At 46.2% G+C, this 94,849-nt stretch carries 84 protein-coding genes, 4 tRNA genes and 1 rRNA gene (1 of these 89 running past the window's edge); 56 read left to right on the top strand and 33 right to left on the bottom strand.

Annotation, left to right across the window (positions count from 1 at the left end):
- Nucleotides 1-185: 185 nt before the first annotated feature.
- A 5S ribosomal RNA gene (gene rrf / locus NG346_RS05545) occupies nt 186-298 on the top strand.
- Nucleotides 299-502: 204 nt separating this feature from the next.
- Here the strand turns inward: rrf and kdsB are convergent.
- Entirely contained in the window at nt 503-1,249 is a 747-nt protein-coding gene (kdsB, locus tag NG346_RS05540; RefSeq protein ID WP_262279547.1) for a 3-deoxy-manno-octulosonate cytidylyltransferase, read from the bottom strand.
- 172 nt (nt 1,250-1,421) lie between these two features.
- Here kdsB and NG346_RS05535 point away from each other — a divergent pair, with 172 nt between their 5' ends.
- From NG346_RS05535 to NG346_RS05475, 13 genes are all read left to right on the top strand, one after another.
- Nucleotides 1,422-2,543, top strand: a complete 1,122-nt coding sequence (locus tag NG346_RS05535; protein ID WP_262288431.1) for an MORN repeat-containing protein — start codon at nt 1,422-1,424, stop codon at nt 2,541-2,543.
- Between the two features lie 31 nt (nt 2,544-2,574).
- Nucleotides 2,575-4,653 (top strand): alpha amylase C-terminal domain-containing protein, encoded by a 2,079-nt coding sequence (locus tag NG346_RS05530; protein WP_396266731.1) that lies wholly within the window; start codon nt 2,575-2,577, stop codon nt 4,651-4,653.
- A 23-nt stretch (nt 4,654-4,676) separates the two neighbouring features.
- Complete coding sequence (locus NG346_RS05525) at nt 4,677-5,852, top strand: DUF6057 family protein (RefSeq protein WP_262279550.1); 1,176 nt, start codon at nt 4,677-4,679, stop codon at nt 5,850-5,852.
- Between the two features lie 180 nt (nt 5,853-6,032).
- Nucleotides 6,033-7,010 carry a 6-phosphofructokinase gene (pfkA, locus tag NG346_RS05520; RefSeq protein WP_262279551.1) on the top strand — a complete coding sequence of 326 codons (978 nt, stop codon included), beginning with the start codon at nt 6,033-6,035 and terminating at the stop codon, nt 7,008-7,010.
- 189 nt (nt 7,011-7,199) lie between these two features.
- Nucleotides 7,200-8,729: a F0F1 ATP synthase subunit beta gene (gene atpD / locus NG346_RS05515; RefSeq protein WP_262279552.1), complete on the top strand. Its 1,530-nt coding sequence runs from the start codon at nt 7,200-7,202 to the stop codon at nt 8,727-8,729.
- A gap of 41 nt (nt 8,730-8,770) precedes the next feature.
- Nucleotides 8,771-9,010 carry an ATP synthase F1 subunit epsilon gene (gene atpC / locus NG346_RS05510; RefSeq protein WP_262279553.1) on the top strand — a complete coding sequence of 80 codons (240 nt, stop codon included), beginning with the start codon at nt 8,771-8,773 and terminating at the stop codon, nt 9,008-9,010.
- On the top strand, nt 9,007-9,270 hold the full coding sequence (locus tag NG346_RS05505) for a hypothetical protein (protein WP_262279554.1): 264 nt from the start codon (nt 9,007-9,009) through the stop codon (nt 9,268-9,270). The genes atpC and NG346_RS05505 overlap by 4 nt, the downstream gene beginning before the upstream one ends.
- A 12-nt stretch (nt 9,271-9,282) precedes the next feature.
- The gene (gene atpB, locus NG346_RS05500; RefSeq protein WP_262279555.1) at nt 9,283-10,350 is read left to right on the top strand and encodes a F0F1 ATP synthase subunit A; all 1,068 of its coding nucleotides are present in this window, start codon (nt 9,283-9,285) and stop codon (nt 10,348-10,350) included.
- A 61-nt stretch (nt 10,351-10,411) separates the two neighbouring features.
- Nucleotides 10,412-10,657, top strand: coding sequence for an ATP synthase F0 subunit C (gene atpE / locus NG346_RS05495; RefSeq protein WP_154534576.1), 246 nt, complete (start codon nt 10,412-10,414; stop codon nt 10,655-10,657).
- A 25-nt stretch (nt 10,658-10,682) separates the two neighbouring features.
- A complete protein-coding gene (atpF, locus tag NG346_RS05490; RefSeq protein ID WP_262279556.1) occupies nt 10,683-11,198 on the top strand; it encodes a F0F1 ATP synthase subunit B in 516 nt (171 codons plus the stop codon).
- A gap of 14 nt (nt 11,199-11,212) precedes the next feature.
- Nucleotides 11,213-11,749: a F0F1 ATP synthase subunit delta gene (locus tag NG346_RS05485; protein ID WP_262279557.1), complete on the top strand. Its 537-nt coding sequence runs from the start codon at nt 11,213-11,215 to the stop codon at nt 11,747-11,749.
- A gap of 12 nt (nt 11,750-11,761) precedes the next feature.
- Nucleotides 11,762-13,348 carry a F0F1 ATP synthase subunit alpha gene (atpA, locus tag NG346_RS05480; protein WP_262279558.1) on the top strand — a complete coding sequence of 529 codons (1,587 nt, stop codon included), beginning with the start codon at nt 11,762-11,764 and terminating at the stop codon, nt 13,346-13,348.
- Nucleotides 13,349-13,360: 12 nt separating this feature from the next.
- A complete protein-coding gene (locus NG346_RS05475; RefSeq protein WP_262279559.1) occupies nt 13,361-14,332 on the top strand; it encodes a F0F1 ATP synthase subunit gamma in 972 nt (323 codons plus the stop codon).
- Nucleotides 14,333-14,465: 133 nt separating this feature from the next.
- Here NG346_RS05475 and NG346_RS05470 read toward each other — a convergent pair whose 3' ends face one another.
- Complete coding sequence (locus NG346_RS05470; protein ID WP_262279560.1) at nt 14,466-14,900, bottom strand: hypothetical protein; 435 nt, start codon at nt 14,898-14,900, stop codon at nt 14,466-14,468.
- A 139-nt stretch (nt 14,901-15,039) separates the two neighbouring features.
- Here NG346_RS05470 and NG346_RS05465 point away from each other — a divergent pair, with 139 nt between their 5' ends.
- From NG346_RS05465 to NG346_RS05415, 11 genes are all read left to right on the top strand, one after another.
- Nucleotides 15,040-16,719, top strand: coding sequence for a glycogen/starch synthase (locus tag NG346_RS05465; RefSeq protein WP_262279561.1), 1,680 nt, complete (start codon nt 15,040-15,042; stop codon nt 16,717-16,719).
- A 56-nt stretch (nt 16,720-16,775) separates the two neighbouring features.
- Entirely contained in the window at nt 16,776-19,337 is a 2,562-nt protein-coding gene (gene glgP / locus NG346_RS05460) for an alpha-glucan family phosphorylase (RefSeq protein ID WP_262279562.1), read from the top strand.
- Nucleotides 19,338-20,207: 870 nt separating this feature from the next.
- Nucleotides 20,208-20,280, top strand: a tRNA-Gly gene (locus NG346_RS05455).
- Between the two features lie 27 nt (nt 20,281-20,307).
- A tRNA-Leu gene (locus NG346_RS05450) sits at nt 20,308-20,389 on the top strand.
- A gap of 29 nt (nt 20,390-20,418) precedes the next feature.
- Nucleotides 20,419-20,502, top strand: a tRNA-Leu gene (locus NG346_RS05445).
- A 22-nt stretch (nt 20,503-20,524) separates the two neighbouring features.
- Nucleotides 20,525-20,597: transfer RNA gene (locus NG346_RS05440), tRNA-Gly, on the top strand.
- A 27-nt stretch (nt 20,598-20,624) separates the two neighbouring features.
- Nucleotides 20,625-21,173: a hypothetical protein gene (locus NG346_RS05435; RefSeq protein ID WP_262279563.1), complete on the top strand. Its 549-nt coding sequence runs from the start codon at nt 20,625-20,627 to the stop codon at nt 21,171-21,173.
- Nucleotides 21,174-21,239: 66 nt separating this feature from the next.
- A complete protein-coding gene (locus NG346_RS05430; RefSeq protein ID WP_262279564.1) occupies nt 21,240-21,647 on the top strand; it encodes a single-stranded DNA-binding protein in 408 nt (135 codons plus the stop codon).
- Between the two features lie 14 nt (nt 21,648-21,661).
- On the top strand, nt 21,662-22,993 hold the full coding sequence (gene gldE / locus NG346_RS05425; protein WP_449727795.1) for a gliding motility-associated protein GldE: 1,332 nt from the start codon (nt 21,662-21,664) through the stop codon (nt 22,991-22,993).
- A 112-nt stretch (nt 22,994-23,105) separates the two neighbouring features.
- Entirely contained in the window at nt 23,106-23,615 is a 510-nt protein-coding gene (locus NG346_RS05420) for a 4'-phosphopantetheinyl transferase superfamily protein (RefSeq protein WP_262288429.1), read from the top strand.
- A 176-nt stretch (nt 23,616-23,791) separates the two neighbouring features.
- The gene (locus NG346_RS05415) at nt 23,792-24,595 is read left to right on the top strand and encodes a gliding motility protein GldB-related protein (RefSeq protein ID WP_449727797.1); all 804 of its coding nucleotides are present in this window, start codon (nt 23,792-23,794) and stop codon (nt 24,593-24,595) included.
- On the opposite strand, the gene NG346_RS05410 is transcribed toward NG346_RS05415, so the two are convergent.
- On the bottom strand, nt 24,585-25,208 hold the full coding sequence (locus NG346_RS05410; protein WP_262279567.1) for a tetratricopeptide repeat protein: 624 nt from the start codon (nt 25,206-25,208) through the stop codon (nt 24,585-24,587). The genes NG346_RS05415 and NG346_RS05410 overlap by 11 nt on opposite strands.
- 24 nt (nt 25,209-25,232) lie before the next feature.
- Nucleotides 25,233-26,960 carry a bifunctional metallophosphatase/5'-nucleotidase gene (locus NG346_RS05405; RefSeq protein ID WP_262279663.1) on the bottom strand — a complete coding sequence of 576 codons (1,728 nt, stop codon included), beginning with the start codon at nt 26,958-26,960 and terminating at the stop codon, nt 25,233-25,235.
- A 246-nt stretch (nt 26,961-27,206) separates the two neighbouring features.
- On the opposite strand from NG346_RS05405, the gene uvrA reads away from it, so the two are divergent.
- The 5 genes from uvrA (at nt 27,207) to NG346_RS05380 (ending at nt 34,766) form a co-directional block, all read left to right on the top strand.
- Nucleotides 27,207-30,050 carry an excinuclease ABC subunit UvrA gene (gene uvrA, locus NG346_RS05400; protein ID WP_262279568.1) on the top strand — a complete coding sequence of 948 codons (2,844 nt, stop codon included), beginning with the start codon at nt 27,207-27,209 and terminating at the stop codon, nt 30,048-30,050.
- 19 nt (nt 30,051-30,069) lie between these two features.
- Nucleotides 30,070-30,969, top strand: a complete 900-nt coding sequence (locus NG346_RS05395) for a glycosyltransferase family 2 protein (RefSeq protein ID WP_262279569.1) — start codon at nt 30,070-30,072, stop codon at nt 30,967-30,969.
- 97 nt (nt 30,970-31,066) lie between these two features.
- Nucleotides 31,067-32,221 carry a tetratricopeptide repeat protein gene (locus NG346_RS05390; protein WP_262279570.1) on the top strand — a complete coding sequence of 385 codons (1,155 nt, stop codon included), beginning with the start codon at nt 31,067-31,069 and terminating at the stop codon, nt 32,219-32,221.
- An 8-nt stretch (nt 32,222-32,229) separates the two neighbouring features.
- The gene (locus tag NG346_RS05385) at nt 32,230-33,423 is read left to right on the top strand and encodes a tetratricopeptide repeat protein (RefSeq protein ID WP_262279571.1); all 1,194 of its coding nucleotides are present in this window, start codon (nt 32,230-32,232) and stop codon (nt 33,421-33,423) included.
- Complete coding sequence (locus NG346_RS05380) at nt 33,423-34,766, top strand: DEAD/DEAH box helicase (RefSeq protein WP_262279664.1); 1,344 nt, start codon at nt 33,423-33,425, stop codon at nt 34,764-34,766. Before NG346_RS05385 ends, NG346_RS05380 begins: the two co-directional genes overlap by 1 nt.
- A gap of 9 nt (nt 34,767-34,775) precedes the next feature.
- Here NG346_RS05380 and NG346_RS05375 read toward each other — a convergent pair whose 3' ends face one another.
- The 14 genes from NG346_RS05375 to NG346_RS05310 form a co-directional block, all read right to left on the bottom strand.
- Nucleotides 34,776-35,063: a PqqD family protein gene (locus NG346_RS05375; protein WP_262279572.1), complete on the bottom strand. Its 288-nt coding sequence runs from the start codon at nt 35,061-35,063 to the stop codon at nt 34,776-34,778.
- Between the two features lie 60 nt (nt 35,064-35,123).
- A complete protein-coding gene (locus tag NG346_RS05370) occupies nt 35,124-35,588 on the bottom strand; it encodes a S24/S26 family peptidase (RefSeq protein WP_262279573.1) in 465 nt (154 codons plus the stop codon).
- Nucleotides 35,566-36,516 carry a hypothetical protein gene (locus NG346_RS05365; RefSeq protein ID WP_262279574.1) on the bottom strand — a complete coding sequence of 317 codons (951 nt, stop codon included), beginning with the start codon at nt 36,514-36,516 and terminating at the stop codon, nt 35,566-35,568. The genes NG346_RS05370 and NG346_RS05365 overlap by 23 nt, the downstream gene beginning before the upstream one ends.
- 8 nt (nt 36,517-36,524) lie before the next feature.
- Entirely contained in the window at nt 36,525-36,929 is a 405-nt protein-coding gene (locus NG346_RS05360; RefSeq protein WP_262279575.1) for a hypothetical protein, read from the bottom strand.
- A 29-nt stretch (nt 36,930-36,958) separates the two neighbouring features.
- Nucleotides 36,959-38,467: a DUF4270 domain-containing protein gene (locus NG346_RS05355; RefSeq protein WP_262279576.1), complete on the bottom strand. Its 1,509-nt coding sequence runs from the start codon at nt 38,465-38,467 to the stop codon at nt 36,959-36,961.
- 7 nt (nt 38,468-38,474) lie between these two features.
- Nucleotides 38,475-39,287: a glycogen/starch synthase gene (locus NG346_RS05350; protein ID WP_262279577.1), complete on the bottom strand. Its 813-nt coding sequence runs from the start codon at nt 39,285-39,287 to the stop codon at nt 38,475-38,477.
- Between the two features lie 273 nt (nt 39,288-39,560).
- Nucleotides 39,561-39,992, bottom strand: a complete 432-nt coding sequence (locus NG346_RS05345; RefSeq protein WP_262279578.1) for a biotin/lipoyl-containing protein — start codon at nt 39,990-39,992, stop codon at nt 39,561-39,563.
- Nucleotides 39,993-40,001: 9 nt separating this feature from the next.
- Complete coding sequence (locus NG346_RS05340; protein ID WP_206081775.1) at nt 40,002-40,151, bottom strand: hypothetical protein; 150 nt, start codon at nt 40,149-40,151, stop codon at nt 40,002-40,004.
- Nucleotides 40,152-40,174: 23 nt separating this feature from the next.
- Nucleotides 40,175-41,740 carry an acyl-CoA carboxylase subunit beta gene (locus NG346_RS05335; protein WP_154535081.1) on the bottom strand — a complete coding sequence of 522 codons (1,566 nt, stop codon included), beginning with the start codon at nt 41,738-41,740 and terminating at the stop codon, nt 40,175-40,177.
- Nucleotides 41,741-41,868: 128 nt separating this feature from the next.
- Complete coding sequence (locus NG346_RS05330; RefSeq protein ID WP_262279579.1) at nt 41,869-42,744, bottom strand: carbon-nitrogen hydrolase; 876 nt, start codon at nt 42,742-42,744, stop codon at nt 41,869-41,871.
- Between the two features lie 63 nt (nt 42,745-42,807).
- Nucleotides 42,808-43,854 (bottom strand): agmatine deiminase family protein, encoded by a 1,047-nt coding sequence (locus tag NG346_RS05325; RefSeq protein WP_262279580.1) that lies wholly within the window; start codon nt 43,852-43,854, stop codon nt 42,808-42,810.
- Between the two features lie 25 nt (nt 43,855-43,879).
- Nucleotides 43,880-45,382 carry a DUF5687 family protein gene (locus NG346_RS05320; RefSeq protein ID WP_262288428.1) on the bottom strand — a complete coding sequence of 501 codons (1,503 nt, stop codon included), beginning with the start codon at nt 45,380-45,382 and terminating at the stop codon, nt 43,880-43,882.
- Between the two features lie 62 nt (nt 45,383-45,444).
- Nucleotides 45,445-46,053 carry a LolA-like putative outer membrane lipoprotein chaperone gene (locus NG346_RS05315; RefSeq protein ID WP_262288427.1) on the bottom strand — a complete coding sequence of 203 codons (609 nt, stop codon included), beginning with the start codon at nt 46,051-46,053 and terminating at the stop codon, nt 45,445-45,447.
- A gap of 100 nt (nt 46,054-46,153) precedes the next feature.
- On the bottom strand, nt 46,154-48,646 hold the full coding sequence (locus NG346_RS05310) for an FtsK/SpoIIIE family DNA translocase (protein ID WP_262288426.1): 2,493 nt from the start codon (nt 48,644-48,646) through the stop codon (nt 46,154-46,156).
- A 174-nt stretch (nt 48,647-48,820) separates the two neighbouring features.
- Between NG346_RS05310 and NG346_RS05305 the strand changes: the two genes are divergently transcribed.
- From NG346_RS05305 to pyk, 5 genes are all read left to right on the top strand, one after another.
- Nucleotides 48,821-49,624: a 3'-5' exonuclease gene (locus tag NG346_RS05305; RefSeq protein ID WP_262288425.1), complete on the top strand. Its 804-nt coding sequence runs from the start codon at nt 48,821-48,823 to the stop codon at nt 49,622-49,624.
- 11 nt (nt 49,625-49,635) lie between these two features.
- Nucleotides 49,636-50,817, top strand: coding sequence for a class I SAM-dependent rRNA methyltransferase (locus NG346_RS05300; protein WP_262279585.1), 1,182 nt, complete (start codon nt 49,636-49,638; stop codon nt 50,815-50,817).
- A gap of 12 nt (nt 50,818-50,829) precedes the next feature.
- Nucleotides 50,830-52,173 carry a tRNA lysidine(34) synthetase TilS gene (tilS, locus tag NG346_RS05295; protein ID WP_262288424.1) on the top strand — a complete coding sequence of 448 codons (1,344 nt, stop codon included), beginning with the start codon at nt 50,830-50,832 and terminating at the stop codon, nt 52,171-52,173.
- A gap of 126 nt (nt 52,174-52,299) precedes the next feature.
- Entirely contained in the window at nt 52,300-53,823 is a 1,524-nt protein-coding gene (locus tag NG346_RS05290) for a DUF4301 family protein (RefSeq protein ID WP_262288423.1), read from the top strand.
- A 203-nt stretch (nt 53,824-54,026) separates the two neighbouring features.
- A complete protein-coding gene (pyk, locus tag NG346_RS05285) occupies nt 54,027-55,481 on the top strand; it encodes a pyruvate kinase (protein ID WP_262279588.1) in 1,455 nt (484 codons plus the stop codon).
- Here the strand turns inward: pyk and NG346_RS05280 are convergent, their stop codons facing one another.
- The 3 genes from NG346_RS05280 to feoB all read right to left on the bottom strand — a co-directional run bounded on the left by NG346_RS05280 (nt 55,482) and on the right by feoB (nt 60,997).
- Nucleotides 55,482-56,765, bottom strand: a complete 1,284-nt coding sequence (locus tag NG346_RS05280; protein WP_262288422.1) for a type IX secretion system plug protein — start codon at nt 56,763-56,765, stop codon at nt 55,482-55,484.
- Between the two features lie 63 nt (nt 56,766-56,828).
- Nucleotides 56,829-58,079: a phosphoglycerate kinase gene (locus tag NG346_RS05275; protein ID WP_262279590.1), complete on the bottom strand. Its 1,251-nt coding sequence runs from the start codon at nt 58,077-58,079 to the stop codon at nt 56,829-56,831.
- A gap of 386 nt (nt 58,080-58,465) precedes the next feature.
- Nucleotides 58,466-60,997, bottom strand: coding sequence for a ferrous iron transport protein B (gene feoB, locus NG346_RS05270; protein WP_262288421.1), 2,532 nt, complete (start codon nt 60,995-60,997; stop codon nt 58,466-58,468).
- A 232-nt stretch (nt 60,998-61,229) separates the two neighbouring features.
- Here feoB and rlmD point away from each other — a divergent pair, with 232 nt between their 5' ends.
- The 5 genes from rlmD to NG346_RS05245 are packed head-to-tail and all read left to right on the top strand — an operon-like array spanning nt 61,230 to nt 65,642.
- Nucleotides 61,230-62,681 (top strand): 23S rRNA (uracil(1939)-C(5))-methyltransferase RlmD, encoded by a 1,452-nt coding sequence (gene rlmD, locus NG346_RS05265; RefSeq protein ID WP_262288420.1) that lies wholly within the window; start codon nt 61,230-61,232, stop codon nt 62,679-62,681.
- 26 nt (nt 62,682-62,707) lie between these two features.
- Nucleotides 62,708-63,277, top strand: coding sequence for an AraC family transcriptional regulator (locus NG346_RS05260; protein WP_262279593.1), 570 nt, complete (start codon nt 62,708-62,710; stop codon nt 63,275-63,277).
- Nucleotides 63,278-63,296: 19 nt separating this feature from the next.
- Nucleotides 63,297-64,187, top strand: a complete 891-nt coding sequence (locus NG346_RS05255) for a DMT family transporter (RefSeq protein WP_262288419.1) — start codon at nt 63,297-63,299, stop codon at nt 64,185-64,187.
- Nucleotides 64,188-64,217: 30 nt separating this feature from the next.
- Nucleotides 64,218-64,862, top strand: coding sequence for a hypothetical protein (locus tag NG346_RS05250; RefSeq protein ID WP_262279595.1), 645 nt, complete (start codon nt 64,218-64,220; stop codon nt 64,860-64,862).
- A gap of 3 nt (nt 64,863-64,865) precedes the next feature.
- Nucleotides 64,866-65,642, top strand: a complete 777-nt coding sequence (locus NG346_RS05245) for an ABC transporter permease (protein ID WP_262288418.1) — start codon at nt 64,866-64,868, stop codon at nt 65,640-65,642.
- Here the strand turns inward: NG346_RS05245 and NG346_RS05240 are convergent.
- On the bottom strand, nt 65,571-66,527 hold the full coding sequence (locus tag NG346_RS05240; RefSeq protein ID WP_262288417.1) for an esterase-like activity of phytase family protein: 957 nt from the start codon (nt 66,525-66,527) through the stop codon (nt 65,571-65,573). The two genes, NG346_RS05245 and NG346_RS05240, sit on opposite strands and share 72 nt — an antisense overlap.
- A 392-nt stretch (nt 66,528-66,919) precedes the next feature.
- Between NG346_RS05240 and NG346_RS05235 the strand changes: the two genes are divergently transcribed.
- Entirely contained in the window at nt 66,920-67,522 is a 603-nt protein-coding gene (locus tag NG346_RS05235; RefSeq protein WP_262288416.1) for a riboflavin synthase, read from the top strand.
- 113 nt (nt 67,523-67,635) lie between these two features.
- On the opposite strand, the gene proS is transcribed toward NG346_RS05235, so the two are convergent.
- A complete protein-coding gene (proS, locus tag NG346_RS05230; protein WP_262288415.1) occupies nt 67,636-69,117 on the bottom strand; it encodes a proline--tRNA ligase in 1,482 nt (493 codons plus the stop codon).
- A 194-nt stretch (nt 69,118-69,311) separates the two neighbouring features.
- Between proS and NG346_RS05225 the strand changes: the two genes are divergently transcribed.
- From NG346_RS05225 to NG346_RS05215, 3 genes are all read left to right on the top strand, one after another.
- On the top strand, nt 69,312-69,980 hold the full coding sequence (locus tag NG346_RS05225; protein ID WP_262279600.1) for an OmpA family protein: 669 nt from the start codon (nt 69,312-69,314) through the stop codon (nt 69,978-69,980).
- Nucleotides 69,981-70,075: 95 nt separating this feature from the next.
- Nucleotides 70,076-70,795: a monofunctional biosynthetic peptidoglycan transglycosylase gene (gene mtgA, locus NG346_RS05220; RefSeq protein WP_262279601.1), complete on the top strand. Its 720-nt coding sequence runs from the start codon at nt 70,076-70,078 to the stop codon at nt 70,793-70,795.
- Nucleotides 70,796-70,827: 32 nt separating this feature from the next.
- Nucleotides 70,828-73,371, top strand: coding sequence for an ATP-dependent helicase (locus NG346_RS05215; protein ID WP_262288414.1), 2,544 nt, complete (start codon nt 70,828-70,830; stop codon nt 73,369-73,371).
- 83 nt (nt 73,372-73,454) lie between these two features.
- Here the strand turns inward: NG346_RS05215 and NG346_RS05210 are convergent, their stop codons facing one another.
- From NG346_RS05210 to NG346_RS05185, 6 genes are all read right to left on the bottom strand, one after another.
- A complete protein-coding gene (locus NG346_RS05210) occupies nt 73,455-74,273 on the bottom strand; it encodes a hypothetical protein (RefSeq protein WP_262279603.1) in 819 nt (272 codons plus the stop codon).
- Nucleotides 74,274-74,342: 69 nt separating this feature from the next.
- Nucleotides 74,343-74,636, bottom strand: a complete 294-nt coding sequence (locus NG346_RS05205; protein WP_262279604.1) for a hypothetical protein — start codon at nt 74,634-74,636, stop codon at nt 74,343-74,345.
- A gap of 3 nt (nt 74,637-74,639) precedes the next feature.
- Nucleotides 74,640-75,755, bottom strand: a complete 1,116-nt coding sequence (locus tag NG346_RS05200) for a glycosyltransferase family protein (RefSeq protein WP_262279605.1) — start codon at nt 75,753-75,755, stop codon at nt 74,640-74,642.
- A 1-nt stretch (nt 75,756) separates the two neighbouring features.
- A complete protein-coding gene (locus NG346_RS05195) occupies nt 75,757-76,704 on the bottom strand; it encodes a glycosyltransferase family 2 protein (RefSeq protein ID WP_262288413.1) in 948 nt (315 codons plus the stop codon).
- Nucleotides 76,674-77,615, bottom strand: coding sequence for a glycosyltransferase family 2 protein (locus tag NG346_RS05190; protein WP_262279607.1), 942 nt, complete (start codon nt 77,613-77,615; stop codon nt 76,674-76,676). The genes NG346_RS05195 and NG346_RS05190 overlap by 31 nt, the downstream gene beginning before the upstream one ends.
- On the bottom strand, nt 77,612-78,058 hold the full coding sequence (locus NG346_RS05185; protein ID WP_262279665.1) for a hypothetical protein: 447 nt from the start codon (nt 78,056-78,058) through the stop codon (nt 77,612-77,614). Before NG346_RS05185 ends, NG346_RS05190 begins: the two co-directional genes overlap by 4 nt.
- Nucleotides 78,059-78,660: 602 nt before the next feature.
- Between NG346_RS05185 and NG346_RS05180 the strand changes: the two genes are divergently transcribed.
- Nucleotides 78,661-79,305: a hypothetical protein gene (locus NG346_RS05180; RefSeq protein ID WP_262279608.1), complete on the top strand. Its 645-nt coding sequence runs from the start codon at nt 78,661-78,663 to the stop codon at nt 79,303-79,305.
- Nucleotides 79,302-81,140: an LTA synthase family protein gene (locus NG346_RS05175; protein WP_262279609.1), complete on the top strand. Its 1,839-nt coding sequence runs from the start codon at nt 79,302-79,304 to the stop codon at nt 81,138-81,140. Before NG346_RS05180 ends, NG346_RS05175 begins: the two co-directional genes overlap by 4 nt.
- Nucleotides 81,141-81,188: 48 nt before the next feature.
- On the opposite strand, the gene NG346_RS05170 is transcribed toward NG346_RS05175, so the two are convergent.
- The 4 genes from NG346_RS05170 to hisG form a co-directional block, all read right to left on the bottom strand.
- Nucleotides 81,189-81,818, bottom strand: coding sequence for a TetR/AcrR family transcriptional regulator (locus tag NG346_RS05170; RefSeq protein WP_262279610.1), 630 nt, complete (start codon nt 81,816-81,818; stop codon nt 81,189-81,191).
- A gap of 219 nt (nt 81,819-82,037) precedes the next feature.
- Complete coding sequence (gene hisC, locus NG346_RS05165; RefSeq protein WP_262279611.1) at nt 82,038-83,087, bottom strand: histidinol-phosphate transaminase; 1,050 nt, start codon at nt 83,085-83,087, stop codon at nt 82,038-82,040.
- Nucleotides 83,088-83,166: 79 nt separating this feature from the next.
- On the bottom strand, nt 83,167-84,456 hold the full coding sequence (hisD, locus tag NG346_RS05160; protein ID WP_262279612.1) for a histidinol dehydrogenase: 1,290 nt from the start codon (nt 84,454-84,456) through the stop codon (nt 83,167-83,169).
- Between the two features lie 44 nt (nt 84,457-84,500).
- Nucleotides 84,501-85,352 carry an ATP phosphoribosyltransferase gene (gene hisG / locus NG346_RS05155; protein ID WP_262279613.1) on the bottom strand — a complete coding sequence of 284 codons (852 nt, stop codon included), beginning with the start codon at nt 85,350-85,352 and terminating at the stop codon, nt 84,501-84,503.
- 116 nt (nt 85,353-85,468) lie between these two features.
- Between hisG and NG346_RS14510 the strand changes: the two genes are divergently transcribed.
- The 10 genes from NG346_RS14510 to hisS all read left to right on the top strand — a co-directional run.
- Nucleotides 85,469-86,647 carry an MltF family protein gene (locus NG346_RS14510; RefSeq protein ID WP_283255649.1) on the top strand — a complete coding sequence of 393 codons (1,179 nt, stop codon included), beginning with the start codon at nt 85,469-85,471 and terminating at the stop codon, nt 86,645-86,647.
- 269 nt (nt 86,648-86,916) lie between these two features.
- A complete protein-coding gene (gene serC, locus NG346_RS05145) occupies nt 86,917-87,984 on the top strand; it encodes a 3-phosphoserine/phosphohydroxythreonine transaminase (protein ID WP_262279614.1) in 1,068 nt (355 codons plus the stop codon).
- Between the two features lie 17 nt (nt 87,985-88,001).
- Complete coding sequence (locus NG346_RS05140) at nt 88,002-88,919, top strand: NAD(P)-dependent oxidoreductase (protein WP_262279615.1); 918 nt, start codon at nt 88,002-88,004, stop codon at nt 88,917-88,919.
- Nucleotides 88,920-89,022: 103 nt separating this feature from the next.
- Nucleotides 89,023-90,270 carry a DUF1015 domain-containing protein gene (locus NG346_RS05135; RefSeq protein WP_262279616.1) on the top strand — a complete coding sequence of 416 codons (1,248 nt, stop codon included), beginning with the start codon at nt 89,023-89,025 and terminating at the stop codon, nt 90,268-90,270.
- Nucleotides 90,271-90,293: 23 nt separating this feature from the next.
- The gene (locus NG346_RS05130) at nt 90,294-90,881 is read left to right on the top strand and encodes an IMPACT family protein (RefSeq protein ID WP_262279617.1); all 588 of its coding nucleotides are present in this window, start codon (nt 90,294-90,296) and stop codon (nt 90,879-90,881) included.
- 109 nt (nt 90,882-90,990) lie between these two features.
- Nucleotides 90,991-92,160 (top strand): RepB family plasmid replication initiator protein, encoded by a 1,170-nt coding sequence (locus tag NG346_RS05125; protein ID WP_262279618.1) that lies wholly within the window; start codon nt 90,991-90,993, stop codon nt 92,158-92,160.
- Nucleotides 92,161-92,172: 12 nt separating this feature from the next.
- Nucleotides 92,173-92,712, top strand: coding sequence for a DUF4494 domain-containing protein (locus tag NG346_RS05120; protein ID WP_262279619.1), 540 nt, complete (start codon nt 92,173-92,175; stop codon nt 92,710-92,712).
- Nucleotides 92,712-93,386 carry a YggS family pyridoxal phosphate-dependent enzyme gene (locus tag NG346_RS05115; protein WP_262279620.1) on the top strand — a complete coding sequence of 225 codons (675 nt, stop codon included), beginning with the start codon at nt 92,712-92,714 and terminating at the stop codon, nt 93,384-93,386. The genes NG346_RS05120 and NG346_RS05115 overlap by 1 nt, the downstream gene beginning before the upstream one ends.
- Nucleotides 93,387-93,457: 71 nt before the next feature.
- Nucleotides 93,458-94,735 carry an adenylosuccinate synthase gene (locus NG346_RS05110; RefSeq protein WP_262288412.1) on the top strand — a complete coding sequence of 426 codons (1,278 nt, stop codon included), beginning with the start codon at nt 93,458-93,460 and terminating at the stop codon, nt 94,733-94,735.
- Nucleotides 94,736-94,757: 22 nt separating this feature from the next.
- A protein-coding gene (gene hisS, locus NG346_RS05105; protein WP_262288411.1) for a histidine--tRNA ligase crosses the window boundary here: on the top strand, nt 94,758-94,849 show its 5' end (the start). The gene runs 1,276 nt beyond the window's last position; the window shows 92 of its 1,368 coding nt (coding positions 1-92); the start codon lies at nt 94,758-94,760; its stop codon lies off the right edge, out of view.

Here is a 94,849-nt window from a genome sequence, read left to right as displayed (position 1 = left end):
GTGCAGGTGTAAAGACGGTGACGTCAAAGCCGAGCACTACTAATTGCCCGAGAGCTTCTTTCGAGGCAATGCTTTCAGATGTATTGGCAGCATTCTTTCGGAAACGTAAGAGTTCTGTATAATATAATAAAGAGTCAAGACGCTTCTTTATAGCTTAGAGCTTGTGGCGATAAGTCAACCCCATTTTGGGTGGCTATTGCGGTGGGGTCCCACCTCTTCCCATTCCGAACAGAGAAGTTAAGCCCACTTGCGCCGATGGTACTGCAATGCAATGCGGGAGAGTAGGAGGCCGCCCTCTTTCAACGAGAGTCCTTGAAGACAGAAATGTTTTCAAGGACTCTTTTTGTTGTACGTTTACATAAAGACAGCAATGTTTTTAAGGGCTCTTTTGTTGTACGTTATATAAAGACAGCAATGTTTTAAAGGGCTCTTTTTTTTGTTATAGCTCTATCCCTTTCTTTAGGAAGGGATAGAGTGGTTTTTTGGATGTTTTACGAAGCTTTTATACTTCCTTTTTTGCTATAAAAGCTTCTGCTCTTTCTAAGTCTTTGGGTGTGTCGATGCCGATTGTCTCTACATTTGTGATGCCAACTCTGATGCGGTATCCATTCTGAAGCCAACGCAGTTGCTCAAGGCTTTCTGCTTTTTCCAGTGATGACATTGGAAGTTTGGTGATTTCTTTAAGTATTTCACGGCGATAAGCATAGATCCCCAAGTGTTTGAGATAGGGGAAGTGTTCGAGCCATTCATTCTCTTCGATACCACGTACGAAGGGAATGACTGATCGTGAGAAGTAAAGTGCAAATCCCTGATTGTCTGTGACGATCTTTGGTGAGTTAATGTTCTTTACAGCCTCGGTCGATTCAAAGGGTTTTCCAAGTGTAGCAATCTGTGTTTGAGGATGCTTGAAGAGATCACAGAGCGTCTCTATCTGAGAAGGCTGTATGAATGGTTCATCGCCTTGTACATTGATGATGACATCAGCATCAGTCTGGATTTTCTCGGCTGCCTCTTCGATTCTGTCGGTACCACTCTTATGATCGGCTCTTGTCATGACTGCTTTTCCACCGAATGTAGTAACCTTATCGTAGATACGTTGGTCATCTGTGGCTACCCACACGTCGTTTATCACTTTTTTCACCTGCTCATAGACATGCTGAATGATCGGTTTTCCACCAAGAAGAGCTAATGGCTTTCCTGGGAAGCGCGTGGATGCATAACGTGCCGGAATGATTGCTATAAATTTCATGTTGACTGTTATTAATGGTTCTATCTCGTGCAAAGTTACGAAATCTTCCTCTGATTCTGCTTATTTATTTTTGTTAAATAGTAGTGTTTATCGTTTAATTTTTTGTTTACATGTTTTTGTTTTCGATTTTTCTTATTATCTTTGAGCGTAGAATTCATTTATTTGTTACGAAGTGAGAAATCGAATCATTGCAATAATACTTTCCTTAGCTTCTTTAACGAGCTATGCACAAAAGATTTCCTTAGGTTCGTGCACTATTGTGGAACAAGGTGTCAAAGGAACCTATAAGGGAGAGATGGCTTCCGGTAAGCCACAGGGCAAGGGCAGTGTCCTCTATGATAATGGCAATACTTACGAGGGTGAGTTTGTCAAAGGCAAGCGTAATGGTTATGGAGTTTATACCTTTGCTGACGGAGAGAAATACGAAGGTCAATGGTTGCTTAATCAGCAGCATGGTCAAGGCACTTATTATTTCAGTAACAACAATAAGTATGTAGGCTTGTGGTTTCGGGATTATCAGGAAGGGCACGGAGTGATGTATTACTTTAATGGTGACAAGTATGACGGTAACTGGTATCACGATATGCGCCAGGGTAAAGGTCGTTATACCTACGCCAACGGAGCCTATTACCAGGGTCAGTGGAAGGCGGACAAGAAGGACGGTAAAGGTTTCTTCGACTGGGGCGATGGTACCACTTATGATGGAGAGTGGGCTGATAACCAGCGCTGTGGTTACGGAGTCAACAAATATGGTGACGGTGATGTTTATCGTGGTCAGTGGAAAGATGATATCCAACAAGGACGAGGCATCTATAAATTCCAGAATGGTGACGAATATGAGGGAGACTATGACCAGGGCGAGCGTACGGGTGAAGGCATCTTCAAGTATGCTAATGGTGACCGCTATACGGGACATTTCGTAGAGGGCGACCGCGATGGTGACGGTACCTTTGTTTGGGCCAACGGTGATAAGTATGAAGGCTTATGGAAGAAAGACTTGCAGAACGGACATGGTAAGCTGACGAAGAAGAACGGCGATGTCTTTGAGGGCGAGTTCGTTAATGGCAAGATAGAGGGTGAAGTGATTATACATTATGCTGACGGAACCCGCTTTAAAGGCTATTACCACAACGGCATGCGCAATGGTAAGGCTATCGAGGAAACCAAGGACGGCAAGCGCTTTGAAGGTTCTTATGTCAACGATGTGCGTGACGGTAAGTTTGTGGAGAAAGACCGCAATGGGCAGATCACGGCTCATGGCTACTATGAAAATGGCCGGCGGTTTAACGAATAATATGATTGAAACCTAAATACATAAACTAAATATTATGGTGAAGAAATCCAAATCTACAGGTGATAGCAAAGTGCTGAACGTTGCCCCTGCTGCGCAGCCCCAGCACATTGGCATCGTGGCTCATGATCCTTATCTTGAACCCTTTGAGGATGCCATTCGTGGTCGGCATGATCATGTGGGTTGGAAAATATCACAGTTGACGAATCAGGGCAAGGAGACATTGTCGGATTTTGCCAATGGTTATCAATACTATGGTCTTCACAGAATCCCTCGCGGGTGGGTCTTCCGTGAGTGGGCACCCAATGCTACGGATATCTATCTTGTCGGTGACTTCAATAATTGGACGGAGTCGGAGCAATATCGCTGCAAACGCATACCCAATACAGGTAACTGGGAACTGCGGCTTCCGGCGCGTGCCATGAAGCATGGTGATCTGTTCAAAATGCATGTGAAGTGGGACGGTGGCCAGGGTGAGCGCATTCCGGCTTGGGCAACACGAGTGGTTCAAGACGAAAAGACGAAGATCTTCTCCGCACAGGTGTGGGCTCCCAAAAAGGCTTATCAGTGGAAGGTAAAGTCTTTCCGCCCTTCAAAGGATCCGTTGCTGATCTACGAATGTCATATAGGTATGGCTCAGGATGCCGAGAAAGTTGGCACCTATACAGAGTTTAAAGACAACGTACTGCCGAGAATCGTGAAAGACGGCTACAACTGCATGCAGGTCATGGCCATCCAGGAGCATCCTTACTATGGTAGTTTTGGCTATCACGTGAGTTCGTTCTTTGCTCCGTCGAGCCGGTTTGGCACTCCTGAGGAACTGAAAGCCCTCATCGATGCCGCGCATGAGCAGGGCATTGCCGTCATTATGGATATCGTCCACTCTCATGCCGTGAAGAATGAGGTCGAGGGCTTGGGTAATCTTGCCGGTGATCCTAATCAATATTTCTATCCGGGTGACCGCCATGAGCATCCGGCCTGGGGTAGCTTGTGCTTTGACTATGGTAAGGATGATGTCATCCATTTCCTGCTGAGTAACTGCAAGTACTGGTTGGACGAATTTCATTTTGATGGATTCCGCTTTGATGGCGTCACTTCCATGCTGTACTATAGCCATGGGTTGGGAGAAGCTTTTACCAATTATGGTGATTACTTCAACGGTCACGAGGACGACAATGCGATTTGTTATCTGACGATGGCCAACAAACTCATCCATGAGGTGAACCCTTCTGCCGTGACAATTGCGGAAGAGGTGAGCGGTATGCCGGGACTGGCAGCCAAGTATGAGGATGGCGGTTATGGCTTTGATTACCGTCTGGCTATGAACATCCCCGATTACTGGATCAAGACAATCAAAGAGAAACGGGATGAGGACTGGAAGCCGAGCAGCATTTTCTGGGAGGTGAAGAACCGGCGAGCTGACGAAGAGACCATTTCGTATTGTGAGAGCCACGACCAGGCATTGGTTGGCGACAAGACTATCATTTTCCGCTTGATAGATGCTGATATGTATTGGCACTTTAAGCGTGGAGATGAAAACGAGATGGCACGCCGAGGTATTGCTCTGCACAAGATGATACGACTGGTGACGTTGGGAGCCATCAATGGCGGCTACCTCAACTTCATGGGCAACGAATTTGGTCATCCGGAATGGATCGACTTCCCGAGAGAAGGCAATGGATGGAGCTATAAATATGCCCGCCGTCAGTGGAATCTCGTGGATAATCCGGATTTGGATTACCATTATCTTGGGGATTTCGACCGCGAGATGTTGCGCGTGATCAAGAGTGAGCCACAATTCAACTTGACACCTGTTCAGGAAATTTGGCACAATGACGGCGATCAGATCCTGGCTTTTGAAAGAGGTAATCTGGTCTTTGTCTTTAACTTCTCGCCCACCCGGTCTTATACCGACTATGGGTTCCTGGTGAAGGAGGGTAGTTATCGCGTTGTGCTGAATACTGATGCGATGTGTTTCGGTGGTTATGGTTTTGCGGATGACAGTGTAGAGCATTTCACCAATCCTGATCCTTTGTACGCCAAAGACCATAAGGGATGGCTGAAACTCTATATCCCAGCTCGCTCAGCAGTGGTGCTTAGAAAAAGTGAATAACTTCATTGTTGTAGATAGATTCAATGATTAATAATCGCAAAAATGGCATCGTCACGATGAGAGTGACGTGTGCCATTTTCTTCGTATTTTTTACGTTCTTATATCTCTATGATTATCAGGCAGACATCATGTCTGTCATCCAGCATGTATTGTCTCAGGGCGCTACCCATTATAACAGGCTGATAGGTGCAGTGCTGATAACGGTTGTGCTGTGGTTGTTGCAGTTTACAATCTACAGTTTCATACGTTTGGAAAGGGTAGGGCACGCCCTGAGCTATTTCCCTTCACTGCTGTTGCTTGCCATTCTGACCGATGTGACGCGTGATGTGGATACAGAATCATACTTAGGCTGCTGGGCATGGCTATTCCCTTTGTTGATGATCGTTTATGCTGTCGTCATTTGGTTTTGTCGTCAGATGGAAAGCTTGGACAGCTCACCCTTTGTCACAGAGAGCAGTAGCCGGTTGCTATGGCAGAATCTGGCGATCATGGGCGCAATGATGCTGATGACGTGTAGTATCGGTTGCTCGGACGAGGTGTTCCATTATCGGATGAGAATGGAGAATGATTTGAGCAACAAAAGATATGAAGAAGCGCAGCAGGTAGGCATCAACGAGGAAAAGACGGATAGTAGCCTGACCTTTCTGCGAATATGGGCACTGGCAGGTACACACCAACTCGGTGAAAGACTCTTTGAATATCCTTTGGTCGGCGGTTCTGATGCGATGTTACCAAACGGCTCTTCCGTGAAGGTGATGATGGCTTCGACAAAGCCAGTATATAAGATGCTGGGCGTTTATTTCAAGCAGCAGATGCCCCCGAGACTCTATTTTGAGAAACTGCATCAGAAATGGTGGGCAACCAAAGAGTCCAATGATTGGCTGCTCTGTGCATATTTGCTTGACTGCGACGTTGATGCCTTTGCTCATAACATCACAAAATATTATCGTCTGGACAGCCATTTGCCCAAACATTATCGTGAGGCCTTGATCCTGTATACGCACCTTCGGGAACATCCATATCTTGTTTATCACGACGCTGTGATGGATGCCGACTATGAAGATTATCAGGATATGAGTAAGAAATACGCAAATCCTAAGGAGCGCTACTCAGAGTTAAAAGATACGTATGGGAAGACCTACTGGTTCTATTTCTTTACCCACAGGCGAGTTGCTAATAGAATAATGAGCGGTAGATAGTTACATATAGGTTACAAAAAAGGAATTTCTAACTCATATTGCACGAATTGTCCGTTAAAGCATTATAAAAAAGGGATTTTCGTTTGAGTGGTTTCTGATAAATTGTTATCTTTGCGTGACGAAAACATATAGAAACACATAGCATCATAATAATAGTAAATTCTAAAAAGAAAAGACAATATGGCAAAGATTCAGACAATTGGTATACTGACTTCCGGGGGTGACGCTCCCGGAATGAACGCAGCCATCCGTGCCGTCACTCGTGCCGGTATTTGCAATGGCTTCAAAGTGAAAGGTATCTTCCGTGGCTATGATGGCTTGATCAATGATGAAGTTCAGCCGTTTACAACGGAAAATGTGTCTGGCATCATTCGTGACGGTGGTACGATATTGCGTACTGCACGTTCTAAAGAGTTTATGACTCCGGAAGGACGTGAGAAAGCTTATCAGACCATCAAGAAGGAAGAGATTGATGCACTGGTAGTGATCGGTGGTAACGGTTCCTTGACAGGTGCGCGTGACTTTGCGCGTGAGTACGATCTCTGCTGCATCGGCTTGCCCGGAACAATAGATAACGACCTTTACGGTACGGATTCTACGATCGGATATGATACCACTTTAAATACGATCGTGGAGTGTGTTGACCGTATTCGCGATACCGCTCAGAGCCATGAGCGTATCTTCTTCGTGGAGGTGATGGGTCGTGACGCAGGCTTCTTGGCTCAGAATTCGGCTATTGCCAGTGGAGCAGAGGCTGCCATTATCCCAGAGGACTCTACCGATGTAGACCAGTTGGCTCAGTTCATGGAGCGTGGTATCAGAAAGTCAAAGCGCAGCTGTATCGTGATTGTGTCGGAAAGTCCGAAGTGCGGTGCGCTCTACTATGCAGACCGTGTGCGCAAGGAGTTCCCAGGCTATGACGTACGTGTTTCTATCCTTGGACATCTACAGCGTGGTGGCCGTCCTTCAGCTCATGATCGTATCTTGGCCAGCCGTACCGGTGTAGGTGCCGTTCAGGCTATCATGCAGGGACAACGTAATATCATGGTTGGTATTCGTAATAACGAGATAGTGTATGTTCCCTTGTCAGAAGCTATCCGCTCTGATAAGCCGTTTGATAGGGGACTCATTACTGTGCTCGACGAACTGAGCATCTAACTTACATGTAAATTACAACGGATGTTCACAAATACTCTTTTTTCATGTCATTAATGAGAATAATCACTCTAAAGTATGTTAAAGGAGTTTGTTGGGTATACACATTTTCCGTAAATTTGTAAGTGAATAAAGAGACTACTTTGAGAGTCTTAAGGAGAAGGTATAAATTAATATTAAATCATAAAGCGTATGTCACAGATAAACGGGCGTATCTCTCAGATTATTGGACCGGTCATCGACGTGTACTTTGACACGCAAGGTCAGGATCCTGAGAAGGTATTGCCAAAGATTTATGAGGCATTGAAGGTAAAACGACCCGATGGCCGTGATCTGATCATGGAAGTGCAGCAGCATATCGGTGAGGACACGGTACGTTGTGTGGCTATGGATAATACCGATGGCCTGCAGCGTGGTCTCGAAGTGATATCTACCGGCAGTCCTATCACAATGCCGGCCGGTGAGCAAATCAAAGGTCGAATGATGAATGTCATTGGTCAGCCTATCGACGGTATGAAGCCGCTCAATATGGAGGGTAGTTATCCTATTCACCGCGAAGCTCCAAAGTTTGAGGACCTCTCCACCCATAAGGAGATGCTTCCTACCGGTATCAAAGTTATCGACCTGCTTGAGCCTTATATGAAAGGTGGTAAGATCGGCTTGTTTGGTGGTGCCGGTGTCGGTAAGACGGTGCTGATCATGGAGTTGATCAACAACATTGCCAAAGGACATGACGGTTATTCTGTTTTTGCCGGTGTCGGTGAGCGTACGCGTGAGGGTAATGACCTGATCCGTGATATGCTCGACGCAGGCGTTATCCGCTATGGCGAGAAGTTTAAGAAAGCCATGGATGAAGGCAAATGGGATCTGAGTCTCGTTGACCCGGAAGAATTGAGCAAGAGTCAGGCCACCCTTGTCTATGGTCAGATGAACGAACCTCCTGGGGCACGTGCCTCTGTAGCACTCTCCGGTTTGACCGTAGCCGAGGAATTCCGTGACCATGGTGGCAAGAATGGCGCTCCCGCCGATATCATGTTCTTTATCGACAACATCTTCCGTTTCACGCAGGCCGGCTCAGAGGTTTCTGCTTTGTTGGGACGTATGCCTTCAGCTGTGGGTTACCAGCCGACGTTGGCATCGGAGATGGGTGCTATGCAGGAGCGTATTACCTCCACAAAGAATGGTTCCATCACTTCTGTGCAGGCTGTGTACGTACCTGCTGATGACCTTACCGACCCTGCTCCGGCTACGACCTTCTCTCACTTGGACGCTACGACGGTGCTTGACCGTAAGATCACGGCCTTGGGTATTTATCCTGCTGTGGATCCTTTGGCCAGTACATCACGTATTCTTGATCCGTTGATTGTCGGTAAAGAACATTATGAATGCGCTCAGCGCGTGAAGGAAACGCTTCAGCACTATAATGAGTTGCAGGATATCATTGCCATCTTGGGTATGGATGAGCTCTCTGATGAGGATCGCTTGGTTGTGAACCGTGCCCGTCGTGTGCAGAGATTCTTGTCACAGCCATTCGCCGTTGCCGAGCAGTTTACCAATGTACCAGGTGTGATGGTGAGCATCGAAGACACGATCAAAGGCTTTAACGCTATCCTCGACGGAGAGGTCGATGACCTGCCGGAGCAGGCCTTCATGAACGTCGGCACGATCGAAGACGCAATTGCCAAGGGTAAGAAACTGCTCGATGCCGCTAAGAAGGCTTAATGATACGTTGCTCTCATATTTAGAATATTAAAACTATTCCTATGTTGAGATTAAAGATAGTATCACCAGAGAAAGTCATCTACGACGGCGAGGTAGAGAGCGTGAAGGTGCCCGGGACACAGGGTGCTTTTGAGATACTCAATAATCACGCTCCCATTATCTCTTCGCTTGGAGATGGCAGAGTAGAGTTTACTGCTTCACAAGGTTCCCAAAGCATAGATGTGCATGGGGGCTTTGTAGAGGTGAAGAAAAACGAAGTGTGCCTTTGCGTGGAAGTGTGATATTCGTCAGCGTTCTGCTCTTTGTGATGCTGGGCGTGGCATGGGTGAAAGGCTATGACTTTGTGATGAAGCATGCACCCAAAGCGTTGCCGAGGTTCTATTTCCTTTTGGCATTGATGAGAGTGCTACTCGTCGCAACATTGACAGCATGTTACGTATTGCTGGTTTCACATAGCGTGGGCGAGTCGAAGTCGTTTGTCATCATGATACTCATCATGTATGCGGCGATGATGACGATCACACTGATGATCAGACATTAAAATGTTTGGACAATGAATAAGATTAAACATATAACTTGCATCGTCTTGTTGCTGTTGATGGCATTGCCTGTTTCGGTTTTTGCCTCTGATGGTAGCAAGCTGAATACATCACAGATTGTGGTAGGACATATCAAAGATTCCTATGAATGGCATGTCACTGATATTGGTAAGCAGCATGTCATTATCAATCTGCCTATCATTGTCAAGAGCTCTACGGGTTGGCATGTATTCAGTTCTTCCCTCTTTGCAGAGGAAGCAGATGCAAAAGGATATCGGCATGGTCCCTATAACTTGGCGATTGCCACTACAGGAGACCATACAGGTAAGATTGTGGAGTTGCGGGGCGGTCAGGAGATTGTACCCTTTGATATCAGTATTACCAAGACGGTGGCGGTACTCTTTATCGATGCGATCATCCTGCTCCTTTGTATCTTGATACCCGCAAGATGGTATCGTCATCACAAAGCGAGTGACCCGGCTCCGGGAGGCTTTACAGGATTTGTAGAGATGCTTGTAAGTTATGTTGAAGAAAACATCGTAAAGCCTGGAGTAGGTGAGGGTTACGAGAAATATTCTCCTTACTTGATGACATGTTTCTTCTTTATTCTTACTTGTAATCTTATGGGAGTCGTTCCGTTCCCTCCAGGTGGAGGAAATGTGACAGGCAACATTGCAGTGACTTTCTTCCTGGCTCTGTGTACGTTTATCATTACACAGTTTAGCGGAACGAAGCATTACTGGAAAGACATTTTTTGGCCAGACGTGCCAAAGGCGCTGAAGGTATTCCCTTTGATTCCCTTAATTGAGTTCGTCGGAATCTTCACGAAACCTTTTGCATTGATGATCCGACTTTTCGCCAATATGATGGCCGGACATGCTATTGCTCTGTCGCTTACTTGTATCATCTTCGTTGTTGCAGCCATCGGTGGTGCGACATTCTACGGAATGACAGCATTGAGCGTCTTGATGAGCATCTTCATGATGTGCTTGGAGTTGTTGGTTTGCTTCATTCAGGCAATGGTCTTTACTATGTTGAGTTCCATTTTCATAGGTTTGGCCCGCGTGAAGTCAGAGGAATAACTTGAGTAGAGTTAGTTAGAAGAATATAAAATAAAAAATAAACACATTAAACTTTAAAGCTATGATTTCAACATTATTATTGGCAGCCGCCGCAGATGGCGTTGCAAAGTTAGGTGCCGGTGTCGGCGCAGGTCTCGCAGCTATTGGTGCAGGTATCGGTATTGGTCGCATTGGTGGCCAGGCTATGGATGCTATGGCTCGCCAGCCTGAGGTGATGAATAAGATTTTCACCAATATGATTGTAGCTGCCGCCCTTATCGAGGGTGTTGCTCTGTTCGCTGTGGTGGTAGCATTCCTTTGCATCTAATCAATCAAGATAATCATTACTGCGTATGGATTTGTTAATGCCAAGCACGGGTCTTCTGTTTTGGATGACCATCGTCTTCTTAGTCGTGCTGGCCGTATTGTGGAAATGGGGCTTCCCCGCCATCACCAAGATGGTGAAGGAGCGAAAGGACTACATCGACGACAGTCTGAGAAAGGCGCATGAGGCCAATGAGAAGCTCGCTCACATCCAACAAGAAGGAGAATCCATTCTGCAGGAAGCACGTGAGAAGCAGGCCTCCATATTGAAGGAGGCCACTGCTACTCGCGAGGCCATAGTGGCAAAGGCTCAGACACAGGCAAAAGATGAAGGAGCACGACTTCTCACCGATGCGAAGGCAGAAATTGAGAATGAAAAGCGCCAGGCTATTGGTGAGATTCGCTCGCAGGTAGCTGAGTTGTCTGTGAAAATCGCAGAGAAGATCTTGCGGGAAAAGCTTTCTGCCGACGACAAGCAGATGGATTTGATTGATAAACTGCTGGATGAGGTGTCGAAAGACGAAGTAAAGAGTGATGTTCATTAATTGATTGTAAGCGTATGGATATAGGAGTAATCTCAGTAAGATATGCCCGCGCACTGCTCGACAGTGCGGTGGCAATGAAACTGGATGAAGATGTTTATCAGGAGATGCAGGTACTTTGCAAAAGTTTTCTGGATGTCCCTGATTTTCGATTCACCATCGATAATCCTATGCTTGCAAAGGATAAGAAACTGCAGCTGATCATTACGGCCTGCGGTGGAAAAGTCACTGAGCTGACACAGCGTTTCTTCCAGATCGTTCTTCGGGAAGATCGTGAAAGTGTCTTGCAGTTCATGGCTAATTCCTATATCTCCCTTTACCGACGGATGAAGCATGTCACCCAGGGAAAATTGATCACTGCCGTTGCTGTCTCTCCTGAGACGGAACAAAAGATGAAACGTATGGTAGAGAGCAAGACGCATGGCAGTGTGGAGTTCAATACCGAGGTGGATCCAAATATTATAGGTGGGTTTATCCTTGAATATGATACTTATAGAATGGATGCCAGTGTGAAGACTAAACTTCATCAAGTGCTGGCAACCTTGAGAAAATAAAGAATTGAAAGAATGTCAGACAAAATAAAACCAAGTGAAGTGTCGGAAGTCCTCGAAAAGGAACTTCAGGGCATCAACGCTGAAAACCAGTTCGACGAGGTGGGTACAGTGCTCACCGTTGCCGATGGTGTGGCGCGTGTCTACGGTTTGCGCAACGTCGAGGCATCCGAGCTGCTCCAATTTGAGAATGGTACGATGGCCATTGTCATGAACTTGGAGGAAGACAATGTGGGTTGTGTGCTTCTCGGTCCTACCGCAGGTATTAAGGAGGGTGAGAAAGTAAAGCGCACGCATCATATTGCTTCTATCCGTGTCAATGACAATTTCTTAGGTCGTGTCGTAGATCCATTGGGCAGGCCTATTGACGGAAAAGGTGACATCGACTTGACGGGATCTTTCGAGATGCCTTTGGATCGTAAGGCACCGGGTGTTATCTATCGTCAACCAGTGAAGGAACCGCTCCAAACTGGATTGAAGGCTGTGGACTCGATGATCCCTATCGGTCGTGGACAGCGTGAGTTGATCATCGGTGACCGCCAGACAGGAAAGACGGCTATTGCTGTTGATACCATCATCAATCAGAAGAGCAACTATGAGGCTGGAAAGCCCGTTTATTGCATCTATGTAGCTATCGGTCAGAAGGCCAGTACTGTTGCAGCTCTTGTTCAGACCTTGCGTGATCACGGTGCACTTCCTTATACCATCGTGGTAAGTGCTACAGCAGCCGACCCTGCTGCCATGCAGTATTACGCTCCGTTTGCTGGTGCTGCCATTGGTGAATATTTCCGTGACAGAGGCATGGATGCCCTTGTCGTCTATGATGACTTGTCTAAGCAGGCTGTAGCCTATCGTGAAGTCTCTTTGATTTTGCGACGCCCATCCGGTCGTGAGGCTTATCCTGGTGATGTGTTCTATCTCCACTCCCGTCTGCTTGAGCGTGCCGCGCGTATCAATGACCAGCAGGAAGTGGCAGAGCAAATGAACGATCTGCCGGAGTGCATGAAGGGACATGTCAAAGGTGGTGGATCACTGACCGCTCTGCCTATCATTGAGACTCAGGCTGGCGATGTGAGTGCATATATTCCTACGAATGTTATCTCCATTACTGATGGTCAGATCTATTTGGAGACTGACCTCTTCAACCAGGGCTTCCGCCCTGCCATCAATGTCGGTATCTCTGTGAGCCGTGTCGGTGGTAGTGCACAGATCAAGAGTATGAAGAAGGTAGCCGGTACCCTTAAGATTGATATGGCACAGTATCGTGAGCTCGAGGCTTTCTCGAAGTTCTCCAGCGATATGGATCCGGTAACAGCCATGACCATTGACCGCGGTCGTAAGAACAACCAGTTGCTTATCCAACCTCAGTACAGTCCTATGCCCGTTGGTGAGCAGGTGGCTATCATCTACTGCGGTGTCCATGGTTTGATGCATGATGTGCCCGTCAACCAGGTGCGTGCTTGCCAGGATCAGTTCCTTGAGCAGATGCGTACACAGCACAGTGACATCCTTGACACTTTGGCTGCTGGTAAGCTTACCGAAGAGTGCACAAATACCATCGAATCGGTAATGGCTAATGTCGTTGGTCAATTCAAAAAGTAGAGGAGGTAGTCTATGCCATCGTTAAAAGAGATCAAAACACGTATCGCTTCAGTGCAAAGCACCCGCAAGATTACGAGTGCTATGAAAATGGTGGCCTCTTCTAAGTTGCATCACGCTCAAACGGCTATTCAGAATATGCTCCCTTATGAGAATATGTTGGAGCATATTCTAAAGTCTTTCTTAGTTTCCATGCACGATGTTCAGACTCCTTATGACGAGGACAATCGCGCGATCAAACGTGTGGCTCTTATCGTGTTTTCTTCCAACAGTTCTCTGTGTGGAGGTTATAATGCGAATGTCATCAGGATGATGCAGAATGCTGTTGACGATTATAAGAAGAAGGGCGTGGAAGATATCCTCGTGTATCCTATCGGACGCAAGGTCATGGAAAAGGCCACAAAGCTGGGTTATCATGTGGCTGGTGACTTCGTGGAATTGGCGGATAAGCCTTCGGCAGCTCCTTGTGCAGCAATTGCGAAAGAGTTGGCGGACAAGTTCGCCAAACATGAAGTCGACAAAGTGGAGATGATCTATCACCACTTCAAGAGTGCCGGCACACAGATTCTGACGCGGAGTATCTTCTTGCCTATAGATTTGTCAACAGAAAGAATTGGTGCAGGCAATGATCGTGATTTGTCTTCCAATGAGGTAACGGCTAAGGCTCAGGCCTATCTGCGTAAGCATGGACAGTCTGAGGATCGGCAAGGTGAAGAGGTGAAGCCGCTGAATGATGACTTCATTGTGGAGCCGGACGTGGAGTCTGTACTTTCGGTTCTGATTCCGAAACAGTTGAATCTGATGGTCTACACGGCACTTCTTGACAGTAATGCCTCTGAGCATGCCGCTCGTATGGTCGCTATGCAGACAGCCACGGACAACGCTGATGAGATCTTGAAAGAGTTGAAACTGCAGTACAACAAGAGTCGTCAGGCTGCAATCACAAGTGAGATGCTTGACATTGTTGGTGGTAGCGTGAACAACTAACAGAGACAAGCAAAATACTAAAAGATAAGGCCTGTGCACCGGATGACGGTGGCACAGGCCTTATCTATTTGGAACGCTTCAAAGGTGTGCCTTATGAAATGCATTTTATTTAGAATCGTTGCAATAACGTGTCTTACCGTTTGATGAATGTGAGTTCTTTGGGCATCTTTTGCCACTTACGGTTTCTTGCAATTTTGATTGTACTCCCTTCGCCTTGACGAAGGACAAAGGTGGAGTCATTGACTTTCGTGAGTGTGGCTTTTAGGTCCTCGCTTCCATAGTCGTTGATGATCTCTATTTCCGCAAAATGATCGTTCTTGATGGTAGCGGAGGTGAACAGCCATTTCCTCCCATCCTGGCAGTCACCGAAGTAACCGGCCATCTCGCCATATACTTCCTGCCTTGGAACGATGACGTTCTGATGGTAGAAGTCGATTTGTAGAAAGACGTTATACTCCTTATTATATAGGTAACCTTTGAAAGAGGTCGTGTCTGCATTCTCTTGTGCCTGAGCCATCAGGGGCAAGCAGAAGAGGAAGACGAGCATTACGAACAGTATTTTTCTCATAATATATGCTAATTTATCGTGGCAAAGTTAGGTTATTATTTCGATTGCACCAAATATTTTATAAAATAGTAGCTATTTATATTTGCTTATTGCTACTTTTTATATTACCTTTGCAACTATAGAAGCACATTATAGTAATATGACAGAGGGCAAGTTGTTCCCAGACTATATTTTCGAATCTAGTTGGGAGGTATGTAATAAGGTCGGTGGCATATACACAGTGTTGTCCACAAGGGCCAAGACGCTGCAGACAAAGATGCACGACCATATCATTTTTATTGGTCCTGATTGTTGGGGTAAGCAGAGAAGTCCTTATTTCCAAGAGGATGCCTCCTTGTTTACCGATTGGAAAGTTCAGGCTAAAAAGGAGGGTCTGGTCTTGAAGATTGGGCGATGGTCAGTGCCTGGTAATCCAATAGCGATTCTTGTAGATTTCACACAATACTTTGCCCAGAAGAACGAACTGTATACACAGTTGTGGGAGGACTTCCAGGTAGACAGCTTGCATGCTTATGGCGACTATGACGAAGCGTCCATGTTCTCGTATGGTGCCGCAAAAGTAGTGGAAAGTTTCTATCACTTTTATTTGGGCAGCAAATATAAAGTCATTTATCATGGTAATGAGTGGATGACAGGTTTGGGCTTGCTTTATATCCGCAAGTATCTTCCAGAAGTGGCTACGTTGTTCACGACTCATGCTACAAGCATCGGACGTAGCATCGCCGGCAACAATAAGCCGCTCTACGACTATCTCTTTGCCTACAATGGTGATCAGATGGCTGGCGAGCTGAACATGCAGAGCAAGCATTCTATTGAGAAGCAGACCGCTCTTCATGTCGATTGTTTCACCACGGTGAGTGACATCACTGCGAGAGAGTGCAAGGAACTGTTGGATAAGCCTGTAGACGTAGTGTTGCCCAATGGCTTTGAGAATGATTTCGTGCCACGAGGGGAGGAGTTCGCGCGAAAGAGAAAAATTGCGCGCAAGCGTGTCTTTGCCATTGCCAATGCTTTGCTTGGTCAGGATTTTGATGATGATACGCTGATCGTTTCCACCAGTGGCCGCTATGAGTTTCGCAACAAAGGGGTGGATGTCTATATTGAGGCAATGAATCGCTTGTTGCGCGATGACCGGTTAAAGCGTCCTGTGCTTGCCTTCATCGAAGTGCCCGGTTGGGTAGGGGAGCCACGTAAGGATCTGCAAGAGCGCTTGGCCAGTGGAAAACATTTCGACACACCGTTGGAAGTGCCGCAGATCACGCATTGGCTGCATAACATGAGCCACGACCAAGTCTTAGGCATGCTCAAATATCTCGATATGCAGAATAGGAAAGAGGATCGTGTGAAGCTCATCTTCCTTCCATGCTATCTCACAGGAGATGACGGTATTGTCAACTTGAGCTATTATGATGTGGTCTTGGGCAATGATCTTTGCATTTATCCATCCTATTATGAGCCTTGGGGCTATACACCTTTGGAGGCTATCGCTTTCCATGTGCCGTGTATCACCACAGATCTTTCTGGTTTTGGATTATGGGTGAACAAAGAGCTTGGACACCCAGGGGAGATCGGGGATGGCGTGAAGGTCATCCATCGTACGGACTATAATTATTCCGAGGTGGCCGACAATATCAAGGACACGGTCGCAGCGTTCTCCGCCTTCAGTCCTGAAGAGGTGAAGAAGAGCCGGATGAGTGCGGAGCGTCTTTCCCGCAAGGCGCTTTGGAGCAATTTCATCAAGTACTACGAGGAAGCATATGACATTGCCTTAAAAAAGGCAGAAGGGCGAAAAGATGTTAATGAAGCCGAAAGCAAATGAATGCTGAGGCCAAAGTATAAGGATAATTTTAAGAATAAGACTAAAATTGTAGCGTTATGAAAATCAAGGCAGACTATGCTAATGCTCCCCAATGGAAGGAGCTCAACATTAAGTCACGCTTGCCTGAGCAGTTGAAATGCTTGGATGAGTTAGCTCACAATATGTGGTGGGCATGGAACTATGAGGCGCGTCGTCTTTTTAAGCGACTTGACCGTGACCTTTTCGAGAAAGTAAATCACAACCCAGTACTGCTCTTGGAGCACTTGAGCTATGACCGTAAGATGGCCATCGTCAAGGATCGTGCTCTGATGGACAATGTCAAGGATGTCTACAAGAAATTCCGTGAGTACATCGATGTCAAACCGGATAAGAAGCGTCCCTCTGTGGCCTACTTCTCTATGGAGTATGGCTTGAATCAGGTGCTGAAGATCTATTCCGGTGGTCTGGGCATGCTGGCCGGTGACTACTTGAAGGAGGCTTCCGACTCCAACGTCGACATGTGTGCTGTTGGCTTCCTCTATCGTTATGGCTATTTCACACAGTCCCTGTCAATGGACGGACAGCAGATTGCCAAGTACGATGCCCAGAACTTCAACTCACTGCCTATTGAGCGTGAGCTGGATGAGAATGGCAATCAGGTGGTTGTTGATGTTCCCTATCGCAACTATCAGGTACATGCACTGGTATGGCGTGTCAACGTCGGTCGTATCAAGCTTTACCTGCTCGACACTGACAACGACATGAACTCAGAGTTTGATAAGCCCATCACCCACTCCCTCTATGGTGGCGACTGGGAGAATCGTCTGAAGCAAGAGATTCTCTTGGGTATTGGCGGTATTCTGACGCTGAAGAAACTTGGCATCAAGAAGCAGATCTACCATTGCAATGAAGGACATGCTGCTCTCTGCAATCTCCAGCGTTTGGTCGACTATGTAGATAGTGGCTTGACATTCAACCAAGCTATGGAGCTTGTCCGTGCTTCTTCTCTGTATACTGTCCACACCCCGGTTCCTGCCGGACATGACTATTTCGATGAGGCTCTCTTCGGCAAGTACATGGGTGACTATCCTGCACGCCTGGGTATCTCTTGGGATGAATTCATCGGTATGGGTCGTCAGAATCCGGATGATCACAACGAGCGCTTCTGCATGAGTATCTTTGCTTGCAACACCTGTCAGGAAGTAAATGGTGTGAGCAAGCTCCACGGTTGGGTCAGCCAGAAGATGTTCGCACCGATCTGGGCTGGTTACTATCCGGAGGAGAATCACGTTGGCTACGTTACCAACGGTGTGCACTTCCCCACATGGACTGCAACAGAGTGGCGCGAGGTTTATGACAAATACTTCGATCCGACCTTTATGAGCGATCAGAGTAATGAGCAGATCTGGCATGCCATCTATAACGTGCCTGATGAAGAGATCTGGAACACTCGCCTGGCTCTGAAGAACAAGCTTGTCAACTATATCCGTGAGAAGTTTACTCAGACATGGCTTCGCAATCAGGGTGATCCTGCTCGTGTGGTGTCTCTCCTTGAGCGCATCAACCCGAATGCTTTGATGATTGGCTTCTGCCGTCGTTTTGCTACTTACAAGCGTGCTCACCTACTCTTCACCGATCTGGATCGTCTCAACAAGATCGTCAACAATCCAGAGCGTCCAGTCCTGTTCTTCTTCTCTGGCAAGGCTCATCCTGCTGATGGTGCAGGTCAAGGCTTGATCAAGAAGATCTACGAGATCAGCCAGCGTCCTGAGTTCCTCGGTAAGATCATCTTCCTTGAGGACTACGACATGCGTCTTGCCCGCCGCTTGGTTTCCGGCGTAGATATCTGGATGAACACGCCGACACGTCCATTGGAGGCTTCCGGCACATCTGGCGAGAAGGCTGAGATGAATGGTGTTGTCAACCTCTCCGTTCTTGACGGTTGGTGGGTTGAAGGCTACCGTGAGGGTGCTGGTTGGGCACTGCCTCAGGAGCGTACCTATCAGAACCAGGCTTACCAGGATCAGCTCGATGCTGCCACAATCTATTCTCTGCTTGAGAACGAGATCATCCCGATGTATTACAACAAGAATAAAGAGGGATTCAGTGCAGACTGGATCAAGGTCATCAAGAACTCCATCGCCACGATCGCTCCTCATTATACGATGAAGCGTCAGCTCGACGACTACTATAGCAAGTTCTACAACAAGGAGGCTGCCCGCTTCAAGAAGCTTTCTGCCAACAACAATCGCCTGGCCAAGGAGATCGCGTTGTGGAAAGAGACTGTTGCAGAGCGTTGGGATTCCATCCATGTGGTCAGCAAGGAAGATGGCGTGCTGGACAATGGCGGTGAGACAGGTGTCAGCTATAAGATCCGTTACGTCATTGACGAGCAGGGTTTGGACAACGCTGTGGGCTTGGAACTTGTCACACTGAAGCCTGAGACCGATCCTTCTGATCGTAAGGTGTTGAGCGTGCATCCATTCAAGATGGTGAAGCACGAGGGTAACAACTATACGTTTGAACTCTCTATTGAGCCAGAGATGGCCGGCTCATTCCGTTGCTGCGTGCGCATGTTCCCGAGCAACGCCGACTTACCTCACCGTCAGGACTTCTGCTATGTGAAGTGGCTCGACTAATTTAATTGGATTATAGCTATTAACGAAGGCTGGAGCAGTACAAGTGACTGATCCAGCCTTTTTGTTTGACTGGCATGTATATCGGCTAACGGTGTAAGTCACCAACAGGTTCCAGTAGTGGAAACAGATAGCGAGACAAGAGTGTTCGCAGCAATGTTCCCCATCCCTTGCAGCATGCAGTCTATGAGAGCTTCTGCTTTCATGGGGCGGAAACAGTGTTCTCGTGGTGTTGAAGCTATGTTCTCGTGGTGTCGAAGCTATGTTCACAATGTTGTAATGCTATAGCAAAAGGTCTTTCGTTAAGCAGGGAATGATTGAAATCTACGTAGCGAAAGGTTTTTTGTTAGCCAGAGAAATCCCGGCAGAATTTTATGGTTGGAACATCACAAACATGTTGCTTTTCCCTAAGGGGGGCGACTTAGTACCATGAAACAACTTCAAGTCCAGTTCGTAGGAAAAGAGTATTGCGCTCTATTATTTGTATCTTGTCTGAAAAAGAGAATACTATAGAAAAAAGCAAGTGGAGCGAATACAAGGACAATTATGGCTGGTTGTTTCGTTATAAAAATATATAAAAAAGGTTTCGCGAACTTTACTTTGGGCGTTATTGCTGGTTTGTTTGATTTATGTTGGACATAAGGCTTATTAGTATAATGAGGGCAAGCAGGAGTAAGAAGAGATTCTCAGAGGAGAAAGCCTATATTACTATATTATATAATAAGGTGTACAAAGACAGTTGAAGAGAAAAACTATTTTTTATAGCGTTTTTTCGAAAAAAAAGATGGGAAAAGTTTGCAGGTTCAGAAAAAAGCAGTACCTTTGCACTCGCATTCAGGGGAATGCTTCTTACAACTAACAAAGTAAGGAAATGCGGCAATAGCTCAGTTGGTAGAGCGCGACCTTGCCAAGGTCGAGGTCGCGGGTCCGAGTCCCGTTTGCCGCTCAAATATTTTGAATAGAATCTACTCATGCCCAGGTGGCGGAATTGGTAGACGCGCACGTTTCAGGTGCGTGTGTTTAACGACGTGCAGGTTCGAGTCCTGTTCTGGGCACTTATCTATTCAGAATATGATTACATGTTGGAGGGGTGGCGGAATTGGTAGACGCGCTACTTTGAGGGGGTAGTGACAATTATGTCGTGGGAGTTCGAGTCTCCTCCTCTTCACTTGTATTTTTATTTTAATGTTGCGGCAATAGCTCAGTTGGTAGAGCGCGACCTTGCCAAGGTCGAGGTCGCGGGTCCGAGTCCCGTTTGCCGCTCTTTTTCTGAAAAACAACATCCATTCAATGAATTTATATCTTAGATATTTCAATAGTGAAACATTAGTAACCAATGTCGATGATGCTATCTCTTTTTTGCGTAGTATAGATGATATTGACGTTACTCCCGAAATGGAAGCAGATATTCGTGAATATGCGGCAAGTGATGTGTTTTTCCCTAAGCGTTACAAGATCCGTGCTCATGTATATTTCATCGTTATCAAGACAACCGCAGCCACGATGCTTGATTTCAAGCAGAAGAAGGCCGTGCGTCCGGCTAATGGCCAGGTCTCGGAGCGACGTGAAATGGCAGAGAATGCGATCAGTAAACTTGTCTGTCAGCGTGAGGGCTGGTATGAGGGGGAGTTGAATTTCAAGCGAGTTGTAATGATTCCCTCGACTGGCAAGCATGAATATCGCGATACACGTTTTGTGGCTCGTTGTAAGGCTGTGTCTGGTCAGGATTGCTACAATCGCATTGTAGATCATTTGCGCGACCGGGTTGATCCTCGCAGCCAGTTCCCCTCAGCAAAGGGTAAGAATTTCAATTTCAAATATCTTGGCCGCTGGAAGTAATCAGTTTACTTGCCTTGGTGATATCGTTTTATTTAGTTTGTCTATAAGTTCTATTTTTGCCATATTATGAACAAAGTGATGTTAATTGGTAACGTTGGCAAAGAGCCTGACGTTAGGTATTACGATGCCGACCAATGTGTTGCTAAGGTGACTTTGGCAACAACGGAGCGTGGCTACGTACTTAAGAATGGAACAAAGGTTCCAGACCGTACAGACTGGCATAGTTTGGTATTCTATCGTCAGTTGGCCAAGATCGTAGAGCAATATGTCCATAAGGGTGATAAACTCTATGTTGAGGGACGTTTGCGCTATAATACTTACGATGATCAGCAGGGACGCCGGCATTATGTTACTGAGATCCAGGTTGAGAATTTGGAGCTTCTCACTCCGAAGCCCAAACCAGCCGCGGAAGACTCCACAGCAACAAAGAAGCCTGCCGCTAAGCAGGGAACTGATGACGAACTTCCTTTCTAATATTTGTTTGATAGTTGGATTGGTCAGAATTACAGAATATTCATAGCCTTATCGAGCCTCAGCCGATAACGATAGGCGTTTGCGTAGCAGCTGTCTTGGCTGCTATTCTCTTGGTGTTGTCTGCTTTTGCCAGTGGCTCAGAAATTGCTTTCTTCAGTCTCTCACCGCAGGATGTGGATGAACTGAATCCCGAGAAGAGTGCTAAAGACGCCAATATAGAGTTGCTGCGCGAAGACTCAGAGCGTACGTTGGCAACGATTCTAATTACCAACAACTTCGTCAATGTGACGATCATCATGCTCTGCAACTATATCTTTGGGCATCTGGTCGTGTTTCACGCTCAGTGGTTGCAGTTCCTTTGCATCACTGTTCTGTTGACTTTCCTCTTGCTGCTTTTTGGCGAGATCATGCCGAAAGTCTACAGCCGTCAGAACCCTTTGGCTTTTTGCCGTCGTGTTGTCGGTGGCATCTTCATGCTTAGAAAATTGTTTTGGCCTTTGGAGACCTTGCTCATCAAGAGCGGGGGACTTGCTGAGAAAGCTGTGCCCAAAGAGCAGCACCAGCTGAGCAAAGATGATTTGGAGCAGGCCTTGGAGCTCACCGATAAGAATGAGATCAAGGACGAGCAAAGCATGTTGCAGAGCATCATCCGTTTTGGCGATGAGACTGCTAAAGAGATCATGACGAGCCGTCAGGATATAGTCGACATTGACATCCGTAGTTCATTTGATGATGTTCTCAAATGCATTGTCGACAACAACTACAGTCGTATACCCGTTTATCAAGGCAATGACGACAACATTCGTGGTGTCTTGTACATCAAGGACCTGTTGCCTCATCTGTCCAAGCCGGCCTCATTCCGTTGGCAGAGCCTGATACGTCCTCCTTATTTTGTTCCGGAAACCAAGAAGATCGATGATTTGTTGCGCGAGTTCCAGGCCAACAAGGTTCATATAGCCATCGTTGTGGATGAATTTGGAGGTACGAGCGGTTTGGTGACTCTTGAAGATATTCTTGAGGAAATCGTTGGTGAGATCAATGACGAGTATGATGAAGAAGAGAAGACCTACTCGAAGTTGAGCTACAATACCTATTTGTTTGAGGGCAAGACATTGCTGAGTGATTTCTGCAAGATACTTAAGATCGACGATGATGAGTTTGAGGATGTTGCCGGTGATGCTGACACATTGGCCGGCCTTCTTTTGGAGTTGAAAGGCGATTTCTTAAGTCTGCATGAAAAGATAGACTATGACAATTATACTTTCGAGGTGATGGGCGTCGAGCGTCGCCGCATCAGCCGGGTAAAGGTAACCGTTCACGAGAAGAAGCAAGATGCCTCTGAGTAAGATCTTTGAGCCATGCCGTGGAGTCCAGGTAGGATTATGGCAGATGACAGAGGGTATAGATCAATTTCCCAAGCCAAAGGGAGTAAATATCAGTTTTCGATCCGACAAGAGGTTGAAAGAAGAACTTTGTGTCTATGCCCTTCTGACCGCGATGACTGGAAATGATCACTTGGTGATCGGTCACGAACCCTCCGGCAAGCCTTGGCTCGACGGTTGGTCTGTCAGCGTCAGTCATACACGTGGGTGGGTGGCTATCATTCTATCCACAGATTTCCAAGTAGGTATAGATGTTGAATACACATCTGACAGGGTAAGCAAGGTTGTGGATCGCTTTGTCCGTGAAGATGAGCAGCGTGAAACGCTGTCGCAGCAGTTGATCAACTGGAGCGCTAAGGAAACAGTCTATAAGTTGTTTTCTGAGCAGAAACTTGATTATTTCGACATGCGGCTGCATGACCTGCCATCGGAAATAGACACGGTCTTAGACAGAGATGCCCATGTCGTCTCGGGCGGGATAGCGGGCAGTGTCCTGGTGGATGTGCTTAAGACTAACGGTGTCGCCACAGTTCATTACGAACTTACTCCGGATTATGTCCTTACCTATTCTTTTTATAGTAATTAGGTAATTGTAGATGTATAATCAATCTTCCTTTTTCCAAAAAGAAGATTTATTTGTTTTTTTTAGCTTTATATTTGGATAAAAAAATATTTTTTAGTACTTTTGCAAATGTAAGAGTGTGCGGCAATGCCACTGCTTGAAAAGTAGATATCGTTAACAACAAAAGACTATATTCTTTGATACGGAAGATATATTTTGCATTGTTTATTGCAATGCTGCTATGTGTTGGATGTGAGTTCAAGCTCAAACCCAACGATGATGACAACGATGCCAGTCATGTGCGTATCGAGCGCTATGACCGGTTGGAGAGTCGTTATCTGATTACAGGAGACTTCTCTGCCCTTCAGCAGATGAATACAGAGTTTCCTATTGAGACGCGTACCCTTGTTGAGAAGATGCTGCAAATCGGTGAAGTGAGCGATCATGACATCAATGAGCGCTTCCTGCGTTTCTATCAGGATTCCACATTGCAGACTATCATCACAGATGCAGAGTCGGAGTATGCCAACATGGATGACTTAAACAAAGAGTTGTCGCAATCTTTGCAGCAGCTCAAAGACTGGCTTCCAGACATGCCTATTCCACGGGTCTATGCTCAGATCGGTGCTCTGGATCAGAGCATTGTGGTAGGAGACAAGTTGATCGGAATCTCTCTTGATAAATACATGGGCGCAAAGTATCCGGTCTATAAGGAGTTTGGCTTTTCCCGGGAACAGCTTTCTTCTATGGGGCGCGGCAATATTGTGCCGGACTGTTTGAGCTTTTACCTCTTGAGCCTTTATCCGATGGCAAACTACGACCAGCGTACGCAGTTGGAGAAGGATCTGCACATGGGCAAAGTCATGTGGGTTGTCAACAAAGCATTGGGGAAGAATTTCTTCCGTACGACTTATGTGTCTATTGTCGACCGCTACATGCACAAGCATCCATCTGTGACTTACCAGCAATTGTTGGCAAGTGATGATTATAGTGCTATGAAGTAAGCTGATTGATCTCAGCGCAACATGCAGATATCAGATTGCGGATTTCCGCAATCTTTGCTTTTTCCTGCGGCTGGTATTGTTGATAGTATATGAGTGCACTCTGAAGCGCATCCAGTGCCTTATACCATTGCTTGAGAAAGGTGTAGCACAGTCCTAAACGATAACAGATCTTCGCTTTTTCGTCTTCATGGCAACGTGCTTGGGCCTGGTCATAGAGTGGTGCGGCTTGAGCGTATTTGCCCAAGGTGAAATAGCTCTCACCGTCGGCATAGTAGTAAAACGACAGCTCCTGTGGATCGAAGGCTTGTAGTTGAGGAATGACAGAGTCCAGGCAGTTTGTAGCTTGCTCGTATTCCTGGTCATAGTAGTAGCTTACACCCAGATAAGCTCTGAATCTTGGATTGAGCTGATACTTCTTGTCCAGTCTTTGCAGTATAAGTTTAGCCTCATGGTATTTGCCACCCTGGAAGTAGGAAATGGCAAAGCCCAACTGTTGGCTGTCTCTTTTCTTTTGAATAGCATTCTGTCCTTCGGCAGGTAGCATCGTAATGAAAATCAGCATCATCACGATGAGCGACCTGCCGAAGGACAGATTCTTTTTATCCCTGAACATGTTGGCAATATGTTGAATAGGGATTTACTTGAAGATGAGCTTGGCGTCTCTCTCTCCAGCCTCTTTCACCCATGCTTCCGGAATGAATTTCCAGTTATGATTGGGTTGCGGATCCACAGTCCCCATCTCCTCGATGGCTTTCATGAAGTAATAGCGTTGGTCACGTTCTGAGCGCGATACGATTCTTGCTTTCAGACTGTCGTGAGGAATGCCGGCACCCAGTGTGAGCAGTTGTCCGCCGCCATTGCCGCGGTAGCTGTTGATAGCTACGCTGTACCATCTGTCTTCCTCAAAAGGCTTGCCATTGCTCATTCTTATGATGTTGACCTTTTGCCCATTGGGCTTTCTGACGTCTACTTCATAGTCAATGCCGGCAGCAGCGTCAAAATTGAAGATGAAGTTTTTGAAACGTCCACGTTCGTTTGATCCTGTGTTAACAGACTCCAGCAGGAAGAGATGGTCATTGGGCGAGGTCATCGTGTTGACCCATTGGTCATAGCTCATCTCCAGATATCCTTTGATCTCCTTGCCGGTGAGTCTCATCACATAAAGATGATTCTCATATTTATAGAGTTTAAACATGTCCCTAACCGAAATGGGACCTTGTTTGATGCTGTCGTTCAATGTCAGCGGCGCATTGAAAGAGACATCAGCGCCTGTTAATTTCAGCTGTAGGTTCAAGATGAAATCGTTGAAGGCACTGTTTCCGAAGAAGCTGTCGCGTGTATAGATCGTATGTGCAAAATTGCCAATCTGTTTATTGGCAAAGTTGCTAACCTCGTTAAGGTACGGTTCGAAATACTTCACATAGTCCTGGTCGATATCGTAATTTCTGATATCCACCAGTTCTCCTTGTTTTTCTTTTACCGTCCATTTTCCCTTTTCTTTTTCCAAATTCAGTGTTGCGACAGCAACAGTCTGTGCATTGTTTGCCGGGTCAAGGCAAACCACATCTTTTCCCATATTGTTTTTGACCATCAGCTGATGGCGCGTATGATCGTGTCCAAAAAGGATCAAATCAAAGCCCGGCACTTCTTTGGCAACAGCCAAAGAGGCGTTTTCCGCATAGCTGGGAGTAGTGATACCGCCCTCAGCACCGGAATGGAAGAGCCCGATGACCACGTCTGGGTGCTCCTGCTGGCGGATGATGTTCATCCAATATTTTGCGGTGCTTACCATCTCGTCAAAACGCATACCCGTCCATGACGTTTGTTCCACCCAGTTGGGGATGGCTGGTGTGAGAAGTCCCAGGATGGCGATGCGTATGCCTTGGCGCGTGATGATGGTGTAGGGCTTGAAATATGGTTTGCCCGTTTCCGTGTTGATCACATTGGCGCCGAGCAGAGGACAGTGCAGTTCGCCGGCCCATTTGTCAAAACAGGCATGTGCTGTCTCAACGTCATGGTTGCCGACCGTCTCTGCGTCATAACCGAGGTAGTTGACGACATCTGCTGCAATGTTGTGCTGCAGGGTATCGACGAAATTAGAAAAGTAGTTGATCGGTTGTCCTTGGAGGATGTCCCCATTGTCAAGCAGCAGCGTACTCTCCGGATACTGGCTTTTCAACTGCTTATAGAAAGTGCTCACCCGTGCGAGTGAACCTGTCATATTGGTGTTGTTGATGAAGTCATGTGGAAAGAAGCAGCCATGTACGTCGCTGGTTTCTACAATCTTCAAAGTGACAGTTTTCTTTTTAGCAAAGACGGGTGTGTTCATTTGTAAGCAGACTAATAAAATGGATAGCATGCCCATCAGCCGCTGGAGACGGTGATGGCTTGTGAATCGTTGTTTTTTCATTGTCGAAGTTATTTTTATTGCAAACTTACACAAAATCTCTGAAACAATGGCATCATCAGATGTGAAATGTTCTTTAATGAATCAAGAAATGTGCACATACTGTTTTTACATGATTATAAATTTGTGCAATTAGAATATTATGCGTACTTTTGTAGAGTTAGAATATATTCTTTTTCAAGCATTGTTTTGTTTTAGATAAGTATGGAAGATCAGTATATAGAAGTCAAAGGAGCCCGGGTAAACAATTTGAAGAACATCAATTTGCGCATACCCCGTAACGCTTTTATCGTGATGGCCGGCGTGTCAGGATCCGGAAAATCGAGCCTGGCTTTTGACACGCTCTATGCAGAAGGGCAGCGCCGCTATGTAGAGAGCTTGTCGAGCTATGCCAGGCAGTTTTTGGGGCGTATGAGCAAACCAGAGTGCGATTTCATCAAGGGCTTGCCTCCTGCCATCGCCATTGAGCAAAAGGTGACAGCCCGGAATCCGCGCTCCACAGTGGGCACTTCTACTGAGATTTATGAGTATCTGCGCTTGCTCTATGCCCGCATCGGCAAGACCTTTTCTCCCATTTCCGGACAGGAAGTCAAGAAGCATACCACGGAGGACGTGGTGCAAAAGACGTGGGAGTTTGCCGACGGCACGAAGTTGATGATCCTCTCGCCGTTGCTGATTCCTCAAGGGCGCACAGGGCGTGAGCAGTTGGAGATGTATCTGAAAGAGGGTTTCACCCGACTGATGAAGGGCACCGATGTGTTGCGCATCGAAGATCTGCTTCAGGAAGATGACGATGCACTGTCCTCCTCTTTGAAAGAGATGTTCTTGGTCATCGACCGCACGAGTGTGTCACATGAGAAAGACATGATTGCCCGTCTCGTCGACTCCACAGAAACCGCCATGTATGAGGGCAATGGCGCCTGCCGGGTGGTCTTCCTTCCCTCTGGTCTGAGCTACGACTTCTCGTCACGTTTTGAGGCAGACGGCATGACCTTTGAAGAGCCCGACGACAATATGTTCTCTTTCAACTCGCCGCTCGGGGCCTGTCCCACATGCGAGGGCTTCGGTTCTGTCATTGGTATCAGCGAAGGACTGGTCATTCCCAACTCTTCGTTGTCGGTCTATGAGGGTTGCGTGCAATGCTGGCATGGAGAGAAGATGAAGTGGTGGCAGGATGAGTTCTGTCGCCGGGCGGCTCAATACGACTTCCCCATCTTCAAGCCTTATTTTGAATTGTCACAGCGTGAAAAGGGTATGCTGTGGCACGGACTGCCGTGTGACAGAAAGAAAAACGGAGAGCGCAGGGCTGATGCTGTCTGTATCGACGGCTTTTTCGACATGGTAAAGGAAAACCAGTACAAGATCCAGTACCGCGTGATGATGAGCCGTTATCGTGGCAAGACAGTCTGTCCAACGTGTCATGGTACCCGACTGCGTAAGGAAGCCACATGGGTGAAGATAGGCGGTTGCAGCATTGTGGACTTGGTGGAGATGCCGGTGAAGAATCTCAGGGACTGGTTCGACCATCTTGAACTTTCTGATCATGAGCGGCAGGTCAGCAAACGCTTACTTACTGAGATACAGTCGCGACTGAACTTCTTGTGTGATGTCGGACTTGGTTATCTCACACTCAACCGACAGAGCAACACGCTCTCCGGCGGTGAGAGTCAGCGCATCAACCTCTCCACGTCCTTGGGATCGTCATTGGTAGGAAGCCTTTATATCCTTGATGAGCCGAGTATCGGTCTGCACAGTCGCGATACGGCTCGTCTCGTCCATGTGCTGCGTGAGTTGCAGAAGTTGGGCAACACGGTCATTGTCGTGGAGCACGACGAGGACATCATCCGTGAAGCCGACTGGCTGATCGATGTCGGTCCTGATGCCGGGCGCCACGGTGGCGAGATTGTTTATGAGGGCCGGGTACCGCATGACGTAGACTCCGCCACGGCCAAAGCCTTATTGGAGAAATATCCTCGTAGTCATACCCTGCAATATCTCTTAGGAACAGAGACCATTGATGTGCCCACCTCGCGTCGTTCCTGGACCAAGTCCATCGAGCTGAAAGGTTGCCGGGCCAACAATCTTTGTGGCGTGGATGTCCGCTTCCCGCTTAACGTGATGACAGTGGTGACCGGTGTCTCCGGTTCCGGTAAGTCGTCTTTGGTGCGTGATACCCTCTATCCTGCTTTGAAGCGCAAACTCGGAGAGGTGACTGATGCCCCGGGAGAGTTCCAGACGATGGGAGGCGATTGGCAGGATATCCGCCATGTGGAGTTTGTCGATCAGAATCCTATCGGCAAGAGCACGCGGTCCAACCCTGCCACTTATCTGAAGATCTACGATGCCATCCGTCAGCTCTTCGCCGAGCAGCCTTTGGCAAAGCAGCAAGGCTTTACAGCACAGTATTTCTCTTTCAATACCGAGGGCGGACGTTGCGAGGAATGCAAGGGTGCCGGCTATATCACTGTGGAGATGCAGTTCATGGCCGATCTTACGCTGGAGTGCGAAGCCTGTCATGGTCAGCGATTTAAGAAAGATGTACTGGAGGTTCGCTTCAAGGGTAAGAACATCAACGACGTGCTCAATATGACCGTCGATGAGGCTATCGACTTCTTTGGAGCGAATGGTCAGAAAACTATCGTCAAGCGGCTTCTGCCTCTGTCTGATGTCGGCTTGGGATATATCCAGTTGGGACAGAGCTCTTCGACACTGTCCGGTGGTGAGAACCAGCGAGTAAAGTTGGCTTATTTCATTGGTCAGGAGAAGCAGGATCCCACCTTGTTCATCTTCGACGAGCCTACTACGGGTCTTCATTTCCACGACATCAGTAAGCTCCTGGCATCTTTCAATGCTTTGATAGAGCGCGGACATTCTGTCTTGATCATTGAGCACAACATGGACATCATCAAATGTGCTGACTGGGTGATCGACATGGGACCTGATGGCGGCAACCAAGGTGGACGACTCGTCTGTGAAGGTACGCCTGAGACCATTGTGGCTTGTAAGCAGAGTGTGACAGGGCAGTATCTCAAGGAAAAACTCGGATGATTCCCAAGAAGCATTTGCCATGATCTCTATTCTCATTCCTACTTTCAACGACGACTGTGTGGCCTTGGCGCATGCCGTGGCCACGCAGTGCCGTGACATACATGGCCTGGACTGGGAGTTGATCGTAGGAGATGACGGCTCCACAAATCAACAGAAGATAGATGCCAACCGCCAGATCGACACATGGCCCCATTGCCGCTATTGGCTTACCGGAGTCAATCGTGGGCGGGCTGCCATTCGCAATGCATTGGTGAGGGAAGCCCGTGGACAATGGCTGTTGATGATCGACGCCGACTTGAAGGTAATGGCGAAGGACTATGTCCGTCAATATGTTTCTTTCATGTCGGATCATCCTCAGCCCTGCGCATGCTGTGGTGGGTATCGGGTAGGGGAAGGTTCCGCATCCAATCTGCGTTACCTTTATGAGATTGCGTCCGAGCATTGCCAGTCTGCAAAGTTCAGACAGAACGCGCCATACCAGAGTTTTAAGTTGTCCAACACCCTGGTTTCCCGCGACGTTTTGTTGCGTCATCCGCTTGACGAGCGCATCCGGCACTATGGCTATGAAGACGTCTTGCTTGGCAAGAACCTTGAGAAAGAGGGACTGTCCATCGTGCACATAGATAACCCCGTGCTCTTTGATTGTTTTGAGGACAACGCATCATATATCAAGAAGATAGAGGATTCCGTTGGAGTATTAGTTGCGCTTCGTGAAGACCTGGAAGGCTATTCTTCGCTGTTGTCTTTAGCTGGTGGCAGCATTGGAGATGTCTTTTCGCGTTTGGCTTTTCCCATACTCTCCTTTGTTCATCACCGTTTGAGAGCAAATCTTCTGTCTTCTCATCCTTCTGTGGTGGTGCTACGACTTTACAAGTTGTATCTGTTGCTTAGTCAGTTACGCCAGTCTCAAAGGCTGTGAATACCTTAACAACTTATAAATCTTTGTACATTTCCTTTCGAGTCTCATTTTTTTATATTATCTTCGCAAGATAGAAGATGTAAAAAGATCAGGTACAATGAGACTCGTTGCATTTTTATTCTTACAACTGGCAAGCATTGCCGTGGCTTATTGCTCCACATCTCAGGACAATCAAGTTTCGGCCGATCAGTTATATACTCAGATTACCCATCTGATACCACAGATGGAGCAGACACGCGATTCTGTCACTTATTATCAGCTGCTCTACAAGACACTTTCTAAGGCATTGGCTTGTGACTCCATAGATGCGCTCCCTAACAAAAAAGGAAAATCCAATCCCCGGTATCGCAAGCAACTGTCCCGGCAGTTGAGAACGCTGAGGCCTCATCTCATCGATGGGGGAATGATGTATTATGCGCGTCACGACAATCCTACGGCGCTTCGTTTTTTCCATCTCTATCTACAAACTCATTCTTCGCCGTTGTTCCATCTTTCCGCTAAGCAACAAGACGTCTATCTCGGTGCCGTCTCCTATTATGCCTCGTTGCTGGCCTATGGTGAGAAACATTTCCGTGAGGCTGACCGCTATGCCGATATTGCGTTGAACGACTCCAATGTCGCTGAAGACGCGGCAGAGATAAAGGTTAACTGTATGCGTGAACTCATGCGCACGCCGCTTGACTCCTCACGCTACGAATTGGCTTTGTTGGCCTTGCACGACAATGCGCCTGACAATGCGGTTTATTTCCATCTCTTGACCGACTTCCTCTCCCGGCCCGGGCATGAAGGCGAACTGGAGAATTTCGCGAAAGACGAGCTGGCCAAAGACAGCCTCAATGCCAACATTTGGTCGTTGTGGGGAGAGATCTATATGCGGAAACGCAGTTGGGACAGAGCCATCAAGGCTTTGGAGAAGGCAGATACGATCGACAGCACACAGGTGCAGGTCGTCTACAATATCGGTATCTGCTGGGGAGAGAAAGCTCAGGAAAAGTGGAGTAAAGATATGGAAAACAATGTCGATAATCCACCGGCAGTCTCCGAGGAGGCGCTCAAAGACAAGGAATGTTATGTCTGCCTGGAAAATGCCGGCAACGCTTTCCGACGAGTTGCACTCTTGGATCCTCAGCAGACCCAGGTGAAATGGAAAGAAGCGGCTGAGCATGTCGATGCCGCCATACAGAAGATGAAAGACAGCGTGAGTGCGCCAACCCCTAAAAAGACTTCCCATAGAAGAGGTAGAAGAAGATGATCAAGGATATGAAAGCAAAGATAATTCTATTGATATTTCTTTTCATCTCCATGGCAAGCGTTGCACAAAAGAAAGAGATTGCAACAGCCAAGGATTACGTGAAAAAGAATACCAACTTGGATAAGGCCGAGCAGATGATGAGAACGCTGCTTGCCGACTCTGCCAATCGCACGAACACAAAGATTTGGAACGTGCTCTTTGACGCTCAGCGACGGCAGTACGAAAATGGTAATGAGAAACTCTATCTCAAACAGAAATACGACACGGCGGCGATCTTCAATATCACCAGCAGAATGTTTCGGGACAGGGAGGCTTACGATTCGCTCTTCAACCTTCCACATCCCAAGGAGTCCGATGCCAGAGAGTGGCGCAAATCCCATGGTCAGCTGTTGAACATGATCCGGCCCAATCTCCTCAATGGTGGCCGCTTCTTTATCAGAAAACAGAAATACGACGTGGCTTATCTCCTGCTCAACCAATACATCGAGACGGCCAACCAGCCCCTTTTTTCGGCATATCATTATCGTGAGAAAGATCAGCATCTCCCTGAAGCCGCTTACTGGGCAGTCTATGCGTCGTACAAGATGGGGAACCGCAAGCAAACCCTTCACCACACTTATCTGGCGCTGAAGGATACCACTCACTATAATCAGATGTTGCAGTTGCTCGCCCAAACCTATCTGGGCGAGGGCGACACCGTCAGATATGTCAAGACGCTCAAGGAAGGTTTCTGTCGTAATCATCTCGACGACTTCTTCTTCTCTCATCTGATTGATTATTACTCAGCCCGGAATGACTGGCAGCAAGCCCTGACAATGACCAATCAGGCGCTCGACACCGACAGCCGCAACCTGCTCTTCCGCATCACGAAGAGCATCATCTTGCTGAATACGGGTAAGTATCAGGAGTGTTTCGCCCTCTGTGACACGCTCATCCATGAGAATGACTCAGTGGCTGAGGCTTGGCTCAATGCAGGATTGGCACTGTTTAATCAAGGAGTGGCTTTGGACAAGAATCCGGTTCTCTCCGCAAAGAAACATGGGCAGATCATCAGCTTCTATAAGCAGGCGCTGCCTTACTTGGAAAAATACCGGCAGCTACAGCCCGAGCGCAAAGACCGATGGGCACTGCCGCTTTACACCATTTACCTCAATCTCAACAGAGGAAAAGAATTTGATGAAATCGATAAATTGTTGAAATGATGGATATATACCAGTTAATAGTAAAAGCCGGCATCACGCCCAACGAGATGCAAGTGGACACGATGGAAGCAGTGCAGAATGGCAACGACGATGTGGTGGTTCTGAGTCCTACCGGTACGGGTAAGACTTTGGCTTATCTTCTGCCCGTCGCCGCTCAGACCGACGCGGCAAGTACGACGCTTCAGGCACTTGTTGTCGTGCCGGGTCGTGAGCTGGCTCTACAGTCCGACACTGTGTTGAAGAACATCGGCTCGGGCCTCCGATCGATGGCTGTCTACGGAGGTCGCCCCACCATGGACGAGCATCGCATACTGCGCCAACAGTGTCCGCAGATCATCTTCGGCACCCCCGGACGCATCAACGATCATATTGCCAAGGGCAACATAGATGTTAAGCAGTTGGCATTCCTGGTCATCGATGAGTTTGACAAGTGCCTGGATATGGGATTTCAGCAGGAGATCGAGACGCTCCTTCATAGCATTCCCTTGAAGGCGCGTCGCATTTTGTTGTCCGCCACCCAGCCTGAGAAGATGGAGGCAACGATGAACAGCTATCGCTCCGGCCACAAGATCACGACACTGGACTTCAGACTTGAGGACGATGCTACAACTGAACGCATCAAAGTGTTGACGGTTCGCAGTGAAGAAAAGGACAAGTTGTCTGCTTTAGCTCAGTTGCTTGGCCAGATAGGGCAGGAGAGCAGCGTGGTGTTCCTGAACTACCGCGATGCTGTGGAGAGGGTGACTGACTATCTTTTGGAACAAGGTTTCTCTGCTATCTCCTATCATGGTGCCTTGGAGCAGAAAGAGCGCGAGGAACATCTCTATCTCTTTGCCAACCACTCCGTCAACACGCTCGTGAGCACCAATTTGGGTAGCAGAGGTATTGACATACCTGATATCAACAACATCATCCACTATCATCTGCCCGAGAGTGAGCAGGATTATATCCACAGAATCGGACGTACGGCACGATGGGATAAGACCGGAAGAACTTTCTTCCTCTTAGGTCCTGAAGAGACTCTGCCGGAATATGTCGATGCGGATGTCGAGGACTACAGCCTCTCTGACCATGCTGATGAGGCTCCGACGCTGGCTCCGATGGTCACGGTCTATATTGGCAAGGGCAAGAAAGACAAGATTTCCAAGGGCGACATCGTCGGTTTTCTCTGCAAATGTGGCGGTCTGAAAGCTCAAGACATCGGTCGTATCGATGTCTACGACAACTATGCTTATGTGGCTGTTGCCCGTCTTTTGGCTCCCAAGATGCTCAAGATGGTGAAAGGTCAAAAGATCAAAGGCCAGAAGACTCTTGTAGAAGTGCAGAGGGGACAAAGTGTGTGAAATACTGCGTTATCGCTCTATGATGCCGGCATCTTCCCATTCCTTTATGATGTTTTTTGCATCTTCAAGGGCTTGAGAATGTGGAAGAGGCGTGGCATCGTCGATCTGATAGCTTTCCATCAGTATCTTCGCAAGGGTCTCATCATTAAAGTCTTTTCCTTGAATCTCGTTCCAGAGCAAAGCAGAACTTTCGTTCATACTAATGATGGAATCGAAGTCGATATTCTCCTTACCTTCTGCGATAATGAGGTTTTGACCACATATCTTTCTGATATTGAATCCTTTCTTAGCTTTCATATTTCTTTTCGTCTTTTTAATGACTGTGATAATGAATGGGTATTACTTAATATCCGAAAATTATAAGGTTCCGAATATAGGAATCCAAACTCTTTTGTAAAAGGCGAGCAAGTATCTTCTTAGAGGAAAAAGGCGTGTCCAAATGGAGGAATATATTTTCCACTTCCATCCATCAGTCTTGTCCATTTTTGTTTTTTCTTTCCGATAGAATCCGATGATAGCACCTTTTACATCATTTAGATGGCAATGTTCCGTGCTGATATTTCCATCACCACGCAGCGTGACATCATTGTTTTTAATGTCAATGATCCTATGGAGAACATAATGTCCGGGTGTTATCTCCGCAAGCACCGGATCTCCTACATGAGGATCGGTGGCTTTCTTCATGAGCACTTTGTCTCTGTTGTCTTCTAAGAATGGTCTCATGGACATGCCACGCAAACGTAAGGTGACGGTGTGGCCTTTGGCCATCAGTCTTATGATTTCGGGAAATAAGTCAGTATTAGGGCATTTTATCTCTTCCATGATTGTGGTCTTGATGGACTTCTTGATAGCAAATCTCTGCGGATTCCTTGTCTGGTCGGCAATGCAACGTATAGACCGGTATCTGTTCTATTATTTTCCCAATGGTGTCATAAATGTGATTAGAGATAACACTATCCCATCTCATGTTAGAACAGGAAGTCAGGATGGTAGCGAAAGCGTTCAAGGGTTCCAGTCTCTCTATTCTGTTTTTCTTGGCTCTGCTAATATGCGTGATTGCTTTTAGTTTTGCTTTTACCCGACGATAGCAAGGAGTTTTTCCACTCCATGGCGAGCCGTAGACAATAATCTCTTTATCAATGATTCTGATGATGGGATTGTCGTCATTTATTAAATCACTGCCAGGAATATAGCGTAGCCACATTCCGGCCTGTGTCGATTTTCCAGTCCCACTTTTCGCAATAAAGGGATATCCCCATCCGTCGTTTCTGACCAAAGAAGCATGGATCAATAATGTGTCTTGGTAGCAGCTTGCAAAAGCAAAAATGAGCATTAGCGCATTGGTAAGTCCATGACGGCGCATAGTAGTGTTGCCGCTCAGTGCACATCGACATTGCGAAAAGTTCTTGTTAGTTATTAGCAGGCAACATTCTTGATGTTGGATATTTCTGATGTAAAATTGATATCCCCCTGTGTTTAATTGGTCTACGCTAATATCCCCATTCGATGCTTGCGAAGTGCAGATATGCTTTCGATGTTCTTTGGAACATGGTTTGATGTAGTCATCCACTTGTAGGGTAAACAATGGCTTGGGTTCACGTCTGTGTTCTATAAGAAAGGGAGCCAGTGGAGGTAATAAGCGTAGACAATCTTCTTTTTGATTATTATAGAAGTTAATGACACATTCAAAGTCGGCAATTTCAAAGCAAAATGTATTTCTTGGGTGAGAAGTGGGGGACGTGTAATCCATGGCAGGCTTTAGTTTTCCTCTGGCTTGATAACCTGATATGAGAAGTCGCTCTGTTTTAGATATTTGATGTCAAATTTCCCCTTGTCAATGTATTTCTTTCTCAGATACAGAAATTTTTTCTCAGCTTCTTTCTTTGTCAAGCCATAAGAAGTGATGCAGACGGCATGCTTCCATCCCTTCTGATCAAGGAAGTCCTGAAGCTGATAGGAGTAGTTCTCCCGTCCATAGAGGAATTTTGTCTTAGAGTCAATATATGCTGAATCCACTTTTTGTAACTCTGTAAAGTAGACTGTTGAGTCATTAAATGATGCCGCAAAACCATATATATATATGGTTCTTGCGTTGGGGGCAGCCGAGATGCCGAGTACGGCAAACAAGGCACAAACTGTCAGCAGGCATTTCTTGATACTCATAGCTAATTTGATTTTCAAAGATTGATAATTTATTTGAATCTTGAATAGATTACGCTTAACTTGATAGGACTGTTTTGACTTGTACCCTTTGCCAGTCGTGTACTGGTTAACGACATATCGTTGGCAACTTTTGTCGTGACAGTGGAGGTCTGACCCGTGTAGCTGGAGTAAGTGCTTGTGGTGCTCACTTCAACGGGTACCAGAACAATCTTGTTCCAGTTGCTGCTGCGTTTCGCCTTGTCCACGTTTTTCATCGCTGTGACCAAAGAAGCTATGTTGGAGAAAATGTAGCTGTTGTCACCACTATTTGTCCAAGAAGCCACATACGAAGACTTGTTGTTGTCGATCTCGTTGTTCTCAAAGAAGCTATGGATAGAATCCTTCGGAATGAGCAGCACCTTCTTCGGAGCATCGAAAGCATATTCACTGGTGGAGGTGTTGTTCAGTCTTGGCACTACAAGCTGCGCAGAGGTGATGATGTCGTTTTCGTGACCCTTGGTGATGTCGTCGACGGGCAGTGTCATCTCAGTGAAGATGCCGGCAGGAGTCTTCAGATAAGTACAGCTCTGATCAGCCACTAACTTTTCGAGCGTCGATTTGTCGTTTGTGATCGTTGTGGTTTGCAACACCTCTTCCGTGCCCCAGAAAGAGGTTACGTTCTGGAAGATGGTATCTTTCCTCACCGTGACAGCCTCGCCGTTGACAGAGTCTGTGACGTTGTAATGATCCATCTCGTGGTAGTAGACATTGAGCTGTGAGTCGCTGATATAGGCCATGTTGCCCAAACCACCTACATTCTTAAAGAAGAATCCGGGTACCACATGATTGCGGAAGGTATAGGCATTCTTGAAGTACTCAGGATGCTCGTAGTATGTCTCCAGCACGTAGGTACCGTAGTTGCTGTATTTTTTTCCGTTCTTGTCGGTATAGGGCTGATTGAACTTGATGGTGATATACGGCGTATAGTTGCTGCTGTCTCTGACATGCTTTGGCAAGTTATAGTCGATGAGACTATATACCTTCGTAGCCTGAGCTCCGTCTTTTCTCACCAGTCCCTGCTCCAATGGATCAAAGCTGCTGTAGTAGTTGCGGTCCTCGTTCATCGTCTGACGCATCTCCATAGCCTTCAGCTTCATGGTGCGGGTAGAGTCGCCGTAGAAGTCTCTGTAGAACAGACGAAGCTCACAGGAGTCGGCATTGACAACTCCTGACTCAAGTTTGCCCTGGGCATTGCGGCCATAGAGATTGTTCTTGTCGGGGAACTTATAGTTTTCAAGGCAAGTGAACTGAGCCATGAAGTCACCGGTGATATACGCACCGGTCTCAGGGTCTCTCACCTTGCCGATATACCCCGTCAGGGAGTTCGACAAGACCGAATCGGCCATTATGGAGTTGCTGGGAATGTCGAACGACGCGGTACCGACCTCCACAGCATCCGTGAGATTGGAGAGCGAGGAGCCAATGGTATCCGTCGTGTCGTCGCAGGCTGTGAAAGCAACAGTAGCAGCGAAAAGCGCAACTAAATGCTGTATTTTCATGAGAAAATTATATTCCTAAGATATTGTTGTAAAAAGTCTTGTAAGCTTGCACATAGTCGTCGCCCGGATAGTTGAGGATGGGCTTTTGCTTATCCTTGGCATACTGCAGCAAGACTTTGCTGGCCTCTTGTCCAGCCTCCACGACACCATCACTGTAGTCTATGGCAAGTTTTCCCAATTCGGCGTAGTCGAAGTGGTCGGCATAGGGCTCAAGCAGGTCGGGTGTGGCGTTGCGGAATTCCACACACTGCTTAAAATTGGTGCCGAAAGGCTTCTTAAAGTTCATATTGAAAAGCGAAGTCACCACCTTGGCATTGGCGAAGGAGGGATCGTCGTGGTATGCTGTCTTGATATACAAAGGCACAACACCAGCCATCCAACCTTGACACTGGATGATATCCGGAGTCCAGCGCAGCTTCTTGACCGTCTCCAAGACACCACGGGCGAAGAAGATCGCACGCTCACCGTTGTCGGTAAACTCCTCACCACTTTCGTCCTCGGTCATGGTGCGGCGACGCTGGAAATAGTCCTCATTGTCGATGAAGTAAACTTGCAGTCGCGAAACAGGAATGCTGGCAACCTTGATGATCAGCGGATGGTCAGTGTCATCAATAATCAAGTTGAGTCCTGACAGCCGGATGACCTCATGCAGTTGTCCCCGCCGCTCATTGATATTTCCCCACTTTGGCATGAAAGTACGGATCTCGAATCCATTCTCCTGGATCTTCTGTGGCAAGTTGCGCCCCATCGTAGCCATCTCAGAGGTGGGAACGTAGGGAACCATTTCTTGATTAATGAATAAAACCTTCTTTTTAACCATTACGCAATAATCTATAATATATACCGTGCAAAGTTACGAAAAAATACTATAAAAAACGATGGTTTTACATCAATTAAGGGTATTAGAGCATGTTTTAAGCACTATAAGGGGCCTTAAACGCTCCTTTCTGAAAGATTTTGGTTAGATTTCATAAGTTAGTGAAATAGACGGAAGATAAAAAGAGAGCCACTATTCAGCGGCTCTCTTTGATGACTAATACGATGATTGGTAGTTACTGATTGAACGATAACCGCCTTCTCAACGATATATCAATTACTCGACGACAACGAGTGGATCGTCCTCCATGACGCTCTGACCCACCTTCACACAGATAGCCTTCACCGTGCCGTCTTTTTCTGCCTCAATGTTATTGGCCATCTTCATGGCTTCGAGCACCAGCAGGGCATCACCAGCTTTGACCTCGTCACCAACCTTGACGTTGATGGCTGTGATCGTACCCGGCAGTGGAGCTTTGATTGCGTTGGCTGTGTTGCCAGCAGGAGCTGCAGAGGGTTCGTCGGCAGCATCGGCAGCTACGGGCTTACCCAACTCCACCTTCTTCTTTTCGGGCTCAGCAGGTTTCTCCATGCCGACTTCGAATGATTCGCCGTTGACCTTGACTTGGGCCACGCTCTTCTCCTCGTCGACGTTGTCGATCTCTACGTTATAGACCTTACCGTCTATGGTATATTTAAATTCTTTCATGTCTTTGAATTATGGTTTAGCTGTGAACGACAAGAACTTAGCATTCCAAAGCGTATGCTTGGGACGAATGGTAATCACGCCCGACTCCTTGTCATGAACGTTGTTGCCCTGATACTCATAGAGTGCCATGGCAATGGCAGCATATATATTCTTATCCATCTTCGCTATATTGAAAAGTTTGATTACATCGGCATGCAGCCATGCTTCTTGGCGGGAAGATTCTGACGCTTGTGAGCCAGCTGTGCCAAGCCGCGGCAGATGCGGAAGCGGGTGTTGCGAGGCTCGATGACATCGTCGATATAGCCGAACTGAGCTGCCTGATAAGGATTGGCGAAAGCCTCTGTATACTCGTCCTCTTTCTCAGCCAGGAAAGCCTTGACGTCACCGCCCTCTTCCTTGATCTTCTTAGCTTCTTTGCCACAGAGCACAGCGACGGCACCACTGGCACCCATCACAGCGATCTCGGCAGTAGGCCATGCGAAGTTGAGGTCTGCACGAAGCTGCTTGCAACCCATCACGATGTGTGAGCCACCATAGCTCTTGCGCAGGTTGATGGTGATCTTTGGCACTGTGGCCTCACCATAAGCGAAGAGCAGCTGAGCACCGTGGAGGATGACAGCATTGTATTCCTGACCTGTTCCCGGAAGGAATCCCGGAACATCCACCAAACTGACAATAGGAATGTTGAAGGCATCGCAGAAGCGCACGAAGCGTGCACCCTTGCGGCTGGCGTTAACATCGAGCACACCGGCGTAGGCTGCTGGCTGATTGGCAACGATACCCACGCTCTGACCATTGAAGCGGGCAAAACCGGTGATAATGTTCTTTGCAAACTTAGGCTGCACCTCAAAGAAGTCACCATTGTCGGTGATGGCCTTGATGACCTTATACATGTCGTAAGCCTTGTTAGGATCATCTGGAAGAATGTCGTTGAGCAGATCCTCTTTGCGGTCGATAGGATCGGTGCACTCCACACGCGGAGCCTCCTCGGTGTTGTTGGAGGGGATATAGCTCAGCAAGGTACGAATCTGCTGCATTGCATCTTCCTCTGTCTTGGCTGTGAAACTGGTCACACCACTCTTTCCGGCATGTACGCTCGCACCACCTAAATGCTCAGCGTCAATATCCTCACCGGTGACTGTCTTCACCACTTTCGGGCCTGTGAGGAACATGTAGCTCGTTCCCTCGGTCATCACGATGAAGTCGGTCAAAGCAGGAGAATAAACGGCACCACCGGCGCAAGGACCCATGATCGCACTGATCTGCGGGATAACACCGGAAGCCAATATGTTGCGTTCGAAGATCTCACCATATCCGGCCAAGGCGGAAATACCCTCCTGAATACGTGCGCCGCCAGAGTCGTTCATGCAGATGACAGGAGCGCCATTGGTCATGGCCATATCCATCACCTTGCAAATCTTCTGAGCCATGGTCTCGGACAAAGAGCCACCGTTGACGGTGAAGTCCTGAGCATAGACATAAACCAAACGGCCATCAATCGTGGCAGAACCCGCGACGACGCCATCGCCGAGGAACTGCTTCTTTTCCATGCCGAAGTTGTGGCAACGATGGAGTTTGAACATATCATACTCCTCAAAGCTGCCTTTGTCTACCAACATGTCGATGCGCTCACGGGCTGTGTATTTGCCACGTGCATGCTGCTTGTCGATTGCCTTCTGGCCACCGCCTAAGCAAGCTTGCTCGCGCTTCTCGACGAGCTCCTTAATTTTCTCTGTTTGTTTGCTCATAGTTATCTTTATTGGATTTTGTGCAAATAAATATTTCTTTTATCTCAGACTGCAAAGTTACTAAAATTAACCGATATAGCTACTAATGCCATGTAAAATGTTGTGAAACGGCTATGATTACATGTCGATTAGATGCCGAATCGCTTGGTGATGTCGCCATAAGCGTCGATGCGACGGTCTCGGAAGAATGGCCACCAACGGCGCACTTGCTCACTGTGGTGCAAATCCACGTCAACGATCTGAGTCTCTTCTTCCTGGTTGGAGGCACGATAGAGCAACTCACCCTGTGGACCGGCAACGAAACTCGATCCCCAAAACTGTATGCCATGGGTAAGTCCTGATGGATCAGGTTCATAACCCACACGATTGACGGCTACGACGGGCAGTCCGTTGGCAACGGCATGTCCCCGCTGCACGATAGTCCATGCCTCCCGCTGGCGCTCTTGCTCCTCCTTAGAGTCAGAGGATTCATATCCAATGGCGGTGGGATAGATGAGCAAGTCGGCACCCTGCATGGCCATCAGCCGTGCTGCCTCGGGATACCACTGGTCCCAACAAACCAAGACACCCAAGAGACCAACAGAGGTCTGAATAGGGCGGAAGCCAAGGTCACCGGGAGTAAAATAGAATTTCTCGTAGTAAGCGGGGTCGTCGGGGATGTGCATCTTGCGATAGGTGCCGGCGATAGTGCCGTCGGCCTCCATCACCACAGCTGTATTGTGGTAGAGTCCTGGTGCGCGACGCTCAAAAAGTGAGATGACGATCACCACGCCATTGTCCTTTGCCAATTGACCGAAAAACGCTGTCGATGGTCCGGGAATGGGCTCCGCCAAATCGAAGTTATCGACTTTTTCCTCTTGGCAGAAGTAAAGCGTATTGTGAAGTTCCTGGAGCACTATGAGCTTGGCACCCTTTTGAGCTAAGTCGCTGACTTTCTCTGCGAGTCGCTTCATGTTGTCGCTCTTGTCAGCAGTATTGTGCTGTTGTATGATTCCTATTTTCATCTTCGTATGAATTAGTTCTATGATTTTCAACTCTTCTAAAGCCTCAGCATGTGAGCCTGTTTCTTATTTCAAACTTCCCTTGGGCAACTGCATCGTCAGACAGTGTAATGATCCATGCTGGCGAATAACAGTGCAAGCATCAATGCCAATGACATCATAACCGGGGAATGCTTGACCAATAGCAGACAGGGCTGCTGCGTCACGATCAGGCTGCTGATAAGTGGGAACGATGACAGCCCCGTTGATGATCACGAAGTTGGCGTAAGTAGCCGGGAGTCGGTCTCCGTCGTCATAAATTGGGCGCGGAGATGGCAGCGATATCAGCCGATATGACTTTCCGTCAGTGTCTCTTAAAGTTTCCAATTGACTTTCGAGTTCCTTCAAATCTGCGTATTGCTCGTCTTGTGGATCATCACATGCTATATATAATAAGGTGTGGTCAGGAGCCATACGCACAATCGTGTCGATATGTCCGTCGGTGTCATCACCCTTCAGATTGCCATGATCCACCCAAAGGATGCGTTTAGCGCACAATCGCTTTTTCAATTGCATCTCAATATCTTCTTTGGTGAGTGGTTGATTGCGGTGAGGAGCCAACAGACATTGGCTGCTGGTGAGGATTGTGCCCATGCCGTCACTCTCTATAGAGCCACCCTCCAACACAAAGTCGGTATTGTCATCCCAGTCACTGTCAAAGACACCCTGGTCATAGAGCTGCCGGGTGATCGTATTGTCGTCCTCCCAACGGAATTTCTCTCCCCAACCATTGAACTTGAAGTCCAGAATTCTGTTTCTTGCAGTTGCATCAGAAGCTACAAGCGTGATAGGTCCATGATCTCGTGCCCACGTGTCATTGATCTTGCACTGATAGACACTCACACGGCCTAATGCCTGTTGGCTCAGATGACTTTGGAGCACAGACCGAGTTTCTGCTGCATCTGCTGATGCAATGATAACACGCTCGTATTTGGTGATTGCTTTGACAAGTTCTATATAAGTCGAGACGATGTCCTTGAGATAAGGCTGCCAGTCGGTTGCAGCATTGGGCCAAGTGAGTTGAATGACATCTTGCGGCTCCCACTCAGCGGGTAATCTGTATTGTGTTCCCATATTTACTTCTTTTAGTTTAAGAGTATTACGCGTCTGCTACTTCCGTGAGACTGTATTTGCTCTTCATGATTCGGTTATAAATGTTTTTGATCCATAGATGATGAGAAGCTATGAAGCCGCATCCTATGATCATCATTACGCACCATGAAATAAGCTCTGAGAATACGCTCTGGAGGATGTTAATGAGAAACATAGGGATGACGAAAGCTAAGATCATCAGGAGCATGATCACGTAATTGGTATTGCTGTTGCCGATGAATTTTTCGTTAAGCGGGAGTCGCTGCTTGTTATAGACAGCTATCTGCATCAAGAGAAAATACTGCACCCCGGCAGTAAACACAGCATAAGACACGACCATCAGCAAGGACCATTTGCCGATGATGATCATCGGTAACATCAACACAAACGGTACCACCATCAACAGACAAGCAAAATAGTACTTGGCGGTCAGCAGACTAAGCATACTCTCTTTATGCACCATCAAGCAAGAAATATAGTTGCGCTCATAGGACATGGTACGAGTAAGAAGCATACCACCGTAAACAATGAAATCGTAGATGCACCAAAAGTTGGTCATGAGCGCATCGTCATAAACGGTTGAAACGGTAATCAATAAACTGATAAATACAACAATGCCTGTCGCTGAAAGAAGCAACTTCCTTGGTCCCTTATTGCGAAGAAGTGATCTGATTTCCAACTTGAGGTATTCTCCAACCAAGCCGTATTTGCTGAGTGCAGACAGTCCTGAAAGCGTATGGAAAGACTGCTGCTGTTGCTTTGTCAGCTCTGTCCAAACAGCATGATACTGAATCTTGCTATTGATGGCAATCAGCAGCATCAACAATGCCAAAGCAGCAAGGTGGGGTAGGAGACTTCCTCCATCGAGCAGACTGCCGATGGAAGCGTAGAATTCCAGCATGTGATCGAAGTTGCCACTCAACAGCCAAGGAAGGAAGAGTAACAAACCGACTCCAATAGGGAGGATCCACCATAGCATGTTCCCGATGACCAACGTCCTGACAATCGCATACCATTGACTGTCGACCATGATGAGAAGCCACCATAGCAAGAGAAAGGACAAGGCTGGAGCAAGACCATAGGGAAAGACTACAGCCATCAGACAGTAGGGCAAGAAAAGAAAAAGCCAAATAATACAAGCTGGTGAGAATAACGAACGGAGAACAAAGCTACCGATAAGCACGTGTGTGGGGATGGGTAACAACACGTAAGGCTTCACTAAATGAGAAGGGGTGTTCTGCAAGAAGAAACGGCCAAGAAAGTCTGCTATCAGTACAAAGACCGATATGCCCATAAAAAATTCTAAAGCCGTATGTCCACGTTCGTCTCTTACAGAGAGCGCCATGAGCACTGCTATAAAGACGAGATAAGCAGCCAACAGCAGTCCTGACACACCCATCATCCATTTGGCAGTACGATTGGAAGAGAATAAGGGGGAACGCCGCTCAGCCAACCAACGATGATGACTGAGCAAGCGATAATAAAATAGAAATTGACGGGGTGGAATCATCACTCTAATGATATTAATAATGTATGGTCTGCAAGCTACTGTCGTTTCGACCAATACTTTTCCTATCTAAGGTCAATGACCTCTGCCTTGGGGAAATCCTTGGCATGGAAAGTGAACATGCTCGTTGGCAGATTCTTTGCCTTGAAGTTGGAAATGGTGATTGTTGACCATGTGTTTCCCTCACGCATCTTCACTACAGAAGGCTGGTAGGTGCGTGCGTTGACCGTCAAATACATTTCACTAACTGAGCGCTGACGATTGGTAGCTGTGAGATGTATCACGTAATTGGCTCCTTTCTTCGTCATTCCCATCTTATAGCCATGCTTGTACATGGTGATAAAAGCATAGGGATTCATGCGCATACGCTGAGCCTCTGTCGGCGTGGTGACGTTCACTTCGTTGGTCTTTTTCATCAAAGTCCACTGGGTCTTGCCATTATACCATACAATAGCTTTCGGAGTATGAGCATAGAACATGCTACCTTTGATAGCGATGGAACCGGAGGTTTTGCCAATCTTAGGACTAGAGATGGAGAAGTTGGCTGAGGCCCCACCTTTGCGTCCTACTAAGGCGGCAGTACGGTCGAGTACTTTACGAGCCTGCGCAGCATTCTGCGCGAAAGCACCGAGGCTCAACACCACCATTAACGTAATGAATAATAATTTCTTCATGCCGTATATATTTTTAAATTCAATATCAATGACTTATGTCTTTTATCAGATGACAGAAAACACCAGTACCCAAAGAGCACTATTGTCTAATGCCCAACTGTTATCCGTTGTGAATCTGCTGTAACCGCTGCGCGAGGCTGTTCTCGTCGGCTATGAGCACTTCACGTGGTTTAGAGCCTTGCGCCTCACCCACGATACCGGCCTTTTGCAACTGATCCATCAGTCGTCCGGCACGGTTGTATCCGATAGAGAACCGGCGCTGGATCATGCTCGTAGACCCCTGTTGTGTGAGGACTATAGCTTTTGCGGCCTCATCGAAATAAGGATCCAAGGAGCGAACATCAGCACCGCTAACTCCTGGTTCGCCGGAAGATGCATTAGGATCGTCGGGCTCTGGCAACTCCATAGGATCAAGCGGTCCGGGCTGATCAGCAATGAAGTCATTTACTGCTTCGATCTCGGGAGTATCAATGAACGCACACTGCACACGCACAGGATCACCGCCTGAAAGGAAGAGCATATCACCTTTTCCTACAAGTTGGTCGGCGCCGGTGCGGTCGAGAATCGTACGGGAGTCGATCTGAGAAGCTACGCGGAAGGCCATACGGCCAGGGAAGTTGGCTTTGATATTACCTGTGATAATCTTTGTCGTCGGACGCTGCGTAGCGATGATCATGTGTATGCCAACTGCACGAGCCAACTGCGCAATACGGGCAATAGGTAGCTCGATCTCTTTTCCTGCCGTCATAATCAAATCACCAAACTCGTCGATGATGACCACGATATAGGGCATGTACTCATGTCCGTCGGTGAGTGAAAGCTGGTGATTGATGAACTTTTCGTTGTATTCTGTGATCTTTTTCACACCGGCCCGCTTCAGCAAATCATAACGATGGTCCATGAGCTTGCAAAGAGAGTTGAGTGTACGGACAACTCTTTGAACGTCTGTGATGATGGGTTCATCCTCATTCTCAGGCAAAGCTGCCATATAATGTGGCGCAATCTTATTATAGATACTGAACTCTACTTTCTTTGGATCCACCAAGACGAATTTCAGCTCGTTGGGATGCTTCTTATATAAGAGAGAGGTGATGATGGCGTTGAGACCAACAGACTTACCCTGTCCGGTGGCACCAGCTACGAGCAAGTGGGGCAACTTAGCCAAATCAACCATGAAAACTTCATTGGTAATCGTCTTGCCAAGTGCCATTGGCAGTGCCATTTTTGTCGTCTGGAACTTCTTGGTATTCAATACACTTTCCATCGAGACGATCTGAGGATTCTTGTTCGGTACCTCGATACCGATCGTTCCTTTGCCAGGGATAGGTGCAATGATTCGAATACCAAGAGCTGCCAAGCTCAATGCAATGTCGGCCTCAAGGCCACGGATCTTGCTGATTCTTACGCCTTCGGCCGGCGTAATCTCATAGAGCGTGACAGTAGGGCCAACAGTAGCGTTGATCTTGCTGATTTGAACTCCAAAACTATTGAGCACCTCCACGATGCGGGCATTGTTGGCCTTGATCTCCTCCATATCAATGACAGGTCGACTGGAGTATTTCTTCAGCAAGTCGCAAGAGGGGAACTTATAGTGGACGAAAGGTTCCCATGGATTGATTGGTGTGCTAAGGTCGTAATGCTCACCAACCTGACCACTACTTGCCTTCTCTTCCTCACCATTCTTGACAACCACGCTGTCGATCTTTTCTTGACTCACTTGCTCTGCATTGGTGACATGGGGTTCAACCGCTATCGGGGCTTGTGCCGGCTTGGGGGTAAACTGAGACATGTCTGTTAGGTCAACAACATTCCCAGAGTTGTTTGGAGTTACATCATCTATATTATCAGTCTCTTTATTAGTGGCAGCACTCACAGTATCGTCTACTTGATACCCGTCATTGCTTGTGTCTTCTTCCTCATTTCCGTCCACATTTCGGTTCGTGACTGTGAATTTCACTTTCTTAGTCACATATTTCAGCGGATTCATCGCTTTTCTGATCACCGTAATCGTCTCCGAAGTGAGGTAGGTTAAGAAACTGACAGCAACTATCAAAAGAATCGCTGTCAGGCCTGGTGCACCGACAACATTCTCTAAGTGTTCCACAACAAAAGCGCCGTGTTGTCCACCGGGGTTGAAGATGCTGTCACCCATGATAGGCGTAAGGAATTTTGAGAAGGTAACAGACAACCAAACCATCACAATGGTCAGACACAGAAACCACTTCCAGAGGTTCACCTCAATGACGTGCATCAACTTTAAGCCTACCAAAATGATAAAGGCAGGAATCAAAAAAGCAGGTAGGCCAAAGTTTACCGAGATGAGATAATAAGACAGAAGAGCACCGGCAGAACCGCATGTATTGGTGAATACATGCGTATTGTTCAGCCATTCTCCCGGTCTCATATTCTCCAAAGTGCTCTGATCGGCTGGTCCCGTTGAAAAGAACGAAACCATGGCAATGATCATGTATATGGATAATGCCAAAAGGATGAACCCTAAAAAGAAATCAGTCGTCTCACTCTCAAATATATGTCGAAAGCCAACCGCTTCACCAAATGTCTTTGGCTTGCGCTCAGATCTTTTTCTTGCCATTTTATTTCTCTATATGATGATAAATGCAAAATTAGTGTTTTTTGCTGGAACCGCAAAACAAAACTGCTCCAAGTTTTTATTTTTGAACGTTCTTTGAAAAAAATATGGAGTTAATGAATGCCGTCTCGCTTCTTTTTTATAATTTTGTACATTATAAGCATTGCTACGTTCACAATGAAGAAAAAGTTATACAGCAAATTCGACAAGACAGAGATTTCAGAGTTACCGCAAGTGACCTTCCCCGGACGCATTATCACCATCATCTCTCCGGGTGAGGCCGACAAGGCCGTGGATTATCTTCTCTCGATGAATATACTTGGAGTCGATACCGAGACTAAACCTGCTTTTCACCGCGGGGAGCATCATCAAGTAGCTTTGCTTCAAGTTTCCACACATGATACCTGTTTCTTGTTTCGCCTCAACCGCATTGGCATCACACCGTCGATTAAGCGCTTGCTGGAGGATAAAACAGTTAAGAAAATCGGACTTTCGTGGCATGATGACATCCATATGCTTCAAGACAGAGAAACTTTTACTCCGGGGCTCTTCATTGATTTGCAAGACTTAGTTCCGCAACTGGGCATTAAGGACTTAAGCCTTCAAAAGCTCTATGCCAATATTTTCCATGAGAAGATCTCCAAACGACAAAGACTCTCTAATTGGGAATCACCGCAGCTCGATGATAAGCAAAAGCAGTATGCGGCTATTGATGCTTGGACTTGCATCTTGCTTTATGAGGAAATGGAGAGGCTAATCAAAACCAAGGACTATGATCTCATTGTGGTTCCGGAGCCTGAGCCGGTTGTGAATAGCGAAAGTAAAGATCCAGCTAATCAATGTAAAAATGCTGATTTAAAAGAAGTTGACCCAAATAAAGATGCGATGGACGACACAAATCAGACAGCTAAAAGTTCAACTTCCAAAAAGAGGAAGTATTCCTCAAAGAAGAAAGTTGGCAAAGCAATAAAAACCAATTAATAGTGATAGACATGTATAAGAACATATATTTAAAGAAAGGCAAGGAAAGTTCTTTGGAACGTTTCCATCCGTGGATCTTTTCCGGTGCCATCCACCACATGGACGATGATATTGCGGAAGGTGATTTCGTAAGAGTGATCTCTGCTTCCGGCGATTTCATCGCTGTCGGGCACTATCAGATCGGTAGCATCGCTGTCCGTGTGCTGTCGTTTCACGACATAACGATTGACGATGAATTCTGGGAAAAGAGGTTGGCCTCTGCATTGACGATGCGTCAAAGCATAGGCATCGCAGATAATCCCCACAACAATACTTATCGTTTGGTTCATGGTGAGGGTGATAATCTTCCAGGACTTGTAATAGACTGCTATGGTGAGACAGCCGTGATGCAGGCTCATAGTGTGGGAATGCATGTTTGTCGCAAAGAGATCTGCAAAGCATTGGTGAAGGTGATGCAGCATCGTGTGAAGAACGTTTATTATAAAAGCGAGACAACATTGCCATTCAAAGCTGATCTCGGACAAGAGAACGGATTTATCTATGGACAGACCGATGACAACATTGCTGTTGAAAACGGACTGAAGTTCCATGTCGATTGGCTGCGTGGTCAAAAGACTGGATTCTTTGTGGATCAACGAGAAAACCGCGCGCTGTTGGAGCATTACGCTAAGGGCAAGAGCGTTCTGAACATGTTCTGCTACACAGGTGGATTCTCTGTATATGCAATGCGTGGCGGTGCAAAGATGGTTCACTCTGTAGATAGTAGTGCTAAAGCCATTGAGTTGACAAACGAGAATATAGAGCTCAATTTCCCTGGCGATACTCGTCATGAGGCTTACTGCGACGATGCTTTTAAATACCTTGACGAGCATGATGATCAATACGATCTAATCATCCTTGATCCTCCTGCTTTCGCCAAGCATCGGAGTGCGCTGCATAATGCGCTTAAGGGATATACACGATTGAATGTAAAAGGACTACAACGCATCAAACATGGCGGCATCCTTTTCACCTTCAGCTGTTCCCAGGCTGTAACGAAAGAAAATTTCCGTAATGCCGTCTTCACAGCGGCAGTGCAGTCGGGCCGCAAAGTACGCATCTTGCACCAACTTCATCAACCAGCTGACCATCCTATTAACATCTATCATCCCGAGGGTGAGTATCTGAAGGGATTGGTCTTGTATGTGGAATAGACACGTATCGACATGAGAAAAGATAATCGTTTTACCGATTTCATCGAGAATTATATAAGCCGTTATGAGTTGTTGTCTCACGACGGCTTTTATCTTATTGCGCTTTCTGGAGGTCCTGATAGCGTGGGTTTGCTTCTGACGCTCAAAAATTTGGGTTATCATATAGATGCAGTTCATTGTAACTTCCATCTGAGAGGAGAAGAAAGTAACAGTGACGAGAGCTTCTGTGTTGACTTGTGTAAGAATTATCAAATTCCGCTTCACCGTATTCACTTCGACACGAAGGCCTATGCCGAGCTGCATCACCAATCAATAGAAATGGCCGCCCGAGAATTGCGTTATAACTATTTTGAGCAATTGCGCAAAGACATTCAAGCTGATGCCATTTGCGTGGCTCACCATCGTGATGATCAAGTGGAAACAATATTGCTTAATCTCATTCGTGGGACTGGAATAAAAGGACTTACAGGGATGAAACCCAAAAATGGGCGGATCGTCCGGCCATTTCTTGGAGTTAGTCATCAAGATATTCTTGGCTACTTGTTTCACCAGCATCAAGACTACGTCATCGACAGTACAAACCTTGAAAGGGAAGCGCAACGCAACCAGCTAAGATTGGACATTATACCTCTGATGGAGAGAATCAATCCTGAATTCAAAGCTAATATTGCCCGTACAGCAGGCATTCTAACAGAAGTAGAAGAATTCACTGATCAACAGATCGATTTGCTTATACACTCTTGTCTTGTGGGAGATAGCTATAAGTTCTCTGCTATTAAGAACAGTGGACATAGCAAACTGATTCTGTGGCACATATTATATAATAAAGGCTTTAACCGTCAACAAATAGAGGAAATCAACGCTTGTATTGAAACGAACAGACATTGGCTGTCTGATAAATATGTGGTTTGTGTGGAGAAAGACCGCCTTTCTATTATAGACAAAGATAAATGGCTCATGGAACTTCCCTCTATGCGCATTCCTGAATGTGGCACCTATTGTTACTCAGCTATGGGTAAAGACATCATGAAGCTTAGATTAAAGGAAGTTGCCGCAGATGTTCTTGTTATTGACAAGCGTCCACAATTTGCTTTTATTGACACTGCTAAAGTTCATTTCCCACTCACAATACGTCCCGTCAAGCAAGGGGATCGCTTTGTACCGTTTGGCATGAAAGGGTCCAAGTTGGTCAGCGATTTCATGAACGATTTGAAACTGTCTATGATTGAAAGGAAGCATCAATTAGTGGTTGTTGACAATCATGATACTTTACTTTGGGTTGTCGGCAGAAGAGTTGATAATCGGGTTGCTGTTGGCTCAGAGACACAAAAAGTTATTGTTATGGAGCAAATTTAACACGATTTTTATACCAAATCAACCGCCGTATCAATATTTTTGTTTATATTTGTCATCGAATAACTGATGGGCAGTAGTATGGAGCTGTCATATATAAAGAATGAATCACCAATAACAATATTATCTATGTTTACCGACACTGACAAACAGCAAATTGAGAAGCGGGGGATGACAGTTGCTCAAGTTGAGCATCAGCTTGAGCAGATAAAAAACGGCTTCCCCTTTTTACGTCTAAAATCTACGGCGGCAGTTGGTCAAGGTATCTCTGCACTCAGTGATGCTGAGCAGCAAGATGCAGAGAAAGCTTGGGAAGTGTATAAGGACGAAGGGCATACGGTGGTGAAATTTGTTCCTGCATCGGGTGCAGCCAGCCGTATGTTCAAGAACATGTTTGCTTTCCTCAACGCCGATTACGACACGCCTCAGACCGATTTCGAAAAGAAATTCTTTGCAGACATCAAGAAGTTCGCCTTCCGTGAAGCTCTGTGTGATGCATGCAAGAAAAATACGGGTAAAAGCATTATGCAACTGATTCAAGCCGGTGACTATAAAGCTGTAGTCCGGAATCTTCTGATGCCCGAAGGCTTGAATTATGGTCAATTGCCGAAAGGGCTGTTACAGTTCCATGAGGACGAGGAAGGTGTCCGCACTCCTATGGAAGAGCATCTGGTAGAGGCGGCTTTATATGCCAGTTCGAAAGGAAAGGCTTTGGTTCATTTCACTGTCTCGCATGACCACTTGAAACTCTTTGAGCAAAAGGTGGAAGAGAAGAAGGCTTATTATGAGAAGAAGTTCAACGTCAAACTGGAAGTCAGCTTCTCTGAGCAAAAGCCAAGTACAGATACAATTGCAGCCAACCCCGACAACACACCTTTCCGCAACGAAGATGGTTCGCTGCTCTTCCGTCCGGGAGGTCACGGTGCACTGATTGAGAACCTCAATGAAATCAATGCTGATGTCATCTTCATCAAGAACATCGACAATGTCGTCCCAGACCGTCTGAAAGCTGATACTATCAAGTGGAAGAAAATCATTGCCGGCATACTCGTAAAGACTCAGAAGAAAGCTTTCGATTACTTGAAAGACTTGGAGTCGGGGCGCTACAACCATCAGAAACTTGAGGAGATCATTCATTTCGTTCAGCGTGATCTTTGCTGTCGCCGGGAGGATATCAAGGAGCTTGAAGATGCGGACTTGGTAATCTACTTGAAGAAAAAACTCAATCGGCCAATGCGTGTTTGTGGTGTCGTGAAGAATGTTGGTGAGCCCGGCGGTGGTCCCTTCTTGGCTTTCAATCAGGATGGCACCTTTAGTCCTCAGATTCTTGAGAGCAGCCAGATTGACAAGAACAATGCAGAATATATGAAGATGTTCACCTCTGGTACCCACTTCAATCCTGTAGATCTTGTCTGTGCTACTAAGGACTTCCAAGGTCATCCCTTCCATCTTCCTGACTATGTAGACGCCAACACAGGCTTCATCAGTTCAAAAAGTAAGAATGGCCGCGAACTGAAAGCCTTGGAGTTGCCGGGGTTGTGGAACGGAGCCATGAGCGATTGGAATACCATTTTTGTGGAAGTTCCTTTGGACACGTTCAACCCGGTGAAGACCGTCAATGATCTGCTTAGAGATGCTCACCAAGGGAAATAATACTTGTTCCTTGTAGCTTTTACTATATAATAAGGAGAGTCTACTTGCAGAATAGGCAGTAGACTCTCCTTTTTATTTATTCATTCTCCTTAAGAAATATCGTGATTCTTAGTCTTATTCAATGGAAAATGATTACCTTTGCATAAGATAAGAATACATATAATTTAGATCTTCTTTTAGAAGAAAATCACAACTCAATAGTTATGAAACAGACAAAGATCGTTTGCTCTATCAGCGACCGTCGCTGTGATGTCGACTTCCTGCGCAAACTGTTTTTTGCAGGAATGAATGTAGTCAGGATGAATACGGCCCACGCAACTCCGGAGGGTATCCGCAATATTATCAGTAACGTGCGTAAGGTCTCACCACATATTGGCATTCTTATTGATACCAAGGGGCCGGAAGTTCGTACGACAGACGTTGCCGAGCCCATTCAGTATCGTACAGGTGAGGCTGTGAAGATTTTCGGTCGTCCAGAGATGGATACCACGCACGATATCATCAATCTTTCATACACCGACATTGCTAAGGACGTGAAAGTCGGAGACGACATGCTTTTTGATGATGGTGCCATCGACATGAAAGTGATGGGTATTGAGGGGCCGACAATCTACGCTGAAGTACAAAACGACGGAGTGCTGGGGGCACACAAGAGCGTAAATGTGCCGGGTGAGCATATCGACCTCCCTGCGTTGACCCCCAAGGATAAACGCAACATACTTTTGGCAATTGATGAAGATATCGACTTCATCGCCCATAGCTTTGTGCGTTCTGCTGCTGACGTGAAGGCTGTTCAGGACATTTTGGATGAGCATCATTCCGACATAAAAATCATTTCCAAGATCGAGAATCAGGAAGGTGTAGACAATATCGACGAGATCATTGATGCCAGTTATGGTATCATGATCGCGCGTGGTGATTTGGGTATTGAGGTGCCTATAGAGCGCATTCCCGGCATTCAGCGAATGATCATTCGTAAATGTGTAGAGAAGCGTAAACCTGTGATTGTTGCAACGCAAATGCTCCACACCATGATCAATAATCCTCGACCCACACGTGCAGAGGTGACTGATATTGCCAATGCTATCTATTCCAATACGGATGCCTTGATGCTTAGTGGAGAGACAGCGTCTGGAAAATATCCTTTGGAAGCTGTGCAGACCATGGCTACTGTAGCTGAGCAGGCAGAGAAAGACCGTATCTCATTTGGCGAATTAAATAATGTGCCATTGAGAGAGCATTGTACACAGAAGGAGTTCTTGGCACACTCTGCCATTGAGTCTACCCGTTTGTTGGGAGTTGCAGGTATTATCACAGACTCCGAAACCGGTGAGACAGCTCGCAACTTGGCTGCATTCCGCGGTCCGAAGCCAATCTTGGCGATCTGCTATAAAGAGAAGACACAGCGTTGGCTCAATCTTTCCTACGGAGTGACTGCTATCTACCAGAAAGATCACGTGAGCCCAGAGTTTATGTTCATGGCCGCTATCCGTATGCTTCGTCAGAAATGCTATATCAGCAACGATGACAAGATCGCTTATCTTTCAGGTTCGTTTGGTGAAGGTGGTGGCACGACTTTCCTGGAAATCAACCAGGTCAAGAAAGTATTTGACCGTGAATATCAGTTCCATTTACCCCAGGGACAGAAGCAGCAATAATCAATAGTCATTCTCCAGACAAGCGTATCCTACCAGTTCATCTGTCCTGCCGCCTATAGGTCGGAAATAGACAAGCATTTGGTAGGAATTCTCAGTCTGATAATAATTACCTTGTGAAGGGACGGGTCGAAAGGCTCCGTCCCTTTCTTTTTGTAGATATTGATAATTATAGTATCCTTGTTTCAGCCAAAGAGCACGCTCGTAGCTTTGCGTAGAATCATTCCACAGCATCTCGTATTGAGGAAGAAAGCGGTCTTGTGTCCAATTGCCATTCAAATAGATGGGATAGGGAGATCGTGGAGCCTTCAATGAGAAATGTACATTGACGTATTCTGTAGAACAGTCATTTTCGTAGTTATCGCTGTTCCTTATATAAAAGGCACCGTCCGCGTCTTTGTCAAAAACGTAATTCGGCCGTGGCTCACTGGGCCAAAGCCAGACGTTATAAACTTTTCCATCCCAGTCAACACGCTCTACACCCATTGCAGGACGGTCTACATCCAGTATCTCAAACTTATGATATTCATTACTTCCGTCAAAAATCAAATCCCGGCAGTGGCTCCAACGCATCGAAGTTGACTGAATATATTGTGGAGCAGGCACAACAACGGCTTGGTCCCATCGCTGGTTTTGCAAGGCAATAACATAAAATTGCTGAAGTGGATTAGACACAACCATCGAAGGATAATCTATCTCAGCCTCTAACTGCTGATGCCTATTGTTGACGTCTATATCGGTATTAGTCGTTAAAGCCATTCTCACGGTCACTTTCTGGTTTAATACCATGAAACAGGCACGGAGCAGATCCTCATTGCTGTCTTCGTCGTAGACCGTCACACGATAGTTGCCACTCAATTTCAGTTGGCAGCGGTCGTTTGGTATTGATAGTCGATAGTGAGTGTAGAGTTGGTTGGTATTAATTGACTGCTGATAATTATCTATGGTGTTTCCTTCAGTAAAGCCTTCGCAATAATCGCTATCAAAGATTTGGGATGAGCGTGACCAGTCCTTTTCACAATGTTCAATACGATAGCAAAGCCGACGATGCTCATGTGTGAGATCGTCAAACGAGATATTGACGACTTCTCCCTGATTTAAACTAATAATTGGCAAGTCTTGCCAACGGTCTCCAGCCGTTACCTGCAACGTAGCTATTTTGTTGCTTAGCAATTCATTCCGTTGGGCTTTGGCACATTGGCTCCCTAAGAAAAGGCAGAGAAAAGAAAAAAGCAGAGAAATATTGAATTCAAGATCTCTTGGAAGAAAAGCCTTTGGATGTTCCATAGCTTATACGGAGTTTGAATCAGCAATATTTCTCTGCCTATTAATTAGGTATATAGGAAACTATTATCCCTTGATAGCAGCTACACCAGGAAGCACCTTACCCTCGATAGCCTCGAGCATAGCACCACCACCGGTAGATACATAGCTTACCTTGTCAGCAAGACCGAACTTGTTGATAGCAGCGACCGAGTCACCACCACCGACGAGAGAGTAAGCACCATTTTTCTGAGTAGCTTCTGCTACAGCCTTAGCGATTTCGCCAGTACCGTGAGCGAAGTTAGGCAACTCGAAGACACCGACAGGACCGTTCCAAAGAATAGTCTTGGAGCTCATGATGATCTTCTTCCAGTTTTCGATGCTCTCTTCGCTTGCGTCCATGCCTTCCCACTCGTCAGGAATCTGATCGATGGGGAATGTCTTACGTGGAGTGTCGTTAGAGAAGTCCTGACCGCAAACCGTAGCAACAGAGAGGCTGAGGTTCACGCCCTTCTCTTTGGCAGCCTTGATGACATTCAGAGCCTCAGGGATCAAATCGTCCTCATGGAGAGACTTACCGATGTGTCCACCCTGTGCCTTGATGAAGGTATAGCCCATACCGCCACCGATGATCAGGTTGTCGACCTTGTCGAGCAGGTTCTTGATGACACCGAGCTTAGAGCTGACCTTGGAGCCGCCGATGATAGCAGTGAAAGGATGCTGAGCATTCTTCATCACGTTGTCGATAGCCTTGACCTCTTTCTCCATCAGGTAGCCGAGCATCTTGCTGTCCTTGTCGAAGTAGTCAGCGATAACTGCTGTAGAAGCGTGCTTGCGGTGAGCAGTACCGAAGGCATCGTTGACATAGACATCAGCATAAGAAGCGAGCTTCTTAGCGAAATTCTTCTGACGGTCCTTCATCTCTGCCTTAGCAGCATCGTACTCAGGAGTACCCTTCTCTACACCGACGGGCTTGCCTTCCTCCTCAGGATAGAAGCGAAGGTTCTCCAGCAACAGTGCCTCTCCCGGCTTGAGGGCGGCAGCCTCAGCGTCTGCATTTGCGCAGTCAGGAGCGAACTTAACTTCGACACCAAGCTTCTCAGACACCTTGCCTACGATCTGCTTCAGGCTCAGTTTTGGATTGACTTTGCCCTTAGGCTTACCCATGTGGCTCATCATGATGACGGCACCCCCATCATTGAGGATTTTTTTCAATGTGGGCAGTGCTCCACGGATACGAGTGTCATCAGTAACATTGCCATTGTCATCCAATGGCACGTTAAAGTCTACACGAACAATTGCCTTCTTACCAGCAAAGTTGAATTCATCGATTGTCATTTTTCTAAGTGTTTTTATTATTAGAAATGTGAATGTTCTTTCTGCTGTTGCAAAGATAACAATTATTCTCGAATTACAGATAATTGAGTAGCACTTTTTAGTAATTCTCTTTGCTTTTGAGATGAAACAGTTTCAATCAGGATCTACTAACGAATATTGTCTCATGGGGGCGAAACCATGTTCTCATGGGATCGAAACCATGTTCTTGTGGGGGCGAAACTATGTTCTTGTGGGGGCGAAACTATGTTCTCAATGTTGTAATGCTATAGAAAAAGATCTTTCGCTAAGCAGGGAATGATTAAAACCTGCGTAGCGAAAGATCTTTTGTTAGCTGGAAAAATCCAATCAGAATTTTATGGGGATAGCGTGAATACAGAACCGTGGCATCACAGAAAAAGCCTGCCGACCTGATAGACAATAGCAGAAACTATCCAAGCCAATGCGGTGGTATAGCAAGCGGTAAACAGTGCCCATTTCCAGCTTCCGGTTTCTCCTTTGATAGCAGCAAGGGTAGCCACACAAGGAAAGTAAAGAAGAACAAACAGCAGGAAACAGAATGCTGTTAGTGTTGCTACGGGGCGAGCTTGGTCTGTCGTCATACCATGCATCTTTGCTATATCTGCTGTGATAGCCTTATTAAGATGCTCATATTTGCCTCCGTTATCGTTATACTCTTTGTCATCGGAATAGCTGTCGTCATTGGTATACAGTACGCCCATAGTAGAGGCAACAATCTCTTTGGCACCTACACCGGCGACAATACCCACATCAAACTTCCAGTTGAATCCCTGTGGATAGAAAATGGGTTCAATGGTTTTGCCAATCCGGCCAATGTAGCTTTGCTCCTGTTGCTGCTGAACAGATAGTTGATCATTATGAGGGAAATAACCTAATGCCCATACAATTATAGTAGCTACAAGAATGATACCACCCATCTTCTTGAGATATTGCCGTCCTTTCTCCCATGTATGACGGAAGACAGCCTTGGCCGTAGGGAAGCGATAAGGAGGAAGCTCCATCACAAAAGGAGTGTCTTCACCCTTGACGATATATTTTGTCATCAGTTTGCTGATGATGACTGCCATGAAGATACCTATGAGATAGAGTGACATCATCACCAACCACTGCGTGTTGCGTGAGAAGAATGTGCAGATGATCATAATATAAATAGGTATTCGTGCCTCGCAACTCATCAGAGGCAGTATCATCATCGTCACCAACCGTGAGCGACGGCTCTCTATCGTACGAGTGGCCATGACGGCAGGGACATTGCAGCCAAATCCCATGATGAGTGGAATAAACGACTTGCCATGAAGTCCCATCTTGTGCATGAGCTTATCCATGATGAATGCGGCACGTGCCATATAGCCGGAGTCCTCCATAATCGAGATGAAGAAATAGAGGATAAGAATCTGTGGCAGGAACACGATGACAGAGCCCACACCACCGATGATACCGTCTACAAGCATTGCCTTGACGGGTCCCTCTGGCATCAAGCGTCCGATGGCATCGCCCAACATGCCCACAAGAGAGTCGATCCAGTCCATGGGATATGATCCTAAACTGAAAGTCACAAAGAACATGATGGCAATCAGCAGCAAGAAGATAGGGAAGCCTACGATCTTGTTGGTCAGTATTCGGTCGAGCACATGGGTGATCTGATAGGTGTCCTCTTTGTGTCCTTCTTCGTATGCGGCCTCATTCAATGCGCCATGGATGAAACCATATTTTGCATCCATGATGGCTGTTTCTGCATCTTCCTTAGTTTCTTCCTTGACGCGTTTTTCCGCTTTGTCGCGATGATAGAAAATCTCCTTGGCATCAGATAACGCACTGACGAACTTCTCAACGTCCTGGTCATGTTCGAGCAACTTGATGGCCAAATAACGGGTTGAGTAGAGTTCACGCACATTCTCTTCTTTTTTGAGATGCTCTTGTATCTCACTGATACCATGCTCTATCTCGTGGCCATGGTTGATATGGATATGACGATAATGCGATTGCGCGTCTTCTGTGCCCTCATACACTTCGATGATTTGATGGAAGAGTTCGTTGACACCTTTACCGGATTTAAACACTGTTGGCACCATAGGCACGCCAAACAACTCCGACAGCTTGTCGTAGTTGACATGGTCACCACGTTTCTGGGTCTCATCAAACATGTTCAGCGCAACCACCATACGGATGTGCATGTCAATGAGTTGCGTCGTAAGATAAAGATTGCGCTCCAGGTTGGAGGTGTCAATCACATTGATGACAACATCCGGAGTCTTTTCGATCAACTGCTTTCTGACATATAACTCTTCGGGGGAATAAGCAGAGAGAGAGTAAGTGCCAGGAAGGTCGACAATGTTGAACTGATAGCCTTCAAAACTGGCATGCCCTTCTTTTGCGTCAACAGTAACACCGGAGTAGTTTCCTACCCGTTCGTGAGCGCCTGAGGCAAAATTAAAGAAGGAAGTCTTGCCGCAGTTGGGGTTTCCAACCAAAGCGACGTTGATCACCTTGCGCTCCTGGAGAGCAACCTTCTCCATTAAATCGGTAGAGTCTTCGTAAGACTTGTCGTTTGGGCGAAGAGCCACATCAAGATCAACACAGCTGTCATCGTTGAGTGACAAATCTTCGACGGGCTGTCCTTTTGCAGCCTGTTGCTGTCTTTCTCTCCGTTCTTTCTCTTCTATTTTCTTAGCTTCCTCAGCAGTCACCACCTCTATCATGTTAGCCTCGCTATGGCGCAGGCTTACCTCATAGCCCATGATACGATATTTCACGGGATCTCTAAGAGGAGCATTGAGCAGAACGTCCACTTTATTACCTTTGATGAACCCCATCTCTACAATGCGTTTCCGGAAGCCACCATGACCGTTGACCTTAACTATAACGCCACTTTCTCCTGTATGCAGCTCAGACAATCTCATAATCTATAATTCTCCTGTCTTTGTTTTCTATTGCAAAGTTACTAATTTAATCTTGGATTATTCCCTCTAAGAATATGTTTCTCTGTAAAATACCTAAAAATGGTTAGCGCTGGTCGTGTGACATGGTAGCAGACCTACATGAATATGATGAATTATATGAAGTAATATTTTGCTCTACAGAGATTTTTGTATAACTTTGCAAACAAAAATATCATAGACAATATCATAGACAATGGGCAGAAAACGTCAATCATTACCAATCATAGAGAATGTCACTATCGAGTCGATAGCAGCCGAAGGCATGAGTTTGTTTCATCACAACGACAAAGTGGTGTTTGTGCCGTTCGGTGTGCCCGGCGATGTTGTTGATGTCCAAATCGTGAAGAAGAAACATAAATATAACGAGGGGCGCATCATCAATATGATTAAGAAAAGCGACAAGCGAATAGTGCCTTTCTGCGAGCACTTTGGTATTTGTGGTGGATGCAAGTGGCAGATGCTGCCTTATCAAGAGCAACTGAATGCGAAGCAACAGCAAGTACACGACCAGTTGACACGAATCGGCAAAGTAGAATTGCCGGACTTCATGCCTATCCTGGGCTCTGTAAAAACCAAGGAATATCGCAACAAACTGGAGTTCGGCTGCTGTGACAGACGGTGGTTTACGCATGAAGAGCTGCAGGACCCCACTTTAGATTTGGACAACGGCAATCACTCTGCCATAGGCTTTCATATACCGGGTGCGTTTGACAAAATATACCCTATTCACAAGTGCTGGCTGATGGATGACCTTCACAACTCAATCCGCAACGACATTGAGGCCTATGCCAAAAGTATTGGCATGACCTTCTACAATGTACGTCAGCAAAAAGGAATGCTGCGCAACCTGATGTTCCGAAACTCCAATACGGGCGAATGGATGCTCTTGATACAGTTTCATTACGATGAGGATGGCGATGAGGCCAAGGCGATGCAACTCTTACAGCATGTTGCAGAGCACTATCCGCAAATCACCTCTTTAATGTATACTGACAACCAGAAAGGCAACGACTCGCTGGCTGATCTGGAGTTGAAGACTTTCAAGGGTAATAGCTTCATCTATGAGGCTATGGAGGATTTGAAGTTTAAGGTGGGCCCCAAGAGCTTCTATCAAACCAACACGGAGCAGGCTTATCAGCTATATAAAGTGGTACGCAAGTTCTGTTTCATGCCACTTGATGATGAAGAAGCCCCCACAGGAGAGCCTCTGCTTTATGATCTTTACACGGGTACGGGCACGATAGCGAACTTCGTCGCACGTAAGGCAAAGCGTGTCATTGGCATAGAGTATGTCGAGGAGGCCATCGAAGACGCAAAGGTAAACAGCCAGATCAACAAAATTGAGAACACTACGTTCTTTGCGGGAGATATGAAAGACATTCTCACTGATGACTTCATCAAAGAGCATGGACAGCCAGATATCATTGTGACAGATCCGCCACGTGCAGGAATGCACCCCGATGTAGTAAATGTCATTCTTAATGCACGCCCTAAGCGCTTGGTCTATGTAAGTTGTAATCCTGCTACACAGGCGCGAGACTTGCAACTGCTCGATGCTGGATTCAAGGTGATGGCCGTGCAGCCTGTAGATATGTTCCCACATACTTCCCACGTGGAGAATGTGGTTTTGCTCATCAGAAGATAAGTTTTCTTTAAAATCAGTAGCTGATTATGTCTCAGACACTATATATCAAAAATATGGTTTGCGACCGTTGCAAGATGGCTGTCAAACAGATCTTGGAACAAGCAGAGCTACATCCGCTTACTGTCGAGTTGGGCGTTGTCACGATTGAGGAGGACAGCCTCAGCGACGAAAAACGAGTGCAGTTGGCTCAAGCTCTCAAGTCCATTGGGTTTGAACTGCTTGAGGATCAGCGGCAACAACTGATGCATCAGATCAAGACTGCAATCATCGATTTGGTGCATTACAAATCCTCTGGGCAGCCTCTGACACTCAGTGCCTATCTCGCAGAGAAATTTCATTTAGATTATAGTCGGCTGAGCAAACTCTTCAGCGAGTGTACCGGCATGACCATTGAGCGGTATTATATGCTGCAAAGGGTGGAAAGAGTGAAAGAACTCTTGAAGTATGATGAGTTGACACTCACGCAAATCGCACAACAGATGAACTATTCGAGTGTCGCCTACCTGAGCAGTCAGTTCAAGAACGTTACGGGAATGACACCCTCTAAGTTTAAGTCTTTGAGTCTCAACTCTCGCATAGCATTAGATAAAATATAAATAGAGTCATATGGAACGCATGGAATTAAGAAGATCCTGGCCATATCATCTTCTCGGCATTATTGTAGTGTTGATTTGGGGAGTGACCTTTGTCAATTCTAAAGTATTGCTCAACCACGGATTGATGGCCCATGAGATTTTTACACTCCGCTTCCTGTTCGCATGGCTCTGTATATGGCTGATCTCTCCAAGGAAATTATGGTGCGACAGCCTGCGTGATGAATTTTTGATGGTGCTTTTGGGCATTACCGGCGGCTCGCTCTACTTCGTTACCGAGAACATTGCCGTGAAGGTCGGCTATGTCAACAACGTGTCTTTCATCGTCTGCACAGCTCCTTTGTTGACAACGATATTAGCACTTCTCTTTCTTAAGGATATTCGTGCCAACCGAAAGCTGATCATCGGTTCACTGATGGCTACGATTGGTGTGGGGCTTGTGGTATTTAATGGGCAGTTCGTCTTGAAGATCAATCCCCTGGGTGATCTTCTGGCACTTGCAGCATCTCTGTGCTGGGCTGTCTATAGCATTCTGATGAGATATGTAAGCCACTATAGCAGTGTGTTTGTCACGCGCAAAGTTTTCTTCTACGGACTCGTTACCGTGTTGCCGGTTTATTTGCTACGTCCCTGGAATTTCCCTCTGCAAGGCTTTCTGCAACCGGCGGTATGGGGCAACTTGCTCTTTCTGGGCGTTGTAGCCAGTTTTGCCTGTTTTGCACTCTGGAGCTTTGTGATTAAGAAGATTGGTGCCATTTCGGCCAGCAACTATATCTATCTCAATCCGGTCAGCACGGTCGTAGCCAGCGCACTTGTCTTGCACGAGCACATGACAATATTGGCGTTCATGGGCGCGGGCAGCATTCTCCTCGGTGTGTACATCGTCAGCAAAGCACTTCCACAGAAGGCTTAGAACAAAGAAGGATTAACAAGTTTGAGGCGTATGAGCAAACTGATAAAAGACTTTGATTTCACAACATACAAAGATCCTGGAATATTGGAATTTAAAGACGTAGTGATAGATGACAAGACGCTTCCTTTCACTATGGTGGCATGCCCGGGAAAGGTATCTTCTATTGTCGTTGACCCAACGTCGGGGCATCAGCTCGTCATGGCTATTCTTGGACTTGACAAGGTGAAAGGTGGATACATAACGGTCGACGGAGAATTGGTGACCTATGGGTCGGGCACCTTCTTCCGACAAATGATGTGCTATGTGCCTCATTTCTTGCCGCAGGTAGATATGACTGTAGGAGAACTTTGCAGGCAGGCTATCAGCAAATACAATGGCAAAAATCTCAGCGCAGAAGCTTTGACCGAGACGTGGAATAGTTTAAGCATCAAACCTACGGTATGGAAAGAAAAGATACGCAGCGTCCCTCCGTCTGTACTCTGGCTCGTGCTTTTATCATTGGTGCCCTTGCGAAGGGGATCCATTGTGTTAATAGAAGAACCTATCGTCAAGAACGAAACAGTGAATTCGTTTATCACTCAACTGGCGAGGCAGGGCAGAGAAGTGATCTGTACTACGCAGTCTAATCCTTTTAGCTCTTTTCAAGTAGTGAATTTAACATCAAAAAGCGAATAGACCATGACAAGTTTATATTTCTTAGGAGGGCTGGTGTTCGGTATATTGTTGCTGATAATACCAGTTGTTTTGAACAATGTACTGAAGCTCGGTATTCTGAATAAACTACAGAAAGGAAGTGCCAGCCTTTTAATACTGATCTTGATCTATGGCATGCTTCTCTCTTTTGCCATTTGGCAAAATCATCTTTGGCTCACGATGTTGACAGCACTTCTCATTGTGGGGCTAACATGCTCTCTGTCTTTGATGCGTTTCCGCTTCAAATTAAAGGTGTTGCTGATTCCGGCTCTTGCGGGCTTGTTATCTGTCATGCTGGTATTGGCTCCTATTTCCGCCATTCTTATTACTCCTTTGCCACAGTCATTCTTACCACAGTATTTCCTTCCTGTTGTAGGATTGCTTAGTGGCTTGATCGCATATAATATGGTTCGTGGTATTCGCAAATATTATGTTGGATTACAAAATCATGCCGCCTTATACAACTATTTATTGGGCAATGGTTGCACTCACCATCAGGCAGTAGCTTATTTCTTTCGTCGTTCTTTACAAAGCACTGCATTGTGGGTACTTCGACGTATATCTGCCAACATGGTCACCACTACTCCGTTACTATTACTCGTTTTGGTATGGGCGGGTGTTCCGGTAGTAAAAGCAGCAATCCTTAACTTCATGTTTTTCTTTGCAATCCTTTCGGGTTCCATGATCTCTTTATTTGTTTCTTTGTGGGTTGCCCGTCGCTACACTTTTGATGAGTACAGCCGTCTTCAGCCAGTCTCGTAACACGCCTGCATATTGATTTTGAGAATCTGCGACCATGACCAATGCTCGCTTTCCCCCAGCAAGCATTGGCCCAATGCACATGCCTTCGTAGTTGGCGAAACTATGATCAAAGAGTTTCATATAGGTTTGCCATTGTGCGAGCAATGTCTTCTCATACGTAAGGATGTTGTAGCAAAACAACTTGCACTTGACAAATGCCCCCAACTTCATTTTTGGAACATAAGCTTCACGCTCAAGCACTAAGAGACTGTCAGCATTCAAAGCGCATAACGACGGTACACCAAATGTGTAGAAAGCACCTTCACGTGGCGAAATGCTTGCAGAGTCCATCCTATAAGGAATGACACGGCAGACTTTCATGATGCTGTCGATCTCGAGAAGTCTTATGGGGGCTGTTTCGTTGCATGTCCAAAGATGGTGGCTTTCCTTGCAGTATGTCAGAGCTTCCAGTCCTTCGTTTTCCGGCAGATTCCCTAAAGAGTCCGGCCACGCTGTGACACGTCCGGTATAACGTCCTTGTCTGTCAAACTCAACAATGTGGTTATCCGCTTCACCACTTATCATCAGCGTACCACAATCGGGCAAGTAAGCGATACCTTCATCGTCTCTACCCGGCTTTTCAGATCCGTAGAATCCTAAATTCTTAGCCGATAGTATCGCACCCGTTATAGTATCAAGTTGAATGTCGAAAACGTAATAACCGTCATGCTCGCTTTTATCACTAACTACAGCATATCGTGTGCCTCCCAACCAAGCAATGCCACTGTAATTACCGGCAGGGATCGTTTCTTTGAATTGTTGCTGAGGATTGAGCGTAATGGAGATTTGCGATAGGGCGGATGCAAGCCTCAGCGACAGTAGGATTAATATCAGTGTGCGTCTCATAATCGTATTCTTTCATTAATAAACGCAAATTTCATCAGAATATTTGGTGATATGAAATGAATCTTGTAAATTTGCAGATGAAATGGAGAAACCCATAAGGGGTTGTTTCGGTTCGATCGGGATACTCATCAAATTACAATGAAAACCGGGATATCTTCTCTTGTTGATGGCGGGCCACAATGTTGCGAAGGCGGCAGCTGTAAAGCCGGTGGATTACAAAGACAGAGAGGGCCCACAACTTTTATAGCTGGAGTTTTCATCACATCATCGTTGCAACCCCTTTCCATACGGAGAATGACGCGAAGGCTATGGCCTCGCGTATTCTCCGTTTTTATTCTTATCAATAAACTTAGGACAAGTAACATTCATAATTAACAAAGAGGAGACAAATTATGTTTAGCGGTATTGTTGAAGAGATGGCCACCGTCAAAGCCATCACGCAAGATCAGGGAAATATCAATCTCACACTTAGCTGCTCATTCACGCATGAGTTGAAAATAGACCAAAGCGTCTCACACAATGGCGTTTGTCTGACAGTGGTAGACTTGAAGGATGACTGCTATACAGTGACAGCCATGAAAGAGACTTTGGAGCGTTCCAACCTTGGACTGCTGAAGGTGGGGGATGCAGTCAATGTTGAGCGATCAATGATGATGAACGGACGACTTGACGGACACATTGTTCAAGGTCATGTCGACGAGACGGCTGTTTGCACAAATATTGAAGATGCTGACGGGTCGGCCTATTTCACCTTTAAGTATCGCAACAATCCGGAAATGGCCCGGCGTGGCTACTTCACAGTAGACAAAGGCTCTGTCACTGTCAATGGCGTATCGCTTACGGTGTGTGATCCTACCGACGACAGTTTCCGTGTGGCTATTATCCCTTACACACGGCAAAATACCAATTTCCGGGACATTAAGGTGGGTAGTGTTGTCAATCTTGAATTTGATATCATAGGTAAGTATATCGCACGACTAAGACATTTCGAATAACTTTCTCAATACGGTCTTAGTCATCCGTTTACATAATTACCCAGAATAGAATGAAGCCTCGTTCAACACAAAAGTGTATAACGAGGCTTCATTTATCTATAGCGAATTAAGCATTAATAAGCTCTTGCGATAATGACACGATATTTAGCCGGTTTGCCACTTACCATGTCGACACCTGGAGTCTGCTCATAGGCAAAGGGGACGCAACGGATAGTAGCCTGTGTGTCCTCTTTGATCTTGGCCTCTGTCTCTGGTGTACCGTCCCAGTGGCAAAGGAAGAAGCCACCATCTTTGATACGCTCCTTAAACTCTTCGTAGTTGTCACATTCGTAGACATGTGCATCACGATATTTACGAGCCTTTTCAAAGACGTTCTTCTGAATATCATCAAGCAGGTTCTTCACACGCTCTACAATACCGTCAAAGCTGACGTTCTCTTTCTCCAGCGTGTCACGACGCATCACCTCGATGGTATTGTTCTCTAAGTCGCGTCCACCCATCACAAGTCTTACAGGTACACCCTTGAGCTCATAGTCGGCGAACTTGAATCCCGGGCGTTTGTTGTCTGCATCGTCATACTTCACACTGATGCCTAACTCATCAAACTTATCTATGACGGGCTTAAGCTTCTCCGTGATAGCAGCAAGTTGCTCTTTGTTCTTCGTAATAGGTACAATGACGACCTGAATAGGAGCCAACTTCGGAGGCAACACCAATCCATTATCATCTGAGTGAACCATGATAAGCGCACCCATCAGACGAGTAGAAACGCCCCAGGAAGTAGCCCATACATACTCTGGCTTGTTTTCCTTATTCAGGAAGGTAACATCAAAACTCTTTGCGAAGTTTTGACCCAGGAAGTGGCTGGTACCACTTTGCAGAGCCTTGCCATCTTGCATCATTGCCTCAATCGTATAGGTTTCCAAAGCTCCGGCAAAGCGCTCGGTCTCACTCTTGACACCCTGGATGACAGGTACACCCATCCAATTCTCGACAAAGTCAGCATATACTTTGAGCATTTTCTGAGCCTCAGCCTGTGCTTCCTCGGAAGTTGCATGTGCTGTATGACCTTCTTGCCACAAGAACTCAGAAGTACGCAGGAAAGGACGTGTACGCATCTCCCAACGCATCACATTACACCACTGGTTACACATGATAGGCAGGTCACGCCAAGAGTGAATCCAGTTTTTATAGGTATGCCAGATCATTGTCTCTGAAGTAGGACGGATGATCAGCTCCTCATCGAGCTTTGCGGCTGGATCCACAATGATATCCTTACCATCGTCACTGGTCTTCAGTCGATAATGGGTAACCACGGCACTTTCTTTGGCGAAGCCCTTTACGTGCTCAGCCTCACGAGCAAAGAAACTCTTCGGGATAAGCAATGGGAAATAGGCATTCTGTACTCCTTGCTTTTTAAACATCTTATCGAGCACAGCTTGCATCTTTTCCCAGATTGCATAGCCATAAGGCTTGATAATCATACAGCCACGCACCGGCGCAGTCTCAGCCAGGTCTGCCTTCATCACCAAGTCGTTGTACCACTGACTATAGTTGTCAGCCCGCTTGGTCAATTCTTTCAGTTCTTTAGCCATTTTAATAGTTGATCTGAGCAGAATAGGGAATTGCCTATAGCAAGATAGGCATTTTCCTCCCTGCAAAATTTATTATTTACTTAATTTTGCCACAAAGTTACGAAAAAAATATCGGATAGCTCTCGCACAAAGCGAAAAAAGAGTTACCTTTGCAATAGAAAAAGATCAACCAACAAAATTAAAACACAATTGATATGAAGAAGATTACATTAGCAACAATGGGATTGTGCATGCTGACCATCACCAGCTGTGGCACAAGTCAGGGCAATGGCGCATTGATTGGTACCGGCGCAGGTGCCGCTTTAGGCGCAATTGTCGGTAAGATTGCAGGTAACACAGCTGTAGGTGCCGCCATTGGTGGTGCTGTTGGCGCTGGTACCGGTGCTATCATTGGCCATCATATGGACAAAGTAAAGGCAGAAGCTGCAGCTAAAGTGCAGAACGCTAAAGTCGAGGAAGTTACAGATGCCAATGGACTGAAAGCTGTAAAGCTTACTTTTGACAGTGGCCTTCAGTTCGACCTGAGCAAGTCTACACTGCGTGCTGCAGCAAAGAAGGATTTGGCCAACTTTGCTACTGTCTTGAAGAACAACACCGACTGTCTTGTAGACATTCAAGGCTACACAGATGCTACAGGTGGTGACAAGATCAATGTGCCATTGAGTCAGTCTCGTGCACAGGCTGTTAGTAGCTATCTGGTTTCTCAGGGTGTCTCTTCCAGCCAGTTCAAGAATGTTGCCGGCTACGGCAGTCAGAATCCAGTTGTCGACAAGACCGTCGCACCTGAGAACCGCCGTGTAGAAGTTTATCTCTATGCCAGCCCTGAAATGGTGCAGAAGGCCGAGAACGGAACGCTGAAATAAGTTAATAACAAAGAATATTGTTTTTTGCAATATCATTTGCAGAATAAATAAATAGGGGATGCAGGCTCATCAAGGGTCGGCATCCCCCTTTTGGCATGAATAGATTCAAGAAAATCCTTCGTTGGGGTGTCAGCCTTTTCTTTGCATCCTCAATATTGGCTGTCATTGCCTATCGTTTCATTCCGGTCTACATCACACCGCTGATGGTTATCCGCTGTTTTCAAAATGGCAGTCTGACGATGCATCATCAATGGATACCTCTTGAAGAGATGTCTCCTCACATGCCCGTGGCAGTGATGTCAAGCGAGGACAGCCGTTTTCTCTTGCATCATGGTTTTGACTTCAATGCCATTGGCAATGCTGCTGAACGAAACCTCAAACACAAGCACGGAAAAAAGTTCGGTGCCAGTACTATCTCTCAGCAGACGGCCAAGAACGTGTTTCTCTGGCCGGGACGGTCGTGGGTCAGAAAAGGATTTGAAGTTTACTTCACAGCACTCATCGAACTCTTTTGGAGTAAGCAGCGCATCATGGAAGTCTATCTCAACAGCATAGAGATGGGTGACGGCATCTATGGTGTAGAGGCATGCGCCAACTACAATTTTGGAAAAGATGCAAAAGATCTGTCGCGTGCAGACTGTGCGCTGATCGCTGCGACTCTCCCCAATCCACGCAAATTCTCTTCGAAGTACCCAAGTGGATATATGCGCCTGCGTCAACGCCAAATCATGGCCAACATGCGCTACATTCCGTCCTTCCCTAAAGAAGGAGAAGACTACGATCCCAAAACGGCAGTGGGATCCACTTACCGTTGAACTTTCACCATTATCCCTTCATACACAAGAATATGACTCAAGAAGAACAAAATATCCTCTCCCAACTCAATGATGCCCAGCGGCAGGCTGTCGTCTTTGATGATGGCCCGGAACTGGTCGTTGCTGGAGCAGGCTCAGGAAAGACACGTGTGCTTACCTATAAGATTGCATGGCTGTTGGAGCATGAGCAATTGAAGCCATGGTCCGTCTTGGCCCTTACCTTCACCAATAAAGCTGCTAACGAGATGAAATCGCGTATTGCTCAATTAGTAGGGGAGGAGCGGGCACGCTATCTGCAAATGGGAACCTTCCACTCTGTCTTCTCTCATATTCTGCGTGCTGAGGCTCAACACATAGGCTTTCAATCTGGCTTTACCATCTATGACGAGACAGACTCCAGATCACTGATAAAAAACATCGTCAAACAGATGGAACTTGACGATAGAAAATACAAACCTGCTGATGTGCATAAAGCCATATCTCGGGCAAAGAATGATCTATGTACAGCCGAGCAATATGGTAATGACGGCAGTCGTATAGAACAGGACCGGCAAAAAAACATGCCGGAAGTCTATAAAATTTATCTTGCTTATCAGCAACGCCTTCATCAGGCCAACGCAATGGACTTCGATGATTTGCTGATGCTGACTTACGAGTTGTTTCAGACCCACGATGACATCCGACAGAAATATGCCAGTCGATTTGAGTATGTGCTGGTTGATGAGTATCAGGACACCAACTTTGTCCAACAGCAAATTCTTTGGCAACTGACAAAGGAACGGCAACGCGTATGTGTCGTTGGTGATGACTATCAGAGTATCTATGCTTTCCGTGGGGCCAAGATCGATAATATCCTTAACTTCACCTCACGGTATAAGAATGCTAAGGTGTTTAAGTTGGAACGCAACTACCGTTCTTCCCGTCTGATCGTTGCTGCCGCCAATTCGCTTATGAAGCACAATGAACGGCAGATCGAGAAAAACGTCTATAGCGAAAATGAGGAAGGTGACAAACTCACAGTTCTTGAGACGCAGTCTGACAAGCGTGAGGCTGCAGTGGTTTGTCGGGAAATCAAGCGCATCAAGGCTCAGGAGCATTGCCATTGGAGTGATTTTGCCATTCTGTACCGGACCAATGCCCAAAGCCGCCTTTTCGAGGAACAGATGCACAGTCCCGAAATGGGTATGGCTAACTGCTATCGGGTGTTTGGAGGTGTTAGCTTCTATCAGCGCAAGGAGATAAAAGACGCATTGGCCTATTTCAGACTTGTTGTTAATTCTGATGACGAGGAAGCATTCCGTCGCATCATCAATTATCCTACACGTGGTATCGGTAACACTACCGTACAGAAAATTATTTCCACTGCACAGCAAAACGAAATAAGCCTTTGGGAGACTATCTGCCATCCAGGGCAATATGGATTATCTGTCAATCGTGGGGCACTCGCAAAACTTGATGCATTCAGGCAACTGATTCAGTCGTTTATCGACAAACGTGGGGCTGTTGACGCATTAACGCTGGGTAAGGAAATCTTGGAACACAGTGGCATGAAAGCAGACCTTGATGCCGACAAAACTCCGGAAGGCGAAGGCAAGCGCGAGAACATAGACAGCCTCACTTCCGGCATCGCCGACTTTGTGCAGTCGCAACAAGAACAAGGACTTGATGACCATGAGCTGTTGAGTGACTATCTTTCTACAGTGTCTCTGTTGACCGATATGGATAACGATGACTCGTCCAGTGACAAGATGACCTTAATGACCATCCATTCTGCAAAAGGTTTGGAATTTGGGACAGTTTTCATTGTTGGTATGGAAGAGAACATTTTTCCAAGTCTGATGTCTGCGGACAGTAAACGAGGATTAGAGGAAGAGCGTCGGTTGCTCTATGTGGCCATCACGCGTGCAGAGCACCATTGCTATTTATCATGGGCTCATACACGATGGCTCTTTGGCAAGATGGATCCTTACGTCAGAAAGAGCCGCTTCCTTGACGACATTGATCCGAAATATCTGACTATACGTGCGGAAGATGGCGGAGCAACCATACGCAATCATGGCGGATGGAACAGAAAGCCTTGGGATGATGACGACTACGAGATCAATAAGCCTTATACCGGAAGTCATCCTTGGGGCGACGAGTATCCTCGTTACAGTAGTCGCATGCAGAACTCACGTCCTGTAGCCGGGCAGTTTATGGCTGACCCACAGCCAAAGATAACAAAGCCTCACAGAGCAGAACAGGCTATTAATCCGTTCTCGCCCTCCTTTGAGCAGCAACTTCGACAAAAAGGTAATTTCAGGAAAGTGACAAAGGCAATGACCAATGGAGGCCGCGTCATCAATTCCTCTGACGAGAGAAATGTGGGCTATACTCATTCAGATCACGGCCAAAACGATGCAAGCAATTACGGAATCAAAGTGGGGTCAGTCATTCTTCATTCTCGTTTTGGTAAGGGACAAGTAAAGAAGATAGAGGGAAATGGAGAAAACTGTAAGGCCACAATCGACTTTGAGGAAACCTCTACCAAAGTTCTGCTCCTTAGGTTCGCAAAGTTTAAAGTACTTTCTATATAAACAAAAATTGTCCTCCTTTTCAAATTGGAAAGGAGGACAATTTTTGGTTTCAGCCCATATCAAAGGACTCTTATGCTGCGCTTTTAATAATCTTCATCTTCACTGATATCCTCAGCTTCGAGGTTAAGTTCGTCGGGACTTGTCTCGTATGTTGTGCGATAGCTCTCTTCGGTGAGTTTTTCATCATCGAAAGCATCATCGTCATCATCGTCCTGCTTGAAGTTATCATCATCAACATCCTCATCCTCTCCTTCAGCATTATCCGAATCTTCGCTGTCGTCCTCATCCTTCTCGCTATCTTCATCAGCAAGATAGACAGGTGTTGCAACGGCCTCGGGCTTCTCTTTCGCAAAGATGGCTTCTACCCAAAGTCCTTTTGGGATTTCCAACACTTCGAATCCATCACTGACTTTCTTCTCATAAAGTCCACCCGCCTTATGCAGGCGATCTTTGGGAAGAGTGGTGGTAGAGATGTCAAATCCGCTCTCGATGATGTCCTGTATGCTCTGTGACAGAGACTCCCATCCGCCACCGAAGTTACGTTCCAAGACTTCGATGAGCTTAGCAGCAGAGATATGACGGATATTCTCGTAGGTCAGATCTGTCACTCTCAGGATCGGTCGCTTCTTGATAGCAAGCTTTGGACGACCATCTTCGGGCTTACCGATCTGAGCGACCTTAAAGCCGCGGTCCTCATACTTCTTAATGATCTCGGGCTTATCCACTTTTATCTCCTCCATATCAAAAGCAGTCTTGATAATGTCGGTATAATGGCGCATATTCTCTTTGAGTTCGGCATCTTTCTCGACAGCCTCCAAAAGGCGGAAAATGTCGTTCTCCTGCAAATCCCAAACATTACTCTTGGATAATGTCTTAACAGTAATTGCTTTTTTGTCTTTCATGGTCTTTGATGTTATATGGTGCAAAAGTAACATTAAATTCCTAATAAGCAAACAAAATCAGTAAATAATTTATGTCCAAAACTTAATGTTATCTGTTGGATGCATTGTTTTTCCACATTTAGGGCATGTTTTCTTGTCCCAAGGCTTGATATGACTGCTTCCACAATTGAGACACAGCCTGCCCGCCAAGGACGTAAAGGAAGGTGCAGAGTCTGCGATGACACCACCCACAACCAAAGGTTGGACTGTGTTGCAATCAGGACAAGTGATCATTTCTATATGTTGTCCCATGAATCCACGGCCTTCGTAGACATCTGCTTCGTAACCGCAGGCCTCACATTTATATTTGATGATATGTGCCATAGACTATTCTTTTGAATTTCCTATCAATTTACGGTAAAGCTTCTCGTATCTCTTGGCTACATCTATGTAGTCGTGATGCTTCCTTATATATATAATACTCTGTTTCTTAAGAACAGGTATCATTTCAGGATGTTCAACGAGTTGTTCCAAGGCGTTAAAGACGCTGTCTTCGTTCGGCTCTACATTGACGATTGGCCGCAGACTGTCTTCACCAAGGATTTCGTAGTTTTCCGGTTCCCCGCCTCCGACACAGATAATTCCGCGCGACATCGCCTCAAGGGCATTCATGGCTGGAGTATAGCTATAGAGCTGGTCAAGGATTACATCTGCTTCGTTCATCATCAATGTATATTGTTTGAAAGGCACACCGCTGGCGACCGACAGAGAGACTTGCTTGGGATATTTTTGCTGGAGCTTCTTGGCTGCATCCAACATGATATCTGTTCCCTTATAGGCGCTTCTGTTTTTTGATATACCAATGAAAATCTTCAAGGGCAGATGCGTCTGGCTGTCGACGTCATTTTCTTGTCTATTCTGCTTGATAGGATACGGAATGAAAACCGTCTTTTGAGGAAACAGAGGCTGATAGCATGCCCAATACTCATAGAGCCCCGCGACTATAGCATCACAATCTTGAGCAACGTATTGGTTGAAACGTCCTTTAGGAGTGTTAAGCCAGTCTGCTCTTTCCTTCATGGCATCATCGTCAGTGCGCAGGTGGTCACCAATGTTGAAGTCGCTGTATCTCAACGGCATTTTTGTGACATTCTCATGCACCCAATAGTAATCCATTCCATAAGCACCCATCACAACTTTCCCGTTGTTTCGCCGCAGATAACGGTAGATGGGTAATATTTTCTCAGCCTTGAGCTCCAGGAACATTGGATTGATGATTTGCACCACATCATACCCTCTCAGATGAGGCAGCGCGGTAATAAGTTGGGCTGCAAAACGCAAAGTACCAGCAAATCCAGGGTTACGACTGAAGTCGATGTCTCTCGGATAGTTCTTCCAAAAGTCACCGTTGCTGGCTACTACCACCTTGTGACCAAGTTTTCTCAGCCCCTCTGCCAATGTGTTATGGACATTGCTGTATTCACCTATCAGAAGAATCTTCATCTTATCGTTTTACTTTTAAGCCTCTCACAAGTAACTGTCTTCCCCAATGAGAACTTATCAGCTTTCGAAACAAAGTGTATTTGCGAGTATATTGACGGTCGGGTAGGGGGTAGAGCTCCATTTTCTGCAAGATGTCGATAGCAGCGTCCAGTCTCTGTCTGCTTTGCGTTTGCACGATGATTTGATAGAGATAGTCCATCGTAAGCTGAGCCACGCGACGTTCCAAGGCTATTTTGCTCTCTACCGGCGATTGGCTCACTAAGCATTTAAGGCGTACAATTACTTGAAGAATGTCTTCTAGTCTTTTGTCGATGATCTTTTTGTCAGTATTGTGTGTAATGGATCCTTTTCGCTGACGATAGTAATAAGCCGGTGCATTGGTGTCGAAAACACGTTTGCTGCGTAGTAACAGTTGCGGAGTAAACTCTTCGTCTTCATGATAAATGCCAGATGTAAACTTCAAGTCTCCCAATACGTCTTTTCGGAAAATGTATCCCCACGCGGCCGCTCTTATATTCTTTTCCGTCATATATTCACATCCACTCACTGGCTGTGGCGCAGAAAAAGCAGTATCAGCACAGTTGCTGGATGTCATGTGGAAAAACACCATGTCAGGCCGTTCGTAACGCACAAAGTCAAGACAATGTTCGTATGGTGCAGTCACTAAATAGTCATCTCCATCGACAAATTGGATATATTCGCCCTTTGCCCATTGCAAGCCATTATTCCGGGCGACAGAAAGTCCCTGATTGGCTTGACGTATATATATGAGGTCGTCTCTCTTAGACAAAAAGTCAATGGGTGACCTCTCTGATCCGTCATCAATGAGTATAATCTCTCTTTCTTCCTCACTGAGCGATAAGGACAGAATGCTGTTCAGACATTCATCCAATAGCGTTACAGGGAGATTATATGTTGTCACAATGAAACTGACGAGTGGCTTCGGCATACTAACTTATGTATTTTACAAAGAGTTGCAAGTCCCAGCAAATGCAGAACTTTCAATTTTAGAGTGTTGTGATAAGGCAGAATCGGAAAGTCTGGACGGACTTTACCTGTAGCGCGGAAGACATCCAGTTGGATATTCAGCACATCTGCATAGTATTCGGCCATCAGCCGGTCATACTCTTTGACTTTTTGTTTTGCTCTTTTGTCTGTAGACATTCGCCGAAGCATGATCAGATTGCCATCAAGAAGACTGTTAAGATCCTTGGCTCCAGCTTGCTGAGTGATGCCATTGGGGTTGAATGTATAGTAGTAAAGTCCCACATCAGTTGTGGCCACGCGGCGACAGTGACGCAGCACTTGAGGCAAGGTAAAGGTATCCTCAAAGGTTCTGCCTTCCGGAAATTTCACATCTTGCCACACTTCACGTTTATAAACTTTATTCCAGACATAGGTGTGTTGCCAGGCTTTAGTCTCTAACCAATAAACGGCGTTGAAGGTGAACTCACGACGAGTGAAAGTGACACGCGTCTGCCGCGGGGAACCGAAATGGCGATAAAGTGGGAACTCCAACATGTCATAATCAGGATGGATGGAAAGTTGCTCCATCAGCTCCTTTAAAGTGTCAGGAGCTAAATAGTCATCACTGTCCACAAACATGATATAGTCGCCTTTGGCCTTTGCAAGTCCAGCATTGCGTGCAGCACTCAGTCCACTGTTGCGCTTCAGTCTTACATGCTGTATGCGTCCCTCTTTTTTAGCATAGCTCTCACATATCTTCGCGCTTCCATCTGTTGACGCATCGTCAACAAGGATCATCTGCCAGTCACGAAAATCTTGTGTCAAAATGCTGTCAACGCATCTCTTCAGCGTGTCTCGCGTCTGATAAACGGGTATGATAATGCTTAATTTCATTTGGTGTCTTTCATTAATTCCTTAAAGAAAGCGTTCAGGTCTTCATCAAGACCTTTCATGATATCTCCACCGACAATTACCGTGTCATCATCAGCCACAAAAAGTTCAGCTATATGCTCTTTGTCTTCATTTTCCAATACGACACTATATGGCTTCAAAATACCCATCGACTCTACGAAACAATGGTTCTTCTTTAAGTAGCGCCGGAGAATGAGGGTGATACTGTCATAAAAATCCTCGTCTTTCTGATTGATCCATTGTTCTACCACACACCTTGTTATCTCTTGATCGTCATCGTCAAAAGCAGTAAGCTCACCAGTCTCTTGATTGGTGCGGACGTGGATATCGGTCAATATTGCATTGTCGCATTGCGATGGGAACTTCTCAGCCACCTTGTGGAAGAAACGGTCAAGTTGCTGCATCGTCTGTTCTGTTGCCTTCATCATAGCTGTTTATCTTTAGATGTTTTGTTTCTGCAAACTTACACAAAAAAAATGGTAATTGAGCGAATATAACTAAAAACTTTCTTAATGTAGCTATTCTGCGATAGATGTGACTGGGCAATCCGTAGCACAAAACTGTGCTCGGATTGTCTCAAATTGCATCTGCTTATGTTTCTTCATAGTCCCTATTATGGAATGCAATTCAAAGAATGTATTTGCACCAAAATCTAACCTAATGGTTCTGGAGTTCCTCAATTTTATACTTGTTTTTGTTGCTTTATAGTCGGTTACTTAAGTTAGGAATAGAAATGTATTCGCTGAATAGCTGCTGATTTCCATAAAAATTGGATCAGAGGAAGGGCTTTATGGCATGCAATCGATTTTCAGAGCCTCTTAAGTGTCTGTGTTCAAGATAAAATGGCATTTCCGGCACCAATTCGCTATCAATAGTAGTCTTGCGTTGAGCAAGCAAGAGAAAAGAAAAATTGGACTTTCTTTGTTGTTTTTAAAATAATATTTGTACATTTGCAATCGAAATAAAATTTCCCAGTCTCAGATGAAATCTTTCATATGAGTGGGAGTGTATTCAAACAGATACAACTATGGAAGGAATCTTTAGAGATGAAATAGAAGTGCGCCAGATAGACAAATTTTTCTGTGCGGAGATGGGACGTCAAATTCATCGCTATATTAAGGCGATGCATGGGTCTTTGGCTATGATGGAAAAATTTGAATTACGTCTGCATCAACTCGACATCCCTGGGCGAGAGGAAGCTATAGCCCGTTATATTGATCTAAATCGTAAAGTTGTTGCGTCTCTTGACTGGCGTATGCTATTAGCCAGATCTATAGCTAACTATTGCGATTCCTATCCCTATTTTTTCAGTATGCTTTCAGATGAGAGTACTTTGAAATTCTATATTAAGCGAATGAAAGAAAAATATATTCGCTACCATCAGATTTTTGAAAAAGATGGAAAATTTGGAATTAAAGATCACGAAGGTAATATCTTGTTAAATGCTCTCTATGATTTTCTACGTACTCCATATGTATATGTAGATGATATGACCGCTATGCCCATTATAGCAGAGAAAAATGGTAAGATGGGCTTGGTGTTGCCTGATGGTAACGATACAATTGTCGTGCCATTTGAATATGACGACATTTCACTTCGAGATTCAGAGCCATGGTTTGAACTAACAAAATCAGGACAGACGACATTATGGCCTAAAAACGATCATCGATGAAATCAGAAAAAAAAATAGTTCTACTTATTACTGTCTTTCTATTATGGGTTCTGCTTTTTATATTGCAGAAGCCCGTTTTTTTATTGGCTTACGGTGGTATAAGCCATTTAGTAGCCGTTGTTTGGCATGGCATTCCATTGGACTTGAGCATGGCAGGGTATCTTACAGTGTTTCCGGCGTTGCTCGTTTTATTATGTAGCTTATCCATTAACCGCTTCCATCGTAGGAGTGTTCTCAAAGTGTCCACGCTGCTCCTGAAGGTTTACTTTGTTGTCGCCGCGGCCTGTTACTCTTTGGCGTTTGTCTCCAATTTATTTTTATATGATTATTGGCGCTTCCCTTTAGATTACACTCCTATATTTTTTATCACTTCATCACCGAGGGCTGCAATGGCGAGCGTAGAATGGTGGCAGTTGATAGAAGCATTTCTAATGGTCTGCCTGCTTACTTGGCTTATTTTTAGTCTCTTTACCCATCTTTTCCATAGAAATATGTGGCAAGAGGCAACCTCATGGAGACATAACCTTGCACTTGTTCTGCTCACAGTAATGCTTTTTTTGCCGATTCGAGGTGGTATCAGTGTGGCTACGATGAACACTGGTCAAGCCTATTTCTCATCCACTCAGGAATTGAACCATGCTGCTGTTAATCCACTTTTTTCATTTATGGAAAGTGCGTTTCACCAAACTGATTTTTCAAGGGAATATCGATTAATGGATGATCAATTGGCTCACCGACGTTTCCAAAGGCTAAATAGTCCACAGAAAATGTCAGACTCGATCCGCCAACGGCTCATTCGTAAGGACTTGGTTCAGCCAGACATCTATTTGATCATTATGGAGAGTTTCTCCGACACAATCATGCATGTGCCTCATGTCACCCCAATGCTCAACAAAATCAAGAAGGAAGGTATATGGTTCTCCAACTTTTATGCCAACAGCTTCCGTACCGATCGAGGGCTTGTATCGAATTTATTAGGGATTCCTGCTCCTTCCAAAGTGAGTTTGATGAAGTTTCCACGTAAAACCGCCCATATGCCCTCTTTGACGACTGAGCTGGTTAAGCATGGATATGCGACACATTACTATTATGGAGGCGATGCCGACTTCACTAACATGCGCTCGTTTCTGGTCAATCAGGGCTTTATGAACATTACAGAAGCACATGATTTCCCGGTGAGTGACAGGCTTAGCAAGTGGGGGGTACCTGACCATTTGGTATTTCAACGTGTAGAGAAAGACCTCTGTACGAATAAAAGCGTAAGCCCCATGTTCCGCGTCATCCAGACATCGAGTTCACATGAGCCTTTCGATGTTCCTTTTCATCGACTGAAAGACAAAAGACTCAATGCCTTTGCTTATAGTGACAACAGCATTGGACAATTTGTAGATTGGCTCAAGAAGACAAAATTTTGGTCTCATAGTTTGGTAGTATTGATTCCTGATCATCTTGGAGCATGGCCCCGCGATATCGATAACTTCTCGTTTTGTCGCTTTCATGTTCCGATGCTTTGGACAGGTGGCGTTTTGTCCTCCACAAAGATGGTAAGTGATATCTATGGATCACAGCAGGATATTACGGCCACCTTGCTGAGTCAGTTGGGTTATAATCACAGTATGTTTCCCTTTAGCAAAGACCTATTCGATACAAGAGCGCCTCATTATGCTTTTTTTATGATGAATAACGGATTTGGACTGATTGACAGCCGAGGCTCTATAATATATGATTATGACCGCAGTGCCATCGTTAAGTCCAAGGGATTGTCATCTGAGTATGAACAGAATGGAAAAGCTATTACTCAAGTACTATATGACTACATAGCTCACCCAAAATAGTATTTTAACTTGCATTCTCGCACAATGCGGTTCTTATACTATGCATCATTATTTCGCCCTTTCAGACTTCTCCAGTTCTTCAATTCCTTTAGAGGTACAAAGCCCACGCATGAATACCATGATGAGATTGCTAAAAATATCTTTCAAATCATATTGTAGGTAAAGTTGCTGTGTCATTGCCTCTCGGATTGAGATATCGGCTATTTTTTCAATCAGCTCATAATTAATCCCTGCTAAAAAGAAGCCCTGCTTGATGCCATTGGCAAAAAAAGAAGAGGACTTCATTTGTCTCTGCATTTTTCGCTCTTTGAAAAGCTTAATAACCTGAGGGTATTTCTCCAATTCAATGAAATATGTGGGTACGATTCTCGACATTCTATTCATTTTAAGCTCGTAGAAATACAACATAATGTCGATAACATTGTGCCCTGGGCTCTTAGCAAAATCTTCGATTTCCTTATCAGTGATATCTAAATCATGCCTGACACATTCTAATACGAGGTCTGCTTTATTGTCAAAAATCTCATATACGGTGCGCTTCGAAACAGACAGTATTTGGGCAATGTCGTCCATCTTAACAGACTTGATGCCCTTGCTTTCAAACTCATGTGTTGCTATTGCAATTATGCGTTGACGCAGTTGCTGTCGATATTCTGTAGGGTTGACAGTTTTACTCATATAAGAAATTACAAGTTTATTATGTTGCAAACTTACATAAAAATATCGAATTATAAGTCGTCTGAGACAAAAAAACTATAAAAAATCACAGAAAGTCCACGCTTAAGTCTGTACTGCCAAGGTTATATAGTTCTCCACCATCTCCACCATTAACTAATTACTTGGTTTCCCTGCAATTCTAATTAAATATGCTTATAGTAAGGTGAGAACGCCTAAAGATCATTTTTGATATTGCCGGAGTGCAGCGAGGAGTTCTGCATTTTCTTTCTTAGTACCAACGGTCACACGCAGACAGTCTTTGCAGAGTTTAACGCGGGTGCGGTTTCTGACGATGATACCTTTCTCTACAAGATAATTATAGATAGACTGAGCATCCTTCATCTTGGCTAAAAAGAAGTTAGCATCTGTCGGATAGACAATTTGACAGATGGGCAACTCGCGAAAAGCTGCTATCAACTTAGGGCGCTCCTCGAGTAATAGCTTTACCCATTTTTCCACCTCAGTGCGATTTTTCAAGGCTTCTAAGGCATGACGCTGAGTAAGTAAGTTGATATTGTAGGGGTATTTTACTTTGTTGAACAGATCGATAATCTTCTCACTTGCAAAAGCCATGCCCAGCCGAATGGCAGCACACCCCCAAGCTTTGCTCATGGTGTTGAGCACGATTAAATGAGGATAATTTGCCACAACATGTCGAAAGAGCGGGGCGGAGGAGAAGTCGGAGTAAGCCTCATCGATGACAATGATGCCATCGAAGTGCTCCAGAACAGATGTAATCCCTTGCGTTGACATGTTGTTGCCGGTAGGATTGTTGGGAGAGCAGATCCAAATCACCTTTGTGTGGTCGTCGCAAGCAGCGAGGATTGCGTCGACATTCATCTGATAGTGCTCATCTAAGAGTACAGGACGATATTCAACATCGTTGATGTCGGCACAGACCTTATACATGCCATAGGTAGGCTCTATTGCTACCACATTGTCTGTCTGCGGCCGGCAAAACACGCGGTAGACAAGGTCTATTGCCTCATCAGAACCATTGCCGAGAAATATATTGGCGGCGGGTATATTCTTGATCTTCGAGAGTTCAGCCTTCAAATCCGTTTGTAATGGATCGGGATAGCGGTTGTAGGGGCTGTTGTAGGGATTCTCATTGGCATCGAGAAAGACGTGAGCTTCGTGGCCCGAGTATTCATTACGTGCAGAACTATATGGAGCCAACTTGGCGATGTTGGGTCTTACCAAATCATTCAAAGATCTTTTGCTCATCATTTTCCGTTTTGATATCATTTATTCGGTACATACCTTGCTGTTTGTTGTCAACTTGCGAAAGCATGGATAAGTTACTTTACTACTGTTGCTCTTGGCTTTGCATTCTTAGTCTCATCGCGTTGGCATGGGCTTCAAGTTGCTCATTCTCAGCCATGCAGACCACTGCTCTTCCGATGCTATTGATTCCCTCTTTGGAGAGATGCTGGAAGGTGATCTTACGCATGTAGCTGTCGAGATTCACGCCATTGTATGCCAAGGCATACTGATGCGTGGGGAGTGTGTGATTAGTGCCGCTGGCATAGTCTCCGGCACTTTCACAAGACCATTTACCGAGAAAGACACTACCGGCGTTGATTACTTTTACAACTAACTCGTCATAATTCTCGGTGGTAAGAATCAGATGCTCTGGAGCGTAGGCGTTACTGAGTTCCATAGCCTCATCAAGATCGTGGACGAGCACAAGTTTGGAATTGTCCAAAGACTTTGCTGCAATTTCTTTTCTTGGGAGGCGCTCCAACTGATTCGTAACTTCCGCCCTTACTTTCTCAAGCATCTGCTCAGAGTCGGTGATTAGTAAAACTTGAGAGTCGATGCCATGTTCTGCCTGAGACAACAAATCTGCAGCTACGAAAACAGGATTACTCTTGCTGTCAGCGATGACACATACTTCGCTGGGGCCTGCAGGCATGTCGATAGCCACCTCGTGGAGACTCACTTGCTGCTTAGCAGCCATCACGTATTGGTTGCCAGGACCAAAGATCTTATAAACCTTTGGTACACTCTCTGTGCCATAAGCCATAGCACCGATAGCCTGAACACCACCAACTTTGAAAATGCGACTGACTCCAGCAATCTTGGCAGCTGCTAAAATGGCTGGATTCACTTTCCCTTCTTTGTTTGGGGGCGTACAGAGCACGATCTCGTCGCAGCCGGCAATCTTCGCCGGAGTAGCCAACATTAATACGGTTGAGAACAGAGGGGCGGTGCCACCGGGAATGTACAATCCTACTTTCTGAATGGGTACACTTTTCTGCCAGCACTCTACCCCCTTGGATGTCTCCAACGATATACCTTTAAATTTTTGTGCGCAATGAAATTTATAGATGTTCTCATGCGCAAGTTTTAAAGAATCGAGCAGCTCTGTGGGTACCAATGTCATTGCCTCGTCAATTTCTTCCTCACTGACAGCTAATGAGGTCAAAACGGCATGGTCAAACTTCTGCTCATATTTTTTTACAGCTTCATCGCCTTGCTGTCTGACATCGTCGAGCACACGCTTTACCGTGACATTCAGCTGTGAAACATCTAAATGAGGGCGCTTGACCAATTCTGGCCATGTCTCTATTGAGGGATATTTAATAATATTCATTTCTCAACCTTTCTTCGAAATTATCAGATCTTAGTCTTAGATCCTTAGAGGATCATTTTTTCAATAGGGGAAACCAAGATGCCCTGAGCACCCAGCTCCTTGAGTTTGCCGATGATTTCCCAAAAGCGGGCTTCGTCTAATACTGTGTGAATAGCGCACCATTCGGGGTCGGAAAGAGGAATGATAGTAGGACTTTTGATGCCGGGCAGTACCTTCGTGATGTCCGCCACCTTATCTTTTGGCGCGTTCATCATCACGTATTTTTTGTCTCGTGCGATCTGAACAGCCTCAAAACGGAAGAGCAGTTCATTCAATATCTTGCGCTTCTCGTCGTCCATCTTCCAATTGCCGATCAATACTGCCTCGCTCTTCATAACCACTTCCACCTCTTTCAGATTGTTATGGACGAGCGTGGAACCGGAACTGACAATGTCGAAGATAGCATCTGCCAAACCGATGCCTGGGCTGATCTCTACAGATCCGGTAATGACATGGATGTCAGCTTTGATATTGTTTTTATTCATAAAGCGACGAAGAATACCCGGATAGGATGTGGCTATCTTTTTTCCATTGAACCATGAAATGCCCGTATAATCAATGGCTTTGGGGATAGCAAGAGACAGCCGGCACTTAGAGAAGCCCAACGGACGAATGATATGTGCGTCTTCTTGACGCTCTTCAAACTCATTCTCGCCTACGACGCCAATATCTGCCACACCGCTTGCAACGCTCTGTGGAATGTCGTCATCACGAAGGAATAGAACCTCCAATGGAAAATTGGTGCTTTGAACGAGAAGAGTCCGCTTACTTTCGCTGACTTTGATATCAGCTTCTTTCAGCAAATTCATAGTGTCCTCATAGAGACGACCTTTTGACTGTACTGCTATTCTTAACATGCTGTTTCCTTCTATTTTGAATGTTATAATTCTAATTTTCCTAAAAATATCATGCAAATTTAGCAAATTCCAAGCAAATGTGCAATAAAAATGCTACTTTTGTGATGAAATTTATGATGACGGTAAGAAACATTTATATTTATGCGTGTTGCCTGCTCGTATTCTTGTCTGCTTGTCAGCAGCAATCCAGAAAGCCAGAGATGACGCCATGGGGTACTACGATGGGGGAGGATTCTTTACCACAAGAGAGTTCTCTCAGTTTGGATGATATTCAGATGAATGGAGAGTTGATTATGCTCACGGTATCAGGGCCTGAATCGTACTATGATTATCATGGACATGGGATGGGTACACAATATCTGCTTTGTCAGAACTTTGCGGATAAGTTAGGTGTGTCATTGCGAGTAGAGGTTTGCAAAGATACTACAGAGCTTGTTCAGCGGATGCAAAAAGGAGAGGGGGACCTCGCTGCCGTGTTGTTGCCTAAGAAATGGAACAGACTGTTATATGCGGGCGTCACTGACAAACTGCACCATACTTCCTGGATCGTCAGAAAAGACGGACAAGATTTGGCGCAAGCTCTTAATAGTTGGTATCATCCGGATATGATAAACAAAATTAAGCGCGAGGAACAATTCTTGCTGTCTACGGCCAGTATCAGGCGCCATGTCTATGCTCCTATGCTCAATCGGGCTGGTGGTGTTATATCTTGCTATGATCATTTGTTCCAGCGATATGCTCCTTTGGCAAGATGGGACTGGCGTCTGTTGGCTGCTCAATGCTATCAGGAGTCTACCTTTGACCCAAAAGCCCATTCATGGGCAGGTGCTTGTGGACTGATGCAGATTATGCCGTCAACGGCTGATCATGTAGGTTTGCCGCGTGATAAACTCTATGATCCGGAAGCCAATATTGCCTGCGCTGTCAAATACATTCAGGAACTCAGCGGATTTTTCAGAGATGTGCCAGCATCAGAGCGAATCTATTTTGTGCTGGCCAGCTACAATGGCGGTCATTTTCATGTGAGGGACGCCATGGCTTTAGCATGTCGTGATGGTCGTGATCCGCACCGTTGGGGAGAGGTTGAGCCTTATATTCTCAAATTAAGTTCACCGGCTTACTACACGAATTCAGTTGTGAGATATGGGTATATGCGTGGATTTGAGACGGTAGACTATGTACGACACATCCGTGCACGGTGGTATCAATATAGAGAAGTTGCAAAAAAAGGGGGCTCTTCTGGCTTTTCCACCATGCCGGAGCGGGCGAAGCGGAGATATAAATGGCATCTATAGTTTTTCTTGTTACTAAAAGCGCCTGTCATATACGAAATTCTGCCATTGCTATATATATAATAAGGTGTAATGGCTTTGGCGGAAAGGAAGGTAATCTTGTGATTGCTATGTTATACATATTCTATACTTATTCAAAATATGTATCATATTGATATTAGAAATCTCGATAGTAATAAATAGTTGCCAAAAAATTTGCTGATTTGAAAAATAATTCGTAAGTTTGCATGAGAGTACAATAACCTCGAAGTATTAACTAAAAACAAGTGGAAATGAAGAAGTACAACTTTAATGCGGGTCCCTCGATGTTGCCCCGTGAGGTCATAGAGAACACTGCTAAGCAGATTCTGGACTTCAATGGCTCCGGACTCTCTTTGATGGAAATCAGCCATCGTGCTAAGGACTTCCAGCCAGTGGTCGATGAGACAGTAGCTCTGATCAAAGAGTTGCTCGATATCCCCGAAGGTTATTCAGTGATCTTCCTTGGTGGTGGTGCCTCGCTTCAGTTTATGCAGATCCCGGCAAATTTCCTCATCAAGAAGGCTGGATACGTCAATACAGGTACATGGGCTAAAAAGGCTATGAAAGAGGCTAAGCACTTCGGTGAGACTGTTGAAGTGGCTTCTTCTGCTGATGATAACTATTGCCATCTGCCCAAGAACTTCACAATTCCAGCAGACCTCGACTATCTGCACATCACAACGAACAATACCATCTTCGGTACAGAGCTGCGCGAGGACATAGATTCTCCGGTGCCTCTGATCGCTGATATGAGCTCTGATATTCTCAGCCGTCCTGTCGATGTGTCAAAATATGACGCTATCTATGCCGGATGCCAGAAGAATATGGGTATGGCAGGTGTCACCTGTGTCATTCTGAAGGACGACAAGCTCGGACGTGCTCCACGTGAGTTGCCGACGATGATCGACTACAATACCCATGTGAGCAAGGGCTCTATGTTCAACACTCCGCCAGTAGTGCCTATCTACTCTGTGCTTGAGACCATGCGCTGGGTGAAAGCTCATGGTGGCGTCAAGGAGATGGACAAACGTGCCCAGGAGCGTGCCCGCATTGTCTACGACGAGATCGACCGCAACAAACTCTTCAAGGGAACTGTTGCCGTAGAGGACCGTTCGGTGATGAACCTCTGCTTCGTGATGAACGATGAGTACAAGGATCTGGAGAAGCCGTTCCTTGATTTCGCAACAGAGCGTGGTATGGTAGGCATCAAGGGCCACCGCTCTGTAGGTGGCTTCCGTGCAAGCTGCTACAATGCTCAGACACTTGAGGGTGTCAACGCGCTTGTAGAGTGCATGAAGGACTTCGAAGCACAGCATTAATCTTAAAAACTATCGACATGAAAATATTAGTTGCAACAGAGAAGCCTTTTGCTGCCGCAGCAGTGGAGGGCATTAAAAAGGTGGCCCAAGAAGAGGGACATGAGATCGTGCTCCTTGAGAAATATCAGGAGAAGCAGCAACTGCTCGACGCAGTAGCTGATGTTGACGCTATGATTGTCCGTTCCGACAAAGTCGATAAGGAGGTGCTCGACGCTGCCAAGAACTTGAAGATCGTTGTCAGAGCCGGTGCCGGTTATGACTCTATCGACACGGCTTATGCCAAGGAAAAAGGTGTGGTCGTTGAGAATACTCCCGGTCAGAACTCCAACGCCGTGGCCGAACTGGTCTTCGGTCTGCTTGTCTTCACCGTCCGTAACTTCTTCAATGGCAAGTCCGGTTCTGAGCTGAAAGGCAAGAAGCTGGGTATTCTGGCCTTCGGAAATGTCGGCCGCAATGTAGCCCGCATCGCCAAGGGCTTCGATATGGATATCTATGCTTACGACGAGTATTGCCCGAAGGATGTCATCGAGCAGAGTGGGGTGCATGCTGTGGACAGCCGCGACGATCTCTTCAAGACCTGCGATGTGGTCAGCCTGCATATCCCTGCTACGCCGGAGACAAAGAACAGCATCAACTACGATGTCGTGAATCAGATGAAGAAAGGTGGCATCCTCTTGAACACCGCACGCAAGGAGGTGATTGACGAGGAAGGACTTCTGAAGTTGCTGGCAGAGCGTGAGGACTTGAAGTACATTACAGATATCAAGCCGGACGCTGATGAGGCATTCAAGAAGTTTGAAGGCAGATATTTCTCTACACCTAAGAAGATGGGTGCACAGACTGCCGAGGCCAACATCAACGCTGGTATCGCTGCCGCAAAGCAGATCGGTGCCTTCTTTAAAGACGGCTGCACAAAATTCCAAGTAAATAAGTAATACCTTGTGGACATTGCTTCCTGCTTCGCCGTGGTCGGCGAGGTAGGAAGCGTTGTCTTTTCTTACACCTTATATATATAGCTAACATTTAAAGTCTATTACTATGGCATTAGTCAAACCTTTTCGTGGCATACGCCCACCGCAGGACTTGGTAGAGAAAGTGGCATCACGGCCTTATGATGTGCTCTCATCGGAGGAAGCAAGAAAAGAGGCCGGTGACAACGAGATGTCACTCTATCACATCATCAAACCGGAGATCAATTTCGAGCCGGGTACGTCGGAATATGACCCTCGTGTCTACACCAGTGCCGCTGAGCATTTCAAAGCATTTCAGGACAAGCATTGGCTGGTTCAGGATGAGAAAGAACATTACTACATCTATGCTCAAACGATGAACGGCAAGACACAGTATGGTCTGGTTGTCGCTGCTTCCGTCGATGATTACCTCACTGGCGTCATCAAAAAACATGAGCTCACTCGTCGCGACAAGGAAGAGGACCGCATGAAGCATGTCAGAGTATGCAATGCCAACATGGAGCCAGTCTTCTTTGCTTATCCCGACGATGAAGTCCTGACTGCTCTCCTCCAGCGCTATGCGGCAACGAAACCCGTTTATGACTTTGTAGCACCTGATGATGGCTTCCGTCATCAATTCTGGATCATCAACGACCAACAAGACATCAACACGATAACGGCTGAGTTCGCCAAGATGCCCCATCTGTATATCGCTGACGGACATCACCGCTCAGCGGCTGCCGCATTGGTGGGTGCCGAGAAGGCAAAGCAGAATCCTCACCATACTGGAAAAGAGGAATACAACTATTTCATGGCAGTCTGCTTCCCTGCAAGTCAGCTGACGATACTCGACTACAACCGTGTGGTTAAGGACCTTAACGGTTTGACGCCGGAAGAATTCCTCAAGAAACTCAGTGAGGACTTTGAAGTAGAGGACAAGGGTGAGGCTATCTACAAGCCACAGCATATCCATGAGTTCTCGCTCTATCTCGACAAGCATTGGTATAGTCTTGTTGCCAGGCCGCAGGCTTATGACGACAATGACCCGATCAAGTCGCTCGATGTCGACATCTCCAGCCGCCTGATTCTCGACAAGCTCATGGGCATCAAAGACCTGCGGAGCGACAAACGCATCGACTTCGTGGGTGGACTCAGAGGATTGGAAGAGCTGAAGCGGCGTGTGGACAGTGGTGAAATGCGTTGGGCGTTAGCACTTTATCCGGTTTCCATGAAGCAAATCATGAACATCGCTGATACCGGAAACATCATGCCTCCAAAGGCCACATGGTTTGAACCCAAACTGCGTTCCGGACTGGTGATCCATCGTCTGGACTAATACGGTTTCAATAATTCATTTGAATGAACGACGAATATAAAACGATAGAAAACACGGGCGAGGGCTACTATACCGAGAAGCGTAGTAAGTTCCTCGCCTTTGCACATCATGTAGAATCTGTCGATGAGGCCAAGCAGATCATCGACAGTTATCGCAAGAAATATTATGATGCCCGCCATTGCTGCTATGCTTATCAGATAGGAGTGGGCGATCAGGTGCAGGTGCGAGCCAATGACGACGGCGAGCCTTCGTCGACAGCCGGTAAGCCGATCATGGGACAGATCGTCTCAAATGATCTTACGGATATTCTTATCTGTGTGGTCAGATACTATGGCGGCGTGAATTTGGGAACAGGAGGATTGATCGTGGCCTATCGCACAGCAGCTGCCGATGCCATTGCCCACTGCTCCGTCGTCACACGTCTGGTGAAGGAGAAGGTGGAGTTCCATTTCACGTATCCCATGATGAATGGTGTGATGAAGGTGGTGAAGGATATGAAAGCAGACATCGTCGAGCAGGATTTCAACATCGACTGCACCATCGTCTTGGGCATCAGAAAGTCTGAAGCAGAGTTGCTCAAACAGCGGTTGGAGCATCTGAATTTTGAATAGAACGGTCTCTACTTCAAAAGATTTATATCCACACGTTTGGTGAAGTCAAAAATTAGTTATATCTTTGTAGCCAAATGTTTCGGATTAAGTCTCCGAAACCAGCAGTGATATGGCACCAGAAATGACCAGTGTACAGACAGATAACGTGGAAACACGGCGTAAGACGACGCGTAACCGTGATTTCGGAAAGGGTAAGAAGCGTGATATCAAACGCAACATACCCACTGATCTCATACCCATAGAGGAAGAGACCTGGCTTCTCCAGCCTATCGCCGTGACGATGATGCGTCACGATTATTCCCTCATACAGATACGTATCCTCGTCACGATTGTCGAGTATATGCAGTCGAAGTTGCATAAGATGCTCAACAAAGAGCGTCTGCAACCGGAAATATTCTCTGACGCAGAGCTCGACAATGATGGTCGCTTGGAGATCAAGACGCTCTTCAAGACGCTTGGCGTGGATCCCAATCACTATCCTCAATTGCGCCAGAGCTTGAAGATGCTGGCAGCAATTCCTGTGGAGATTCCTTATAAAACAGCCGACGGCCGTCATTATCAAAAGGTTACCAACCTCTGCGATGTCTACATTCCGGAGGATGAAGGTATCTATGAGAAATACGCTGTGTTGAAGATCGACCGTACCGTTGCTAAGCGACTGGTATCTCTTGACTTGGGCTATCATCGTTTGGGCAAGCAGATTGTGTTTGCCTGCAAAAACCGGTATACCCAGCGCATTTACATGTTTATTGAGAGTTGGCTCGACAAAGGTGGCACCATCATCAAGACCATAGACTTTCGAAAGATGCTTCGTTTGGAAAGCAACTACAAGAAATTCAGTGATTTTACCCGGCGTGTTCTTGAACCTGCTAAGGCAGAACTGGAATCTTTGGCAGAAAACGGCTTCTGTGATTGCTACTTCGATTATAGCAAACGTTATAACCATGGACAGCGTGGCGGAGAGCCTGATGAACTGGTTTTTAAAATTTACAGACCGAAGAATCGGTTGAATCAGCAACTCAAAGATGTCACCGACATGCAGAAGAAGCAGTTCGCCAATATGCTCGTGAGATATTTTGGCTTCGACAACACATTGGCCAACAAGATGTGCGACAGGATAACGCCGGAGAACTATCAGGATGCTGTTTCCAAGCTCGTTGATCTGCGGTCGAGGCTCAACAACAACCTTACGATCAATGACCGTGCTGCTTATACCTATCGAGCACTGGATAATCTCTTCAAGGGAAACGCGGATAAAATGTTAGAAAACAAAAAGTAAACGAAATATTATATGAAATCAAGAACTTCTGATTGGTTTGAGACAAAAATACGCTACGACAAGACACAAGAGGACGGTGGACAAAAACCTGTCACAGAACAGTATGTCGTAGACGCACTGAGTTTTACAGAGGCTGAGAAAGCTCTGATTGAGGAAATGCAGACTTATATCAGTGGAGACTACAAGATCACCGGCATCAAGCCGGCTCCTTATCATGAGATATTCTTCAGCGATCTCAATGCTGATGATAAGTGGTATAAAGCTAAGCTCCAATTCATCACCATCGACGAGAAAACACAGAAGGAGAAGCGGTCTAATGTCAACTATCTTATACAGGCTGGGTCTTTACCAACAGCCGTCAAGTATGTGGAAGAGGTGATGGGTGGTACGATGATTGACTATGTCATCAGCGCTATCAACGAGACCCCTACCATGGATGTTTTTGTTCATGATTTGGATCCTAACAAGAAAAAGAAAGAAGAAGACGATAAACCTGAATACGAAAGAGAAAACACATCGGCAGACGACAACAAGGTGAAGGAGGGTGAGTAATGGACATTGATGTTGCATCGAATTTGAAAAAAGTCCTGGCTGAATTGCCAAAAGACACAAGGCTGGTAGCTGTCAGCAAGTTTCATCCCAATGAATACATTGAAGCAGCTTATCAGGCTGGCCAGCGTATCTTTGGAGAAAGTCATGAACAGGAACTGGTCAAGAAGTATGCACAACTGCCCAAAGACATTCAATGGCACTTCATCGGTCATCTCCAGACCAACAAAGTCAAATACATAGCACCATTTATCAGTATGATCGAGTCGGTCGATTCGATGAAACTGATGAAAGAAATCAATAAGCAGGCTGCGAAAAGTGATCGTGTTATCAATGTACTCCTGGAACTGCATATTGCGGAGGAAGAGGCAAAGACTGGACTGACACTCGATGCCTGCCGTGAATTGCTGAGCAATGGTGAGTGGAGAACATTGACCCATGTGCATATCAGTGGCTTGATGATGATGGCCAGCAATGTGGATGACCAGGAGCAGATCGCTCGTGAGATGAGCGCTGCGGCTGACTTCTTTGATGAAGTGAAGAAGCAGTATTTCAGTGATGATGACTCTTTCTGCGAGCGGTCGTGGGGAATGAGCCATGATTATAAGGTTGCGATTCAATGCCGCTCCACGCTCGTACGTGTCGGAACTGCAATCTTCGGTCCGAGAGTTTACTGACGATGTCATGCGACATACGGTTCACATTATTATATAGAGACATTTAAAAGAGAAACTATAAATCTAGGCATATGAATACAGGTAAAGTAGATGTTCTGCTGGGTCTTCAGTGGGGCGACGAAGGTAAAGGAAAGGTTGTCGACGTTCTTACGCCGCGGTACGATGTAGTAGCCCGTTTCCAGGGAGGCCCCAATGCTGGTCATACCTTGGAGTTTGAGGGTCAGAAATATGTGCTTCGCAGCATTCCGTCCGGTATCTTCCAGGGTGATAAGGTCAACATCATCGGTAATGGTGTAGTCCTGGCTCCTGATTTGTTTATGGACGAGGCGAAAGACCTTGAAAAGAGTGGGCATGAGCTGACTTCCAGACTCCACATTTCCAAGAAAGCACATCTGATTATGCCTACCCATAGAATTTTGGACCGCGCTATTGAGGCTGCTAAAGGCAAGAACAAAGTAGGGACGACCGGAAAAGGCATTGGACCGACGTATACCGACAAGGTCAGCCGCAATGGCTTGCGTGTGGGCGATATCCTTGAGAATTTTGACCAGAAATATGCTGCTCACAAAGAGCGCCACATGAAGATGCTGAAAGCCTTAGGCTGGACAGACTTCGAAGGCTTCGACGAGGTAGAGAAGAAATGGATGGAAGGTGTGGAGTATCTTCGCCGGTTCCATATCGTCGACAGTGAGCATGAGGTGAATAAGTTGCTGAGAGACAGCAAGAGCATTCTTTGTGAAGGTGCTCAGGGTACTATGCTTGATGTAGACTTTGGCAGCTATCCCTTTGTCACATCCAGCAATACCATCTGTGCCGGAGCCTGCACGGGATTGGGCATCGGCCCCAACAAGATTGGCAATGTCTATGGCATCATGAAAGCCTATTGCACACGCGTGGGTGCTGGTCCTTTCCCAACTGAACTCTTCGACGAGACAGGTAAGAAGATCAGAGATCTTGGCCATGAGTATGGTGCTGTGACAGGACGTGAGCGCCGTTGCGGATGGATCGATCTCGTACAGCTCCGCTATAGTATCATGGTTGACGGCGTGACGGAATTGATCATGATGAAGAGCGATGTCTTGGACGGCTTCGATACGATCAAGGCCTGTGTCGCTTATAAATTGCCCGATGGAACTGTGACACGTGACTTCCCCTATGAGATCGACAACGTGGAGCCAGTCTATAAGGAGCTGCCAGGATGGAAAACAGATATGACGAAGTTCACTTCTGAGGATCAGTTCCCGAAGGCTTTCGCAGACTACATCAAGTTCCTGGAGGATGAGCTGGAGACACGTATCGGCATCATCTCCATCGGTCCGGACCGTGATCAGACCATTGTAAGAAAATAAATCCCATTGATAAAAAAGTAGTATGGCAAATACGAAACCATCCATCCCAAAGGGTACCAGAGACTTTGGCCCTGAGGAGATGGCAAAGAGAAACTATATATTCAATACCATTAA

It is taken from the genome of Hallella absiana (assembly GCF_025457485.1).
GTDB lineage: Bacteria > Bacteroidota > Bacteroidia > Bacteroidales > Bacteroidaceae > Prevotella > Prevotella absiana.
The sequence above is the reverse complement of the archived record's forward strand: the minus strand, read 5'-3'. Positions and strand labels throughout refer to the sequence as shown.

Coding starts and splice junctions, on each gene's coding strand:
- NG346_RS05395 (WP_262279569.1), top strand. CDS start 30,070: ATGATCTCTATTCTCATTCCTACTTTCAACGACGACTGTGTGGCCTTG.
- NG346_RS05330 (WP_262279579.1), bottom strand. CDS start 42,744: ATGAAAATAGGAATCATACAACAGCACAATACTGCTGACAAGAGCGAC.
- NG346_RS05130 (WP_262279617.1), top strand. CDS start 90,294: ATGAACGACGAATATAAAACGATAGAAAACACGGGCGAGGGCTACTAT.
- NG346_RS05125 (WP_262279618.1), top strand. CDS start 90,991: ATGGCACCAGAAATGACCAGTGTACAGACAGATAACGTGGAAACACGG.
- glgP (WP_262279562.1), top strand. CDS start 16,776: ATGAAAATCAAGGCAGACTATGCTAATGCTCCCCAATGGAAGGAGCTC.
- NG346_RS05340 (WP_206081775.1), bottom strand. CDS start 40,151: ATGGATAAGAATATATATGCTGCCATTGCCATGGCACTCTATGAGTAT.
- atpE (WP_154534576.1), top strand. CDS start 10,412: ATGATTTCAACATTATTATTGGCAGCCGCCGCAGATGGCGTTGCAAAG.
- pfkA (WP_262279551.1), top strand. CDS start 6,033: ATGGCAAAGATTCAGACAATTGGTATACTGACTTCCGGGGGTGACGCT.
- tilS (WP_262288424.1), top strand. CDS start 50,830: ATGAGAAAAGATAATCGTTTTACCGATTTCATCGAGAATTATATAAGC.
- NG346_RS05405 (WP_262279663.1), bottom strand. CDS start 26,960: ATGGGCATGCTATCCATTTTATTAGTCTGCTTACAAATGAACACACCC.
- NG346_RS05430 (WP_262279564.1), top strand. CDS start 21,240: ATGAACAAAGTGATGTTAATTGGTAACGTTGGCAAAGAGCCTGACGTT.
- NG346_RS05370 (WP_262279573.1), bottom strand. CDS start 35,588: ATGGAAGAGATAAAATGCCCTAATACTGACTTATTTCCCGAAATCATA.
- NG346_RS05140 (WP_262279615.1), top strand. CDS start 88,002: ATGAAAATATTAGTTGCAACAGAGAAGCCTTTTGCTGCCGCAGCAGTG.
- NG346_RS05205 (WP_262279604.1), bottom strand. CDS start 74,636: ATGGCACATATCATCAAATATAAATGTGAGGCCTGCGGTTACGAAGCA.
- NG346_RS05290 (WP_262288423.1), top strand. CDS start 52,300: ATGTTTACCGACACTGACAAACAGCAAATTGAGAAGCGGGGGATGACA.
- NG346_RS05435 (WP_262279563.1), top strand. CDS start 20,625: ATGAATTTATATCTTAGATATTTCAATAGTGAAACATTAGTAACCAAT.
- NG346_RS05115 (WP_262279620.1), top strand. CDS start 92,712: ATGGACATTGATGTTGCATCGAATTTGAAAAAAGTCCTGGCTGAATTG.
- NG346_RS05190 (WP_262279607.1), bottom strand. CDS start 77,615: ATGAAATTAAGCATTATCATACCCGTTTATCAGACGCGAGACACGCTG.
- NG346_RS05175 (WP_262279609.1), top strand. CDS start 79,302: ATGAAATCAGAAAAAAAAATAGTTCTACTTATTACTGTCTTTCTATTA.
- NG346_RS05215 (WP_262288414.1), top strand. CDS start 70,828: ATGACTCAAGAAGAACAAAATATCCTCTCCCAACTCAATGATGCCCAG.
- NG346_RS05275 (WP_262279590.1), bottom strand. CDS start 58,079: ATGACAATCGATGAATTCAACTTTGCTGGTAAGAAGGCAATTGTTCGT.
- NG346_RS05135 (WP_262279616.1), top strand. CDS start 89,023: ATGGCATTAGTCAAACCTTTTCGTGGCATACGCCCACCGCAGGACTTG.
- NG346_RS05355 (WP_262279576.1), bottom strand. CDS start 38,467: ATGAAAATACAGCATTTAGTTGCGCTTTTCGCTGCTACTGTTGCTTTC.
- NG346_RS14510 (WP_283255649.1), top strand. CDS start 85,469: ATGACGGTAAGAAACATTTATATTTATGCGTGTTGCCTGCTCGTATTC.
- NG346_RS05210 (WP_262279603.1), bottom strand. CDS start 74,273: ATGAAAGACAAAAAAGCAATTACTGTTAAGACATTATCCAAGAGTAAT.
- NG346_RS05410 (WP_262279567.1), bottom strand. CDS start 25,208: ATGTTCAGGGATAAAAAGAATCTGTCCTTCGGCAGGTCGCTCATCGTG.
- NG346_RS05325 (WP_262279580.1), bottom strand. CDS start 43,854: ATGGGAACACAATACAGATTACCCGCTGAGTGGGAGCCGCAAGATGTC.
- NG346_RS05305 (WP_262288425.1), top strand. CDS start 48,821: ATGAAGAAAAAGTTATACAGCAAATTCGACAAGACAGAGATTTCAGAG.
- NG346_RS05185 (WP_262279665.1), bottom strand. CDS start 78,058: ATGAAGGCAACAGAACAGACGATGCAGCAACTTGACCGTTTCTTCCAC.
- NG346_RS05525 (WP_262279550.1), top strand. CDS start 4,677: ATGATTAATAATCGCAAAAATGGCATCGTCACGATGAGAGTGACGTGT.
- mtgA (WP_262279601.1), top strand. CDS start 70,076: ATGAATAGATTCAAGAAAATCCTTCGTTGGGGTGTCAGCCTTTTCTTT.
- serC (WP_262279614.1), top strand. CDS start 86,917: ATGAAGAAGTACAACTTTAATGCGGGTCCCTCGATGTTGCCCCGTGAG.
- NG346_RS05280 (WP_262288422.1), bottom strand. CDS start 56,765: ATGGAACATCCAAAGGCTTTTCTTCCAAGAGATCTTGAATTCAATATT.
- NG346_RS05375 (WP_262279572.1), bottom strand. CDS start 35,063: ATGAAAGCTAAGAAAGGATTCAATATCAGAAAGATATGTGGTCAAAAC.
- atpA (WP_262279558.1), top strand. CDS start 11,762: ATGTCAGACAAAATAAAACCAAGTGAAGTGTCGGAAGTCCTCGAAAAG.
- hisD (WP_262279612.1), bottom strand. CDS start 84,456: ATGAATATTATTAAATATCCCTCAATAGAGACATGGCCAGAATTGGTC.
- hisC (WP_262279611.1), bottom strand. CDS start 83,087: ATGATGAGCAAAAGATCTTTGAATGATTTGGTAAGACCCAACATCGCC.
- NG346_RS05315 (WP_262288427.1), bottom strand. CDS start 46,053: ATGAAGAAATTATTATTCATTACGTTAATGGTGGTGTTGAGCCTCGGT.
- NG346_RS05345 (WP_262279578.1), bottom strand. CDS start 39,992: ATGAAAGAATTTAAATATACCATAGACGGTAAGGTCTATAACGTAGAG.
- NG346_RS05195 (WP_262288413.1), bottom strand. CDS start 76,704: ATGCCGAAGCCACTCGTCAGTTTCATTGTGACAACATATAATCTCCCT.
- proS (WP_262288415.1), bottom strand. CDS start 69,117: ATGGCTAAAGAACTGAAAGAATTGACCAAGCGGGCTGACAACTATAGT.
- atpC (WP_262279553.1), top strand. CDS start 8,771: ATGTTGAGATTAAAGATAGTATCACCAGAGAAAGTCATCTACGACGGC.
- NG346_RS05235 (WP_262288416.1), top strand. CDS start 66,920: ATGTTTAGCGGTATTGTTGAAGAGATGGCCACCGTCAAAGCCATCACG.
- NG346_RS05385 (WP_262279571.1), top strand. CDS start 32,230: ATGAAAGCAAAGATAATTCTATTGATATTTCTTTTCATCTCCATGGCA.
- NG346_RS05485 (WP_262279557.1), top strand. CDS start 11,213: ATGGATATAGGAGTAATCTCAGTAAGATATGCCCGCGCACTGCTCGAC.
- NG346_RS05180 (WP_262279608.1), top strand. CDS start 78,661: ATGGAAGGAATCTTTAGAGATGAAATAGAAGTGCGCCAGATAGACAAA.
- NG346_RS05470 (WP_262279560.1), bottom strand. CDS start 14,900: ATGAGAAAAATACTGTTCGTAATGCTCGTCTTCCTCTTCTGCTTGCCC.
- NG346_RS05390 (WP_262279570.1), top strand. CDS start 31,067: ATGAGACTCGTTGCATTTTTATTCTTACAACTGGCAAGCATTGCCGTG.
- NG346_RS05465 (WP_262279561.1), top strand. CDS start 15,040: ATGACAGAGGGCAAGTTGTTCCCAGACTATATTTTCGAATCTAGTTGG.
- NG346_RS05365 (WP_262279574.1), bottom strand. CDS start 36,516: ATGGATTACACGTCCCCCACTTCTCACCCAAGAAATACATTTTGCTTT.
- kdsB (WP_262279547.1), bottom strand. CDS start 1,249: ATGAAATTTATAGCAATCATTCCGGCACGTTATGCATCCACGCGCTTC.
- NG346_RS05310 (WP_262288426.1), bottom strand. CDS start 48,646: ATGGCAAGAAAAAGATCTGAGCGCAAGCCAAAGACATTTGGTGAAGCG.
- NG346_RS05475 (WP_262279559.1), top strand. CDS start 13,361: ATGCCATCGTTAAAAGAGATCAAAACACGTATCGCTTCAGTGCAAAGC.
- atpD (WP_262279552.1), top strand. CDS start 7,200: ATGTCACAGATAAACGGGCGTATCTCTCAGATTATTGGACCGGTCATC.
- NG346_RS05380 (WP_262279664.1), top strand. CDS start 33,423: ATGGATATATACCAGTTAATAGTAAAAGCCGGCATCACGCCCAACGAG.
- NG346_RS05320 (WP_262288428.1), bottom strand. CDS start 45,382: ATGATTCCACCCCGTCAATTTCTATTTTATTATCGCTTGCTCAGTCAT.
- atpF (WP_262279556.1), top strand. CDS start 10,683: ATGGATTTGTTAATGCCAAGCACGGGTCTTCTGTTTTGGATGACCATC.
- NG346_RS05300 (WP_262279585.1), top strand. CDS start 49,636: ATGTATAAGAACATATATTTAAAGAAAGGCAAGGAAAGTTCTTTGGAA.
- uvrA (WP_262279568.1), top strand. CDS start 27,207: ATGGAAGATCAGTATATAGAAGTCAAAGGAGCCCGGGTAAACAATTTG.
- NG346_RS05245 (WP_262288418.1), top strand. CDS start 64,866: ATGACAAGTTTATATTTCTTAGGAGGGCTGGTGTTCGGTATATTGTTG.
- hisG (WP_262279613.1), bottom strand. CDS start 85,352: ATGTTAAGAATAGCAGTACAGTCAAAAGGTCGTCTCTATGAGGACACT.
- NG346_RS05110 (WP_262288412.1), top strand. CDS start 93,458: ATGAATACAGGTAAAGTAGATGTTCTGCTGGGTCTTCAGTGGGGCGAC.
- NG346_RS05200 (WP_262279605.1), bottom strand. CDS start 75,755: ATGAAGATTCTTCTGATAGGTGAATACAGCAATGTCCATAACACATTG.
- NG346_RS05335 (WP_154535081.1), bottom strand. CDS start 41,740: ATGAGCAAACAAACAGAGAAAATTAAGGAGCTCGTCGAGAAGCGCGAG.
- rlmD (WP_262288420.1), top strand. CDS start 61,230: ATGGGCAGAAAACGTCAATCATTACCAATCATAGAGAATGTCACTATC.
- NG346_RS05260 (WP_262279593.1), top strand. CDS start 62,708: ATGTCTCAGACACTATATATCAAAAATATGGTTTGCGACCGTTGCAAG.
- NG346_RS05350 (WP_262279577.1), bottom strand. CDS start 39,287: ATGGTTAAAAAGAAGGTTTTATTCATTAATCAAGAAATGGTTCCCTAC.
- NG346_RS05170 (WP_262279610.1), bottom strand. CDS start 81,818: ATGAGTAAAACTGTCAACCCTACAGAATATCGACAGCAACTGCGTCAA.
- pyk (WP_262279588.1), top strand. CDS start 54,027: ATGAAACAGACAAAGATCGTTTGCTCTATCAGCGACCGTCGCTGTGAT.
- NG346_RS05240 (WP_262288417.1), bottom strand. CDS start 66,527: ATGAGACGCACACTGATATTAATCCTACTGTCGCTGAGGCTTGCATCC.
- atpB (WP_262279555.1), top strand. CDS start 9,283: ATGAATAAGATTAAACATATAACTTGCATCGTCTTGTTGCTGTTGATG.
- NG346_RS05255 (WP_262288419.1), top strand. CDS start 63,297: ATGGAATTAAGAAGATCCTGGCCATATCATCTTCTCGGCATTATTGTA.
- NG346_RS05360 (WP_262279575.1), bottom strand. CDS start 36,929: ATGAGTATCAAGAAATGCCTGCTGACAGTTTGTGCCTTGTTTGCCGTA.
- feoB (WP_262288421.1), bottom strand. CDS start 60,997: ATGAGATTGTCTGAGCTGCATACAGGAGAAAGTGGCGTTATAGTTAAG.
- NG346_RS05250 (WP_262279595.1), top strand. CDS start 64,218: ATGAGCAAACTGATAAAAGACTTTGATTTCACAACATACAAAGATCCT.
- NG346_RS05120 (WP_262279619.1), top strand. CDS start 92,173: ATGAAATCAAGAACTTCTGATTGGTTTGAGACAAAAATACGCTACGAC.
- NG346_RS05225 (WP_262279600.1), top strand. CDS start 69,312: ATGAAGAAGATTACATTAGCAACAATGGGATTGTGCATGCTGACCATC.